The organism is Jilunia laotingensis, from assembly GCF_014385165.1.
Lineage (GTDB): Bacteria > Bacteroidota > Bacteroidia > Bacteroidales > Bacteroidaceae > Bacteroides > Bacteroides laotingensis.
In genome coordinates this window covers 2,768,229-2,883,571 of the sequence record NZ_JACRTF010000001.1, presented here as the reverse complement: position 1 = coordinate 2,883,571, position 115,343 = coordinate 2,768,229, and the positions used below count along the sequence as shown (strand labels likewise).

The 115,343-nt window shown below is 42.2% G+C and carries 72 protein-coding genes and 1 riboswitch (2 of these 73 cut by a window edge); of the genes, 37 read left to right on the top strand and 35 right to left on the bottom strand.

The features are described from left to right. Nucleotides 1-2,397, bottom strand: the 5' portion of a protein-coding gene (locus tag H8744_RS10905) for a SusC/RagA family TonB-linked outer membrane protein (RefSeq protein ID WP_262434847.1). 573 nt of this gene lie to the left of the window's left edge; the window shows 2,397 of its 2,970 coding nt (coding positions 1-2,397); the start codon lies at nt 2,395-2,397; its stop codon lies off the left edge, out of view. A gap of 706 nt (nt 2,398-3,103) precedes the next feature. Between H8744_RS10905 and H8744_RS10900 the strand changes: the two genes are divergently transcribed. The 6 genes from H8744_RS10900 (at nt 3,104) to H8744_RS10875 (ending at nt 13,448) form a co-directional block, all read left to right on the top strand. Then, nucleotides 3,104-4,114 (top strand): LacI family DNA-binding transcriptional regulator, encoded by a 1,011-nt coding sequence (locus H8744_RS10900; RefSeq protein ID WP_262434846.1) that lies wholly within the window; start codon nt 3,104-3,106, stop codon nt 4,112-4,114. A 67-nt stretch (nt 4,115-4,181) separates the two neighbouring features. Further along, complete coding sequence (locus H8744_RS10895) at nt 4,182-5,495, top strand: MFS transporter (RefSeq protein ID WP_305067485.1); 1,314 nt, start codon at nt 4,182-4,184, stop codon at nt 5,493-5,495. A 51-nt stretch (nt 5,496-5,546) separates the two neighbouring features. Further along, nucleotides 5,547-7,853: a family 65 glycosyl hydrolase domain-containing protein gene (locus H8744_RS10890; RefSeq protein ID WP_262434844.1), complete on the top strand. Its 2,307-nt coding sequence runs from the start codon at nt 5,547-5,549 to the stop codon at nt 7,851-7,853. A gap of 168 nt (nt 7,854-8,021) precedes the next feature. Further along, complete coding sequence (locus H8744_RS10885; RefSeq protein WP_262434843.1) at nt 8,022-9,074, top strand: efflux RND transporter periplasmic adaptor subunit; 1,053 nt, start codon at nt 8,022-8,024, stop codon at nt 9,072-9,074. A gap of 6 nt (nt 9,075-9,080) precedes the next feature. Further along, nucleotides 9,081-12,158 carry an efflux RND transporter permease subunit gene (locus H8744_RS10880; RefSeq protein ID WP_262434842.1) on the top strand — a complete coding sequence of 1,026 codons (3,078 nt, stop codon included), beginning with the start codon at nt 9,081-9,083 and terminating at the stop codon, nt 12,156-12,158. Between the two features lie 18 nt (nt 12,159-12,176). After that, nucleotides 12,177-13,448 carry a TolC family protein gene (locus H8744_RS10875; RefSeq protein WP_262434841.1) on the top strand — a complete coding sequence of 424 codons (1,272 nt, stop codon included), beginning with the start codon at nt 12,177-12,179 and terminating at the stop codon, nt 13,446-13,448. Nucleotides 13,449-13,546: 98 nt separating this feature from the next. Here the strand turns inward: H8744_RS10875 and H8744_RS10870 are convergent, their stop codons facing one another. Together H8744_RS10870 and H8744_RS10865 are read right to left on the bottom strand one after the other, a co-directional pair. Next, entirely contained in the window at nt 13,547-14,803 is a 1,257-nt protein-coding gene (locus H8744_RS10870) for a T9SS type A sorting domain-containing protein (RefSeq protein ID WP_262434840.1), read from the bottom strand. A 28-nt stretch (nt 14,804-14,831) separates the two neighbouring features. After that, nucleotides 14,832-15,524: a hypothetical protein gene (locus tag H8744_RS10865; RefSeq protein ID WP_262434839.1), complete on the bottom strand. Its 693-nt coding sequence runs from the start codon at nt 15,522-15,524 to the stop codon at nt 14,832-14,834. A gap of 207 nt (nt 15,525-15,731) precedes the next feature. On the opposite strand from H8744_RS10865, the gene H8744_RS10860 reads away from it, so the two are divergent. The 7 genes from H8744_RS10860 to H8744_RS10830 all read left to right on the top strand — a co-directional run bounded on the left by H8744_RS10860 (nt 15,732) and on the right by H8744_RS10830 (nt 31,071). After that, nucleotides 15,732-17,480, top strand: coding sequence for a helix-turn-helix transcriptional regulator (locus H8744_RS10860; RefSeq protein ID WP_262434838.1), 1,749 nt, complete (start codon nt 15,732-15,734; stop codon nt 17,478-17,480). A 1,039-nt stretch (nt 17,481-18,519) separates the two neighbouring features. After that, nucleotides 18,520-19,974: a hypothetical protein gene (locus H8744_RS10855; RefSeq protein ID WP_262434837.1), complete on the top strand. Its 1,455-nt coding sequence runs from the start codon at nt 18,520-18,522 to the stop codon at nt 19,972-19,974. A gap of 227 nt (nt 19,975-20,201) precedes the next feature. Beyond that, nucleotides 20,202-20,415: riboswitch (cobalamin riboswitch) on the top strand. Between the two features lie 130 nt (nt 20,416-20,545). Continuing rightward, a complete protein-coding gene (locus H8744_RS10850; protein WP_262434836.1) occupies nt 20,546-22,603 on the top strand; it encodes a TonB-dependent receptor in 2,058 nt (685 codons plus the stop codon). 1 nt (nt 22,604) lies between these two features. Beyond that, on the top strand, nt 22,605-23,765 hold the full coding sequence (locus H8744_RS10845) for a YncE family protein (protein ID WP_262434835.1): 1,161 nt from the start codon (nt 22,605-22,607) through the stop codon (nt 23,763-23,765). A 21-nt stretch (nt 23,766-23,786) separates the two neighbouring features. Further along, nucleotides 23,787-25,025 carry a hypothetical protein gene (locus tag H8744_RS10840; RefSeq protein WP_262434834.1) on the top strand — a complete coding sequence of 413 codons (1,239 nt, stop codon included), beginning with the start codon at nt 23,787-23,789 and terminating at the stop codon, nt 25,023-25,025. Between the two features lie 12 nt (nt 25,026-25,037). Then, a complete protein-coding gene (locus tag H8744_RS10835; RefSeq protein WP_262434833.1) occupies nt 25,038-26,777 on the top strand; it encodes a DUF5074 domain-containing protein in 1,740 nt (579 codons plus the stop codon). Nucleotides 26,778-26,796: 19 nt separating this feature from the next. Continuing rightward, nucleotides 26,797-31,071: a T9SS type A sorting domain-containing protein gene (locus H8744_RS10830; protein ID WP_262434832.1), complete on the top strand. Its 4,275-nt coding sequence runs from the start codon at nt 26,797-26,799 to the stop codon at nt 31,069-31,071. Between the two features lie 106 nt (nt 31,072-31,177). Here the strand turns inward: H8744_RS10830 and H8744_RS10825 are convergent, their stop codons facing one another. From H8744_RS10825 to H8744_RS10810, 4 genes are read right to left on the bottom strand one after another with little or no spacing between them, the layout of a single operon-like run. Further along, complete coding sequence (locus H8744_RS10825) at nt 31,178-32,746, bottom strand: peptide chain release factor 3 (RefSeq protein WP_262434831.1); 1,569 nt, start codon at nt 32,744-32,746, stop codon at nt 31,178-31,180. After that, nucleotides 32,743-33,603, bottom strand: coding sequence for a dTDP-4-dehydrorhamnose reductase (gene rfbD / locus H8744_RS10820; RefSeq protein ID WP_262434830.1), 861 nt, complete (start codon nt 33,601-33,603; stop codon nt 32,743-32,745). The genes H8744_RS10825 and rfbD overlap by 4 nt, the downstream gene beginning before the upstream one ends. A gap of 1 nt (nt 33,604) precedes the next feature. Continuing rightward, complete coding sequence (locus tag H8744_RS10815; RefSeq protein ID WP_262434829.1) at nt 33,605-34,147, bottom strand: DUF4924 family protein; 543 nt, start codon at nt 34,145-34,147, stop codon at nt 33,605-33,607. A gap of 50 nt (nt 34,148-34,197) precedes the next feature. After that, nucleotides 34,198-34,851, bottom strand: coding sequence for a LysE family translocator (locus tag H8744_RS10810; RefSeq protein WP_262434828.1), 654 nt, complete (start codon nt 34,849-34,851; stop codon nt 34,198-34,200). A 779-nt stretch (nt 34,852-35,630) separates the two neighbouring features. Between H8744_RS10810 and H8744_RS10805 the strand changes: the two genes are divergently transcribed. The 9 genes from H8744_RS10805 to H8744_RS10765 all read left to right on the top strand — a co-directional run bounded on the left by H8744_RS10805 (nt 35,631) and on the right by H8744_RS10765 (nt 52,340). Beyond that, nucleotides 35,631-36,860, top strand: coding sequence for a T9SS type A sorting domain-containing protein (locus tag H8744_RS10805; protein WP_262434827.1), 1,230 nt, complete (start codon nt 35,631-35,633; stop codon nt 36,858-36,860). A gap of 100 nt (nt 36,861-36,960) precedes the next feature. Then, complete coding sequence (locus H8744_RS10800; protein ID WP_262434826.1) at nt 36,961-39,282, top strand: C25 family cysteine peptidase; 2,322 nt, start codon at nt 36,961-36,963, stop codon at nt 39,280-39,282. A gap of 4 nt (nt 39,283-39,286) precedes the next feature. After that, on the top strand, nt 39,287-40,594 hold the full coding sequence (locus tag H8744_RS10795) for a hypothetical protein (protein ID WP_262434825.1): 1,308 nt from the start codon (nt 39,287-39,289) through the stop codon (nt 40,592-40,594). An 8-nt stretch (nt 40,595-40,602) separates the two neighbouring features. Next, on the top strand, nt 40,603-41,934 hold the full coding sequence (locus tag H8744_RS10790) for a hypothetical protein (RefSeq protein WP_262434824.1): 1,332 nt from the start codon (nt 40,603-40,605) through the stop codon (nt 41,932-41,934). Between the two features lie 143 nt (nt 41,935-42,077). Further along, nucleotides 42,078-42,980, top strand: a complete 903-nt coding sequence (locus H8744_RS10785) for a T9SS type A sorting domain-containing protein (protein ID WP_262434823.1) — start codon at nt 42,078-42,080, stop codon at nt 42,978-42,980. A gap of 235 nt (nt 42,981-43,215) precedes the next feature. Then, entirely contained in the window at nt 43,216-46,920 is a 3,705-nt protein-coding gene (gene purL / locus H8744_RS10780; protein ID WP_262434822.1) for a phosphoribosylformylglycinamidine synthase, read from the top strand. Between the two features lie 282 nt (nt 46,921-47,202). After that, nucleotides 47,203-51,225: a two-component regulator propeller domain-containing protein gene (locus H8744_RS10775; protein WP_262434821.1), complete on the top strand. Its 4,023-nt coding sequence runs from the start codon at nt 47,203-47,205 to the stop codon at nt 51,223-51,225. After that, nucleotides 51,222-51,767, top strand: a complete 546-nt coding sequence (locus H8744_RS10770; protein ID WP_262434820.1) for a chromate transporter — start codon at nt 51,222-51,224, stop codon at nt 51,765-51,767. Before H8744_RS10775 ends, H8744_RS10770 begins: the two co-directional genes overlap by 4 nt. A gap of 24 nt (nt 51,768-51,791) precedes the next feature. Continuing rightward, the gene (locus tag H8744_RS10765; RefSeq protein WP_262434819.1) at nt 51,792-52,340 is read left to right on the top strand and encodes a chromate transporter; all 549 of its coding nucleotides are present in this window, start codon (nt 51,792-51,794) and stop codon (nt 52,338-52,340) included. Nucleotides 52,341-52,467: 127 nt separating this feature from the next. Here the strand turns inward: H8744_RS10765 and H8744_RS10760 are convergent, their stop codons facing one another. Both H8744_RS10760 and H8744_RS10755 read right to left on the bottom strand, forming a co-directional pair. Beyond that, nucleotides 52,468-53,979 (bottom strand): glycoside hydrolase family 10-like protein, encoded by a 1,512-nt coding sequence (locus H8744_RS10760; protein ID WP_262434818.1) that lies wholly within the window; start codon nt 53,977-53,979, stop codon nt 52,468-52,470. A 58-nt stretch (nt 53,980-54,037) separates the two neighbouring features. Then, the gene (locus H8744_RS10755) at nt 54,038-55,975 is read right to left on the bottom strand and encodes a sensor histidine kinase (RefSeq protein WP_262434817.1); all 1,938 of its coding nucleotides are present in this window, start codon (nt 55,973-55,975) and stop codon (nt 54,038-54,040) included. Between the two features lie 180 nt (nt 55,976-56,155). Here H8744_RS10755 and uvrA point away from each other — a divergent pair, with 180 nt between their 5' ends. Then, nucleotides 56,156-58,930, top strand: coding sequence for an excinuclease ABC subunit UvrA (gene uvrA / locus H8744_RS10750; RefSeq protein ID WP_262434816.1), 2,775 nt, complete (start codon nt 56,156-56,158; stop codon nt 58,928-58,930). Between the two features lie 109 nt (nt 58,931-59,039). On the opposite strand, the gene H8744_RS10745 is transcribed toward uvrA, so the two are convergent. From H8744_RS10745 to H8744_RS10735, 3 genes are all read right to left on the bottom strand, one after another. Next, nucleotides 59,040-60,974 (bottom strand): hypothetical protein, encoded by a 1,935-nt coding sequence (locus H8744_RS10745; RefSeq protein WP_262434815.1) that lies wholly within the window; start codon nt 60,972-60,974, stop codon nt 59,040-59,042. A 105-nt stretch (nt 60,975-61,079) separates the two neighbouring features. Beyond that, nucleotides 61,080-61,565, bottom strand: a complete 486-nt coding sequence (locus H8744_RS10740; protein ID WP_262434814.1) for an outer membrane beta-barrel protein — start codon at nt 61,563-61,565, stop codon at nt 61,080-61,082. Between the two features lie 4 nt (nt 61,566-61,569). Then, nucleotides 61,570-61,800 (bottom strand): hypothetical protein, encoded by a 231-nt coding sequence (locus tag H8744_RS10735; RefSeq protein WP_262434813.1) that lies wholly within the window; start codon nt 61,798-61,800, stop codon nt 61,570-61,572. A gap of 128 nt (nt 61,801-61,928) precedes the next feature. Between H8744_RS10735 and H8744_RS10730 the strand changes: the two genes are divergently transcribed. After that, the gene (locus H8744_RS10730) at nt 61,929-63,386 is read left to right on the top strand and encodes a glycoside hydrolase family 10-like protein (protein ID WP_262434812.1); all 1,458 of its coding nucleotides are present in this window, start codon (nt 61,929-61,931) and stop codon (nt 63,384-63,386) included. Nucleotides 63,387-63,395: 9 nt separating this feature from the next. Here the strand turns inward: H8744_RS10730 and H8744_RS10725 are convergent, their stop codons facing one another. Continuing rightward, the gene (locus H8744_RS10725; protein ID WP_262434811.1) at nt 63,396-64,592 is read right to left on the bottom strand and encodes a hypothetical protein; all 1,197 of its coding nucleotides are present in this window, start codon (nt 64,590-64,592) and stop codon (nt 63,396-63,398) included. A 733-nt stretch (nt 64,593-65,325) separates the two neighbouring features. On the opposite strand from H8744_RS10725, the gene H8744_RS10720 reads away from it, so the two are divergent. The 3 genes from H8744_RS10720 to H8744_RS10710 all read left to right on the top strand — a co-directional run bounded on the left by H8744_RS10720 (nt 65,326) and on the right by H8744_RS10710 (nt 70,739). Then, a complete protein-coding gene (locus H8744_RS10720; RefSeq protein ID WP_305067482.1) occupies nt 65,326-66,504 on the top strand; it encodes an ATP-binding protein in 1,179 nt (392 codons plus the stop codon). A gap of 32 nt (nt 66,505-66,536) precedes the next feature. Then, nucleotides 66,537-70,091: a pyruvate:ferredoxin (flavodoxin) oxidoreductase gene (gene nifJ, locus H8744_RS10715; RefSeq protein WP_262434809.1), complete on the top strand. Its 3,555-nt coding sequence runs from the start codon at nt 66,537-66,539 to the stop codon at nt 70,089-70,091. 315 nt (nt 70,092-70,406) lie between these two features. Next, a complete protein-coding gene (locus H8744_RS10710; RefSeq protein WP_262434808.1) occupies nt 70,407-70,739 on the top strand; it encodes a PAS domain-containing protein in 333 nt (110 codons plus the stop codon). Between the two features lie 19 nt (nt 70,740-70,758). Here H8744_RS10710 and H8744_RS10705 read toward each other — a convergent pair whose 3' ends face one another. Further along, entirely contained in the window at nt 70,759-71,094 is a 336-nt protein-coding gene (locus H8744_RS10705) for an MGMT family protein (RefSeq protein WP_262434807.1), read from the bottom strand. A 157-nt stretch (nt 71,095-71,251) separates the two neighbouring features. Here H8744_RS10705 and H8744_RS10700 point away from each other — a divergent pair, with 157 nt between their 5' ends. Beyond that, complete coding sequence (locus H8744_RS10700) at nt 71,252-72,529, top strand: LruC domain-containing protein (RefSeq protein WP_262434806.1); 1,278 nt, start codon at nt 71,252-71,254, stop codon at nt 72,527-72,529. Nucleotides 72,530-72,700: 171 nt separating this feature from the next. Here the strand turns inward: H8744_RS10700 and H8744_RS10695 are convergent, their stop codons facing one another. Genes H8744_RS10695 through H8744_RS10685 form a run of 3 tightly spaced genes read right to left on the bottom strand, consistent with a single transcriptional unit; the run spans nt 72,701 to nt 78,536 of the window. Next, nucleotides 72,701-75,553, bottom strand: coding sequence for a bifunctional fucokinase/fucose-1-phosphate guanylyltransferase (locus H8744_RS10695; protein ID WP_262434805.1), 2,853 nt, complete (start codon nt 75,551-75,553; stop codon nt 72,701-72,703). A gap of 43 nt (nt 75,554-75,596) precedes the next feature. Continuing rightward, complete coding sequence (locus tag H8744_RS10690; protein WP_439649380.1) at nt 75,597-78,296, bottom strand: hybrid sensor histidine kinase/response regulator transcription factor; 2,700 nt, start codon at nt 78,294-78,296, stop codon at nt 75,597-75,599. A 48-nt stretch (nt 78,297-78,344) separates the two neighbouring features. After that, nucleotides 78,345-78,536, bottom strand: coding sequence for a hypothetical protein (locus tag H8744_RS10685; RefSeq protein ID WP_262434803.1), 192 nt, complete (start codon nt 78,534-78,536; stop codon nt 78,345-78,347). Between the two features lie 1,056 nt (nt 78,537-79,592). Between H8744_RS10685 and H8744_RS10680 the strand changes: the two genes are divergently transcribed. Beyond that, complete coding sequence (locus tag H8744_RS10680) at nt 79,593-80,066, top strand: GNAT family N-acetyltransferase (RefSeq protein ID WP_262434802.1); 474 nt, start codon at nt 79,593-79,595, stop codon at nt 80,064-80,066. A gap of 119 nt (nt 80,067-80,185) precedes the next feature. Here H8744_RS10680 and H8744_RS10675 read toward each other — a convergent pair whose 3' ends face one another. The 7 genes from H8744_RS10675 to H8744_RS10645 all read right to left on the bottom strand — a co-directional run bounded on the left by H8744_RS10675 (nt 80,186) and on the right by H8744_RS10645 (nt 92,699). Then, nucleotides 80,186-81,070, bottom strand: coding sequence for a carbohydrate kinase family protein (locus tag H8744_RS10675; protein ID WP_262434801.1), 885 nt, complete (start codon nt 81,068-81,070; stop codon nt 80,186-80,188). A 44-nt stretch (nt 81,071-81,114) separates the two neighbouring features. Beyond that, nucleotides 81,115-82,281, bottom strand: coding sequence for an MFS transporter (locus H8744_RS10670; protein WP_262434800.1), 1,167 nt, complete (start codon nt 82,279-82,281; stop codon nt 81,115-81,117). 4 nt (nt 82,282-82,285) lie between these two features. Beyond that, entirely contained in the window at nt 82,286-84,100 is a 1,815-nt protein-coding gene (locus H8744_RS10665; RefSeq protein WP_262434799.1) for a glycoside hydrolase family 32 protein, read from the bottom strand. A 111-nt stretch (nt 84,101-84,211) separates the two neighbouring features. Then, complete coding sequence (locus H8744_RS10660) at nt 84,212-86,701, bottom strand: LamG-like jellyroll fold domain-containing protein (RefSeq protein WP_262434798.1); 2,490 nt, start codon at nt 86,699-86,701, stop codon at nt 84,212-84,214. A gap of 77 nt (nt 86,702-86,778) precedes the next feature. After that, nucleotides 86,779-87,945, bottom strand: coding sequence for a DUF4960 domain-containing protein (locus H8744_RS10655; RefSeq protein ID WP_262434797.1), 1,167 nt, complete (start codon nt 87,943-87,945; stop codon nt 86,779-86,781). A gap of 35 nt (nt 87,946-87,980) precedes the next feature. Further along, complete coding sequence (locus H8744_RS10650; RefSeq protein ID WP_262434796.1) at nt 87,981-89,618, bottom strand: RagB/SusD family nutrient uptake outer membrane protein; 1,638 nt, start codon at nt 89,616-89,618, stop codon at nt 87,981-87,983. Nucleotides 89,619-89,645: 27 nt separating this feature from the next. Next, nucleotides 89,646-92,699, bottom strand: a complete 3,054-nt coding sequence (locus H8744_RS10645) for a SusC/RagA family TonB-linked outer membrane protein (protein ID WP_262434795.1) — start codon at nt 92,697-92,699, stop codon at nt 89,646-89,648. Between the two features lie 398 nt (nt 92,700-93,097). Between H8744_RS10645 and H8744_RS10640 the strand changes: the two genes are divergently transcribed. After that, the gene (locus H8744_RS10640; protein WP_262434794.1) at nt 93,098-93,967 is read left to right on the top strand and encodes an aldose 1-epimerase family protein; all 870 of its coding nucleotides are present in this window, start codon (nt 93,098-93,100) and stop codon (nt 93,965-93,967) included. 315 nt (nt 93,968-94,282) lie between these two features. Here the strand turns inward: H8744_RS10640 and H8744_RS10635 are convergent, their stop codons facing one another. Both H8744_RS10635 and H8744_RS10630 read right to left on the bottom strand, forming a co-directional pair. After that, nucleotides 94,283-95,128, bottom strand: a complete 846-nt coding sequence (locus tag H8744_RS10635) for a patatin-like phospholipase family protein (RefSeq protein WP_262434793.1) — start codon at nt 95,126-95,128, stop codon at nt 94,283-94,285. A 21-nt stretch (nt 95,129-95,149) separates the two neighbouring features. Then, a complete protein-coding gene (locus tag H8744_RS10630; RefSeq protein WP_262434792.1) occupies nt 95,150-97,240 on the bottom strand; it encodes a cation:proton antiporter in 2,091 nt (696 codons plus the stop codon). 177 nt (nt 97,241-97,417) lie between these two features. On the opposite strand from H8744_RS10630, the gene H8744_RS10625 reads away from it, so the two are divergent. From H8744_RS10625 to H8744_RS10600, 6 genes are all read left to right on the top strand, one after another. Continuing rightward, complete coding sequence (locus tag H8744_RS10625; protein WP_262434791.1) at nt 97,418-98,605, top strand: C1 family peptidase; 1,188 nt, start codon at nt 97,418-97,420, stop codon at nt 98,603-98,605. Between the two features lie 82 nt (nt 98,606-98,687). Further along, nucleotides 98,688-99,368, top strand: a complete 681-nt coding sequence (locus tag H8744_RS10620) for a transporter (protein WP_262434790.1) — start codon at nt 98,688-98,690, stop codon at nt 99,366-99,368. 170 nt (nt 99,369-99,538) lie between these two features. Beyond that, entirely contained in the window at nt 99,539-100,411 is an 873-nt protein-coding gene (locus H8744_RS10615) for an electron transfer flavoprotein subunit beta/FixA family protein (RefSeq protein WP_262434789.1), read from the top strand. 2 nt (nt 100,412-100,413) lie between these two features. After that, entirely contained in the window at nt 100,414-101,433 is a 1,020-nt protein-coding gene (locus H8744_RS10610; protein WP_262434788.1) for an electron transfer flavoprotein subunit alpha/FixB family protein, read from the top strand. Nucleotides 101,434-101,437: 4 nt separating this feature from the next. After that, the gene (locus H8744_RS10605) at nt 101,438-103,144 is read left to right on the top strand and encodes an acyl-CoA dehydrogenase family protein (RefSeq protein WP_262434787.1); all 1,707 of its coding nucleotides are present in this window, start codon (nt 101,438-101,440) and stop codon (nt 103,142-103,144) included. A gap of 95 nt (nt 103,145-103,239) precedes the next feature. Beyond that, the gene (locus H8744_RS10600) at nt 103,240-104,190 is read left to right on the top strand and encodes an acyltransferase family protein (RefSeq protein WP_262434786.1); all 951 of its coding nucleotides are present in this window, start codon (nt 103,240-103,242) and stop codon (nt 104,188-104,190) included. Nucleotides 104,191-104,218: 28 nt separating this feature from the next. Here the strand turns inward: H8744_RS10600 and H8744_RS10595 are convergent, their stop codons facing one another. The 6 genes from H8744_RS10595 to H8744_RS10570 all read right to left on the bottom strand — a co-directional run bounded on the left by H8744_RS10595 (nt 104,219) and on the right by H8744_RS10570 (nt 108,139). Next, nucleotides 104,219-104,530 (bottom strand): chaperone modulator CbpM, encoded by a 312-nt coding sequence (locus tag H8744_RS10595; RefSeq protein ID WP_262434785.1) that lies wholly within the window; start codon nt 104,528-104,530, stop codon nt 104,219-104,221. A 16-nt stretch (nt 104,531-104,546) separates the two neighbouring features. Further along, nucleotides 104,547-105,500 (bottom strand): DnaJ C-terminal domain-containing protein, encoded by a 954-nt coding sequence (locus tag H8744_RS10590; protein WP_262434784.1) that lies wholly within the window; start codon nt 105,498-105,500, stop codon nt 104,547-104,549. Nucleotides 105,501-105,642: 142 nt separating this feature from the next. Further along, nucleotides 105,643-106,656, bottom strand: coding sequence for a threonine aldolase family protein (locus H8744_RS10585; RefSeq protein ID WP_262434783.1), 1,014 nt, complete (start codon nt 106,654-106,656; stop codon nt 105,643-105,645). A gap of 129 nt (nt 106,657-106,785) precedes the next feature. Continuing rightward, entirely contained in the window at nt 106,786-107,151 is a 366-nt protein-coding gene (locus H8744_RS10580; RefSeq protein WP_262434782.1) for a YkvA family protein, read from the bottom strand. Nucleotides 107,152-107,212: 61 nt separating this feature from the next. Continuing rightward, complete coding sequence (locus H8744_RS10575; RefSeq protein ID WP_262434781.1) at nt 107,213-107,578, bottom strand: hypothetical protein; 366 nt, start codon at nt 107,576-107,578, stop codon at nt 107,213-107,215. 9 nt (nt 107,579-107,587) lie between these two features. Then, a complete protein-coding gene (locus H8744_RS10570) occupies nt 107,588-108,139 on the bottom strand; it encodes an RNA polymerase sigma factor (protein WP_262434780.1) in 552 nt (183 codons plus the stop codon). A 168-nt stretch (nt 108,140-108,307) separates the two neighbouring features. On the opposite strand from H8744_RS10570, the gene H8744_RS10565 reads away from it, so the two are divergent. Beyond that, entirely contained in the window at nt 108,308-108,724 is a 417-nt protein-coding gene (locus H8744_RS10565; protein ID WP_305067481.1) for a DUF6249 domain-containing protein, read from the top strand. Nucleotides 108,725-108,795: 71 nt separating this feature from the next. Here H8744_RS10565 and H8744_RS10560 read toward each other — a convergent pair whose 3' ends face one another. The 3 genes from H8744_RS10560 to H8744_RS10550 form a co-directional block, all read right to left on the bottom strand. Continuing rightward, complete coding sequence (locus H8744_RS10560) at nt 108,796-109,014, bottom strand: winged helix-turn-helix domain-containing protein (protein ID WP_262434778.1); 219 nt, start codon at nt 109,012-109,014, stop codon at nt 108,796-108,798. A 347-nt stretch (nt 109,015-109,361) separates the two neighbouring features. Beyond that, nucleotides 109,362-113,537 (bottom strand): T9SS-dependent choice-of-anchor J family protein, encoded by a 4,176-nt coding sequence (locus tag H8744_RS10555; protein WP_262434777.1) that lies wholly within the window; start codon nt 113,535-113,537, stop codon nt 109,362-109,364. Between the two features lie 212 nt (nt 113,538-113,749). Next, nucleotides 113,750-115,343: the 3' portion of a tetratricopeptide repeat protein gene (locus tag H8744_RS10550; protein ID WP_262434776.1), read on the bottom strand. 104 nt of this gene lie beyond the right edge of the window; only the last 1,594 of its 1,698 coding nucleotides appear in the window; its start codon lies beyond the right edge, outside the window; the stop codon is at nt 113,750-113,752.

Here is a 115,343-nt window from a genome sequence, read left to right as displayed (position 1 = left end):
ATAGAATGAATTAGCCGCGTGTCCTACGCCCTGAGCCTGAACCATCGTACCGGTACCACCATCGATATATCCGACAGGGACAATCGTTGCCGCATCGTCCTGCGCTGTCAACTTGGTAATTTCCGTATCATTCCATGAAACATTGAAACCTAAATCCCACATCCAGTCTTTCGTTGAAATAGCTTTTGCATTGATAGACAGTTCGACACCTTGATTTTTCAATGAACCGATATTGCTGACAATACGATTGGTAAAGTTAGTACCGGAAGGAACATCGATCACGTTAATCAAATCTTTTGTTTCACGATAATAGTAATCCAAAGCAGCAGTAATCCGGTTATTTACGAATCCAAAATCCAATCCGGCATTCCAAGTGGTTGTTTGCTCCCACTTCAAATCGGGGTTGTAACCATTCGGACGTGAGATAGGCACCTGTCTGTTATCACCGAACTGATAGTAAGCACCATCCAGTCCCGACATGTAAGTAGCCATATACGGATAATCTCCCTGCTGAATGTCCTGTTGTCCTGTGATACCATAGCCTAAACGCAGCTTCAAATCAGAAACGGCATCAACATCGGCCAAGAAAGCTTCTTCTTTCAATCTCCATCCCAAAGCTACAGAAGGGAACAATCCCCAACGATTGTCTTTGGAGAAACGCGAAGTTCCATCATTACGAAGAGTAGCCGTAACCAAATATCTGTTTTTAAATGAATAGTTCAAACGTCCGAAGAAAGAAACCAGGTAACTTTCTGTTTTAAAATTATATGAGGTCGGATTCGAATTGTTCAGATTGTTATAGGCATTCTCTTTTGTCCGATGGAAGTGTTGCCATGAATAACCTGCCATAACATCGAAATGGTGGTTCTCATTGAAATCCTTGGAATACTGAAGATAAAAGTCTAAAAGCAAATTATATTTATCAATCGTTTCATAACCGGTTTTACCGTTTTCAATATAACCGATAGGAGATTCTTTCGGATAATAGGTGTCTTGCGTACCGGTTGCCAAGTCCATACCCAAATTCAAGTTAGCTCTCAAGTCGGGCAGGAAATGGAATTTATAATCAAACTGTGCATTGGCTACCAAATTCTTGGAGTTGGCCTCATCTTTCTTTTGCTCAAGCATAGATACCGGGTTCTTCGTTGCGATGGAAATAAACTCTCCACTTGTCGGATTTTCCCAAGCAAAATAGCCTCCATATTTAGAATTACCATTCATCACCGGCTGTGTCGGGTCGAAGTTCAGAGCTGCACCGATTGCACCGGTATCCGCAAATCGTGAATTTGCAATCATACCTTTCGCATTCAGGTTGATGTTCAAATGATTATCAAAAAGACTCGGGTTCAAACTGATAGAACCTGTATAACGTTCGAAATTGGAAGTCTTAAGGATACCGTTCTGATTTGTATAACCGAAAGACACACGGTAAGGCATATTTTTCAGACCACCCGAAACGGTTACGTTGTGATCGGTACCTACGGCCGTTCTGAATATTTCATCCGACCAATTGGTATTAGCCTTTCCGAGCAATTGGGCAGCACCGGACTCTTCGCCAAATGAAGAGATGACAAAATCACGGTATTGATCCGCATTCATCACTTCTATTTCATTCACTTTCGTACTGATTGATACATTGCCATCATATGTTACGCGCGGACGGGCACCCTTTTCGCCCTTCTTAGTGGTGATGATAATGACACCGTTAGAAGCACGTGATCCGTAAATAGCCGTAGCAGAAGCATCTTTCAACACGGTAAATGTCTCGATATCGTTCGGATTGATAGAACTCAAGGGATTGGAAACGCCCTTAATTCCTTCATTATCGATAGGAAGCCCATCGATTACGATCAGAGGATTGTTGCTTGCAGAAAGTGAAGAACCTCCACGGACGCGAATTGTCGCACCACCACCGGGGGCACCACCGTCAGACGTCACATTGACACCAGCAATCTTACCGGTAATCATATCCGATGCAGTGGTAGTCAACCCACGATTCAATTTATCCGGCTTGATGGCTGTTACGGAACCGGTCATATCGTTCTTTTTCACCGTACCGTAACCGATCACCACTACAGCGTCCAACACTTGGGAATCATCCTCAAGAGTAACTATCACCGAGGGAGCAGCTTTTACTTCCACAGGTTTATAACCGATAAAAGTGATAGAAATAACCGAATTTTGAGGAGCATTAAGAACAAAATTACCATCCAGATCGGTAATCGCACCATTAGTAGTACCTTTTACCACTACATTCGCACCAATGATAGGTTCGCCCGCTACATCTTTCACATGTCCCCTTACAGAGATCTGCTGTGCATAAGCGCCTAACGACAAGAAAAGCCCAAATAACATGGGCAGAATCATTTGATAGATTCTAAGATTAACTTGCTTCATGCAACTAATAAATTAAAGTTAACAATATAAATTAATATGATTTCTCTAAATCGAAACAGGGACATATCGCTTTAGTCCCTTCTTTACGACGCAACAAAAATAGAGTTATTAACATTGATAAGGATAAGAAAACAATAAAATCAGTGCATACAATGATGCAATCGTTTGCACTGATCTGGCAATTAATTATATATAATAAGGTGAACAATTTCCGGTTAAATTGCCCTAACTAAATATTATGAAATTTTCATTCAAACCATCTGTCAAATATAATCCATGTTCGAGTCAATCGCTATTTTGGCAGAACATATGGAAACATTAAAGTTCTCATAATATAATCACCTGATTTACAACATATCCACATTGCATTTTTACCTCGGTGACCAAGGGGGTCTTCATCGGTGACCAAGGCCTCCTTCATCGGTGACCAAGAGCATGTTCATCGGTGACCTCCAAGGTATTCCCCGGTGACAACAAAATCCACTGTTCCGGAGAATCTACAATGTAAAATATTATGCCTCGTCCCTGCGAACTTTTACTCATCCGGATCAACCCCATTCATTTCTCATTAAAGACAAGTAGCGCAAACGTTTGCGCTACTTCATCAGACAAAACGTAAAATTAATGAGAATTCTTTGTTTCAGATGCCTTATTTTTGCAAATGAGAATAAAGATAAGTACCTTTGGCTGAAACTAATATGAATCCATGAACAAACCGCAAATCACCATCAAAGATATTGCCCGGGAATTGGGAGTATCTCCTTCCACCGTATCGAGGGCTTTGAAGGACAATCCGGATATTAGCCAGGAAACGAGGGAGGCTATACATAAATATGCCCGTGAACACAATTACAAGCCGAATGCGCTTGCACTAAACCTGAGAACGAGCCGTTCAAACACAATCGGTGTAATTATCCCCCAATTAGTTCATCATTTCTTTTCATGCGTATTGAGCGGCATTGAAGAAACAGCTGCTAAAGCCGGATACAACATTCTCGTAGCACAAAGCAACGAAAAATATGAGCAGGAAGTGAAAATAGTACACTCTTTTCTTGCGGCAAGAGTTTGCGGGGTTATTACCTCATTGGCTAAAGACACATCTCAATACGACCATTATCAAGAGTTACTCGATAACAACATACCGATTGTCTTTTACGACCGTATCTGTACGGGCATCAATACCGAACGGGTAGTAGTCGACGATTATGCCGGTTCTTTTTCGGCTGTTGAATATATGATCCAGACAGGATGTAAACGAATCTTTTTTTATAGTGCCGCACCTCATCTGGAAATATCTAAAAACCGACGTAACGGATACCTGGACGCAATGAAAAAATATAAAATACCCGTCAACGAGAGCATGATCAAATTTTGTGATACCAGGGAACAGGCCATCGCCATCACCCCCGATATTTTAGAAAGGGATGACAGGCCGGACGGCTTCTTCGCCATTAATGACGAGACGGCATCAGGCATCTTGTATTCATGCAAACTTGTCGGGCTGAAAGTGCCGGACGAAGTTTCGATCTGCGGATTTACCGATGGAGCCATTGCGCAAAGCACAGACCCGAAACTGACAACAGTAGAACAACATGGCAAAGAAGTCGGAAAAAGCACAATCGATATTTTGATCGACAAAATAGAAGAAAACACGAATACCAGGAGTGTAAATAAAATAATAAGAACAAACCTGGTGGTGCGAGGAACAACAAAATAGTGGAAAACGAAAAATGAAAAGTGAAGAGAAAGAGAAACAACTAAATAATCATAACTACAAAAATACCATGAAAGTAAAACCTGATTTAAGCTTCTGGAAGCTGTGGAACATCAGCTTCGGTTTTTTCGGAGTACAAATTGCCTACGCATTGCAAAGTGCCAACATCAGCCGCATCTTTGCCACTTTAGGAGCCGATCCTCATAGCCTTAGCTATTTCTGGATACTGCCACCGCTGGCCGGAATCATCGTACAACCGATTATCGGCTCGGCTAGTGACAAAACCTGGAACCGCTTCGGACGAAGAATTCCTTATCTTTTTGTCGGTTCACTAATTGCCGTCATCGTGATGTGCCTGCTCCCCAATGCCGGAAGTTTCGGTATGGCGGTAAGTACGGCTATGATATTCGGACTTGTCTCGTTAATGTTTCTGGACACTTCCATCAATATGGCCATGCAACCTTTCAAAATGCTGGTAGGAGATATGGTGAACGAAAAGCAAAAAGGACTCGCATACTCCATCCAAAGTTTTCTCTGTAATGCGGGAAGCCTGGTAGGTTATTTATTCCCGTTCATCTTCACATGGATCGGTATCAGTAACATTGCAGACAAAGGAACTGTTCCAGATTCGGTAATCTACTCTTTTTACATCGGAGCAGCCATCCTGATTCTTTGTGTCATATACACAACGGTGAAAGTGAAGGAAATGCCCCCAAAACAATTCGAAGAATTTCATGGCATCACAGCCGATGAAAAGAAAGAAAAAACCAATTTCTTCTATCTGTTGAAACATGCACCAAAAGTGTTTTGGACGGTAGGTTTGGTACAGTTCTTTTGCTGGGCTGCATTTATGTACATGTGGACATACACAAACGGTGCTATCGCTGATACGGTATGGAACACGACAGACGTGCAAGCAGCAGGATACCAGGAAGCAGGCAACTGGGTCGGTGTGTTGTTCGCCGTACAAGCCATCGGATCAGTGATCTGGGCGGTCGTCTTGCCCCTGTTCAAAGCACGCAAGATGGCCTATTCATGTAGCCTCATCTTGGGTGGCATAGGCTTCATATCCACTCTGTTTTTCAAAGATGCCTATTTATTGTTTATCTCCTATCTCCTCATTGGATGCGCATGGGCAGCAATGCTGGCAATGCCTTTCACTATCCTGACAAATTCCATCTCAGGCAAAAACATGGGTGCTTATCTCGGTCTGTTCAACGGGACGATTTGTGTTCCCCAAATAGTGGCTGCGATTGTCGGAGGAGGATTACTCCACCTAGTAGGAGGAAGACAGGTAAATATGCTCGTATTGGCAGGAGTTCTGTTGATTATCGGTGCAATTTGCGTACATTTCATAAAAGAAACCCTCGCACATAAGAGTTAAGAGAATTATTTTCCGTACCTTTCCCGCACTAATACAAGAAAGCAGTACGACATGAAAAAATTTCTCAAAACAGACGAATGGAATATTATTGAAGAAGGTTTCCATGCAGACAACCTACGAGCTTCCGAAAGTATATTTAGTTTAGGAAACGGACGCTTTGGCCAGCGAGGCAATTTTGAAGAGACCTATACAAGCGATAGTATGCAAGGTTCTTACATAGCCGGCATCAGCTTTCTCGATCGTACACGGGTAGGTTGGTGGAAAAACGGTTATCCGCACTTTTTCTCTCGTATTCCGAATGCTCCTGATTGGAGCAGCATCTACCTGCGTCTCATTGATGAAGAGTTGAATCTCGCTCAATGGGACGTAGAAGATTTCAGCCGGCGGCTGGATATGAAAGAAGGCGTCGCCTATCGTGATTTTGAAGTCACCTCTCCTAAAGGAAATACCCTGAAAATCCATGTGGAACACATCAATAGCATGGCTCATCAGAATCTCTGTCTCATAAAATACAGCGTCACATCCGTCAACTATGAAGGAAAAATCTCACTCGTACCTTATATTAATGGTGATGTAAAGCATGAAGCATCTAATTTCAATGAAAAGATGTGGAACATACTGCGCGCTGAAACAACCAACGAATATGCTTACCTCCGGGCGCAAACCAAACGGGAAGATTCACAAGTATGCTGTGCCATGACCTATCAGTTGTTCAAGAACAGCAAAGAAGTAACCGGCAGCCCCATTAAAATAGAGAAAGAAAAATTAGTGGGATTCAGTGCCGGTGCCGACGTAAAGCCGGGCGAAAGAGTTACCCTGATTAAATATGCCGCTATTATTTCCTCCCTTTATTGTGACCGCCCCAACTTGGTAGATCAAGCCGTTTCAGAGAGTAAAACAGCCAAAGCCAAAGGATGGGATACACTCCTGAAAGCCCACCGTGAAGTATGGCAGAAAATCTGGGACGAAGGGGACGTTATTATCGATGGCGATCCGGAAGCCCAGCAAGGTATCCGTTTTAATATATTCCAGATCAACCAGAGTTACCAGGGAGACGATCCACGTCTCAATATAGGTCCTAAAGGCTTTACGGGCGAAAAGTATGGGGGAAATACACAATGGAACACCGAATTGTGTTGTGTCCCCTACTTCCTGCTGGCATCCTCCAAAGAGATGGCAAAGAACCTGCTTTTGTACCGATACAACCAGCTTCCCAAAGCCATAGAAAATGCCGCGAAATTAGGTTTTAAAAATGGAGCCGCCCTCTACCCCATGGTCACTTTTAACGGAGAAGAGTGTCACAACGAGTGGGAAATCACTTTTGAAGAGATTCACCGCAACAATATCATTGTCTTGGCACTCATGAACTATGTCATCATGACCGGAAATACTAATTTTCTGGCACAATACGGGCTGGAGATCATGATCGCTATTTCCCGATTCTGGAGCCAACGGGTTTCATACTCCCAACAGAAACACAAATATGTAATTTTAGGCGTAACAGGACCGGACGAATACGAAAACAATGTAAACAATAACTGGTATACGAACTATTCTTGCATACAGACACTGAAAGCAACAATTTGTCAATTGGAGCAGATTGCACACCAATTCCCCGATGAATACACAAACATCCGTAGAAAAACAAACTTTCAATCTGCAGAAATCGTACATTGGCAGGAAATCATCGATAATATGTACCTGCCGGAAAATAAAGAATTGGGAATCATCGTTCAAGATGACGGATATTTGGACAAGGAATTAAAGACCGTGGATCACATACCGGCAGAAGAACGTCCCGTCAACCAACACTGGTCATGGGACCGGATTCTTCGCTCCTGTTATATCAAACAAAGCGATGTCCTATTGGGCATGTACCTGTATTCTTCCGATTTTGACGATGAAACCGTACGACATAACTTCCGTTTTTACGAACCACGGACGTTGCATGAATCGTCACTTTCCCCCTTTGTGCATTCGATACTCGCCTCCCGTATAGGAGACATAGACAAAGCTTACGATCTTTTTATCCATGCCACACGTCTGGATTTGGACGATTACAACAATGAACTGGCACAAGGATTGCATGTCACCAGTATGGCAGGCAGTTGGCTAGCCATTGTCCATGGGTTTGCGGGAATGCAAATTATAGACGATATGCTTTGTTTCAACCCGATTATTCCGAAACACTGGAACAGGTATATTTTCAAATTAAACTTCCGCGGATGTAACCTCCAAATAGAAGTCGGAAAAAACGAGATAAAAATCTCAATGATAGAAGGAAAAGAGCTGAACATCCTCATCTGCAAAGTTGTTTATAATCTCAGCAGGGGTAAGGATTTAATTATCAAGAAGTAGCTTTGATCAATGTCAAAAGATTATTTATAAAAATCAAAGCTGTTTCAAAGGGAGAACAAACCGTTAATTATTCCCAATATGTAAACCAGAAAACCGAATATAGTTTTTAAGTTTCATACCTTTGCGCACTGAAATTAAGACAAGCGACTCTTAAACAATTAAGAAAGTATGAATAAGAACTATGTAATCGTCTTGGCAGCATCTTTGTTGTTGACTGCCTGTGGACAAAAGAAAGAAGACAAAGGTACATTCGTCCGACCTGTAAAAACAGCGACTGTCGAGTCCAGATCGGAAATAAAGAAAGATTTCTCAGGCATTGTAGAAGCCGTGGAATATGTAAAGCTCGCCTTCCGTGTAAGTGGGCAAATCATCAACCTTCCAGTTATTGAAGGTGAAAAAGTGAAAAAAGGACAACTTATTGCAGCGATCGATCCTAGAGATATCGCCTTGCAATATGCAGCCGATAAAGCAGCTTACGAAACAGCAGCGGCACAAGTGGAACGCAACAAACGCTTGTTAGGTCGCCAAGCAATTTCATTACAGGAATACGAGATCAGCCTATCCAATTACCAGAAAGCAAAGTCCGCTTTCGAATTGTCCACCAATAATATGCGTGATACGAAGTTGACCGCTCCATTCGATGGTTCTATCGAAACTCGATTGGTGGAAAACTACCAACGTGTAAATTCCGGAGAAGGAATCGTACAATTAGTAAATACAAACAAACTCCGGATCAAATTCACCATACCGGATGCATATCTTTATTTGCTCCGCTCTACCGATCAACGTTTCCGGGTAGAATTCGATACTTATAAAGGAAAGACTTTCAATGCCAAATTGGAAGAATATCTGGACATATCGACAGACGGAACCGGTATTCCCGTAACCATTGTTGTCGATGATCCGGCATTTGACCGTGCCCTGTATGATGTAAAACCCGGTTTTACTTGTAGTATCCGTTTTTCTGCCAATGTCGGCCCCTTTATGGAAGAAGACATGACAATGGTGCCCTTAAGTGCCCTTTTTGGAGAGAGTGACGGTAAGAAAATGTACGTATGGATATTGAACGACAATAAAGTATATCGTCGTGAAGTAAGCGTAATGTCCCCTACCGGAGAAGCACAGGTTTTCATCACCAAAGGTTTGAAAGAAGGAGAAAAAGTTGTAGTTGCCGGAGTAACCCAGCTCGTTGAAGGGGAAACGGTAAAAGAGATAAAATAAAACGATATGAATTTAGCCAAATATTCATTAGACAACACAAAGGTTATCTATTTCTTCCTCGCAGTATTACTTATCGGAGGTATTTTCTCCTTTGGAAACCTAGGAAAGAAAGAGGATGCACCGTTTGTCATCAAGACAGCCGTCATCATGACGCGCTATCCGGGAGCCGAACCTGCCGAGGTGGAAAGGCTTATCACAGAGCCTATCTCGCGAGAGATACAAAGCATGAGCGGAGTATACAAAATAAAATCCGAGTCCATGTACGGCTTGTCGAAAATCACTTTCGAACTTCAGCCCTCCCTATCTGCATCTTCCATTCCCCAAAAATGGGATGAACTAAGGCGCAAGGTACTCAACATTCAGCCCCAACTTCCTAGCGGAGCATCCGTTCCTACCGTATCGGACGATTTCGGTGATGTATTCGGAATCTACTACGGACTGACAGCCGATGACGGATTTACTTATGAAGAGATGCGTAACTGGGCGGAGCGCATCAAGACGCAGGTAGTCACCGCTGATGGGGTGATGAAAGTTGCCCTGTTCGGGACTCAGACGGAGGTTATCAACATCTTCATCTCGGTCAACAAACTGGTAGGCATGGGAATCGATCCGAAACAGCTTGCCTCACTCCTGCAATCGCAAAACCAAATTATCAATACAGGGGAAATCAGTGCGGGTGAACAACAACTTCGTGTCGTTGCCAATGGTATGTATACCACAGTCGATGACATCCGCAACCAAGTGATCACGACCAAGGCAGGACAAGTAAAACTGGGAGACATTGCCGAAATCGAAAAAGGATACATGGACCCGGCTTCCACAATCATGCGGGTGAACGGAAAACGTGCAATCGGCATCGGAGTTTCCACCGACCCTCTACGGGATGTGGTTCAGACAGGTGAAAATGTAGATACGAAACTGGCAGAGCTTCTGCCGCTGATGCCGGTAGGTATGCAACTGGAACCGCTCTATCTGGAAAATGTAATTGCCAAAGAAGCAAACAACGGATTTATCATTAATTTGATAGAGTCCATCCTGATTGTAATCGTCATTATCATGTTGGTAATGGGGTTACGCGCAGGGGTACTGATAGGTAGTTCACTGATCTTTTCGATCGGAGGAACATTACTCATCATGTCATTCATAGGCGTAGGATTGAACCGAACCTCTCTGGCGGGATTTATCATCGCAATGGGTATGTTGGTAGACAATGCCATTGTGGTGACGGATAATGCGCAAATAGCCATTGCCCGAGGCGTGAACCGACGCAAAGCATTGATCGATGGGGCAACAGGCCCTCAATGGGGACTGTTGGGAGCAACATTTATCGCTATCTGTTCATTCTTACCTTTATATCTGGCTCCTTCCTCCGTTGCGGAAATAGTCAAACCATTGTTCATCGTATTGGCCATCTCATTAGGATTGAGTTGGATACTTGCCTTGACACAGACTACCGTATTCGGTAATTTCATCTTGAAAGCAAACGCTGCCACCGGAACAAAAGATCCCTATGACAAACCGTTTTATCACAAATTCGCCAAGATACTGAATGTGCTTATCCGTAAGAAAGCACTAACTCTCGGATCGATGGTGGTACTGTTCGTTGTCTCGCTGGTAGTCATGGGACTGATGCCGCAAAACTTCTTCCCATCACTCGATAAGCCTTATTACCGGGCAGACGTGTTTTATCCGGACGGATATAGCATTAATGAAGTAGCCAGTGAAATGAAAAGCGTAGAAGCCCACCTATTGGCACATCCCGAAGTAGAAAAAGTATCTATCACATTCGGAAGTACCCCGCTGCGTTACTATCTGGCTTCTACTTCCGTAGGTCCGAAACCCAACTTCTGTAACATCCTTGTAGAGTTAAAAGACAGCAAATATACCAAGAGCCATGAAGAAGCTTTTGACAGCTGGATGAGAGAAAACTATCCAAATGCCATTACACGTACCAGTCTGTTCAAACTGTCACCCGCTGTGGATGCAGCTATTGAAATAGGTTTTATCGGTAACAATGTGGACACGCTGGTAATGTTAACGAACCAAGCTTTAGAGATCATGCACCGGAATCCCGACCTGATGAACATACGCAGTTCATGGGGAAATAAAATTCCGGTGTGGAAACCGATATATAGTCCCGAACGAGCACAACCTCTTGGCGTATCCCGACAAGGAATGGCACAGAGCATTCAGATTGCAACCAATGGAATGCCTTTGGGTGAATACCGCGAAGGCGACCAAGTGCTTCCTATTCTGATGAAGGGAAATACGGTGATCGATTCATTCCACATCAATGACCTCCGTACATTGCCAGTGTTCGGAACCAAGACCGAAACGACCACACTCGAACAAGTAGTCAGTGAGTTCGACTTCCAATACCGGTTCTCGAATGTGAAAGATTACAACCGCCAGATGGTAATGATGGCACAATGTGACCCGCTACGCGGAGTAAACGCCATTGCAGCATTCAATCAAGTATGGAAACAAGTACAGAAAGAAATCAAAGTACCCGAAGGGTATACAATGAAATATTTCGGTGAACAAGAAAGCCAGGTAGAGTCTAATGAAGCCCTGGCCAAAAACTTGCCATTGACCTTCTTCCTGATGTTTACCGTATTACTATTGTTATTCAAGACATATCGTAAACCGACCGTAATCTTGCTTATGTTACCTCTAATTTTCATTGGTATCGTACTCGGATTACTATTGTTAGGCAAATCGTTCGACTTTTTTGCCATCCTCGGCCTACTTGGATTGATCGGTATGAACATCAAAAACGCAATTGTTTTGGTAGACCAGATCGACATCGAATCTAAATCAGGAAAAGCTCCGTTGGATGCGGTAGTCAGCGCGACTGTAAGCCGTATCGTCCCGGTAGCCATGGCTTCCGGAACAACCATCTTGGGTATGCTTCCACTATTGTTCGATGCCATGTTCGGTGGCATGGCAGCAACGATCATGGGAGGATTGCTGGTAGCTTCGGCATTGACACTGTTCGTACTCCCGGTAGCTTACTGTGCTATACAACGGATTAAAGGCGAAGCACCAACCGAAGTAAACACATCGAAGGATGGAACTAATTGATAAATGAAAGAAATGACAATGAAAACTCAAATAATAGCGTTATCCCTGCTCTGCTCCGGTCTTACTGCCGGAGCCCAACAGGCACATCTCAGCCGCGAAATGTACCGTGAACGAGTAGAAGCCTACAGCCAAGTGCTGAAGCAACAGAAATTAAAAAGCATGGCAAGTACGGAAGGCCGTAAAATAGCTTTCACCGGTTTCCTTCCACAAATAGATATCTCAGGCGAAGGCACACTCAACCTGAAAGAAATGGATGCGTGGGACAGTCCTGCCGGCCAGTACCGGAACCATACTTATCAAGGAGTATTTGTTGTGGCACAGCCACTCTATGCAGGAGGTGCCCTGAAAGCTCAAAACCGGATTGCCAAAGCAGACGAAAAGCTGGATCAATTGAGTACGGAACTTACACTCGATCAGATTCATTACCAAAGCGATGCCTTTTACTGGAATGCATCCGCAGCCCGTGCCGCTTTGAATGCGGCAGCACAGTATCAAGAGATTGTCAATCAGCAATATGACATCATCAAGATACGTTTCGATGACGGAATGATCAGCCGTACCGACCTGTTAATGATTTCTACCCGCCAGAAGGAAGCTGAATTGCAGTTTATTCAGGCACGCCAGAATTACACATTGGCTTTACAAAAACTTAATATCCTGATGGGTGTAAAGCCCGATACTCCTGTTGATAGTCTCAGTGAGATCGGTGTGGTTTACGAACCGGTTGCTCTTCTCAGCCTTGATGACGTTTTGCAACGCCGTGCGGATTATGCCAGCACAGAAATAAACATAGAAAAAAGTGAAGCGCAACGAAAAGCCGCCCTCAGCCAATACAATCCCCAGGTGAACATGTATCTTACCGGGGGTTGGGCTACAGCTTCACCCAACATGGGATACGATGTCAGCTTCACTCCTATCCTGGGACTAAATGTAAATATCCCTGTCTTTCGGTGGGGAGCGCGTCTCAAAACCAACCGTCAGCAGAAAGCCTATGTCGGCATACAAAAATTACAGCAAAGTTACGTAACGGACCAGATCAGTGAAGAACTATCCGCTGCACTGACCAAACTGACTGAAACCGAACATCAGGTGAAAACAGCGCAAGAGACCATGGAACTGGCAGAAGAGAATCTTGATTTAGCAACCTTTTCCTATAATGAAGGAAAAGCTAGCATGGTGGATGTGCTATCAGCTCAACTTTCTTGGACACAGGCGCAAACCAGCCTGATCAATGCAAATCTGGCAGCTAAAATGGCTGTAGCAGAATACCGTAAGGTGATCAGTGAATAACTAATGCACACCAAGAAATAAATCAAACAACGTAACAAGATCCGGCTACTCCATTCATGGAACAAAGTAGCCGGACTCTTTATTCAAATAGCATGGTTTTACCTGATCGCTATTTTGAGTGTAAACGACGCACCATCAATACAACTGTTCACAATATAGATACCTGTACTCAGATGACTTAAATTTTCCTCTGATTGGTGCCCTGCATAAACCAATTTACCGGTCATATCGTAGACACGGTTTTCAAATTCATCTCCTTCGTTTATTTTTAGCACATTATTATCAAAAGTGATATTGCCGGAAACGACTTTTTGCATACCTGTTAATTTATCGGTATAATAATAAGTATCTGTTTTAGCAAGCCAATCATTTGCACCATTACCGATATAATTAAAAATAAAATCAATTTTATAAGGATCAAGATAACCATCCATAGTAATTAATTCGCTGGTCGGTACATTCCAGTCATATTCAACTTCACTCCCTGAATCGGCAACCCATTCCGTACCGTTCCATTTCCATTTCAGTTTCTCAGTACGGACTCCGTTCTTATATGCGTACGTAAAATGGGAGGTATTTTCCCAGTCTTTATCATCCTGTTCCTCATACCCGGCAACTTTTTGAGAAGTACCGAATGGAATTGAGCCATTACCCTTTCCTTGACGGTAATAAGATTCAATGATACTATCATTTGCATCATACGTGTTTTTCTCTTCAATAGTAGGAGTACGTTTACCATCCTTCCAATCCCATACTGCACTATAAGTTAAATTTCCCCGTTCATCAAAAGCGTACTTTTCTTCATAATTGTCATTCATTTCGGTTCCGTCTAAACTTTGCATTCTATTAAACAACCAGGTACGAAGTCCTTTGGCATTATAGCGTTCAAACTCCTGTTGATTCCATATCTTTTCATTTGTATCACCGATATAAAGATAGGCATTCATCTCACTTTCATAATCGCCATTTTCAAGCCCGTCAGTCCATTCAGTGATCATCTCGCTTTTAAGTACCCATTCCGTACTATCGTTGCAACATTCTTTGTGTTGTTGAAGAATGGCACGACCTAATTCATCATAAGTGATAATAGCATCGTAAGTCACGCATATTCCTCCTAACGGTCCCCATGATTCATATTCTCCTCCCCAATCCTTGCGGTCATCATTCCAAAATTTTCTTCTTTGTGCAGTACATTGTCCGGCTTGATTGAATTCTTGAAAGAATATATCTACAAGTTGCCATTCTTTGGAATCGTCCAACCAACGCCACATGCCTTTATATGACAATTGATCTTTTGCATACCACGTATAATCTTCTTTACTTTCACCGATCCACTCCGCCCCGTTCCACGACATGGATAAAAAGCTTGTCTGCAGGTTTTCCTCATCCCATGTAGCCGCAATTATGAGCAGCTTTCACCCATCCGTTATCTTTCCATAAATAGACCATTTCATCGATTATATTGGCCCTGTCATCATACTTATATTCGCTTTTTTGTACCTTTACCCAATTGCCAACATCATCAAGACTATAAATCACCTGTTCAATTCCCCACTTCTTATCATTATAAATATATTCAAAACGCTGTCCTCCTCCGTATGCTTCTACAGACTGCATTAATACATATCCATCTTCATCCCATTCGAAGTTGTATTCCTCTACAGTAGTCCAAGTCTTTGTCGAAGCATCCCAAAATGAATTAAGCCGTTGGATAACTTTATTCTGACCATTGAAAACGAAGTACTGCCGGGTATAATTAGAACCGTCAGGATTTGTCCCTATAATACTGTCCAAACGTAATTTACCACTTTCTGCCGCTTTACGTGTTTGCACTCTACTCCAATCCAACCACTGACTGGGTTCCTGATGGTCTTCTGCTTCTCTCTTTGCACGTAGACGAGCTTTTTCCGAAGATACAAGTGCTTCGAGCTGCTCTTTAAAAGACACCGGACCTTCGACCGGATGTAATTTGGGTTCTATCGATCCGGAAAGGAATGACAAACCGATGAATTCCTGACCGATCACCGGTAAGCAGAAACATGATACGATAATCAAAAGTAAATTTCTCAGCTTCATATTATTCATTTTTAGAGTTAAACAATCGCTTAATCGATGGGTCAAAACTAAGGATATAGATTAAAACATGCAATCTCATGTTTCATGAATTCCCGAATTCGTAAATATCTCCTCCTATAGTTACTAATAATTCGGAAGAATACGTCACTCTAATTTTGCTTTTCCGCATATTATGCATACATTTGTTAACAAAAAGCAAACACGGCAATGAAAAAGTTATTCTTACTAATCACATTTCTCCAATTTGCAACAACTTATATATGCAGTGAGAACTGGTTCGATCGCGACTCACTGGCTCAAATCCCCATATCCTCACTTTACTCAAGAGCCACTTCCTACCTTCAACATACGCATGTCGATACAGCCATGGGATTCTACATATTGATAGCGAAACGACACTCTCCCAAACTCGAATCGTCGGACAAATACATCTGCGCACAAGCTTGTATTCAATTAGGTGATATCTATTTCAAGAAAGGATATTATACCGAATCATTCGATTCCTTTATAACTGCAACCAAGATCGCTGAAGAAAACGACTTTGAAGACCTGTTCCCACAAATATACAATAATATAGGGAAAATATATTGCTCATGGAACGATCATATGCAGGGAGTGGAATACTATAAGAAAGGTATGAAATATGCAGAAAAGTTGAAGGATGAGAAAAATTATAAATCGCTATTGATCAACATTGTAGGAGTATACAATAGTCTTCACAAGGTAGATGAAGCCAAACTATACTATCGAAAGATGTGCGAACTTGTAAACAGAGATTCCATCATCGATTATTTTTGTTATCTCAATAAAGGGTTGATTCTCCGGGAAGAGAAAAAGACTAACGATGCCATACAAAGTTTGAAACAAACAGCCAATTACGCCATCCAACACCGGTTGAATGCTTCTTTTCTAAGCTCAGCCTATGGTTACTTGGCCGAATTGTATGGTGATTCACAGCGAGATTCTGCGATTTATTATTGGCAGAAGTCAATCGAAAACCCAGAAACCCCGGCTTATATGCAACGTGAATCGCTAAAAAAGTTAAACGAATTATATAAGAAGAAAGGAGACCGGGAGAAAGCCATATTCTATGGTAATCGTTATCTGGTACTTTCCGATTCATTATTTGAAGAAGGTAAAATAAATCGTATCAAAGATGCGCAACTGATGTACGAGACCGAAAAAACTTATCGGAAGATCAATCGACTAAATGCAGAATCCGAGGAAAAAGACATACGAATCAAATTGCAGTCTAAAGTTTTAATAATCGTCTCCGGCAGCTTAGTGTTATTCATAATTATGCTTGTTTTACTCTATCTGCAAAAGCGGAGACTCAATCAAGCTTACCAAGCTCTGTTTGTACGCAACAATGAAATTCTGAAATCAGCAGAAACCAATACCGAACGACGTAAAATCCTTGAAAAAAAGGTTGAAAACCTGAAAGAGGAACTGGCAACCGTTTCTTCCCAATTGCATAACCAACCGGCTACTCCCCCATCCGGCACACTTCCCCCAGCCTTAAATCCAAAAGAGGAATCAGTTGAGAATCCAAAACAATATTCGGTAGATAAACTGACCAAAGAACAAAAAGAAAACATCTTATCAGCAGTCGAGCAAGTGATGACAAATACCGAAATTATTTGTGATTGCGACTTCAACATCGAACGGCTTGCTGATTTGACAGGTTATAATTCGCGATATATCTCACAAGTGATCAATGATACTTATTGCCAGAATTTTCGTTCATTCATCAATGAATATCGAATCCGTGAAGCCCAAAAACGCCTATTGAACATCGAACAGTACGGTAATTACACCATCCAAGCCATTGCACAGAGTGTCGGATATAAATCACATGCCAACTTCATCTTATTATTTAAAAAGCATATCGGAATCACTCCTTCTATATTTCAAAAAATGGCAAAAGAGAAAAAAGGAAACCTCCCGGATGCCTAAAAGCCCCGAACAAATTGTCATTTTGGCAAAAAGTAATTTCCATATGTCATTCAGTGCAATCTTTCGGGCCAAGGACACATATGATTCAAAGAAACGCAATATACAGCAATTAGGATTTTTCAAATTGCAAGTAAAATAAGACAATAAGCGACCCAGCACATCGCTTATCCCCTCGTTTGTTCAAAACGATACATTATTTTCAAAGTTCTCATTTCATTCTATCAAAAAAGACAGCTTCATCCAAAGAGGGCAAATAGAGAAAAAAAGGAGAAAAGATGAAGCCGATAAGATAAAATCAGCCTTAATTTACTGGAAAATATTATAGCATTTGATGGAAATTGTTACTCTATCCGTTGGCTATCCGTATTTCATCTGTTGGGAATGGCTATTCCATCCATTCGTTATAGCTATTTCATCCGTCATTTATAGTGATTTTATCTCCTTTTCATTACTTCTTAACCCTAGAAATGACCTTCGGGAGTAATATTGTGATGAATTTATAAAAGACCTCGGTTAGCAATAGAGAAAAAACAAGAGCATATTGCTATATATATTCAATCGTTACTATAAAAAAGGAAAAACATATTCAACTCCTTATCCATGTCAATTCCAGAACTTAAGAGATGAATGGATACACAAATATTAACAATAGCAAAAATCCAAAATCATTATAGAGTAGAGATAATTATCTGAAAAAAAAGCAGATAAATATTTGCCTTCATCAAAAAGTATATCTACCTTTGAGAAAATTAACAAATAGAGGTATAAGTAAATACTTAAACGTATATTTGATAGATCCAATTCAAGAGCATACTCTTAAATGATATAGTTAGCCGAAGTATAATTAAAAACGTATTTGCAATGAAAAAGCACATTTTATTTTTAGTCACTCTATTTGGCTGTTTAGTCTGTTTCGCACAAATGAAGGTGGATTCCATAAGAACAATTCATTATGAAAGCACCTTCCCCATCAAATAAAATAATGATAATTAAATGAGTTTAATCATCAGAGTCCAAATTATATGTAAAACCTATAAATATGAAAAAGGTACTATTATCAATTCTATGCCTGTTTCCTTTCCTGGGAGCATGGTGCCAATCATCCGAACCTTGGTTCTATGAGGGCAAACAGTGGGCTAAATTAATATGGAAATATGACATTGAAACCGAACTGACAATCACAAACGTAATACAAGGTTCTGTTGAGATCAATGGTCTAACTTATTGGAAAGTTTTTGAATCATGGAAGGAGGATCTTTCGGACTTGACATTTAGTGGATACTATCTTCGGGAGGCTGATAGAAAAGTCTATTGGTATGAACCGGATACGGAAGAGGAATATCTATATATGGATTTTAATCTAAAGAAAGGTGATATATTTAATCATCCAAAATCCGATAGAATGGAATTGTGCATAATAGCAGCGGGAGATACCATTTTGCCGCAAGGAGACGGCATATCCCGGAAGTATATGGATGTCGGTCGTTATTACGGTGATGGCAACGTTGGAGGAGTTGAAGAAGTGTGGATAGAAGGTATTGGATCGCTGAGATTCGGCATAGGGGCATTGTGCGTAGGATGCACAGGTACAAACAGCAAACTCTTATGCTGCCATGATGCGGAAAAGACTCTTTATATGGATGAAGATAACACCTGCTTCCACAAAATTCTGACTAAAAGATTGTTATATGGTGGTAAGAAATGGGCAGTATGGTCGCCATCTGCCACAAACCCATCGGAAGGAACCACGGTCACTTCTATCATAAAAAACAGCAAAATGATTAATGAAACGTACTACTATGAAATCTGGAGTAGCAGGAATGAAGATTTGTCCGACATGAAATTAGCCTATTATATGCGGGAAGGTGCAGGAAACCAATTTTACGTTTATAACGAACATACCAACAAGGAATATCTTTGGTTTGACTTCAACCTGAACGTAGGTGACAAATTCACTTTCTATACAGGAGACTCCAAAAAGGATGCAACAGCAACTGTGGTTGCAATAACCGATACCATCTTGCCGAATGGGGATGACGTAAAGCGGAAATGCTTTCATTTAGAACCTTCTTATTTCGGAACTATGGTAGAAAGTATCGGTAGCTTGTCCTACGGGATTGGCAAGTTCAATCCATATTTTACCAACAATACTGAAAGCAAACTTTTATGTTACCACGCAGAAAATGGTGAATTGGTGTATCAAAGCGAAGAAGGCACTTGCTATAAAACTACCGGAATACAAGTGAACAAATCGGACAATTTATCCGTTAAAGTTCAGTGTCCTGAAAAAGGGAAACTCTCTTTCAATTGGGATAGAACCAATATATTCAACCGACTAAACATCTATTCCGAGGATGGCAGCCTATATCGGATAATAACCGTAACTAATGAAAATAATCAAGCCACAATAAACAACATTGCGCAAGGAGTGTACTTCTATCTATTTAGTTCCGGAGATCAACAGGGAGTTCGTGGAAAAGTCTATGTAAAATAACCATTTATTCACTGACACACTCATAAAAAGAAAATACTTAAGGTTGCATAAGCATTTATACCTTAAGTATTTTTTATGTATACCCATCTTCCACATGAGATTTCTATACGCTTGGGATTTGCGAGTATTTAGTTAAAAACAGCTATCCCTAACCTATCCTATCGACATATTATGAAACTTGATCAGAAAAGAAATATATCTTTTTTCACTTTATATCCAAACTATTTTATAATTTTGCAGCGCATTGGTTCATTTCCTCCAGGCATACGGAAGAAATGATTAAAAGGGAATCAGGTGAAAATCCTGAACAGTCCCGTTGCTGTAAGTTTCATCAAAACGTAGCAAGCACACACTCGATGCCACTGAAAGACATTTAAGTCGATTGGGAAGGCGCTTGTTACAGAAATAAGTCAGAAGACCTGCCATGCAATACGTTCAATAGCTTTCGAGGACGAGCTATGAATCCGTTAATCCGCAAACAATACACTGTGTTGCGGAAAAGGTTATTCATACATATTGGTACTCTTTGAAGCTATTTGGTGGATAAAACAACTATCAAATAGAAATATTAATGGGGAAAACTACATTCAGGCGGCTCCTCTGTCTGGTTGGGGTATGCAGCATGCTTTTGCCTATGGGGGCACAAAGTAAGCTGGATAGCATCCAAAGGCTGGACGAAGTCGTCATTAAGGCAAAAACTTATAAGCAAGTCATCCCGGCACAAGTGTTGAAGGGAGAAGAACTTAAAAAGCTCAACAGTTTCTCTGTAGCGGATGCCATCCGTTACTTCTCGGGACTACAAATAAAAGACTACGGAGGCGTAGCCGGACTTAAAACAGTCAATATCCGCAGTATGGGTACCAATCATATGGGTGTATTCTACAACGGCATTCAATTGGGAAATGCTCAAAACGGACAAATCGACCTAGGTAAATTTTCACTTGATAACATTGAAGAAATCTCGCTTTACAACGGACAAAAGAGCGAAATATTCCAATCTGCCAAAGAGTTCGGTTCATCGGGCAGCATCTATCTGACGACACGCAGACCCAAGTTTGAAGGAAACAAGAACACCAACATGTTAGTGAAAGCAAAGGCTGGTTCTTATGGATTCCTCAATCCTGCCCTACTCTACGAATATAAGTTAAGCGAAAAGATCAGCACTTGCATGAGTGCCGAGTGGATCGGGTCAGCTGGAGATTATAAGTTTCGTTATCGCCGAGTGGATGTGGAAGGAAACTTAAAATATGACACCACCGCTGTACGCCACAATAGCGACATCGATGCCATGCGAATTGATGCCGGATTATATGGAGTATTCGAGAAAGGTAAATGGAATGCATTTGCCTATCACTATACTTCGGAACGGGGAATACCGGGAGCTATCGTCAACAATGTATGGAAACGTTCGGAACGATTGTGGGACCGCAATTCTTTCATTCAAGGAGGAGTTGAATATGATCTTCTTCCTAAACTCAGTACACGTATCAATATGAAATATGCTTTCGATTACACTCACTATAACAACAACGATCCAAGCATTAAGCTAGCTGACGATATTTACAAACAAAAGGAATTTTATTTTTCATGGTCTAATAAGTATTCGATATCTCCCGCTTGGGATGTTTCATTGGCCTATGATTTCCAATGGAACGATTTCGACGGGTACAATGTCACAGATGATCATGACAAAGAACACCCTAGCAATCAAGCGACAAGAGGAACGCACTGGTTATCATTGGCTACAGCATTTACAGTAGCAGACAGGTTGAAAGTACAGGCCAGCCTACTGGGTAATTTTGTCAATGAAGAAAAACGTGAACGGGATTCGGCTCCCAATAAGAGCAAACTCGTTCCCGGTATCTTCTTCTCTTACCAACCGTTTAAACGGCAAGAACTGATATTCAGAGCTTTCTATAAGTCGGCCTACCGGTTACCGACCTTCAATGACTTGTATTATACCGACATGGGCAATCCGGCTCTGAAACCGGAAACTACCACTCAGTATAACGTCGGCATTGCATACGATCGCACCCGTAATAACAAGTTATTCAGAGATATGCACATCGGAGTAGACGTATATTTCAATGATGTCAGAAATAAAATCATCTCTTTCCCACAAGGTCCGCAGTTTCGTTGGACAACGATCAATTTAGGAAAAGTCGATATTCGTGGAATAGATGCTTCAGCTGCCTTCAACTGGGCATTTCCCTATGGATGGCAACTAACGACTAAATTGCAATACACCTATCAGGAAGCAATCGATGTGACCAATCCTAAAACAACCGACGGCACCAATCAAGGAGACAATTACTACCGGGATCAGATCCCTTACATCCCCTGGCACAGCGGATCTGTAATCCTCTCCTTATCATGGAATAGCTGGACACTGAATTATAGCTATATCTATGTGGGCGAACGCTATAACCAACAAGAGAATATTATCTACAACCATACCCAACCCTGGTATACCAGTGATATGACTTTGATGAAAGAAATCAAACTGAGAAAAATAAACCTGCGGCTCACGGCAGAGATTAATAATGTATTCAGTCAGGACTATGATGTCATATTGAATTATCCGATGCCGCTACGCAATTACCGCTTTGGAATAACTGTTGAAATCTGAGATGAAAACCTATAAATTTATAACATACTCTCTTCTCTTTACTCTATTGACCGTTGTCTCATGTAGAGAAATTGAGTTAGTAGTACCTTCAGAATATGTGCCTTTGCCATTCGACATCGATTGGGAAGCTACTCCCGCAGGTATGTATCTGCTCAACGAAGCCAATATGGGTAGTAACAAATCATCGATTGATTACCTGGACTTCCGGAACGCATATTATGTACGCAACATTTATGCCGAACGCAACCCGACAGTAATCAAGGAATTGGGTGATGTAGGCAACGACATACAAATTTATGGTGATAAACTCTATGCCGTCATCAACTGCTCGCATAAGGTAGAAGTAATGGACGCACGCACTTGCCAACGAATCGGGCAAGTAGATATCCCCAATTGCCGCTACATTCGCTTTGCCAAAGGGAAAGCTTACGTATCGGCTTATGTAGGGCCGGTCGCTATCGACCCCAATGCGCAATTAGGTGCCGTTTATGAGGTTGACACAACTTCCCTCAAAATCACCCGGAAGGTAACAGTCGGCTATCAACCGGATGAATTGGAAATTCTCGGAGAATACATCTATGTAGCCAATTCCGGTGGATACCGGGCACCAAACTATGACAATACGGTTTCCGTGATCGAGACATACGGCCTGAAACAAATTCAGCAAATTCCAGTAGGCATTAACCTACACCGCATTCGGAAAGATAGATACGGCAAACTGTGGGTTACTTCAAGAGGTGATTACAAAAATATCCCTTCCCGCCTGTATGTACTCGACAGGAAAGACAAGAACTCAAAAGAAATGGTAGTAAAAGATACATTCGATATCCCCTGCTCGGAAATGTACATTCAAGGAGATTCGCTCTATTTCTACAGTGTGGAATGGAATAAACAGACGGAACAGAACACTGTCACTTACGGTATTCTCAATGTCAAGACAGAGAAACTCGTCACCAACCATTTCATCAACGACGGATCAGAAAATTCCATCATGATACCCTACGGCATCATGGTACATCCACGTACAGGAGACATCTACGTTACAGATGCCAGAAACTACGTTTCAAGTGGAATACTACATTGCTATGACCGCTATGGAATAAAGAAATGGAGTGTCCGTACAGGTGACATCCCCGCCCACATGGTCTTTTTTAACAATTGAGAAACTAAGAAGAGCTATATCATGAAGAAACTAAGAACAACTTTTACCAGTCTGATTACCGCCCTTCTATTGACGGGATGCCAAAAAGACATACCCATGGTAAGCCTCGGAATCGATAGTCAATACAGAATCGACCGTATGAAAAGTCTTATCCTTCATCCTGAATTTACAGGAAAGAGATACACTTGGAATATGAAAGATCGTAATGGCAATGATTCCCTTGTGACGACCGATCGCGATTTCATTTTCGTAGGTATCACACCGGGCGAATATTATCTGCGGCTTAACATCATCAACGAGCAAAACCCCGTTGAACACAACGTACACATCACGGTTGAAGAAGAAAATATAGCTTATAGCCGCTATATTACCAAAGTATATGAATACTGTCCGGCACCAGGACAATTTATCAACACCATCCCCCCTTACGAAACAGGAAACAGTGCTGAAGACATGCGAGAAAAAGCAGAAAACAGCATAAAGGGAACCAATGACATACTGGTTTCGCTCGGAGGTTACGGAGGATACATCACTTTCGGATTCGATCATACGGTAGCAAATGTTCCCGGAAAGAAAGATTTCAAAATACTCGCCAATGCTTTTTATGCAGAGGCAAACCCCAACCCGGATGCGCCCGAATCAGGTGGTAGCTGTGAACCGGGTATCGTAATGGTATCCATAGACCTTAACCAAAACGGGCTACCCGATGATGAATGGTATGAACTGGCCGGAAGCGAATATTATAAGCCCGAAACCAGACATAATTATCAGATTACTTATCATAAACCATCACCGGATAAAATCCCAACGCCCGAAGAGGGTACACCAATCACGGATAATACTTATATCCAATGGGAAACAAATTCTGGTGAAATAGGATATATATCAAAAAACGCCTATCATTTTCAAGATTATTATCCAAAGTGGATACAAGAAGACAATCTGACCTTCACCGGAACGAAACTTAACAACAATGCGGTTGACGAAAGCGGTGGAAAAGGTTCCTTCTATGTATTATATGCTTACGACTGGGGATATGTAGACAATCATCCGAACGATAAAGAAGATAAAATCAGTTTCGATATCGACTGGGCAGTAGACCGTGAAGGAAATCCTGTTTATCTGCCGGGAGTAGACTTCATACGAGTATATACCGGAGTCAACCAGCAATGCGGCTGGCTTGGGGAGACCTCTACCGAGATCAGCCGTGCAGAAGATCTGCATGTAAAAGATATAACAAACTTTACACCTAATCCATAAAAATAAATGCTTATGAATGGAAGAATATTACGCTTTTGCCAAACAGTAGCCTTATTGACGGTTTCTGCCGGAATGCAGGCTCAAACGACCTATACGGACGGAGTCTTTATGTTAAATGAAGATTGGTTCGGACACAACAACAGTACCATCAATTTTTTACGACCGGAGAATGATGTCGATCCTTTTGAATACTACATCATTCAAAACAATGAAGCAAATGCCGGACAGTCCTTAGGATGCACGGCACAATTCGGAGCCATCTATGGCGACAACATTTACATTATCTCCAAGCAAGATCAAGATGGAGGAGAGAGAGGACGGGAAGGAGGTAGAATCGTCGTTGCCGATGCACGCACAATGGAGATCAAAAAAAGAATTCCTGTCATCATGACCAATAAAGAGGGAAAATCTATTGCCGATGGCCGCGGGTTCGTAGGAGTGAATGAAAAGAAAGGATATGTCGGATCTTCAAATGGTATTTATATACTTAACCTAGAGACCTATGATATCGTCAAACAAATAGAAGGAACAGAAAACCCGCTGATCACCGGAGATGAAGTCAATTCGGACGGTATTGGACCGCTTTATCAAAACCAGATTGGTATGATGTTGCGCACATCCGACTATGTATTTGCCATCCAGCAAGATAAAGGCGTACTTGTCATCGATCCGGAAACCGACAAGATCATAAAAACGATTGAAGGATGTTTCTGTACAATGGTACAAAGCAAAGACGGAAATATTTGGGTAGGACGAAATACCAATATGGACTATCAAGATTATCCATACGGAGAAATGGGAGCAAGCGGAGAATGCTGGGAAGGGAAAGAATTGCTGAGAATAGATCCTTCCACATTCGAAACAAGAGCCGTACCTATCACTGTAGGTGGACTCAACCAGACCTGGTATGCCTGGACTGCCGGTTCTCTCTGTGCAAGCACTCACCGGAATGTACTTTATTTCACATTCAACGAAGATAAATGGAGTTGGTTCACCACATCAAAAATGTATGAATACGACATCGATTCGGATACTTTCACTCAAATCTATGATAGCAGTAAAGATGAACGTTTCTTTTATGGAGCCGGTATACGAATCAATCCTTTGGACGATAAGATTTACGGAGCGCTCTATCTTGACAACAACCGTCAGGACTATTGGGTATATCAAATGGATAATGCCGGAAATATACTTCAGGAGTTCGAGCCGATACAAAGGTATTGGTTTCCTGCGCTCTTCATCTTCCCCGACAAGTATGCACCTGAAGTAAAAGAATTCACCGATATTACTCTGAAAAATGGTACCGAAGAAATAAACCTAACGGACATGGCTTCCGACAAAGACAATCAGGACATAGCTATCGTGAAAACGATACAATCCATAAGTAATGAAAACGTAGTTGCCGCTTCGATCAAAAATAATCGTCTGAAGCTGATACCTAAAGCCATAGGTGACACAGAGATTACCATCCGTTTCGATTCAAATGGTAAATACGTCGACCGCATCTTGCAGGTTCACTCCCAAACAACGGGGGTACAAGCTAATGAAACGGAACAGATCGAATTCATCACCGGCAATGGAGGAGTTCAGATTAAAGGATTAACTCACAATGCATACTTGACCATCTACAATACACAAGGAGTACAGGTCTATGCCGCTGAGATAACATCCGACGAGGTTATTACCGGATTGTCTAAAGGACACTTGTATGTTGCAATAATAAATAACCAAACATATAAACTGATTTATTAATCATTAATATTTTAACACAATGAGAAAAATTACTCAAAGACTGACAGCTCTGATGATGGCATCATGGCTGTATGTAGCGGGTGCTTACGCCAGCGATCAGTTTGTTCCGAAGGAGTACTCCTTCAAAGAAGTGGCTGTATCATCAAATGTAACAATCAACATTCCGATGACAGACCTATTCACCTATCCGGACGGAATGGACAACACTACAAATTTGGACGAAGCCGGAGTTGTAGCCACGTTCGAATATGCTAACGAAGAAGTTGTAGGTCTCTACAGTTATGAATACTATACCTTCGGAAAGGTACAACAACTTTACCTGATGCGTTATGGAAACAAAACCGGAAACGCTGACGTAAAAGTAACACTGGACTATAAAGGTGTAAAGGTTGAAAATACACTTAAAATAGACATCATCAAAATGATGGCCAATGATGATAATTATACGATTGACCTGGGCGAAACGTTGAAGGCTGCAGTTATCAATAATGATAATTTCATGAACAATTCAGATAAAAAGACTGCGACCCTGACCATCATCGAACAACCGAAAAATGGTAAGGCTACCATTATAAGCGCAGGTGATGCAGCCCAGGATACCATTCAATATGTACCCAATGAAGGCTTGGAAAATTACAGTTTCGACGAACTCAAGTATATGGTAACATTAGCCGATGGCAGTGAATCTTCATCAGCTAAAGTTAAAATCAACATTCATAAGAATGCTTATGCTTCGAAAGTAATCGATTTCTTACCTGCTCCGGGACAGTTCACCAATCAACTTTCCAAAAGCAATTCGGCAGAAGGCACATTGGGAACCAAAGGTGGAATGGTAAGTTTGGGAGCATTCGGGGGATACGTCATCTACGGATTTGACCAACCTATCAAAAATGATCCCCGTAACCCTTATGGTGTAGATTTCACTATCAAAGGAAATTCATTTGTTGCAAACCTTTACGGTGTATGGACCGAACCGGGTGCCGTACAGGTATGTGTAGACCTTAACGGTAATGGAGTGCCTGACCCTGATGAACCTTGGTACGAACTGGCCGGATCGGATTATTGGCTCAGCACTACGAAAAAGAATGTGGAAATGACCTATTACAATCCTAACTACGACACGCGCTATACGGTGCCTTGGAGTATTAAAGGGAAAAACGGAGAAATCAAAGAGGCAGGAGCAGTGCTGACTAACCAATTCCACCAACAATCCTACTATCCGGACCCATTTGATTTCGGATGTGACCGTGATTCACTGACTTTTACCGGGAATATCATTCGTAGTTCACTCGACATGAGTACCCCGAGTTATATCGAATTCTACCGTGCCCCGGCATTCGGATATACGGATAACCGCGGATACGACCGTACCGATCTGAGCATTGCCCATAATCCTTATTTCAATGACGAGAACGGTAATGCCACTGACGGTTTCGATATCAGTTGGGCTGTAGATAAAGATGGAAACCACGTAGAACTGGATCATGTGGATTTCGTCAAAGTATATTGTGCCGGTAGTGCCAATGCCGGGTGGTTAGGCGAATGGTCTACTGAAGTGTTAGGAGTAGGCATCACCACCCCCGATCCTGACTATGTTCCGAAAGATTATTATCTTAATTATATCGGTATCACTCAATTGCAAGTAGTTCGTGGACAAGAGTGCCAATATGAAGGTTTCTTGTTCAAAAACGGACGTCCTGTAGATGAAGGAGAAGCTAAATGGTGGCTATCTACCGATTCTGTAGGGACGATCGACAATACAGGGTTGTTCAAAGCCAATGCCAAATTGGGAAAAACATGGATCTATTTCAGCCAGAAAGATGACATACAAAAAGACTCAATCCAGATAGAAATAGTCGATCTGAAAAAGGTCGTTATCGACATTGAAGGAAATGCCAGCACTGTGTCCAACGATAGTATAAAAATGATCAAAGGCGAAACCATCTTCATCGAAACGCAGTGTGAAGACAGCCGCAGCGAAAGTATGAACGGACGTACTCGTAACCGCTATATCTATGAGACATTCCGTTGGACGACTTCCAACCCGGAAATCGGAACCATCAACAACGGTTCTTTCCACGGGCAAAAAGCCGGACGAACCATGTTGCATGTTTATTCAACAACAAATCCCGAACTCTCTGACTCTATATTGGTTATTGTAAACGAAGTGCCGGAACTGACATTAATATCCGATCCGTTGCGTCTTCCTTATTACGAACCCGAAGGTACAATAGCAAGCAATAAACTGTTTACCGCTGGAAATAACTCTACGATCTATCTGGACAGTGTGGCTGCTACCAGCAAACGTGAACACACTATTGACTTGAACAAGCTTAACTACACATATGAACAAGGTCAATATGTTGCTGATACTCTCACATTCAGTCTTACTCATTACGGAGAAAAGAAAGAGATGAAACTTGCCGTCATCTATGGTCCCGATTCAAAAGCAACCAAAGCTTTATTACTCTATTCCGACAAGAATATTGTAAAATCCTTTGATATAACAGACCGTAGTGAAAAAGTGAAAACCGTGATCGATCAGCTGAACGTAGACACCATTCAAGCACTGGTTGCTGATGGCGGCTTCTCATTTATCGCTGCCGGGGATAGCATTTTCCGTTACAACACACCGGAAGTCAAATGCACTCATAAAGTTCAGTTAGCCAACAAGGCTGTTGCAGACAAGATGATAGCCGTACGCAACTTACTGGTTGTCGCTTCACATACGCCAGCCGGAACATATAGCATCGACCTCTATTACAAGACGGATCTGGAACCGATAAAAACTTTCACATTAGGTAAACCTATGAAAGACATGACCGTAACCAACGATAAACTATATATCATTGCAGCCACGGAAGACAAGAGTTCCATGAGTTCAATCGATCTGAAAAACTTCACTTTATCCCGCGAAGTGTCATTGAATCAAAAAGGTCTGGATGTAACTACACTCGTTGCCAAAGATGACAAGGTTTATGGTATTCGTCCTTACGATCCCGCCACCGAAGCACCAGCTTCCATCCTAGAGTTCAACACGACGAACAATACTTCCAAAGTGGTCGAAACAGACGGTATTCAAGCATTCTTCGAAGGTGTTCCGGTAGCTATGAAACAAGCAATTGGCGATTCTATCCTGTTGGCCAATTACAACGGTTTCTCTATCTATGATACGGAAAAGAGTGAAATCCTCGACGGTATTTATATGACAGGAAGCAATGTATATCCGACAGAAGCTGTATATGACAGCATCAACAATTATTTCTACGTCACTTATGCAAACGAAGATGCTTCTACATATCAGGGAAGTGCTTATTACGGTAAATCCATGAGTAAAGTAGAAGATATCTTCAACCTTGGCAAAACACCTGCCAACCTGACTTTACAGCCGGAACTTGGTGACAACGAAGCACCGAAACCAGCCAGTCGCTTTACGATGAGTCCCAATAACTATTGCTACGAAATGGCAACAAGTGCCTCGGCACACTCCATCTGGAAAACGAACTTTACCGATCGTGAAGGTGACTTTAATATCTATCTGCGCGGATTGGAAAAACATCCTTGGATCACACAACTGGACAACCTGGAAGAAGGCGATATCCGAATTCAAGAACTTTTCAGAGGTACAGTAGATAAAGACTCGGTAATTACTTTCCAAGTAGAGGCTATCGACAAAGCAGGTGTTTCTACACGCACAGATGTAGATCTGACAATCAAAGCCGAAATCGTAAAACCGACACTTGCCGAAGCACTCAAAGATACGACAATCATTGAAGGCACGGATACGCTCAGACTTGATTTAAAGAATGTATTCAATTACACAGGAAGTACTTATTACGTAACAATCAATAAGTCTGTAACAGCAAATGACAATCCGGAATTAATACGTGACAGTATCGACACCGTAACCGACTCCCTTGTCCTGATACCGGCCAAAGATCGGACAGGTGTAGCCAACTTAACCGTACGTTACTCGGTTGCAAAAGAAGGATTTGGAGAAAAATATGCAGAATCGACTTTCGCTGTCACTGTTAAGTCGAATAAGCCTGATGGTATTGACAGTACACAAGCTGATGCAAACAGTATCATTCGCATACTGAACAATCCGTTTAAAGACCAACTTGTAGTCAACGTACCTGAAACGGCAATGGCTGAACTTTACAACATGAACGGACAGCTCATCATGCAGATTGAATTGAAAGCAGGTGACAATACTATCGGTACAACACAGTTACCGGCGGGAACTTACCTATTGAAATATCAGGATGCATCTGTAAAGGTGATTCGTGAATAAAAATATCGGTTGCGGGGATACCGCAACCGATAACTATTAAAAAAGAGAGGACGCGATGTCAGTGACATCGCGTCCTCTCTTTTTTAATGAAATAGCCTCACTTTATTTAGAACTCACTCGTAAAGTGGAATTTTATCTTCTTAAAATCCATCTGTGCCATCTGTAGTACGTAGTTCGAATCAGCCAGAAAGACATCCCTACCCTCACGATCCTTCGCCATGTACTGATACTTGCGTTTCTTGAAAGCTTCCAGTTCTTCCGGGTCTTCACTCTCTATCCAACAAGCCTTGTAAAGGCTTAACGGTTCCCAACGACAGGAAGCATTGTATTCATTGAGCAGACGGTACTGGATTACTTCGAACTGTAACTGACCTACCGTACCTATGATCTTACGTCCATTGAACTGATTGACAAACAACTGCGCCACACCTTCGTCCATCAATTGGTCGATACCCTTGGCCAGTTGTTTCTGCTTCATCGGATCGGCATTCTCGATGTATTTGAACATCTCCGGTGAAAAACTCGGCAAGCCACGGAAATGCAGCTGCTCGCCTTCCGTCAACGTATCTCCAATCTTGAATGTCCCATTATCCGGTAAACCGATAATATCACCTGCATATGCCTCATCAATCGTAGTTTTACGTTGTGCCATGAACTGTGTAGGTGATGAAAAGCGCATGGTTTTGCCATGACGCACATGGTAATAAGGAGCATTACGTACAAATTTACCGGAACATACCTTACAAAACGCCACACACGAACGGTGGTTCGGATCGATGTTAGCCGTAATCTTAAAAATAAATCCGCTGAATTTAGGCTCTTCCGGATCGACTTCACGCTCTTCCGATTTGACAGGGCGGGGACTCGGGGCTATTTCCACAAAGCAATTCAGCAATTCCTGCACACCGAAATTATTCAAGGCAGAACCAAAGAACACGGGAGCAGTATCTCCAGCCAGATAAGCATCTATATCGAGTTCAGGATATACCCCTTCGATCAGTTCCAGATCGCCACGTAATTTATCAGCCAATGGTTTACCGATCTGCTTGTCCAATTCCTCCGAATGGATATCAACTTCCACTTTCTCCGTCACCACCTGTTTGGAAGGTTGGTACAGGTCGAGCTTCTTCTCATATATGTTATAGACACCTTTAAAGCGGGCACCTTGTTCGATAGGCCATGACAATGGACGAACCTGGATCATCAGCTCTTCTTCCAACTCATCCAGCAAATCGAACGGATCCTTACCTTCACGGTCCATCTTATTAACGAAGATGATGACAGGCGTATTGCGCATACGGCAGACTTCCATCAGCTTACGCGTCTGTGTTTCCACACCTTTTGCCCCATCCACTACGATAATAACGCTGTCTACGGCAGTCAACGTACGGTAAGTGTCTTCTGCAAAGTCCTGGTGCCCCGGTGTATCGAGGATGTTGATCTTGTAGTCGCGATAATCGAATTCCATCACGGAAGTCGTCACCGAAATACCACGCTGTTTCTCAATCTCCATCCAGTCCGAGGTAGCGGTCTTCTTGATTTTGTTACTTTTTACGGCACCGGCTACCTGAATTTGCCCACCAAAAAGCAGCAGTTTTTCAGTCAAAGATGTCTTACCGGCATCCGGATGTGCAATAATCGCAAAAGTTCTTCGTCTCTGTATTTCTTCGTTCATTCGTTATGATTGTTTTTATTGATACACTTTGTCAGGCTCTCCTCCCAATGGGGTATTTCGATGCCGAAAGTTGTTTTGATCTTTGTCTTATCGAGTACCGAATAATTAGGTCGGGGTGCTTTTGCCGGATATTCATCGGTATGCAACGGTCTTACTTTGCATGCAGTGATACCGGCTATGCGATGGATAGCTATCGTAAAATCGTACCATGAACATACCCCTTCATTACTGAAATGATAAATGCCCGGGACAATACCTTGATTGATGGCAACATAGATGGCGCGTGCCAAATCCTCAGCGTAGGTAGGGGTTCCGATTTGGTCGAAGACAACACCTAACGATTCACGCTCTTTACCCAAACGGATCATCGTCTTTACAAAGTTATTTCCAAAGGTTGAATACAACCATGCCGTACGAATAATCATCGCATTGGTACATTGCGCCATTACAGCCTGCTCACCAGCCAGCTTCGTAGTGCCATATACAGAGTTTGGACAAGTGGGTTCCTTTTCCGTATAAGGGACATGGGCAGTTCCGTCGAAGACATAATCGGTAGATATCTGGATAATGGCAGCATTCCTGCTTTGAGCGGCCCGGGCCAAATAACCGGGAGCTATGTGGTTCAGTTTATCGCACAGTTCCGGATTGTCTTCGGCCTTGTCCACAGCTGTATAAGCTGCACAATTCACTATAATGTCTATTTCGTTGTCTGTCACAAAACGGTTGATTGCCTGTTCATCGCAAATATCCAGTTCCTGTACGTCGGTAAAAAAATAGACATGCTGCGGGTTCTCTTTGGAAAGCACTTGCATCTCGTTGCCAAGTTGTCCATTCGCCCCGGTTACCAATATCCTCATATTAATCTTCTAATTTTAATTCTCCTTTTTTATCCTTGTCATAGTAGTTGGCTAGTAATGATAAAAAGCCGCTGATAGCCTCTATCGCCTTCGTCGTTTCAGCACTGACCTCTTTCTTCTGCAAACGCAGCAGCATCACTCCGTACAGAACTTCAAAGCAGGTTTCCAGTTCAGGTTCCTCCTTTTGCCCGTTCTTGCTACGCAGCTCCACAATATAAGGCAATGCCTTGAAATAAGCCGCATTATAAAACGGGAACTTCGGAGATGCCAGCAAAGCATTATGAAGTTCCGTCAAATTGAGTATTACATTCTTGTTGATCTGTAGATGCCCTTTATCCACGACATTCTCTTCGCGCATCATGTTGATGAGATTATCATACCACTCATGAAGTGCCGGACGATCTTCTTCCGGATAACGGGATATCATATTTTGCTCCACCCTATCGATATCACAATGGTTGGCACGGATCATATCCTCTACTTGCCACATATAGATAAGGTATTCGGCAATGTTTTTTTCTTTCAGTTGCTGTGCAATCTTCATCTTTTCATTCCTCCTTTGTTTATTTCGCAATACATGATTTCTTGCTTGGTTCAATAAATAGACTCCCCGAGAAAGGTATATACCAACCCTACTACGGACACAACCATAACAATGCCGCCAATGATACGGTTCAGGATCCAAATGCCTCGCAGATTGAACTTTTTCCGCACTTTATTGACAAAGAATGTGATGCCGAACCACCAGAGAAGGGCACCGATGGCAATCGCCAGATATCCCGTGATCGTTTCAAAAAGCAATACACCGGGTTGCATGAAAGCAAAACGTGCAAAAAGTCCGATGAAAAGGAAGATGATAAGCGGGTTGGAAAGAGTGACGGCAAATGCCGTGATGAAGTTATGAAAATAAGAACCTTTATTGGTAGATGCCGGCCGGATAGACTTTACCGGATTGCTGCGGAAGGTGTAAATACCGAAAACAAGTAGCATTATACTTCCGAGAAGCTGCAAATAGAATATATTTTTATCGATATAATCGAAGATAAAGCTCATGCCATATCCTGTCAACAAAGCGTAGGCAATATCGCTTAAAGAAGCGCCCAGTCCGGTAACAAAGCCATACCAGCGTCCTTTATTCAAAGTCCGCTGAATGCAAAGAACCCCTACCGGCCCCAATGGAGCGGAGACAATTACACCGATAGCACAGCCCTTTATCAATATATCTATAATTGTTCCAATCTGATTCATGCCGCAAATATCGCACTTTTTTATGAGAACGACATAGGATATTAACGTTTTTTGGTCGGACACTGTTCAATACATTATTTAAGTCATATATGAATTAATCTATAAAAAAGGATAGTAACCATAGTTCGCTCTAAACATCCATAGCCGAAGCTGTAGAAATATAATTATTCTGTCAACTGTTTGAATGCAGGATTATAAGAAAATATATTACATAGCTGAGTACTTAAAATGCCGGCATTTTCCCCTCACCGATGAACACCTTGAAGGACACCGATGAACCCCTCCTTCCTCGGTGAGGAACACCCCCTTCATCACCGAGGAAGAAGGGGTTCATCACCGAGGTAAAAAAGCATTCATTCAGCACTGTATATCAACCATTTATCTTACTCCCTTTTTCATATACTAATACTATTTTACTTATTTCCAAACAATGGCAAAAAACAGTATACGACAAAATAACTATACAAAGATTACTATAAATCGACGACCGGTATATTTCAACATGAATTCCTTTTTCATTGCCATTCTAAAATAAATGGAATAGATGTTTTCTATTTCATTGCATATCACGCTACTATTTAACTAAAATAATTGAAAATACAATTTAATTTTGTTATCTTTGTCTCGGTATAACAGTGTCCTTAGCCCCTTTGCCTGCCAATACATTAAAAGTCACTTGACATACAAACACTTTTTGAGAACCTGTCACTCCATAAACGAACGTTTCATGAGAAGAATTTAAGAAGTTAACCCTATTATAAATTAAATTTTAATGTATTATGAAAAGGAATTTTATTTTTATTTGCTTTGCAATGACCTGTGCGCTAAGTTTCTCACAAGTGAAAATTAATGCTGATGGTAAAGTCGGTATAGCTACCAGTGCTGTGCCTTTGTCTACCCTGAGTATAAACACGGCTGGTGAGTCTATAAAGGAAGCTAAAATCAGTTCGACTAAATCTATTACATTTTCGGCCTCGCGCGATGCTTCAACTAGTTCCGGTTGGGCAAGAGCTGTTGATGCGGGTGTTGGGCTATCTCCCCATGCTTATAATGTTGGAGTTATCGGTTTTGCATACACTCCTACCGCAATCGATACAGGACAATCATTTGGATTGATCGGCATAGCAGGTAATTATACGCCAGGTTCCAACTATGGTGTCTTGGCAATGCTTTATGGCACTAATAAAGGTGCAGGCATTTATGCTACATCCGTTCATAACGATTACGGTACTTATATAAACGGACGTTATGCTGGCTATTTCCGGGGAAATGTTTTTGTAACCGGTAGTGTCAATGGAATGTTGTTGACCCCTGTAATTTCTTCATCCAACCCTTCTCTTTTATCCTCCCAATCAGATTCGGAAGAAAGTGCAATGACTAAGTTAAGTCGGTTGAACACGATTCAATTCAGTATGCAATCTCCTCTCAGCACCTCTCGTGCTGCCCTTTCAGCCACGGACACGGTAGCAGCTACTAAAGAACTGACTTTCGATGAAGCTCAAATCTATTCACGCGCCCATTACGGTCTGATCGCCCAGGAATTGAAGGAAGTATATCCCAATCTCGTTTATGAAAACGAACAGGGTGGTCTGAGCATTAACTATATCGAGATGATCCCTCTCCTAGTGCAGTCCATTCAGGAATTGACTACGGAAGTGAATCAACTTAAATCCGGGGAGATATTGCCAAGAAATGCCGCTGCAAATGAGGGAAATGAAGTCGTAGACTCCAATCCCATGCGTATGTCCATTCCAAAACTCTATCAAAATACCCCTAATCCGTTCAACCAGTCTACGGAGATTGCTTATCAATTGTCGCAGGATGCCCGAAGCGCATCTATCAGCATCTTTAATTTGAATGGAGGACTACTGAAACGTTATCCCTTATCACCGGGAACCACTACCGGCAAAGTACAGATAAGTGCCACTGATTTCGAACCGGGAATGTATGTGTACGCTTTGATCATTGACGGTACGGTGATCGACTCCAAACGTATGGTGCTGGAATGATGAACAGAACCATGTGCTGTTTCTAATAAAATAACTGGATAATTCCGAATTATGTCTCCTTTTCAAAGGAGGCATAATCCTTAAATATAAAATGTATATCATGAAACAATATGTATTACTGATAGCTTGTTTTTTATGCCATATGGGCATACAAGCCCAAATTAATCATACGGTTGCTTTCGATCCTGATAAACTGATTATCGACAATCAGTTGCAGGAAGACGGAAATACGTATGCTAATTTGTCGTATGAGGATTGCTCGGCAAATGACAGTGTAGGGACACCTTCATTGCCTTACCGCATTCTCCGTTTTATTGTTCCTAACGAACCTGTCTCTTTTTCAATTGATATAAATGCTTCCGGTAGTATACCGATTGATCTGTCCGCCCCCTTATTACCTATTCAAGCACCCATCCCAATCTCTTTGAATAGTGTAAAGAGCGAGTTCATCCCATCTTCTTTTGTCACTTCCGGTGCATATCCTGAGAAAATAGCCCAGATTATAGATGAAGGGTATCTGGACGGTGACAAACGAATCTTGACGGTAAAGGTGACACCCGTACAGTACGTGGCTTCCTCCAATCAACTGCTGTTTCATTCTTCGGTTGGCTTTACCATCAACTATAATTATAATAATGTGTCATCGAGAAATGTAGCAAAAAGAATATCTCCCATTGCTTCTCCCCCCAGAAAATCGGCAGAACTGAAAGAAATGCTTGGTTTCGTAGAGAATAAATCGGACATAAGCCGAATACTGAATTCCCGTTCACAGGTTCGGGCAACCGCTTCAACCATGAATCTTCCGGCTTATGAATATGTGGTGATCACTTCTAGAAGCTTAGCCCCTTACTTTAGGAGACTGGTCGATTGGAAACGTCAGAAAGGTCTGAATGCGGGTATTGTGACGATGCAGGACATATTGAGTGATGCTTCCATAACGAAAGATGAAGTATCCAACTTGTCCGATGACGCGGGCAAGTTGCGCCAATACCTAAAACTGGCTTATGACAAGGGAACAAGGTATGTGTTATTGGGAGGACGAAGGGAGTTTGTGCCGATTCGGTATGGCACAGATTACTATCGTGGCAACGTCCAAATTCCTTCCGATTTGTATTTTAGTGACTTGAATGGAAATTGGAATCGAGATGGAGATTCCGATTTAGGAGAGAAATCGGATGGTTTGGATTATAATCCGGAATTATTTGTCGGACGCCTTTTATGTCGGGATGGTGAAGAGATCAATAATTATATTGATAAACTATTGCTTTATGAGCAGAATCCCGGCAAAGGTAATTATGCTTACTTGAAAAAGGCATTGTATATGGAGTCGGACAAAATGCAAAACGATCATGAAGGGGAGGCTATTGCCAATGAATTTTATACCATTTTCCCTGATACTACAATCTTGAGAGAATATCCGGAACATCTTGATTCAATTCCAACCTATCCCACGGGAAAGGATGTGATTGATCTGATGAATAATAATTTTCATGGTTTTGTTAGCTGGTTTGCCCATGGGAGTCCCAGTGGAGTGAAGGCAAAAAGTAATGGTAACAATAATTCAGGACATTATCTTGTCAATGCCCGGGAAGGAGTCTATCCCGCCCCATGGAATGAGATCGAAACAGGTAATGGCCTTGATAATCTAGTCAATTTTAATTATCCGTCAGTCCTTTATTCTATAGCTTGTTCCGTCACTCCATATGATATATATGTGGGTGGTGGAGTCACTTATGATATGAAATATAATGTAGGAGAGTCGTTCACTGTTGGAGGGAAATACGGTGGAGTTGCGTTTTTGGGAAATACCCGAGAAGGTTGGACGGGGAGTTCTACAGCTTTAGAAAAAAAATTTGTAAATCGGATTAAATTCTTTTCAGGAAAGATAGGACAAGCCGAAGCCTTTTCCAAAGCCGATTATAAAGGAAGTGATTTTCATTGGCTGGCTTTGACGCATAACCTGATAGGTTGTCCCGAATTTGAAATGTGGACGAATACTCCTTCTCGCTTTCTTAATGCGTCTGTTACCAAATCATCGAATAGTTTGACTGTGAATACGGGAGTCGATGGTACAAATATATCATTAAGAGGTCTTTTTAGTGACCAACGTATTTATTTTCAAGTCGGAAGAACTGCTACATTTTATCCTTTACCCCAAAATTATGTTTTGACATTGTATAAACATGACTATATACCTTATGTCGCTCCTATCTATTTACAGAATGAATCAGTGACCGGCACTCATTATATCAAAGGTAGTCAAATAACCACAGGAAATTCTGTTGATCCGACCAAGGCTACAGGAGATTTCGTTGTTAAGTCGGGATCGGATATTGTATTGGAAGTTTCAGAGGGAATTACATTGGATGCGGGAACTGAAATAGAATTAGGTGCAAATTTTGAAATTAAAATAAGCAATTAACATTATGAATAAACTGTTATTTCTGATCATTTTTTGTGTATACAATCTCTTTTTGTATGCCCAACCTCATTCGCAAGCGGCAGTTGAACAGGCTCATGTCACGAAGGTCAAACTATGCAATACGGATAAAGTAATAAAGGATCGTTATGAGATGTTTTCGTATGAAAAGGATTGCATTGACAATGATTATCTATTAAAAGTTTCCCATAAAGATATTCTGGTGAATTCTTCCGGTAGCAATATAAATGTAGAAATCACCTGTTCGAATGACACAGTCTTCATCAGGGAAACAGAGATTAAAAGCGAAACTAATACAGATGAAAAATGCCTAAGGGATTTATCCTACCAAATTAGGGTAGGAAGCCATCATGCGCTTGTTCTTGTGTTAACATCCGATGTTAGTTCAATCCCTTATCAAGCTTTCTATACCGGTAGCAATGAATGTGTCTATCCGGTTACTGAAAAATCAGACTATCAATATAAGCCTTTTATAATGGATGGTTCGTGTGAGTGGATCATAAATACGTTATATGGAATTGATGGGCATAAAAAAATAATAAGCAATGAAGATACTTTGATATCCCATAAGGCATATAAGAAGATCTTTGTTCACCCCTGTAAGCATCCCACGGAAAAAATATACGCTGGTGCGATCCGTGAAGAAAACCGCCAAATATTCTTTGTAGATACGACATTGTATCCGTCGCCTTATACTGCAAATGAAATTATTCCGGAAAAGAAGCTTTACGATTTCAATCTCCAGGTGGGTGACAGGATGGAATACGAAAATTCCAGGGATCTTCCGGGCATTCTCCAGGTTTCACATATAGACACAATATTGCTGGAAGGCATTCCTCGCCGGAAATTTTATTTTGATGAACCATATTGGGATACTTGGACTGAGGGTATCGGTAGCGAATACGTATTCACCGAACCTTTCCCGCCTTTAATGACCGGTTACAATCCTAATTTGATTGGTGTTTGGTGCAATGGGAAAGAACTTTACTGTTGTTTTGCCGGCCTGTGTACTTGCGAGGATATGGTTCCCGTCATTGAACATAAATCCACTCCTCGGTTCCGGGTACTGAATAACCCAGTTGAGAACCGACTATTATCCATATTTTTCTCAGAATCGGATTTCACCAAGCTCGAATTATATTCATTCGATGGAATACTGCAATATAGGATGGATCTTGTCATTCGGGATGGCATACTCGATATTCCTCTTACCGGTCTTCATGCGGGGAATTACATCCTGATACTTTCGCGCTCAGATAATAGCCGGGAATCGTGTAAGGTGACAATTCAATAATAAAGAATATGGATAAATTATTATTTCTGATTTTATTGTGTGCATGCAATCTATTTCTGTATGCACAGCCCAACATTAAACCGATTCAAGTCGAGAATGTAAAGCTTGGAGAATGTCTGGATAAAGCGATAAAAGATCGTTATGAGATGTTTTCATATAACGAAAGCTACAACTTCACAGAAAGCTGTTTTCTATTAGGATTTTCCCATAAAGATATTCTGGTAAATTCTTCCTGCAGCAATATAAATGTAGAAATCACCTGTTCGAATGACACAGTCTTCATCAGGGAAACGGAGATTAAAGACGAACCAGAGACGAATGAAAAATGTCTAAGGGATTTATCCTACCAAATAAGAGGTGGAAGCCATAATGAACTTTTTCTTGTGTTAATCTCTGACATAAGTTCAATACCTTATCAGGTTTTCTACACTTATCATAATGAGCTATGCGATTATCCGGTTACAGAAAAATTGAGCTATCAATATAAGCCTTTTATAATGGATGGTTCATGTGAATGGATCATAAATAAGCAATATGGAATTGATGGCTATAAAAAAATAATAAGCAATGAAGATACCTTGATATCCAATAAGACATATAAGAAGATTTTTGTTCACCCCTGCAAGCATCCCACGGAAAAAATATACTCTGGGGCGATCCGTGAGGAAAATCGTCAAATATTCTTTGTAGATACGACATTGTATCCATCGCCTTTTGCTGCAAATGAAGTTATTCCTGAAAGAATGCTTTATGATTTCAATCTCAAGGCAGGTGATAGGATGGAGTATGAAGATGGTTATGCTTTTATTTATCCTGATAATGATGATGATCCCAATCCTGAATGTAAGGTTTTGCATGTGGATACAATTTTACTAGAAGGTATTCCCCGTCGAAAATATTATTTTTATTCCGCCCCGTATGAAAGCTGGACTGAAGGTATCGGCAGTGAATACGTATTTACCCGACCTTTCCCGTATTTAGTGACTGGCTTCAACCCTATTCTGGCTGGTGTCTGGCGCAATGGGAAGGCTCTTTTCTGCCATTCCTACAAGTGTACCTGCGAGGAAATGGTTCCCGTGATTGAACATCAATCCACTCCTCGGTTCCGGGTACTGAATAGCCCTGTCGAAAACCGGCAGCTATCCATCTCTTTCTCGGAATCGGATTTCACAAAGCTCGATTTGTATTCTTTTGATGGAATATTGCAATATAGGACAGATCTTGTCATTCGGGACGGCATACTCGATATTCCTCTTACCGGTCTTCATGCGGGGAATTACATCCTAATACTTTCGCGCTCAGATAATAGCCGGGAATCATGCAAGGTGATAATTCAATAATAGAGAATATGGTTCTATCATGCTTTGATTTAAAATCGGTTTGGAAACATCTGAAACATCTTCTTTACTATCCGCTTCCTTACTGTCCGCGCATAGATATAATTAGGTACAAATTTTGAAATCAAATTAAATAAATAGTAATTATGAGATATCTCTTTTTTTCTATTATAATGATCTTTTTCAGTTGTTCATTATCTTCTCAATCAAGTGAATACACCTATCAGCCATTTATAATGGACGGCAGCTGCAAATGGATAATGACTGCAGCGGGAGGCAGTAGCGGGGTTGAGACGGTAATCAGTAATGAAGATACCTTGATTTTGGGCAAGTCTTATAAGAAAATATATCGGAATCGATGTGAGCAGCCTGATGTGAAAGAATATATGGGGGCTTTTCGTGAAGAAAACAGAAAAGTGTTTTATTTCAGGAAAGGATTTAATGAGCGCGAAGGTTTTGAGAATTTGGTTTATGATTTCAATTTGAAGGTTGGAGACCGTATAGAATATGAAGATGGATGGGATCCTTACGAAACATATGAAATGGAAGTAGCCCGCATTGATACCATAGCGACTGAAGGTATCCTTCGCAAGCAGTTCTTTTTTGATGGTGATCCGGAAGGACGTTACTTTAGTTGGATTGAAGGCATCGGGAATGTTAAAGATTTGCTTTATTGTAGTGTATGGGTTCCGACCAATTATGAGGGACATTTAGTCGGTGTCTGGCGTAACAGTGAAGCCCTTTTCCGTTTTGAAGATAAATGTACCTGTGATGAGCTTATGCCAGTCATTGAACATAAATCCACTCCTCGGTTCCGGGTACTGAATAACCCTGTTGAAAACCGGCAGTTATCCATCTCTTTCTCGGAATCGGATTTCATCAAACTTGAATTGTATTCTTTTGATGGAATATTGCAATATAGCATGGATCTTACTATCCGGGATGGCATACTCGATATTCCTCTTACCGGCCTCCATGCGGGAAATTATATCATGATACTTTCGCGTCCTGATAATAGCCGGGAATCATGCAAGGTGATAATTCAATAATTCATGGCAAAGTATATGTGAAATAAAATTCATTCCATCCGTAGGAGTCAATAACAGTCGTCTACCTTTTTTAAAGAAAACGCCTGTTATTGACTCCTGCATTTATTATACCTTTTTGTTATCCATCTCCTTTTTTCTTACTATCTTTGCACCGCAAGAAAAAGAAGTCTATCCTCTACGTCAAGGGGATGCTTCGATCACAAAATCGCAAATCGTAAACCCGTAATTATACAACATGATTCTTTTTTTCAGAACCCCTTCCAAGAGCGTGATTGCCGTAGAGAGCAACCAATCGCTCACACCGGACGATAACAAAAAACTCTGTTGGCTCTTTGGCGAAGCCACTACGGAAAGTGAAGAAAACCTGAAAGGCTGTTTCGTGGGACCACGCCGCGAAATGATTACTCCCTGGAGTACCAATGCAGTAGAGATCACCCAAAACATGGGCGTCGATGGCATCAGCCGGATTGAAGAGTACTTCCCCGTAAAAGATGAAAACACTGAATTCGACCCGATGCTGCAACGCATGTACAAAGGCCTGGATCAAAATGTGTTTACCACCAATCGCCAGCCGGAACCGATCATCTACATTGAAGACCTCGAAGCCTATAACGAGAAAGAAGGGCTTGCACTCTCCAAAGAGGAAATGGACTACTTGAAAAAGGTGGAAAATGACTTGGGACGCAAACTGACTGACTCGGAAGTTTTCGGTTTCGCGCAGATCAACTCGGAACACTGCCGCCACAAAATCTTTGGCGGAACATTTATCATCGATGGCGAAGAACAGGAATCGTCGCTCTTCCAGATGATAAAAAAGACCACACAAGAGAATCCGAACAAAATCATCTCTGCCTACAAAGACAATGTGGCATTCGCAGAAGGTCCGGTAATAGAGCAATTCGCACCCGCTGACCATTCAAAGCCCGACTTCTTCCAAATAAAAGATATAAAAAGTGTGATCTCGCTGAAAGCCGAGACACACAATTTTCCTACAACAGTAGAACCTTTCAATGGTGCTTCAACCGGTACGGGCGGTGAAATCCGTGACCGTATGGGGGGCGGTAAAGGTTCTTGGCCGATAGCAGGAACAGCCGTTTACATGACTTCTTACCCACGGACGGACGAAGGCCGCTCTTGGGAAGATATTCTGCCCGTGCGAAAATGGTTATACCAGACACCGGAACAAATTCTGATCAAAGCATCCAATGGTGCTTCGGATTTCGGAAACAAGTTCGGCCAACCACTGATCTGCGGTTCGGTACTGACTTTCGAACATAAAGAAAATAACGAAGTATATGGTTACGACAAAGTAATCATGCTTGCCGGTGGCGTAGGTTACGGCACACAACGTGATTGCCTGAAAGGCACACCCGAAGCTGGCAACAAAGTCGTAGTGATCGGTGGTGACAACTACCGTATCGGACTTGGCGGTGGTTCGGTGTCATCAGTCGATACCGGCCGCTACAGCAGTGGTATTGAACTGAATGCCATACAACGCGCGAATGCAGAAATGCAGAAACGCGCCAACAACGTGGTTCGTGCCCTCTGCGAAGAAGATGAGAATCCGGTAGTATCCATCCATGACCACGGATCGGCAGGACACGTCAACTGCCTGTCGGAACTTGTGGAAGAGTGCGGTGGACTGATCGACATGAGCAAGTTGCCGATCGGTGACAAAACATTGTCGGCTAAAGAAATCATTGCTAATGAATCGCAGGAACGCATGGGACTTCTCATCAAAGAAGAAGCCATCGAACATGTACGCAAAATAGCCGAACGCGAACGTGCCCCGATGTACGTTGTCGGTGAAACGACCGGTGACCAACGTTTTGCTTTCCAACAGGCAGACGGTGTACGTCCTTTCGACTTGGCGGTAGACCAGATGTTCGGTTCTTCACCTAAGACTTACATGATCGACAAGACCGTTGAACGTCATTACGCAATGCCGGAATACGAACAGTCTAAATTGCACGAATACCTGACCAATGTTTTGCAACTGGAAGCTGTGGCGTGCAAAGACTGGTTGACCAACAAAGTAGACCGCTCCGTAACAGGCAAGGTTGCCCGCCAGCAATGCCAAGGTGAAATACAATTGCCCCTGAGCGACTGTGGAGTCGTGGCCTTGGATTATCGGGGTGAGAAAGGGATTGCAACGTCCATCGGACACGCACCTCAAGCAGCTTTGGCGGATCCGGCAGCAGGCTCTATCCTCTCCGTCAGCGAGGCATTGACTAACCTTGTATGGGCACCAATGGCAGAAGGCATGGATAGCATTTCCCTGTCTGCCAACTGGATGTGGCCATGCCGTTCGCAGGAAGGTGAAGATGCCCGTCTTTACACGGCAGTAAAAGCATTAAGTGATTTCTGCTGCGCACTGCAAATCAATGTACCGACTGGTAAAGACTCCCTGTCCATGACACAGAAATATCCCGATGGCGAGAAAGTAATCTCTCCGGGAACAGTTATCGTATCTGCCGGTGGTGAAGTTTCAGACGTGAAGAAGGTCGTATCACCAGTTCTCGTTAACAACGAAAAGACGACTCTTTATCACATCGATTTCAGTTTCGATGCTTTGAAACTTGGCGGTTCGGCTTTCTCACAATCACTTGGCAAAGTTGGCGATGAAGTACCTTGCGTACAGGATGCTGAATATTTCCGTGATGCATTTATGGCTGTTCAGGCACTGGTAAACAAAGGATTGATCTTGGCAGGACACGATATTTCCGCAGGTGGTCTTATCACTACATTGCTCGAAATGTGTTTCGCCAACGTGGAGGGTGGACTTGAAATCGACCTCGGTAAGATGAAGGAGAATGACATCGTAAAAATCCTCTTCGCAGAGAATCCAGGTATCGTCATCCAGATAGCCGACAAACATAAAGAAGAAGTAAAGAAAATACTCGAAGATGCAGGCATAGGATTTATCAAACTGGGTAAACCAACGGACGAACGACATATCCTCGTATCGAAAGACGGGGCAACCTACCAATTCGGCATTGACTATATGCGTGATGTATGGTATGCTTCTTCATATCTGCTCGACCGTAAACAATCCATGAACGGTTGTGCCAAGAAACGCTTTGAGAATTATAAGATGCAACCTTTGGAATATGCCTTTATGCCCGGTTTTAAAGGAAAATTGTCACAATACGACATCACTCCTGACCGCCGTACACCAAGCGGCATACGTGCAGCTATCATCCGCGAGAAGGGAACGAATGGTGAACGTGAAATGGCATACTCGCTCTATCTGGCTGGTTTCGATGTGAAAGACGTTACCATGACTGACCTGATCAGTGGACGCGAGACATTGGAAGACGTGAATATGATCGTCTATTGCGGTGGCTTTGCCAACTCGGATGTGCTAGGATCAGCCAAAGGATGGGCAGGCAGCTTCCTGTTCAACCCTAAAGCCAAAGAAGCACTTGATAAATTCTATGCCCGCGAAGATACCTTATCATTAGGTATCTGCAACGGTTGCCAGCTAATGGTAGAATTGAACTTCATCAATCCTGAGCATAAAAAGAAAGCCCATATGCTACATAATGAATCCCACAAGTTCGAATCGACCTTTGTCGGACTGACTATCCCGACCAATCGTAGCGTCATGTTCGGCTCATTGAGCGGTAGCAAACTGGGAGTCTGGGTGGCACACGGAGAAGGAAAATTTTCTCTTCCCTATGAGGAAGACAAGTACAATGTGGTGGCAAAATATTCTTACGATGAATACCCAGGTAATCCGAACGGTTCGGACTATTCCATAGCTGCCATTGCCAGCACCGATGGACGTCATTTGGCGATGATGCCACACTTGGAGCGTTCTGTGTTCCCCTGGCAAAATGCCAACTATCCTGCGGATCGGTTGAAGAGCGATCAAGTCACTCCCTGGATCGAAGCATTTGTCAACGCACGCAAGTGGGTAGAAGAGAAAATGAAATAATTCACTGATATTTCTTATCGTTCTAAGGCTGTCACTTTATCCGGTGACAGCCTTTTCGTTTACTCTAATCACACAAAACAACGAATTGTTTTTTCTGTTTTCAAAACAAATACTCATTCAACGTTCACTATATACAAATTCAGGATCATATTAGTCAAGTAGATATAAAAAGCGGAAATCTATCCTTCTGAAATATTTTGTTATATCAAAAATACTTCCTATTTTTGTGATTCATTCACCCCCCAGGAAATCGAAATACATAATTCTAAAAGTCTTATTAGTATGAAGAAATGGCTTTTTCTCTTAGTATTACTTCCATTAACTTGTATTGCTCAAACCTATAAATACATCGGTGTAGAAGATGGCATGAGCAACCGGAGAGTATACTCCATACAAAAGGGTCCCAAAGGATATATGTGGCTCCTCACGCATGAAGGTGTAGACCGCTACGACGGTAAAGAATTCAAACAGTACAAATTAATGGATGGCAAAGAGGAAGTAAACTCATTGCTGAATCTTAACTGGCTCTATATAGATGATGAAGGTGCCATCTGGCAAATAGGGAAAAAAGGAAAAATATTCCGATATGACGAACAACATGATACATTTGTTGTAGAATATAAACTTCCGGAAGCAACAAACAAAGATATGCCTGCCCCTGTCAGCTTCAGCTTTATAGACAGCAACCACATCATCTGGCTTTGTTGTGAAGAGACAATCTATTTGTACGACACTCAGAAACGCAAAGTTACTAATCTGAAAAATGCGGTAAATGAGATGATAACCGATGTTGCTCAAATTGATGATACCCATTATTATATTGCTACGGAAGAAGGCATCCATTATGCCGAATTAAAAGACGGCACTTTATCACCTATCCATTGCGACAAGTTGGACAATATCATGATACAAATCAACGAAATATATTTCGATCAAAAAGCACGTAAACTATTTATAGGGACTTTCCAAAGAGGTATATTCGTATATGATATGAATACCAAACAAAGTTATCAGCCGGAATACAGTCTGGCAGATATGAGTATCAATGCCATTAAACCATTAAATAATAAAGAGTTATTAATCGCAACGGATGGAGCCGGAGTTTTCAAAATGAACGTAGATACCTACCACACGACTCCGTATATCGTAGCTGACTATAATAAAAATAACGGTATGAATGGCAATAATATCTATGATATTTATTTAGATGATGAAGGCAGAATCTGGATGGCAAACTACCCGATAGGAATCACTATCCGCAATAACCGATATTCAAGTTACAATTGGATCAAGCACTCCATTGGCAACAAACAATCCCTTGTCAATGATCAGGTGAATTCCATTATTGAAGATTCAGAAGGAGATTTATGGTATGCCACTAATAACGGTATAAGCTTATATAGAACACAGACAGGTGAGTGGCACTCTTTTCTAAGTTCTTTTAATGAAAAGAAGCAAAACAAGAACCATATATTTATCACCTTATGTGAAGTACAACCCGGAATAATTTGGGCAGGGGGCTATAGTTCGGGAATCCATCAGATAAACAAGAAAAGTCTGACCACAGATTTCTTCACTCCATCAGACTTCACCAATACAAACATGCGTCCTGATAAATATATCCGTACCATCATGAAAGATTCTGAAGGTATCATCTGGTCCGGTGGTTACTACAATCTAAAACAAATAAACCTGCGAGAAAAGACAATTATACCTTATAATGGGCTGAACTCTATCACAGCCATTGTTGAGAAAAACAACAAAGAATTGTGGATCGGCACTGCAACCGGTCTATTCTTGCTGGAAAAGAAAACCGGAAGTTTCGAACGAATCAAACTGCCCGTAGAATCAACCTATATTTATTCACTCTATCAGGCTGAGAACGGAAGTTTATACATCGGAACGGGTGGTTCGGGATTATTAATTTATGACCCAACCGTAAAGCTGTTTACGCATTATCATGTAGACAACTGTGCCCTTATCTCGAATAATATCTATACAATACGTTCGAACGGTGATAAAGATATTCTTATCAGCACGGAAAACGGATTGGTAAGCTTCTATCCTGAAGAAAAAGTATTCCACAACTGGACGAAGGAACAGGGGCTAATGACCATTCATTTCAATGCAGAATCGGGAACTTTACGAAAAAACGGATATTTCGTATTCGGCAGTTCGGACGGAGCCGTAGAATTCAATAAGGATATGAAGATACCGAGAACCTATTCTACAAAGATGGTTTTCAGCGATTTTCGCCTTTTCTATCAGACAGTCTATCCGGGAGATGATAATTCACCGTTGAAGATCGATATTGATGATACGAAAGAACTTTATCTAAAATATAATCAGAACATCTTTTCCATCAAAGTATCTTCTATCAATTATGATTACCCTTCAAATATTCTATACAAGTATAAACTTGAAGGATTCTTTGACGAATGGAGCCGTCCGGAAAGTGAAAACATCATCCGGTTCACCAATCTGAATCCGGGTGAATATACTTTGCGAGTTCAGGCTGTTTCGAATGAGGACAAACGAATCACCCTTGAAGAAAGAGAAATGAAAATTATTATAGCCCAACCCATATGGCTATCGCCATGGGCTTTGTTGGCTTATACCGGCATTATTCTCTTAATCGCTGCTACAGTGATCCGTATCGTGATCATGAGAAAGCAAAGAAAAATATCGGATGAGAAAATACACTTCTTTATCAATACGGCACACGACATCCGGACACCTTTAACTTTAATCAAAGCCCCACTAGAAGAATTACGCGAAAAAGAGACGCTGAGTAAGGACGGAATATCCAATATGAATACCGCGTTGCGCAATGTAAACGCTTTATTACGATTGACAACCAACCTGATCAATTTCGAACGGGCGGATGTATATTCTTCAGATTTGTATATTTCAGAATATGAACTGAATACATATATGGAAGAAACATTCAACGCCTTCCGTCCGTATGCCATGGTGAAACATATAAACTTCACCTATGAAAGTAATTTCCGTTATTTAAACGTATGGTTCGACAAAGACAAAATGGACTCCATATTGAAGAATATCATCTCTAATGCTTTGAAATATACGTTAGAAAGCGGAAGTGTACATATCTTTGTCAGTGAAAACCCAGACACATGGAGCATTGAAGTAAAAGATACCGGTATCGGTATCCCCCAAAGTGAACAAAAGAAACTGTTCAGAATGCATTTCCGTGGCAGCAACGCCATCAATTCCAAAGTAACCGGAAGTGGCATCGGATTAATGCTCGTTTGGAAACTAGTTCATCTGCACCGGGGTAAGATATATCTGAACAGCGTGGAACATCAGGGATCGCTCATTAAGATTACTTTCCCGAAAGACAATAAGCAGTTAAACAAAGCACATCTGGCAACTAAGAGCAATACAAAATTACCAGTCCAGCCAAATGAGACATTGCCGACACCGGAAATATACGAGAATGCAAAAATAAAACAGGATGAAAGCCGCCAACGCATACTGGTCGTAGAAGATAATGATGAATTACGTGATTATCTGAAACATACACTTTCGGAACAATATACTGTACAAGTATGCAGTAATGGTAAGGAAGCACTATCCATCGTAAAGGGCTATAAACCGGAACTGATCATCTCGGATATCATGATGCCCGAAATGCAAGGTGACGAACTGTGTTCTATTCTCAAAAACGATATCGAAACTTCCCATATTCCTATTATTTTATTAACAGCACTCAATGCTGAGAAAAATATTCTGGACGGCCTAAAGACTGGTGCAGACGAATATGTGGTGAAGCCCTTCAATATCGGTATTCTGAAAGCTACGATTGCCAACCTGTTGACCAACCGCGCACTCTTAAGAAGCAAATTCTCCAGTCTAGATACAGAAAATGATAAAGAAGAAGAACAGGACATACGTCTTAATTGTTCCAATGAACTAGATTGGAAATTTATCGATACGGTAAATAAGGGTATTGATGAAAATATCGACAATTCAGAATTTAATGTCGATGTACTTTGCGAACTGCTCAACATGAGCCGTACAAGTTTATATAATAAAATCAGGGCATTGACAAACCAGACGCCAAGTGACTATGTCCGCTTAATACGTCTGAAACGAGCTGCAAAACTATTGAAAGAAGGAGAGCATAACATCAATGAAATATCAGACATGACAGGTTTCAATGATGCGAAATATTTCCGTGAAGTCTTCAAGAAGCATTTTAATATGAGTCCCAGCAAATATGCAAAGGCATCCACACAAAAAGAGAAAAAAATTAAAGACAAGGAGGAATCGGAAGAGTGAATATTTATCTGGAAGCATTCGGCATCTTTTTTAAAATAGGTGCTTTTACTATCGGTGGAGGCTATGCAATGGTTCCACTTATTGAGAATGAGATAGTAAAAAAGAGAAAATGGATAGCCCAGGATGATTTTATGGATTTGTTAGCAATCTCACAATCTGCGCCTGGAATACTGGCGGTAAATATTTCCATATTCATCGGATACAAATTGAAGGGGATACGGGGCAGTATCATTACGGCATTGGGAACTGTGCTACCATCGTTTATCATTATCCTTGCCATTGCACTATTTTTCCATAATTTCAAGGACAATGTCATCGTGGAACGGATATTCAAAGGAATTCGTCCAGCGGTCGTAGCCTTGATTGCCGCACCGACATTCACGATGGCAAAATCGGCCCGGATCAACCGATATAACATGTGGATTCCCGTGGTCTCCGCACTACTGATCTGGTTACTCGGATTCTCTCCGATATGGATAATCATCGCAGCAGGAATAGGGGGATTCCTGTGGGGACAATGGAAAAGAAGAAGAAGAAACTAAATTCATCAATCATAATTATCAGCCATGATCTACTTACAGTTATTCTATACTTTTTTTAAAATCGGCCTTTTTGGTTTCGGAGGAGGATATGCCATGCTTTCGATGATTCAGGGAGAAGTAGTCACTCGTTATGGATGGGTCAGTTCACAAGAATTCACGGATATAGTTGCCATCAGTCAGATGACACCGGGTCCCATTGGGATCAATGCAGCAACCTACGTCGGATTCACATCAACAGGCAGCATCTGGGGATCGGTTATAGCCACGTTTGCCGTGGTACTACCTTCTTTCATATTAATGCTCACAATCAGTAAATTCTTTCTTAGATATCAGAAGCATCCCATAGTGGAAGCCATTTTCAGCGGACTACGCCCAGCTGTAGTAGGCCTGTTAGCCTCAGCAGCATTGGTACTGATGAATGTAGAAAACTTCGGATCTCCCACTCAAGATACCTATTCCTTTATTGTCAGCATCCTAATCTTTCTCGTTGCTTTTATCGGGACAAGAAAATACAAAACAAATCCTATATTGATGATTATTGCTTGTGGTATAGCAGGACTTCTTTTTTATTAAGTATATCATCTTCTCAAAAGCCCTACTTAACATCGTATAAAGTACGTATTTTACCCGATTAGAATACGTACTTTATACGATGTTAAGTACGTGCTTTTGCAAGTACGCTCCTACCCTTACTTTTTCTTTATAATTTTACTTTCTTGCTTACTGATTTCGATTCATTATGCAGACGATCGAGAGCAGTAACGACATAACGATATTTTGTTTTACCATTTTCATAGGGTAACTTATAGAAGTTATCTCTTGTTATGGCCACGATATGAGAAGGATCATCGATATTTACCGTTTCTTTACTGTCAAAACGATATACCACATACTGAACAGCACGGTCCATTTCGGTTTTTGCTTTCGGGGCTGTCCAAAATAGCATATATCCATCCGCAGTCCATACAGGTTTCACTTTCCGAACTTTATCCGGAGCTTCGTTGTCCATAAAGTCGAATACAGGAACGAGAGCAGGATATTTGTGATATTCCTGTACCAAGGCATCGCGATATTTCCCCGCATTCTCCACCACCGAGCTGGCAGGCCATTGGCAACTACCTCCGATCGTTTGGTAAGCACGCTGCAAAGCCATCTTACGGGGTAATTGATTGATGGAAGGATTCTTCGGATCGGCATGCTCTACAGTGTTCATCACAGATTGGCCGATGAAAAGAGGACGATTCTCCGTATGTTTTGCCCACCAGTTTACCAAAGTCTCATAATCAGCACGAGGATGACCGATTTCCCAATATATTTGCGGAATATTATAATCGATCCAGCCTTCGCGTGCCCACAGCAAGACATCAGCATACAGATCATCATAATTTTGCAGACCATTTGTCTTACTCCCCAGCGGATCAGTGCCTTCATTACGATAAATGCCGAAAGGACTGATCCCGAACTTTACCCACGGTTTTATTTCACGCACAGTCTCATGTATCTTTTTGACAAGGATGTTCACATTGCTGCGACGCCAGTCGGCTTTGTTCGTAAAACCTCCTCCGTAACGGGCGAAACTGTTATCATCGGGGAAATCTTTCCCGGCAACAGGATAAGGATAGAAGTAATCGTCCATATGGATGGCATCCACATCATAACGGGAAACGATATCGGTAATCACCATGCAAATATGCTTACGACTTTCCGGTAATGCCGGATCAAAATAGAGTTGGTTTCCATATGTAACAAACCACTCCGGATGAATGTTATATAGATGATTATCGGCAAGCGTCACGTTCAGGTTGGTTTTTGCCCGGTAAGGATTAATCCAGGCATGAAACTCCATACCCCGTTTGTGACATTCATCAATCATGAATTGCATCGGGTCCCAATAAGGAGTCGGTGTTTTACCCTGTACACCTGTCAAGAAACGGCTCCACGGTTCCAGTTGAGAAGCATAAAGTGCATCAGCCTCAGGACGTACCTGAAAAATGATTGCATTGATGCCCGCACCTTGCAATGAGTTAAGTTGTTCAATGAGTATCTGTTGTATTCTCTCCGTAGGCATACTTTTGAATTGCCCGTTAACGGTTTGGATCCATGCTGCACGAAATTCACGTTTCGGATAAGCACTACTACCCGGAGTCTGAGCCTTCATTCCCATTGAAAGGAATAAGACCGACAAAAGAATGGTAAAGGTTCTAAGATTCATATTGTTATTTTCAATCGATTATGCAGCGCAAAGATACAATAATCCGCATTATCTCCAACTATTCGGCAGGCCATTCAACGATAAATCGCGCGCCACCGTCATATGTTGTATCCAAATAGACCTTCCCATCCACAATATCCATGATCTGATGCACTACGGCAAGTCCCAACCCCGTCCCCGGAGTGAAATTATCCACTTTGACAAAACGTTCGAAAATGCTGTCCTTATATTCCTCGCTAATTCCAGGACCGGAATCTTCCACGATGAAACGTACCAAGTGATGTTGCCTGTCGTTCTCGTAACGAAGACGTATATAGCCTGATTGAGTGAACTTTGCAGCATTATTGAGAAGAGCCAGCAATACCCGCTTAACCCACGGCCCGACAGCTTGCAAAGTCACCGGTTGAGGCAAAGGTTCATATTGCATTTCGACTTCAGGCTTTACGGAAGGTCGTACTTCAGCAATACACTCCCGGCAACAAGCATCTACATCGACAGAGCGTCTAGGCATATCCTCAGTCTGCGAATCCATATCGGCAATATCCACTACATTATTTACCAGATCGAGCAGATAGGCATTGCTTGCTTCTATTTGCATGCTATATTCCCGGTTTTCTTCTTCACTTGTACCGCCATTCGCCAATAATGACGAAAATCCTACAATGGAATTAAGCGGAGTACGAATCTCATGCGTAATGTGTTGAATAAAGGAACTTTTAATGCGACTGGCTTTAATAACTGCTTTATTGGCAGCATCCAGTTTCCTATTCATAGACAATGTACGAATATAAAAATAGGCAAGAATGATAAGTAACACCAGAATACATGCACTCACCGAAAGCACGGCAATCAAACGATTCCGGCTGACTTCAGCACTCAACTCCAGTTTTTCCATCTTCAGCTTGTTCACATCGAACTGCACCGTATACTTGCTTAATTGGTCGTCCAACTCTACCGAACGAACCGAATCATTGACATGTGCATAATTGGCATATTCTTTACATGCCTCTTTCAACCGGCCGGCAATTTCAAGATATTGTGCTTTCATCAGCAGATTGGCAGGATAGCAAGCACCAATAGACTTATGATAATCCATCAATGAGTCCAAGTAACTCAATGACCCTTCCAGATCACCGAGAGTACGCGAACACATGATTTTATAGCCATACCATGCATCCTTAGCAACGCAACCCGGATGGCTCGAATAGTAACTATCAGTTTCGCGGATAAATCCATCAGCCGCAACTTTCCCTTCATGAGCTAATGTTGCTATCACTCTGAACTGAAGAAAACGCATGTACAGATTCTCCCGAATATCTTTTCCCGCAGTTTTCATTTTTTCCCGGAGCTTTTCCATACGATCGAGATAACATTGTACACCCCCGTATTCCTGCCTGGCAAGATAAGTCTGCACAATATTCAGGCAAACCACATAGGCATCATCATTATAACCGGCATCTTCAAATATCTTCAAGGCATTGTTATAATATTCCAGACAGAGCTTTACGTTGTTACTGAATACACGATGATTATAGCCGATGCACATCTCACTGCATGCATGACCATAAGAATTATTGTTTTTCTCCGCGTCTTTACTGAGGAGATCCGTTTCGGCAATGGCTTCATCCTGTCTACCGCTTTCAGTCAATCGCTGGATATATTGCCGCCACATCTGATAGCGGTCATTTGACTTATCATGGCCTTTATACCAGTCCATTAATTCATAGCAGACAACTCGCAAACTGTCCACTTCACCCAATTGATAATAATGATTGAATAAATCATTATAAGCCGCTTCAATATGCATTGTATCTTCCAACTCCCGAGCCAAATTCATATAAGCTCTGTTGACAGATACGAATTCACTCTTACCTGACAAACTTTTAGCACTGTCAGCCAACATTTTTAGATTCTTTGTTTTGTCTATGCCCCATGAAGGGTAAATACATGCAAAAAGAAGAATGACTATACAGAAAACGAACCGAATATTTTTCATGAGTCAATCCTTTTCAATATCATATTTAAATATCGTGACTAAATTACCACTTTTATTAACAAGCAGTCATAATCTATTTCAAAATATAACAAATCTTAACCCGTATAGAAAGCCTCTCCTTACTCCGTTCTGGCAATAAAATCGCTAACTTTGCCGACCATCTATAGAAAGGAACCTGATATGTCAGAAAATAAAAATATATCCATCAAAGGAGCCAGAGTCAACAACCTCAAAAACATCGACGTAGATATTCCCCGTAACAAGCTCGTTGTCATTACAGGTCTTTCGGGATCAGGCAAGTCATCCCTTGCATTCGACACGCTTTATGCTGAGGGACAGCGTCGCTATGTGGAGAGCCTCAGCAGTTATGCCCGCCAATTCCTGGGACGGATGAGCAAGCCGGAATGTGATTTTATCAAAGGCATTCCGCCTGCAATAGCCATCGAGCAAAAGGTCAACAGCCGTAACCCTCGCTCTACCGTTGGAACATCCACCGAGATATACGAATATCTTCGTTTGCTTTATGCCCGTGTAGGACGGACTTTCAGTCCTGTCAGCGGACAAGAAGTGAAGAAACATTCACCGGAAGACATTGTGAACTGCATGCTGTCTTATCCCGAAGGGACACGGTATACAGTACTTACACAGATATTGCTCCATGAAGGACGTACCCTAACGGAACAGTTGGAAATGGATCTCAAGCAGGGTTTTAACCGTCTTGAAGTAAATGGAGAAATGGTTCGCATCGACGAATATAAACCATCCCCCAAAGACGTGGTATACCTGCTTATCGATCGTATGTCGGTAACTAACTCAAAAGATGCTGTCAGCCGCTTGACGGATTCTGCAGAAACTGCCATGTATGAAGGAGACGGAACATGCATGCTCCGTTTTTACTTACCGGACGGAACAACTCGGCTGCATACTTTCAGCACCAAGTTCGAAGCGGACGGGATCACGTTTGAAGAACCGAACGACCAGATGTTCTCATTCAACTCTCCTGTCGGAGCCTGTCCCGAATGCGAAGGTTTTGGCAAGGTAATCGGAATTGACGAGCATCTTGTAGTACCCAACCGTTCGCTCTCGATTTATGACGGAGCAATTGTCTGTTGGCGCGGAGAAAAGATGGGCGAATGGAAAGACATGGTAATCCGCGGTGCTGAAAAAGCCGGACTTCCGATATTCACCCCTTACTATGAACTGACCGATGAGCAACGCTGTATGCTATGGGAAGGGACAAAATACTTTGAAGGTATCAATGCCTTCTTTAAAATGTTGGAAGAAAACCAATATAAGATACAATACCGCGTAATGTTGGCTCGATACAGGGGCAAAACGCTTTGCCCCAGATGCCACGGTACACGATTGAAGCCGGAGGCCGGATATGTACGTGTAGGCGGAAAAAATATATCCGAACTAGTAGATCTCCCTATCACGGAATTAAAGAAGTTTTTTGATGAGCTGAAGCTGAATGAGCATGATACGAATGTAGCCCGCCGCATTTTATTGGAGATCAACAGCCGTATCCGCTTCCTGATAGATGTGGGATTGGGATATCTGACACTAAACCGCCTGAGCAATTCCCTCTCAGGAGGTGAGAGCCAACGCATCAATCTGGCTACCTCCTTAGGTAGCAGCCTGGTAGGAAGCCTTTATATTCTGGATGAACCAAGCATTGGCCTCCATAGCAGAGATACTGAACGGCTGATCCATGTCTTGCGTGAATTGCAGGCGTTAGGCAATACGGTTGTCGTGGTGGAACATGATGAAGAGATCATCCGTGCCGCTGATTATATTATCGATATCGGGCCGAATGCCGGACGGCTCGGTGGAGAAGTGGTTTATCAGGGAGATATGAAAGATCTTAAAAAAGGTAGTAATAGCCATACAGTACACTATCTGTTGGGAGAAGAACAGATTCCCGTACCGGAAAACCGCCGTCCCTGGAATAATTATATCGAAATAAAAGGCGCACGTGAAAATAACCTGAAGGGAGTAGATGTCCGTTTCCCGTTGAATGTAATGACGGTAGTAACGGGAGTTTCCGGTTCGGGAAAAAGCACCTTGGTGCGTGATATCTTTTACCGGGCACTGAAAAGAGAATTGGACGAGTGCAGTGACCGCCCGGGAGAGTTCGTCTCCATCGGAGGCGATATCCGAAACCTTAGAAACATAGAGTTCGTAGACCAGAACCCGATTGGCAAGTCTTCACGCTCCAACCCGGTGACCTATATCAAGGCTTACGATGAAATCCGCAAGCTGTGGGCTGAACAGCCGTTAGCCAAACAGATGGGATACACTGCGGGATACTTCAGTTTCAATAGCGAAGGAGGCCGTTGTGAAGAGTGCAAGGGTGACGGTACGATTACGGTCGAAATGCAATTTATGGCGGACTTGGTTCTGGAATGTGAGTCCTGTCACGGAAAACGTTTCAAAGCAGACACACTGGAAGTGAAGTTCCAAGACAAGAACATCTATGACGTACTGGAGATGACCGTCAACCAAGCCATCGAGTTCTTCACCGAACATGGGCAAAAGAAGATAGTCAAGAAACTAATCCCCTTGCAGGATGTCGGCCTGGGGTATATCAAATTAGGCCAGTCCTCCTCTACCCTGTCTGGTGGTGAGAACCAACGTGTAAAACTGGCATTTTACCTAAGTCAGGAAAAGGCCGATCCTACCCTGTTTATCTTTGATGAACCGACCACCGGACTGCACTTCCATGACATCCGCAAACTACTGGATGCATTCGATGCATTGATTCGCCGCGGGCATACCATTATCATCATCGAACATAATATGGATATGATAAAGTGTGCCGACCATATAATCGATTTGGGGCCGGAAGGCGGTGATAAAGGAGGCTACATTGTAGCTACGGGAACACCGGAAGAGATCGCTGCATGCGGAGCAAGCTATACGGGCCAATTCCTCAAAGAGAAGTTGCAATATTAAAAACGGTTATTTGGAAATCATAAAAGGAAAGGAGGACTTTACAGATACGCGGCAATAAACCTGATCCTGTAAAGTCCTCCTTCAAATATAAAAACTAATAAAAGAGCCTTCACGGCATAACTCCAGTAAACAAAACTTTTTTCCCGTTTACGATGTAAATGCCTTTCAATCCCTTTGTCGATTCAACTTTCCGTCCTGTCAGATCATATATTACCGTCTCACCTTTATATTCACCTTGCTCGATTGTTTCGATACCAGACACTTCAGGATTACCTTTCCCATTCAGTAACGGAGTCGGGTCCTTACCCGGTTCCTGCCCCCAAGGAGTAGGATATTGTGTGTCATTCAACAAGATGCAAACTTGGCCACCGGCAAAGTCATCAGCCGTTTTTGCCATCAAGGAAGAATCAGGAATGTGTGCATAATCCACCCCAATAGCAGGCATATCTTCGGACGAAAGATAATAGCAGTGATGAATTGAATTAATTTGAGTTACACATCCAATTACGCTTCCACAACCACCCACTTCAGGCCCCATAAAGTCATCTATAGGAGTAACAGAACCCGTTGTATAGCAATAAATTATATCAGAAGCTGAACAACAAACACCCACCAAACCACCTGTAGAGCGTATGTTCCCGCTTACATCACCTGTGTTATAGCAATTTATTATGCTGCTACCATCCTTCCAAATCTCAGAAGTCAGCCCACCGGCAGTACCTTTACGATTGGCAATCATTCCAGCATTGTAACATTTCTCCATCTTACATTTGGAATAGGTCGGGCACTGACCTATCAAACCACCGCAGTGGCCATCGTCAATGGTAATGTTTCCCAAATTATAGCAACCAGTCAAATTGATTACAGGTGCATTCCCTGTATTGTAATACGGATTTCCAATAATTCCTCCTGTATAACACCTGTTATCAGAACGTTTTCCCGTTACTTCTATCTCTCCTTTATTCGCGCAGTTTATAATTTCAGCATATCCACCATCGCCTATAATACCTCCAATAGCTAGTGCAAAATTTGAAAACACACGCCCCGTATTAGTGCATGCCTCCAACAATTTACCGTCAGAGTAATGCCCTCCCTGTCCGAAAATTCCTCCTACATAAAGTTCTCCGGAAATTGTTCCTGTATTATCCAGATTAGAGCAAGCATAAAATCCATCAATAGCACCTGCCAATCCACCCGACATGCCTGTACTGCTGATATCTCCGGAATTAGTGCAACGGTACATTTCATGAATATTTCCAAATCCCCCCATCACCCGACCGATAATACCTCCTGTATAGATATGATATGGATTATATCCATTTTCTACTTCAATTGCTGAAATATTTCCACTGTTATGACAATCCTTGAAAACGGTCGCCTTGTCTCCTGCATAGAAAATACCGGCAATCCCTCCTATGACACACCTTTCACAATTATCGGATCTACCATAGATAGAGGACTCATTGCGGCAATTTACAAAATTCACATCAAGGGCGTATCCAGCGAATAATCCGGCACAATACCCTTCAATATTCTCCTTGTTATTATTTATAATAAGAGAATTGCTAATAGTCAAATTCCGGACATTTCCATTCTTGATCACTCCAAACAACCCCTCACAATCCTGTTGAAACGTGAGATATATTCCACGGATAGTATGCCCTTGCCCATCCAAAGAGCCTTTGAAATCTTTATCATTGTAACCAGTATATGTACCGATCGGCACCCACTGTTGCGGTGCATCCCCACCACTTATTGTCCCGTCCTTGCCAAACGTATAACCCGGGTTTAGATCGATGTCCGCTGCCAGAGCGAAATAGATCCCTTCGTATCCTACTCCATTATTTACATAATAAGACAGGTTCGCCAATTGCTGGGCATTAGTAATCCGGTAAGGAGCTTCTTCTGTCCCCATACCATCTTCATAAGGAAGGTCTTGAATCTGTTCTGTCGGATAACTCCAACCTTGTGCGTTCAAATAATTACAGTGACAGAGAACTACAACAACTGTAACCAGCACAATTCTTAAAGCATTTTTTCTCATTGTCCTTTCGTGTTTTACATAAACTGACAACAAAAATAATGTTTTTTGAATTATTCCGTTCTTCGTCCCCTATCAACTGCACTATTTTTAACAAAAGGAAGACTATCAGAAATAGAATCCGAAGCCAAGCTTAATGCCGAACTTAGAAAGATCACTGTCGTTGAAACGCCATTTATAATAAACTGCCGGTTCAAGAGTCACCGTACGTGATAAAAAGAAAGCATAGCCAGCTTCCACTCCGAGTCCCCAATCCGTATCACCATGCCCGCCATTCAATCGGTAACGGTTCAGGTCGAAACCGGCTCCCAGATAAATACCGGTTTTATTAAAATAGAACCGGCCTCCGGCCCCAATGGTATAGATATCGATCGGCTTGCTCCAGTCTGCTCCGGCATTCACCATCAACGCAATGCCTTCTGCCACAAATGTACCTACCTGGGCTCCGACACCGAATTTTGCTTTATCGTTTTTCGTATACGAAAAGTCCAGCCCGGTCAACGATGGATTAACAATCCACTTTCCTTGTTCAAACTGTGCTTTGGCACCCAACGATGCCACCAACAGACAAATAATCAATGCAACTTTCTTCATACACTCATTTCTTTAAATTATCATAATGTTCCCTCTCCTTGCGTTCTTGTTGTAACTTTTCTTTTTTCCTCAGTACCAGCCAGAGAACAAAGACAATGACATACGAAGCTGCAAGGGTTAAATATTTCTCTGTATCACCCATCTCTGTATTGCGCGGCAGTAGATAAGCTGCCGTTGCAGAAACATAGATAAGCAGGGCTACAGTCACCCAAGTTGATTTTCTAACTTTCTTCACAGGTTTATTTATTATGAATTACTAAATCATGAAACAGATAGCCATGCAAATGTAACATAATCTCACGAAACGCGCAAGAATACCGACACTTTTACTAACTTTGCGGAACTAAGTAACAAAATTAATCCATGCAACGATATATTCTTTCCTTGCTCACCTTATTTTTACTCATTCCAGCCGCAGCACAGCCTAAGTATGAAGTCCGTGCCGCCTGGGTAACGGCTGTTTATGGCTTGGACTGGCCTCGTAGCAAGGCCACCACCACTCCCGAAAGTATTCGTCGCCAGCAAAAAGAGCTGACCGACATACTGGATAAGTTGAAAGCAGCCAACTTCAACACCGTGCTGTTCCAAACACGTACACGGGGAGACGTAATCTACAAGTCATCCATCGAGCCTTTCAATTCCATCCTAACGGGAAAGACAGGCGGTGATCCGGGATACGACCCGTTGGCATTTGCCGTTCTTGAATGCCATAAACGCGGCATGGAATGCCACGCATGGATGGTGACCATTCCTTTGGGCAACCGGAGGCATGTAGCGAGTCTGGGCAACCAATCCGTCACGAAGAAGAGAAAGGAGATTTGTGTCGCATATAAAAACGAATACTTCCTCAATCCCGGACATCCTTCCACCAAAGAATATCTGATGAAGCTGGTACGGGAGGTGGTGACACGGTATGACGTGGACGGGGTACATTTCGACTATCTGCGATACCCCGAAAATGCCCCGCGCTTTCCGGACAGTTATGATTTCAAACGTTATGGCAAAGGACGTTCTTTGGCACAATGGCGCCGGGACAACCTGACGGATATCGTACGCTATATATATAAAGGTGTAAAAGAGATAAAACCTTGGGTGAAGGTAAGCACATGCCCGGTAGGAAAGTACAAAGATACCTCACGTTACTCTTCGCGCGGTTGGAATGCCTTCAACACCGTTTACCAAGATCCGCAGGGATGGTTGGGCGAAGGCATACAGGATCAGATTTATCCGATGTTATATTTCAGGCAGAATAATTTCTACCCATTCGTCCTCGATTGGCAGGAACAAAGCAACGGAAGGCAAGTGATTCCGGGCTTGGGGATCTATTTCCTTCACCCCGATGAAGGGAACTGGATACGCGAGGACATCGACCGCCAAATCAATTTCGTCCGTAGCCACGGTTTGGCAGGCGAAGCTCACTATCGCGTGCAATATCTGATGGACAACACGCAGGGCATCTACGATGAGCTGGAAGAGAACTTTTACAGATATCCCGCTCTCCAACCACCGATGCCGTGGCTTGACAATGAAGCCCCTACCGCACCGTCCGACTTAAGAATATCACCTGAAGGAAACGGTTGCCTATTGCTCACCTGGCAGGCGGCAACAGACAATGACCGGATGAATATGCCGAGATATGTGATTTATGCATCGGATACTTATCCGGTAGATACAACGAACCCGGAAAATATCATTGCGCAAAATGTGCGAGGAACTCAATATACGTATGCCCCCATCTATCCTTGGACAGAAAAGATATATTTCGCAGTAACGGCAGTGGACCGTTATGGGAATGAGGGAAAAGCAGTACAAGGATTTTAGTAATATCGGCTAGGAAATCCTTTCAATCTTTACCAATGCCCCGTACGATGTCCACCTATGTACCGGAACCAATGGAAGATATCCTGAAACAATCTTGTCGTTTTCAATTTCCAACGGATATTCAGACCTCATCCGCTCGTGGTCTTTTAATGCCTCATGGGGAGCCGGATGATAAGTAATGGAAAAACGGCCGCACGATGAAGGAGCCACATATCTGTCATACAACATATGAGCCACGACTCCCATATTCATCCGCAGGTTGATTTCGACACAGGGATGAATTCGGAATTCGGGGGCAGAACCGGGGAAACGGCAAAGCATCATATCCACGCCCAAGTAGCCGGCATAATGACGACCGAAACGCAAGGATAATTCTTCTTCAAGCACCGACTGCAATCGAAGTGTCGATTCACCCGGGACATAAGCCGAAAGCTCACGCCTCGTCTGCTCGTCGGATTGCAACACGTTGCCTTCATAGGCTCCACTCCGATTCGTGGCAAATACAGAGTAACCCACAAAACGAACCTTACCTAAACCGTCCGAACAGAATTCCATAGCAAAATCTATTACCTTATCATATACAGGCTCTGCCATTATCCCACCCTGCAATGCTGCTATCCGCTTGCACCACCCGGAAATGGAAGAAGTAAACATACCCTTGCACCAGTTCAGCCCTTTACCACTACCCGAAAGAGGGGCTTTCAACAAAGATGACTTATGCTCTTCGACAAAGCTCTGCCATTCCTCAGGCCGAGTCAGATAATGCGATTCCCCACAGAAATATTCATTCAATTGCAAACGGGATAACAACTCTACCACCTGCATACGGTGGGAAAGTCTGCGCAACTCTGCAATATGTCCCAAAGAAGGCAGCCCGTCTTCCTCTACCCCCGCAAGCAGCAGCTTTTTCCTCAAAGCCGGATTCCAGCCCCAGGGAACAGGGGTAAACTGCCCGTCCGAAGCCAGTTCCGGTGCAGTCATCAAGTCCACCGGAATTGGCAACAGACGTTGCATTTCACGGAGAAAAACAAGATTGTAAGCCGATGGCGCCAACACCGCGCTGCCGGGGGCAGCATACCATGCCGGGAGTAAAGCCAAGTCGGAAGCCATCTGCTGGGCAGAGGCCGGAGGCATATAGTTTGCTTCACCATTTGCCAATGCCAGATCGTTGTCCGGATTGAAAATATAGAGTTCTCTTTTTGACATTCTGACCATTTATCTAAACATTCAGTATCAATTATTCCAATATTTATAGTTTCGGATGACACCATCCCTTCGCTATAGGAACGAAACGGTGTGCTATCCGGGTAAAATTTCACAAATATACACAAAAAGTCCGTTATCCATCCCGTTGGATAGCTATTCCCAACGTGTCAGATAGCTATTTCTATCGTGTTGAGTAACTATTCCTCACCGATCAACCATTAATTCCTCACCGATCAACCGTCCCTTCCTCACCGACCAACCACCTCTTCCCCACCGACCAACCGTCTCTTCCTCACCGGCCCGCTCTTTTCAGCCCTAAAACCAAGTTCATTCACATTCGTTAGCACATAACAGCTCCCTAATTTCAACCTTTCCATGCCATCAAAAAGAAAGTTAAAACAATATTATTTCTCACAATTCATCGAAAGAGAACAAACTTTCACTACATTTGCAACACAACTTGCCAAGGGGGTAACAAAAGAATAAATCCTAATTCGAAATGGCTGCGTTTTTTGAAACCAAATGCCCTATTGACGGTAGATTTCACCCTCCTGAGCAGACAGGAATATCACATTGACAAAACGTCAGAATGATAAACATACTTCCGTTGAGCGATACACTCCATCGTATCGAAAGCACTAAACTTGTTAAACAAAAGCACAATTTTGCTATCTCTACTTTGCAATTATCAGAAAAAGAAGTATATTTGTACCCGAAAAACCAAAGAAAAGAAATGGAATCATTCTACCGCACACACGCATACTTGGTTGAACACACTAACGCTCCCGTTCGTCGCGACTTGATGGATGAAATTAACTGGGGCGATCGCCTGATCGGTATCAAAGGTACACGTGGCGTAGGAAAAACCACTTTTCTCCTTCAATATGCCAAAGAGAAGTTCGGAACGGATCGTTCCTGCCTTTTCATCAACATGAACAACTTCTATTTTTCCGGTCATAGCCTGGTGGACTTCGCCAACGAATTCCAACGCCGGGGCGGAAAGGTATTATTGATCGACCAGGTTTTCAAACATCCGGACTGGAGCAAGGAGCTGCGTATGTGTTACGACCGTTTTCCCAATTTGAAGATCGTCTTCACCGGTTCGTCCGTGATGCGTCTCAAAGAGGAGAATCTCGAGCTGTGCGACATCGTAAAGAGTTACAATCTGCGTGGTCTTTCATTCCGCGAATTCCTCAACCTTCAGACGGGCATGAAGTTCCGGGCATACTCACTGGAAGAAATTCTCAGCAACCACGAACAGATAGCCAAAGGGATACTTTCAAAAGTCCGTCCGATGGACTTTTTCCAAGACTATCTGCATCATGGATTCTACCCCTTCTTCCTCGAAAAGCGCAACTTCTCGGAAAATCTGCTTAAGACCATGAACATGATGGTGGAAGTAGACATCCTGCTCATCAAACAAATCGAACTGAAATATCTTTCAAAGATAAAGAAATTACTCTATCTGTTGGCGGTCGACGGACCGAAAGCGCCCAACGTAAGCCAACTCGCTACGGACATCGAGACATCCCGTGCAACAGTAATGAATTACATCAAATATTTGGCAGATGCGCGCATGATCAATCTTGTATATCCCAAGGGAGAAGAGTTCCCCAAGAAACCTTCAAAGATCATGATGCACAACTCCAACCTGATGTACTCCATTTACCCCGTCAAAGTGGAAGAACAGGACGTACTCGACACCTTCTTCGTAAACACGATGTGGAAAGACCACAAAGTACACAAGGGGGACAAAAACATCTCATTCATGGTGGACGAGGTAATGCCATTCAAGATCTGCTGCGAAGGAGTGAAAATAAAGAACAATCCCGGTGTGACGTACGCACTGCACAAAGCCGAAATAGGCAGGGAGAACCAGATTCCCCTCTGGATGTTCGGCCTTTTATATTAAATGAATTATTTACTTAAATATTAATTTTAGTTATGACTAAACAGAAGAAATTCATCACTTGTGATGGTAACCAGGCTGCCGCACATATCTCGTATATGTTCTCGGAAGTAGCTGCAATTTACCCGATCACTCCCTCCTCTACAATGGCTGAATATGTAGACGAATGGGCTGCCGCAGGACGTAAAAACATCTTCGGCGAAACGGTATTGGTACAAGAAATGCAATCTGAAGGAGGTGCTGCAGGGGCAGTTCACGGATCGCTTCAGGCTGGTGCGCTGACATCTACTTACACTGCTTCGCAGGGACTTCTTTTGATGATTCCTAATATGTATAAGATTGCCGGAGAATTCCTGCCTTGCGTGTTCCACGTATCGGCTCGTACGCTGGCTTCTCATGCACTGTGTATCTTCGGCGACCATCAGGATGTAATGTCTGCACGTCAGACCGGCTTCGCCATGTTGGCAGAAGGTTCCGTACAGGAAGTTATGGACTTGGCAGGTGTTGCCCACCTTTCTACCATCAAAGCCCGTGTTCCGTTCATGAACTTCTTCGACGGTTTCCGTACTTCACACGAGATCCAGAAGATAGAAATGCTGGAAAATGAAGACCTTGCTCCGCTGATCGACCAGGAAGCCTTGGCTGAATTCCGTGCCCGTGCATTGAACCCGATGAATCCGGTTGCCCGCGGTATGGCTGAAAATCCCGATCATTTCTTCCAACACCGCGAATCATGCAACAACTTCTATGAGGCAGTCCCGGGCATCGTAGAAGAATATATGAATGAAATCTCCAAAATCACCGGCCGCAAGTATGGTTTGTTCGACTATTACGGAGCAGAAGATGCCGACCGCGTAATCATCGCGATGGGTTCCGTAACGGAAGCTGCCCGCGAAGCAATCGACTACCTGACAAGCAAAGGCGAGAAAGTGGGTCTGGTTGCAGTTCACCTGTACCGTCCGTTCTCGGCTAAGCACTTCCTGGCTGCCGTACCTAAGACCGCCAAGACCATTGCAGTTCTTGACCGCACAAAAGAACCGGGTGCTAACGGTGAACCGCTGTACCTGGATGTTAAAGACTGCTTCTACGGTGCCGAAAACGCTCCGGTCATCGTTGGAGGCCGTTACGGTTTGGGTTCTAAGGATACTACTCCTGCTCAGATCATCTCCGTATTCAAAAACCTCGCCATGCCAATGCCGAAGAATCACTTCACTATCGGCATCATAGACGATGTTACTTTCACTTCTCTTCCACAAGAAGAAGAGATCGCATTGGGCGGTGAAAGTATGTTCGAAGCTAAATTCTACGGTTTGGGTGCTGACGGTACTGTAGGTGCCAACAAGAACTCAGTCAAGATTATCGGTGACAACACCGACAAACACTGCCAGGCATACTTCTCTTACGACTCTAAGAAGTCCGGAGGTTTCACCTGCTCTCACTTGCGTTTCGGTGACGAACCGATCCGTTCTACCTATCTGGTGAATACCCCGAACTTTGTAGCTTGCCACGTTCAGGCTTACCTGCACATGTACGATGTAACACGCGGACTGCGCAAAAACGGCTCATTCCTCCTGAACACTATCTGGGAAGGCGAAGAGTTGGCCAAGAACCTGCCGAACCGCGTGAAGAAGTATTTCGCAAAGAACAATATCTCCGTATATTATATCAATGCCACTCAGATCGCACAAGAAATCGGTTTGGGCAACCGTACCAACACGATCCTTCAGTCCGCATTCTTCCGTATCACAGGTGTAATCCCTGTAGAACAGGCTGTAGAACAGATGAAGAAATTCATCGTTAAGTCTTACGGTAAGAAGGGCGAAGACATTGTTAACAAGAATTATGCAGCCGTTGACCGTGGTGGCGAATACAAACAACTGACCGTCGATCCGGCTTGGGCAAATCTTCCCGATGATGCCAAAGTTGAAAACAACGACCCGGCATTCATCAACGAGGTGGTTCGTCCGATCAACGCACAAGACGGTGACTTACTGCCGGTATCTGCATTCAAGGGAATCGAAGACGGCACATGGTACCAAGGAACAGCTAAATACGAAAAACGTGGTGTAGCTGCTTTCGTACCGGAATGGAATCCGGAAAACTGTATCCAGTGCAACAAATGTGCTTACGTTTGTCCTCACGCTTCTATCCGTCCGTTCGTACTCGATGCGGAAGAACAGAAGGGTGCCAACTTCGAATCACTGAAAGCGGTAGGTAAGGCATTCGATGGCATGACTTTCCGTATTCAGGTAGACGTTCTCGACTGTCTGGGTTGCGGCAACTGTGCCGACATCTGTCCGGGCAACCCGAAAAAGGGCGGAAAGGCATTGACCATGAAGCATCTCGAAAGCCAGCTGGCTCAAGCAGACAACTGGACTTACTGTGCAGACAACGTGAAAACCAAACAACATTTGGTAGATATCAAAGCCAATGTGAAGAACTCTCAGTTCGCAACTCCGTTGTTCGAGTTCTCCGGTGCTTGCTCCGGTTGTGGTGAAACTCCGTACGTCAAACTGATTTCCCAGTTGTTCGGTGACCGACAGATGGTTGCTAACGCTACCGGATGTTCTTCTATCTACTCCGGTTCGGTACCTTCAACTCCGTATACCAAGAATGAAAACGGTCATGGTCCCGCATGGGCAAACTCACTGTTCGAAGACTTCTGCGAATTTGGTTTGGGTATGGAACTGGCCAACGAAAAGATGCGTGCCCGTATCGTGAAGTTGTTCAACGAGATCTTGTCTCAAGACAATGCGCCAGCCGAAGCCAAGGAAGTATTGAAAGCATGGATCGAAAACATGAACGATGCCGACAAGACTAAGGAACTCGCTCCGCAGATCGAAGCAATCATCGAACAAGGTATCGCTGCCGGTTGTCCGATCAGCAAAGAACTGAAAGGCTTGACTCAATATCTTGTAAAACGCAGTCAATGGATCATCGGTGGTGACGGTGCTTCTTACGATATCGGTTACGGTGGCCTCGACCATGTTATCGCTTCAGGCAAGGACGTTAACATCCTGGTTTTGGACACAGAAGTATATTCAAACACAGGTGGACAGTCCTCCAAGGCAACCCCGGTAGGTGCTATCGCCAAGTTCGCTGCTTCCGGTAAGCGCGTACGTAAGAAAGACCTCGGTCTGATGGCTACTACTTACGGTTATGTTTATGTTGCACAGATCGCTATGGGTGCCGATCAAGCTCAAACCCTGAAAGCAATCCGCGAAGCTGAAGCATATCCCGGACCGTCACTCATCATCGCTTATGCTCCATGTATCAACCACGGTCTGAAAGCCGGTATGGGCAAGAGCCAGGAAGAAGAAGAAAAGGCTGTTAAGTGCGGTTACTGGCACTTGTGGCGTTACAATCCTGCTTTGGAAGCAGAAGGAAAGAACCCGTTCCAGTTGGATAGCAAAGAGCCGAACTGGGATGACTTCAAAGGCTTCCTGAAAGGCGAAGTCCGTTATGCGTCTGTAATGAAACAGTATCCTGCCGAAGCAGAAGAGCTGTTCCAGGCTGCTGAAGACAACGCAAAATGGCGTTTCAACAACTACAAGCGTTTAGCTAACCAAGCTTGGGGAAATGCCGAATAAGTAATTTGAACTACTAGATAAAACGGAGTGGAAATCTTTTATAGGGTTTCCACTCTTTTTTGTTTGATCATGAATGGAATTTTATGGAAAAAACGTACTTTTGTCCCCAAACTCACACAAGCGGATAAATCACAATGATCAACACTATATATCTTTCCGTCTGTCTGGCACTATCATCTGTGAATGCCAATGGTTCGACCCATGTTGACACATCCGCCATGAACACGGCTGGTTTTTCCTGTCGAACATGAGTCATAAAATACGCATGCCACTGATTACTTTAAATACTAAATAAAACTTCAAAATAAGAATGATATGACGTACGAATGGGCAAAAGAAATGAACTGTGCCGTAACAGTTTGCGACACTGAAGGAGTTATCCTGTTTATGAACGATAAAGCTTGCAAAACATTTGCCAAACATGGCGATCTGATCGGAAAGAACCTGTTCGATTGCCACAACCTGCAATCACAAGCTAAAATCAGGGAGATGCTGGAAACAGGTGGTACCAATTCTTATACAATCGAAAAGAATGGCATTAGGAAGATGATCTATCAAACCGCATGGAAAAAAGACGAAGTCGTAGGAGGCATGGTAGAAATCTCCATGGAGATACCCGCAGAAATGCCGCATTATATAAGGAAGTAGCTATCCATACAAAATATAGCTACAAACTATCAAATTTCCAACGATAAACTGACAGATCTACGCAACCGCTTTTCTTAAAGCGGACGCCTTCACTCAGGAGCAACTCACGTTGCTCCTCCCAACCGGGCACCAACCGACCTTGAGCATTGACTACCCGATGACAAGGCAAATCCAATTCCATAGGAACCTGCTTCAGTGCCTTACCTACCATACGTGAACATTGCGGTTTTCCAAGTAAAGCAGCTATTTCCCCATAGGTAGTTACCCTTCCCACAGGAACAGAACGTACAATCTCATAGACCTCAGCGCAGAACGATTCGGAAATAGCCTCCTTGTTTACCTTGTAATCTCTCATAACTTATCAATTCAAACAACTAAAGTAGAGAAAAAGAGTCATTCAAACAAGAAAACACCCCTATTTGGATAAAATATACAACTTTATTTGCTTTATATACAAATTATTTCCACCTTTGCAACATCTAAAAACAAACAATCACCAAAACAAACAAAATATGAAAAAGAATCAATTCCTCCTCCTCTCATTATTCTTAGGAACTGTAATCTTCAGTTCTTGTGAGAAAAACCTGTATGATGAAGATAAGCTGCCTGAAAAAGATCACACCGTTGCAAATTTGAACATTCCGTCAAACTTTAACTGGAAGATGACAAAGAATGCCGAATGCACTGTCACAACAACAAACAACACTCCAATTTCTGTCTATTTAGATAAAAGCTGTAGTGAAAGCGAATTAGTCGCTTCGTTCACTACAAATTCCGAAAACGCTCCTCTGTCACTTAGTTTGCCAAGTTATGTCAACGAACTGTATTTTCAATACGAAACAAGTGATGGACAGAAAAAGGTAATATCTGCCTCTCTGAACGGAAACGGCAATATTAATATCGCATTGCCCTCAAATACCAGAGCCATGGTACAAACTCGAGACAATAATGATATTAAAACGGATCAATCCGATGTGGTTTATTATCCTAAAAACGGTTGGGGCACAATCATGTTCGAGGATTTATTCCCCGGTTTGGGAGATTATGACTTCAATGACTTCGTAATGAATTATAAAGTACAATTATACGAAGTAGAAAAAACTGGCAATGGTAACAATAAGAATTACACTACGAAAGCTATGCAGATCGGTGCCCGTCTGAAAGCCATGGGTGGTTCATTGGACTACCGTCCTTATTTAAGAATCCACGGATTAAAGAGAGCTGATATCAGTTCTATCAGCCTTCATGAAAGTTTCAATACCAAAATCACAGAAGTAAAGTTGATAGAAGGTAAGAATGGAGAAACAATTATCGACCTCAGCGAATTAACAGACAATCTGCACAAACCAGCAGGTAGCCATTACTACAATACCGAAAAAGAATATGCTATCTCAAGCGATAAATTGCCTCAAATAAACATATATATAGAGTTAAAAGAACCCGTAATAATCAAAGGGAATCTGGAGGACGAAGATTTTGAATTCTATCTGGCACACGAAAATGGAACAGAAATCCACTTGAGTGGATATGAACCGGTAGCTTACAAATACCCTATAGATAATAAGAATATCCTTCCATTGGATGGCAATATAGCTAACTACTATTACAGTGTAGACCGTCTAATCTGGGGACTGAAAGTTCCGGACGATGTGGCTCAAGCCATTGAAAAAGCAAACTTCCTGGATGCTTATAAAAATTTTGAGAAATGGGCAACCAGCGGAGGACAGAACGATTCAAACTGGTACGGACAAGGTAATAGTAATAAGGACTTGTTAATGCCATTGAATTAACCAACGATTATGAAATAAAGAAAAAACAAGGTTCTTCCTAAAAGCCTTGGATTTATAAGAACATCACCCTCACTACAAAATGATGAACTGCACCCCAAAAGTTAGATACAAAACTTTAGGAGTGCAGTTCAAACTGTAGTAAGGGTGCTATTTTGTCAATACCGTTTTGTACTAACTCCTCGACACTTGCAATCCTTTATCCGATAAAGTCATATCAACAAAACGTGCCCGAGGATTAGGAGCATATTCCGTTAATATACGACGGATGCAGACAGCCGCCTGAGGATCTTTCGCCACCATATAAAGATAACCGCCACCACCTGCTCCAGGCAACTTATGCCCCAGTGTATAATCTTCTATCAAGCGGATTATACTCTCCACTTCCAGTGGATTCGTTCCGGTATCCAGCGTTTTGTTCTGCAACCAGGTTTTTCCTATTAGTCTGCCATAACCAGAGAAGTTTCCACGTAGAATAGCCTCGTTCATATCCATCGCATGGACTTTCATCTCCGAAAGCAAGGCAAGGTGTTTACCGGAATTGAGGAACATGGAACGAACGATCTCTCCCAATATGCCTTTCGCAGTACGGGTGATTCCGGTGTAGTACAACAAATGGCAGTCTCTGTACTCTGGGGCAGTGAAAAGTTGGTCGGGCAACCAACGCACCAATGGAGTCTGGTCAAAGCCGGCTTCCGTTTGCAGCAACTTCACTCCGGAAAAGACTCCACCATACTGATCTTGCCAACCCCCACCCGTAGTAAGCAGTTGTTCCAGAACCAACGTGCAACGGCATATTTCATTCTTATCCCATGCCAGACCACAAAAATCATTAATGGCACCCAACACGGTAGAGGCAAGAATGGAACTTGTACCCAATCCTGATCCCGCAGGTATGGCAGCAAGCAAAGTGACTTCTATTCCAGCACCGAAAGCCTCTAATTGTTCCCTTAACGAACCATAGCTTCCCTCAGAAAATTGCGGCAAGAACCCTGCCAAAGCCAAAGCCGCTTTAGGAATGGAGAAAGGAGAACCTATTTTACAATAATCCTGTAACTCATCGTAGGTATTCACAATTTCCATCGCCCCCATATCTATGGAACGAAGCACGACATGCGGTTCCTTGCATGTCTTGACATACACCTGCAAAGGAGGCTGCCCATTCAACTCAATGGCCAGGTTTACGACATTCCCACCGGAATAAAGCGAATAGGGAGGAGTATCCGTCCAACCTCCGGCAACATCAATGCGCACAGGACTTCGTCCCCACACAATCTGATCGGAATAAACATTCAGCTTCGGTTGACATTTCTGCTTGCAAACCTCTCCCAATAGTCCGTTACGTAAAAGGTCGAAAGCAGCGTTTCCCTCTTCCTTCGCCTCCGGTTTACCTTCCAGTTCCATGATACGTGCCCGGAACATACGGTTGTGCATTTGCAACATTTGCGATGCATCCTCCGGCAAAACCCGCGGAGTATCAAGTCCCTGTTTTACAAATTCATGTGCAGCATCTTCCAAATCAAGCTGATAAAAAACACTCTTCTCATAATTAGCAGACAGTGCTTTCCAATTGTTCCGGCGAAAAGCAGCGCGCTGTGTATACAAACGTTGCAAATTGGCACTTGCAGAGATTTCATCCGCAGAGATTTTTTGAGCATTCAACCATAACATACGTCCTTCCACCAGTTCAGGTTCCGAAGTCATCCATCGGAGAAGCACGCCAAGATCGTCTACCGATTCCGTTAAAGGAAAAATAGATGCAGCCTGTAAATCATCCGTACATCCTGGAATATCATCACGTGTAATGTTTCGCCGTGACATCCATTCTTCAAAAGGTATCCCGGTAAAACTGGTATGGGGCGCGTATATATCACCTTTGAAAACATCATCCAAGCCGTAAGGACGCGCAACAAAGCCTTTGTCACCCATAGGAACCACATCTAGGCAGATTCCGTCCGGTAAACGAATCTTCCAATCATTTTCCGGTACTCCGGTTATAATCTGCCGGGAACCTAACCGCCAGCCTTTACCCACATAGCTATTTTCAATCCACAAGTTTTCATTCGCAGTTGAGAATGCAATATTGGTGGAAGAGTTTTGAACGAAAATGGCCGGATTCGGCTTCACTTTCCGATGCATGATGAGACGTTGATCGCGGACTTTCTCCTGAACAGCCAATGTAGAGGATATCAATTCCCGGCTGGTGCCATAATGATAAAACTCCCCACCCGGTAAAGGCAAGATAGCAACCGAAAGACTGTTCAATTCTTCATCTTTTACTTTCGGTTGGCTACCCAGTGCCAGTCCATAGTCCGAATAAAGATCATAAAAAGTGATATTGCCGGAATCTTTCTTCCTGGAATGTTTCATCAACAACTCCACGGCACGGTCGCTTAGCAACCAGATACCGATATCCATCAGAAAAAGATGTGTCTTTGCCAATCCTTCCAGTTCGGCAAGAGAAGGCTTTTGTAACATAAAGTCGAGTACATCCGGAGTCTTCCGGTCGGAAACAAACACGCCATGATGAGTAGCCAATGAAGGGTTCACCCAAAGTCCATAACAAATCACATCGGCTTCAGGAATCTCCTGCAACGGTTTTTCCGAACGAATATAGACATCTCCACTGGCTATCAACGTATGCACTTTCTCGGGAGCCATATTCATAATTCTTTCGTACAAAGGAAGTTGCAACGAAAGCAAATTCTGGCCAAGCTTCTGCCCTCTCTCCCAGCTAAAAACAGGTATCGGGGTTAATATCTTGCCCGAAGGAGCATACCCCGGCAGTCTGCGGCTCTGTCCCCCGGCATGGAGCAAGATTCGTTTTTCACTGCCCAACCAAGTGGAAAAAGAATCTTGATTAGCATCATATTCGTGGCAGGCCTGCAATAGCCAAGTCGTTCCCCCTCCCGAACCTAACTTCGCACCTACGGGGTCGGAAGTACAAAACCATTCGGAAGCCTCCACGCCTTCCAGTTCATGGAAACAATCTACAAGATTCGGAGGCAGAGATAGTAATTTCTTCATGAAGTATCTAATATTAGAGTTTATTTATATTCAATATGCTGGTTTATTTTCCTTTTCGTTTCAGAAAGTCGGTCGGACTTTCTCCGAACTGCTCTTTATAGCACTTCGTGAAATAAGAAGGAGAAGTGAACCCGACCTCATATGCAATTTCCGCTACTGTCATACCGGAAGAAGCCAACAGCGAAGCTCCCCTTTTCAGGCGAGCCATGCGTAGTAATTCATTGGGGGCATAATTAGTCAGCGATTTCAGTTTCCGATAAAGCTGCACACGGCTCAATCCCATCTCTCTCCCCAAGTCTTCCACATTCAAACCGGAATCGCCCATCCTCTCTTCAACAAGCATCTTGAACTTTTCGACAAAATCTTTATCCAATTCACAAATGTCCTCTTTTGCCAAGGTTTGCCTGTCGCCAAAGAACTGTTTCAGGCGCTGATGCGAATCGATAAGATTCCGGATACGTGCCATCAGAAGCTGCGAATTGAAAGGTTTGGAAATATATGAATCCGCACCTCCGTCATACCCCTGAATACGTTGTTCATCGAGTGAGCAAGCCGTCAGCAATATCACGGGAATGTGGCAAGTCTGCAACTCACTCTTTAAGCGGCGGCAACACTCGATACCGTCTATCCCCGGCATCATGACATCCGAAATGATAAGATCGGGCACGAACTTCATTGCCTTGCGAATACCTTCCGCCCCATCAGCGGCTTCAATCACAGCGTACTCTGCACTTAAAAGGCCGTGGATATAAGAACGTATATCCGCATTATCGTCAATGATCAGCACCGACATCCGATTAGAATCATACCCTTGCTCCATCTCTCCTTCCTCCTCCGTCAAGTCGGCCGGTAAGTTCGAGGGGATGGACACTTCCGAAGAAGGAGGAACGATATCGGACTGCCCTTTATTTGCCGGAAGTTCTACCGTAAACACTGTTCCTTGCCGTTCATCGCTTTCTACGCGAATCGTGCCCCCATGAATTTCAACAAATGCCTTCACCAACGCCAAACCGATTCCCGATCCGGAGTGATGCATGTCTATCTTATAGAAACGATCGAAAATACTACGTATATGTTCCGCAGAAATCAGACTACCGGTATTGGCTACCGTAAAACGGAAAAACGCTTGTCCCTCTTTTTCAAAAGGAGAAAGACTCACTGCCACCTTTCCGTTCTCCGGAGTAAATTTAAAAGCATTGGAAAGGAGATTATAGTAAATACGTTCCAACTTTTCGATGTCCGCTGAAGTATGGTAATCCGTATGGGGTTCGCTTTCAAATGAGAAATGGATGTGCTTTTTAAGTATGGCCGCTTGAAAAGCTTCATTCCAGTTCTCAAAACATTGCAGCAAGTCTACAGATACAGGCGAATACTCCATTTTCCCATTTTCATACTTACGGAAATCAAGAATCTGGTTGACAAGACGTAACAGGATATTCACGTTGCGCTGGACAAGCAGCAACAAACGATGCTGATCACCGGAAAGACATTTGTCCGCAAGCAATTGCTCCACCGGATCGGCTACCAATGTCAGCGGAGTGCGAAAGTCATGGGATATGTTCGTAAAAAACACCAGTTTGGCATGGGTAGCCTCTTCCAACTGATGCGACAGTTGTATGAGTTGATCCCGTTGTTCGGAAAGCTGGTCACGCTGCTCTTCCAACTGCGCCTTTTGTTTCGACAGCTCTATATTCAACCTGTTTTTTGAACGGAGGGACTTATAAACCACCAATAGCAATCCGGCTACCAGCAATAGAACGAGCAAGCTGCCGTAAAGAACGACTTGCTGGGTGGCATACCGGGACAGATAGCCACCGATACGTCCGTTCAAAGTCTCTATCTTATTGTCCAAGTCAGCAATATGAGCTGTTTGCAGTTTCATCACGGGAGCATTGACCGGGTCTACAATCGCAGTTTCCATAATCGTCTCACGCGGAAAGGGTTGCATGTTAAGAATATCCATAGCCAGTTGCACTACCTTATCCCCGTTGGTAGGATAAATGAAAGTGGCATCCAACACACTGTCCAACACCAATTCCACTCCATTGCCTTTGCCCGGCAATGCATCGATCCCGACAAATACGATATCATCCGCCCGTCCCAACTGATCGGCCGCTTCAAATGCTCCGGGTGCAATCCGGTCGTTATGCGAGTAGACAGCATCTATCCGAGGATAAATCCGTAAAAGCGAATCCATAATGACACGTCCCGGATCACGTTCCCATGCCGCATCGGCTTTGGCCAACAGATGAATATCAGGATAAGCACTGATGGCACTCATGAATCCCTGGTGCCGTTCCATAGCAGGCGTAGAGCCACTCAGCCCTGTTAGTTCTACGACATTTCCTTTTCCTCCCAACTTTGCCGCCAAGTATTTACCTACTTCCCTGCCTATTTCATAATTATCCGCCCCCATAAAGGCGGTATACTTATCCGAAAGGATTTTCCGGTCTACGACAATCACAGGTATCCCCTCATCAAAAGCCTCCTCCACCACCGGAGTAATAGGAGCAGCCTCATTAGGCGTTACAATCAGCAAATCGACCTTCTTATCGATGAAATAACGGATGTCCTCTCGTTGTTTTGCATTATCATCGTGAGCAGAACGTATCTCCACGGCTACCCCATCGTAAAACATCGCTTCCCGTTCTATCTCCCCATTCATCTTGTGCCGCCAACTGTCATCGCTACACTGAGACACACCGATGACATAGCGCGGTGCATCATTCTTGCATCCCGCCATAAAGACAAGTAAAAAGAGAGAAATCAAATATATAGTTTTCATGAATTGTTATTCTGTTGTGTTATCTATAACTTGTATCTTACGCATATTATTATTCGAATGAACCACCGGATAATACATTAATTCCACTTTGGCCGGATTTAGTGAATCAGTTCCTGAAAAACGGGGAAGCAAGGGAAAAGTCAGGAAAAGTAATATCCAAATCAATATCCCTGTAGCATAGAATCTGTTGTATTTCATGGTATTATCCAATTGATGTTGTCTCCGATAAATTACAAATTTAAGCGAAAAACAACAGATGTGCAAAATTTCCTTCTTTTAAATTGGGCATCGAATATAAAAAAGCAGAGAATCCAAATAGTGCATTCATGTCTATAAATTCTATCCTGTCGAATCAAGCATATAATGACCCTAGGTCGATTTGTCTTTCTGACACTTTGTTTCTCTCGTTCGTCATGAGTATTGTTATTCCGGGCGATGATACATATGATGAGAAAAAACGGATTGTAGAGCAATCACAGTTTTCCACTTTGATAATAAAACAAAGACAGGAGTTACATAAAACAGCACTTATTTCCCTGTCCTTTCCAAATGACAAATATCATAGAATTATCATCTCATTCCGTCACAAAAGAAACCTTCACCGAAAGAAGAGAAATAGAGAAAAGAAACGGGAATTATAGCTCATTTCAAGTAAATTTAGCCTCGTTTTAATGGAAATGAATGCTTCATTTGTTGGAAATGGTTGTTTCATCTGATGATGATTAATACTTTATCCGATGAAAATGGGTATTCTATCTGTTGGCAATCGCTATTTCACCCGTCATTTATAGTGATTTTATCCCTTTTTCATTCGCTTTTGACCCCTAAAACAGCTTTTTGGAGTGCTATTTCAACGATCTGATAAAAAGGATCGGTTAGTAATAAAAGGGAAATTAGAGCATATTGCTACATATTGATAAGATTAGATATAAAAAAAGATTAATGTCATTCCAATAAATCAGAGTATAGAAAAGTCTGTTTAAGTTTTCCTTCTAAAATCTTTTATTCCGTTCTATTTAATTTCATTCTCAATCTGTTTTTCCTTTTCTATGCGCTACATAGTTCAACGGCTATTCATAATTGAAATCCCAATTACTAACTCCTCAAAAGCTATATATATAAAGAAAACACGTAGTTTGTAAAACAAGTTAGCCCCCATTTGGAATGAATCAATATATTTGCTCCGTAGGTTTACCAAAGGTGGATTCCGAAAAGCCAAATAATAAAGAGAGTAGGAGAATATATAAATAAGATATGCTAACATATGTAATTGGTGAAAATTCCTCACTGAGAGAAGATTTGTATAATAGATTTATTTTTAATATCGCTTCAGATAACTTACACTATGAAGATATTGTCGATATAGCAAAACAGACACTTAATGATGTTTCTCGTTGGGTAACTCAGGATGAAATTATCACGCCCACCTCTAAACTTGCGCGTGGAAGTGCCCTCTTTATAGCAGCAATGGAGAGTACAACAGAAAAAGTTGTATGCGTCACAAGAGTGACCATTCGGACGAACAGTATGCTTATAGATGATATTGCCGCCAATCAAAAGGGGGCAGGCAAGGCTACGATTGAGTACGTCATTAGTATTGCAAAAGACAAAGGTTTTAAGAAGATTTTCATCACCGCGGCCTCAGGAAACCCAGCATTGATAGATTATTATAGAAGTATCGGGTTTACAGGAACTGGCACAGAAATGGAATATAAAATAAGTGATTAAGATATAGAAATCAGAGGATGAACTCACTTGCTGAATTTGCAAGTGAGTTCATCCTCTGATTCACACTATGTCATGGAAACCGATAAAATATAGAAGAGGTTTCAAGAATATCCTCATTATTATAACCTCTCCTTCAATGTCTCCGGCAACACAGGCATAGCACCGCTCTGCGTACAAACATATGCCGACACTTCAACTGCCAGCTTATGGGCTTCAGGAATACTCTTTCCCTTCAAAAGCGAAGCGGTAAAGGTAGCTGTAAAGGAGTCACCGGCCCCCACCGTATCGGCTACAGGCACTTTCGGTGTTTCCTGATAGGAAATCACACCCGGAGTAAACACATAGCTGCCATTCGTGCCGCAAGTCAATATCAACATTTTCAGGTTGTACTTGGCAAGGAGAATCCAACATTTATCCTGCAAATCAATGCCGGGATATCCGAAAAGACGGCTGATAACAACCAATTCTTCATCATTTATCTTCAGAACATTACAACGACGGCAGGACTCACGAATGATCTCTTTGGTATAAAATCCCTGACGAAGATTGATATCGAATATCTTCAGCTGTCCTTCCATGTCGGGCATCGTATCCAGAAAACGATTGATGGTAGTCCGGCTCACTTCATTGCGTTGGGCCAACGATCCGAAGCAAACGGCACGGGTACTGAGTGCCAAACGCTTGAGTTCGTCCGTAAAAGGAATATTATCCCAAGCAACATTTTCTTTTATATCATAACAAGGTACTCCTTGATTATCCAAGGCGACTTGGACAGTTCCAGTGGGATAGTTTACTTTCGGCAATTGATATTTCAACTGCTTTCCATCGAATACCTGCAGGATTTCATCCCCCAACTTATCATTACCAACGGCACTGACCACACGACTGTCAAAACCGAACTGCGATACATGATAGGCGAAGTTCGCCGGGGCACCCCCTATTTTCTTTCCTTCGGGAAGCACATCCCAAAGTGCCTCCCCCATTCCTACGATTATGTTATTCATAAATTCAATTTACTGTTTATATTAAAAACGGATTATGATATAAATTATTTCTTAATACGGAGCGTATAGAAAAGAAGGTATATGACTCCGACCGTCATCACGGCTACAGCACCGCTCTGCCCGATAGCATCACTGGCTACGCCCATTGCCAACGGAAAGATGGTGCCTCCGAAAAGCCCCATAATCAACAGACCGGAAACTTCATTCTTCTTCTGCGGCATAGCAAGCAATGCCTGCGAGAAGATAATGGAAAACACATTGGAATTTCCAAAACCGATCAAAGCAATACATACATAAATCATCATCAAGTCATTGAATATGAACAATCCAACCATAGCCAACAACATGCACAAGACACTAATAGCAAAGAAGATTTTGGAAGACATTTTCCGTAAGATAAACGAACCGAGAAAGCAGCCGGCAGTACGAAAGATGAAATAAAGGCTCGTGGCAAATCCTGCCTCGGCAAGTGTCATGCCAAGACGCTCGATAAGAATCTTCGGTGCAGTAGTATTTGTGCCGACATCAATACCGACATGGCACATAATACCGATAAACGAAAGCAGGATAAAAGGTTTGCCGAGCAACGCAAGGCATTCTCCGAATGTAGATGGTTTTCCTTCTTCCGGTTCTTCGGTAATCCGGGTGGCATTCAGCAACAAAATAGCAACAACCGAAATAATCATATAGATAGGGAAAAGTACGCGCCAACCAAGCCCGAATGACGGAAGAACCTGCGTCGCTCCCCACATGGCAATATACGGTGCAAGGAAAGAAGCAATGGCTTTTATAAACTGACCGAAAGTAAGACTACTGGCAAGCTTGTCACCATTGACGATATTGGAAAGCAACGGATTGAGTGATGTTTGCATCAAAGCATTTCCAATCCCGAGCAATGAGAACGAAACAAGCATCAGCATATAACTATCACCAAAAATCGGCAACAACAAGGATGCAAAAGTGATGACCAGACTGAGAAGCACCGTCTTTTTACGCCCGATACGGTTCATCAGCATACCCGTAGGGACGGAGAAGATGAGGAACCAAAAGAATACAAGTGAAGGGAAGATGTTAGCCTGAGCATCCGTAAGGTTCAGATCGGCTTTCACATAGTTGGAGGCAATGCCTACTAAATCGACAAATCCCATGGCAAAGAAGCAAAGCATCACCGGGATGAGTTTTGTTAATGGAGCGTTTTTAGTGTGGTTCATGTTATTAATTAGTTTTTAAATTGTATACAGTGAATGATGTTATGTTGTAGCTTCCGCCTTTGGCATAAAAACTGATGCGATTATAAGGTTCCGAAGGGAAAACAAGGTTTGTCATGGAGAAACGTCCATCGTCACCAAAGGCCTCGATACTCGATTTATCAATGAGAAGCCGCAACTTCATCTCGTCCTTGCCCTCTATCGGAGCTAGTGTAACTGCCGGAAAATCCTTGCTGAAAGAAACGTCTCCGCTTTTCGTACGATCCATGGCAAACTGCTTGTCAACCAGATTGTAATATATCTCCACCTCTTCTCCTTTGGAGTTGAAAAGCTGGAAACCGATGATTTCCGCATTCTTGTTTTTGAAGGTCATCTCTATCTCATAAGTACCTGTGTTGTCAGAAAGAAGCCGGTCAAGATTGTATGAACGGTCTACTTTAAAAGAGCGTTTTTTTGTACCTTTATCACGTAGCTTCAGCAACTCACGGGAAGGGGTACATTTCACATAGGTTTCTCCCTTGGAAGTATATAGTGAAAGGTCACGTGGAACGGAATTACCGCTACGGTACTGTTGTGTCGGAACATTATTGGCATACTGCCAGTTACTCATCCATGCAAGCGCAATATGACGACCTTCGGGCGCATTGCTCCAGGTGACGGTAGCATAATGATCTTTCCCCCAATCCATCCATTTGGTAAGGGCTGGCGATTCATTCACAAATTTCTTTCCGTCAAACGTGCCGACAAAGTACTGAGTGGCACTTCCACCGAACGGGCCTCCGGGATTGAGATTACAAATCAACACCCATTTTTTCAGTTCCGTGCCTTCGATAGGAAGTTCGATCAAGTCGGGACATTCCCACACACCACCATGCGCTCCCTGGCCTTCACCGAATTTACTCTCCATTGTCCAATCCTTCAGATTGGGAGAAGAATAGATTTGCATCTCCTGCCCTACCGCCAAGATCATAATCCATCTTCCCGAAGCTTCATGCCACAACACTTTCGGATCACGGAAGTCACGTTGAGTGGAAGTCAATATCGGGTTGCGGGCATATTTCCTGAAAGTCTTTCCATTATCCAAGCTATACGCCATGCTCTGCACTTGACGGTCGCTCGCTGATGTATAGAAAGCCACAATAGCTCCTGCACCGAAACCTGCCGTATTATCTTTGTCCACCACGCACGAGCCACTGAAAATGGTTCCCAATGCATCCGGCGCAATGGCAACCGGTTGATGTTCCCACGACACAAGGTCACGACTCGTCGCATGTCCCCAATGCATATTGCCCCACATGGAGCCATAAGGATTATACTGATAAAACAGGTGATAAATTCCGTCTTTGTAGACCATACCGTTAGGATCATTCATCCATCCGTAGGCCGGGGTGAAATGATAAACCGGACGAAACATCTCCCGGTTGGAGACATCGAACGTATCGGAAAGCTTCATCTCGTTCCAACATATGGCCGAATCGGGTATCAATTGAAAATTGAAAGAGAGGTGCTTTTTATCGAATCCGGTCAAGTCGACCGGAACAAAGTAGTCCACCTTATTAATAGCCAGACGGACATTCATATTCCGTACCACATCGTTATCAGCAATCATATACAATTTTGCTTCGGGAGAAACTTCTTCTACCGGCAACAGCAGATACTTTTTCTGCTCGTCAATCTGGACAATGCTCTGTCCATCGCCTAAATGTTTTATCACGAAAGGAGGGTTTACAGCCTGGCAGGAAAATACGATAGTCGTTACTCCTACTATATATAAGGAAAGTGTTCTTCCAAGGTTCTGCCAAGAGTTTTTAAAATGAATCATGTTCTTAGTTGGTATTAAGATTTTATACATTCCACAGGTGCAAAGATAGATGCCTCTCATCAGAGCAACTATAAGTTTTGTTACAATTGATATGACATCCGTTACATCCTCTTAGTTATTTACTGTAATTTTCTCGCTGTAATTGACTCCGGAGCCAATTACGTGAACTATACAGCTTCCTGAGAAGGGAAGTTGTATAGTTCCGTTTGAATCCGTCACGCGATTCCGGGCAAGCATTCGCCCGGAAAAGTCATAAAATGAAAGTACTGCATCCACTGGTAGATTTCCATATTTCAGGACAGATCCGATAACTTTCAGTTCAATATCCACCGTATCTACATCCATTATGCCGACATCCCCTTTGTTTTTAGGATCAAGTATCCAAGCATTCAAACTACTGAATGTCGTATTCCCGCCATCACTAAAGACTTCAACTCCTGTTGCCACCGGATCGGTAGGAAACAAGCGTACTGAAAATGCCCACTTTTCATTAATAAATATGTCCATAATAGAGTGGTCGACATAAACATGAAGATTGAATTCACTTCCAACAGCTACTTTTGCCGGAAGAATCGATTCATACAGTCCGTCGAAAGAACCTTCATCATTCTTTAGACGATCTATTGTACGTGCATCGACAACCACCTTATTTAATAAAGGGTTATAATAAACTTCCACTGCTTTATCATCCTTTTTAAAGAAACGAAAGCCAACCTTACTAATCGAATTAACTTTGAAAGAGGCTTGCGCTTCAAGACATCTACCCACCACAGGAGTAAGTTCCCGCGTTCCGTTCAAATCAAAATCAGTGGCAGAATGAGTCGTTTTGGTTCTCAATTTAGAAAGCCCGCCATAAGGTTTCTGTGATAACTGATTATTTTCGTCCAACGTCAGTTCACGTGGCAAACTAAAAGTATGTGCCCAACCCAACGTATAATTTGCTTCGGAACTCAGCTTATCCGGAACAATCCCGATAGCTGCATACTTACCGACCTCTATCTGATATAAAGATGGAGAAAGCAATCCGTATCCATCCTTTCCCATCCCACTGAGTTCCATTTCACGGGGTTCATTCTGATAAGCAGGAAGAGGGGTAAATGTTCCGTCATTTCCAATAGTACCCACCCAATACAGCACTTCCACCCCCTGACGACTTCCGAGAGGAGTAGCCATAAACAACCATTTTCCATCGTTCATGGGCACAATTACGGGCATTTCCCAGAAAGTACCCGAAATAGAGGCATTTCGTCCTTTGAAAAAAAGACTGCCGTCATTACTCCAGTTCTTTGTTGCCTTATCGTAACGATGCAATGTAGCCGCACCAATTCCATCACTACTGGTACCTACGATCATATAAAACTCACCATTGGCAGAAAATATATAAGGATCACGAAAATCATCACTTAATCCCACTGGTTTTCCGGGAATAATAGGATTATGATTAACTTTCATCCAGTCCGTCAGTTGTCCGTCTACCGGATAAGCTTCGGCTATGGTTGCTTTAGCATTATCAACCGCTGTATAAAACAGATGTGGTTCGCCACCCGTCAATACGGCATCATTGAACACACAACCCGACCAACATCCCTTCCAGTCGTAGTCGGCAGATGGAGACAGAGCTATTTTATCCTCTTTCCAATCATAAAGATTCTCGCTGGTAATATGCCCCCAATGAAGTCTGCCCCAGTAGGGGCCATTCGCATTTTTCTGGAAAAACAAATGGTATTTTCCATCCTGAAACACCAATCCATGAGGTTCATTTGTCCAGTTGCCACCCGGCATACCATGAAAAACAGGGCGAAGTATATCATTTTCAAAACGGGATTCCGGAATGGACAGATCGGCTTCATGTTCCGGAGTTTTATACCCCGATTCGCTAACTGACAACGCTGTATTATAAATCCGTATATCATCTATCAATCCGTTAATCGTGTTAAGCAAGAACGGTCCTGATTTTATGTCACTAAAGGATTTTCCAATTATAAAACTTTCTCCACCGACCGTTATTTCCCCATCCAGACGTATGGATGCCGAACCGACCAGCTCTGAATTACGGTAAATACTTACTTCTTTCTTGTTTACATCCACCACTGCCATCAGATGATTCCATACATATTTCTCCAATTTTTCATTTGCCTTACATGTCACTTTCCAACCACTGACATAAAAGTCAAAAGAATAATCTCCCTGAGAACTTAGCAAAAAGGCAAATCCACTTTTATTGCCTTCATCCATATTTCCGGCAAGATAGGTCGAAGTATTGACAGCCTCGTCATTGTTCATCATCGGATAGGTTTCCATGGCACACCATAAAGAAAACGTGAGGCTTTTCGTACTGAGTTTTGCCACATCAATATTTGCTGCCACATAAGTAGAATAACCATCTAGACGCAACGCTTTTCCTTCTGCCCCGTCAACCTGTTCCGGTGCAAGATTGCTATTCACTAAAAACGATTTCCCCGTCTGACTATCCACAATTTTATCGCCTTCAAGTTCCATAGGAAAATGACTTACCAACTGTGCAAATCCGGTAAATACCCCGATGAAGCTTCCTGCCAGAAATAGCAAGACACTCTTAATTATATTTTTATTTTCTGCCATAGTAACTGTTTTATTGAAGAGAAAAGTTTAGCGCAAAGTGTACGATGAGTCTCCTTTGCGCTAAAATAACCAATGAATTATTCCTGCAAATAAGTCAGGATATTATTCGTCATTAATTCAAGGTTCGACTGATAAGCGTTAATACCAGTATTCTGATTCCACTCATAAGCCGCAAGCCCGATTGCAATACAGCGACCTTTGTACTCTTCCGTAGGATTAAACTCGACCATACCGGCACAACACCAGTCAACCACATGTCCCCAAGTTGCCAGTACAACAGCTTCATTCTCCATTTCAAAAGCTTTCACAATATTCTCCGCATCGGGATAAAGCGCAGGGAAATCGAAAGAATTCAAGTCCCACATACAGTTATGATCTTCACGTTGTCCTGGTCCGATCAACGGGAAAGATTCATGATCGTCATATTGATTGGAGATGGACATACCTTGAAAAGCTGCATGAGTGCTACGATCATATTGTAAACCGATATTTGCATTTATCGTCCATATGTCATCACCCGTTCCTCCTTCACCGTCACCGAAAATACCCGGCGCACGATTATCCGCCAATCTGCCTAAAGGCAGTATCAATTGGGTAGCATGATTACAAAGGAATAAATTTCCTCCTTCTTTATAATATTGAACCAAAGCCGCCATTACTTCATCAGAAATCAATGTAGCAGGCAAACGATCCCATCCCAGTCCAATGCCAACGCGATCTATATGTATCCAAATAACGGCAAACTCTGATAAATCTATAGAAGTTATCATGGAAGGTGTCAATATTTCTCCAGTCGGATAATTCGCCTGAAACCATCGGGCGGAAGCTTGTTCGTCATCATCCTCTATATCCTCCGGTTTATCATAGGCTATTAAATAACCGACCTTTCCGGTTGCCATACCTTCCACAGTCGTCCGGACAGTTTCACCTTCGGATACCTTACCATCCGTATAATTCACCTTCACCGTGAAAGCCAACTCTTTATTTAAAGCCACTCGTTCAAATGTATAAGTATTCACAACCCCTTCCAATATAACAGGAGCATCATTATTACACTGAATATTCACACCTGCCACCTCAGCCTGAGCGGGCATTGTCCATGATAAAATCACATTCCGTCCATCCACTGCACATTGCAAATTACTGACTTTAGCCATTTCCGGTGCAGAAGCATACTCCACATCACTGCATGATGAAACAACGATAAGCAAAGATGTGATCAATAAATATAAATATGTTTTCATGTTGTTGATTCTATTTTCCATTAAGTAAAACTAAGTTAATCATATAAACCGCCTGAATTTTCGACCTCATCTTTAGGAATAGGCAAGTAAATTTCATCCTGCGTAATCGTAGCATCTTTGTAGTAAGGACGTAAACTTTCTTCTTCACGCATATACTTATTAATAACATTTACCGCTTCTCCCCAACGAACCAGATCGAACCAACGATGACCTTCCATTGCCAATTCCAGACGACGTTCCATACGCAATGCCTTACGTGCATATTCCTGATTCCATCCAGTCTCAGGATACCCCTCTACTTTATAGCTGTTTTGCATCGGATCGACATCTACCGGAGAATAGGTTGCATCTACACTTCTTTTAGCTTTGGCACGAATATCATTGATAATCTTACGCGCCTCATCCAAATTCTGGTTAGACTCTATCAAAGACTCAGCTTTCCATAGAAGTACATCGGCATAACGAATGATGCAATAATTCAGGCTGGAAGCTCCCCAAGGGAATCCCTGAACCATTTCAGACGAGTTTGGATCGATCAACCCTTTTTTTCCGGAATACTCTCCATAGATATCATAGGCACGGCACCATTTTTCGTTATAAGTATATCCACGGAAAGGTACACCGATACGTCCCACCGTAAAATCAAGGCGAGGATCGATATTACCCATGTAAGTCGGACCAACATTAACAGAATTAAAATCATCCAGATAAGGCAATCCTTTTTCATCGGTGCGAAAAGCATTTACGAGATTTTGGCTGCCCAAAAAGAAATCATCACCGCTACCAAAAAGATTACCGTCAGAATAAGTAGTATTCAATAAGCTTCCCCAATTTATATGCGCATTATCATTTGCTGTCGAGAATTGTACGGCCATGACAGACTCTTTCATGTTATTGAACTCGATCTTCGACATGTCCAAGTAATTGTCATAAAGTTCATATTTATGACTTCCTATTACATAATCGGCAAATTCGATAGCTGTACTCCAATCTTTGGTTTCTACAGCGAGTTTTGCCATATAAGCAGCAGCTACATACTTATTAAAGCGTCCCGGCTGTTCCTGGGATTCAGGAAGATTTTCCCATGCATACTGGAAATCCTTTTTAATTTTATCAAAAATCTCAGTACGGGTAAACTCGGAAGATGTGGTCGTATTCGGATCACTGTCTTCTGTGAGATAAGGAATCCGCTCGAATATGCGAATCAAGTCAAAATAAAAATGTCCACGTAACAACCGAAGTTCGGCAAGTAAAGGAGCTTTATTATCTATCTTTGCATCATTCACAGCCCGCATGGCTTTATGCACGCGTGAAATAGCATAATAGTTATTTTTCCATTTATTCACACCGGTAGGATTGTCACTGGTCAGGTTGGATATTTCCAATTGATGAATAGACGCCTCCATGCTGACACCACCTCCTCCTTTATAGGCATCATCCGAACGTACATCGAACACCCAATTGGAAACAGGAGCGGTAAACGATTCATTGTTTCCAAAGAAATGAGCTTCCAATCCAGCATAAGCGGCTGCCATAAGACCTTCAATCGAGGTGTCGTCAATCTGATCCGAAGTAAATTGCCCATAAGGTTTCTCATCCAGAAAATCTGCACAAGAAGAGAATGTTACCGCACATGAAAATGCAAGAGTTGCTATTTTATAATTTAATTTCATAATCTGTTGCGTTTTATAGTTTATAGATTAAAATTTCAGGTTCACACCCATTGAGAAAGTACGTGCGATTGGATAAGGAGCAGTGTCCACACGGGCTCCGTAATCACCGAGAGGAAGTTCCGGATCAAGTCCTGAATAATTGGTAATCGTAAACAGATTTTCAACTTGCCCGAAGATACTCAACCCGGAAGCACCAAACTTCTTCAGCCATTCAGATGGAAAATCATATTTCAGTTTAACATATTTCAGTTTCAGATAAGAACCGTCTTCCACATAATATGTAGACATACGACCTTCATTATTATTATCTGTAACAGTCAATGCGGGTACCGACGTATTTGTATGGGTGGGAGTCCATGCATCGAGTACCGAAACACCCCGATTCGTACTTGTCCCGCCATAAGTCATGAAATCCAGCTGACGCTTTGTGGTATTATAGATATCAAACCCAAAATCACCAGTAAAGAATGCACTTAACGTAAAGCGTTTATAACTGAAGTCCAAACTCAAACCTAAAGAAAAGTCAGGATTCGGATCACCAATCACACATTGATCTTTATCATCTACGACTCCGTTACCATCCATATCCCGATATTTCAATCGACCTACTCCTTTTCCCTGTTGGTCGGCATGATTGCGAACTTCATCATCATTTTGAAAAATTCCGTCTACGACATACCCATAGTATACTCCCATCGGCTGACCTTCCATCAGACGATAATCACCACCTATGAACTTCACTAGATTATTTAACTTTTCGACTTTATTCTTGTAACGGGAAAGGTTCAACGTACCGCCCCATGAAAAGTCACCATATTTAGCACTACGATAATCAATCATCCATTCGAATCCACGATTCTTAACCGATCCCGTATTAGTCCACATAGAAGCATTTTCGCCTGCAACAGAAAGTGTAGGAGGAATTGTAAGCACATCTTTTGTGTTCTTCAGATAATAATCAAAACTCATATTCAAAGAGTTGTTGAAGAATCCAAAATCCAACCCGATATTCGTTTGCGTGGTAGTTTCCCATTTCAAGTTTCTATTGCCGGAAGTAGCAACGATGATACCTGCCAAAGTTTTGTTTCCGCTACCGTTTAAATCATAAGCACCATTTCCAACATCATAGCGATAAGTGCTATAAGAAGCATAATTATTATCTATAGCGGAATTACCGGTCTGTCCCCAGCCGAAACGGATCTTTGCATTCGTCAGAATATCCGATTCCGGCATAAACTCCTCTTCCGAAATTCTCCACGCAGCGGAGAAAGCAGGAAATACACCGGAGTTATTGTCTTTATACAATCGGGATGTCGCATCCCGGCGAATGGTAGCCGACAATAAATATCTGTCGTTCCAATTGTAATCCGCCTTTGCAAACAAAGAGAATAAAGCCCATGCAGACTTACCACCACCATTTGTCTGTGTGCCTTCTCCAGCATCGATTACCATATAATGGTCATCCTCAAATTTATAGGTATCGCGATAGGCGGACAACCCTTGATACTTATAAGATATAGCTTCTGTACCGGCAAGTATTGTCAGATTGTGGTTATTCAATTTAAGATTATAATTTGCCGTATTTGTCCATGTCCAAGTATCTCCTTGACCATAAGCCCGTGAAACACTATTCTTGTCGGATTCCTGAACCTTACGGTTCAATGCCTGATTGAGGAATTGTACATGTTCTATTCCGATATTACTTTTCAAGCTTAATCCTTTAACGGGAAAAATTTCCAAATAGGCATTCCCGAAAATTCGCCAGCTTTCATTTGAGTTATCTCGTCCATTATACAACTCATGAACCGGATTGGCTATATCCGAATTCGCCAACGATAGCGGATTAGTAAATTTTCCATCACTATCTTTTACTGGAATTGCAGGATGTTGCCGCATCGCTCCATAAGGAATACCCCGGTCGTTTTGAGTAGTATATCCCAGATCATTCCACTTGGCAACCATGAGGTTCTCGCCTACTGAAAGATATTTCGAAATCTTGTAAGTAGAATTGACACGAGCTGAAAAACGCTGAAAATAAGTATAATCCATTAAACCGTCCTGATTGGTATAGTTGGCAGAAAACATGATCGTTCCTCTTTCTCCGCTGTTCATTACATTAGCTGCATAATTCTGCGTCCACGCTGAACGGTAAATCGCATCTTGCCAGTCCGTATCAGAAGCCTTCACTTTTCGGGCATCATCAAGGTACTCTATCAACACCGGTGTATCGCCATCTCCATAAAAAGGATGACTAGGTTTCAACCCTGCATTCTTATTGGCTGTCCAATAGGCTTCTCCCCATTGCTGGGCATTCAGCATTTCAAACTGTTTGGCAACAGTTTGAAAACTTCCTGAGATATCTACATTTACCGATATACGATTGCCTGATCCTTTTTTAGTTGTAATGACTACAACTCCATTGGCAGCCCGTGAACCATAAATAGAAGCAGAGGAAGCATCTTTCAATACTTGTATAGATTCGATGTCATTACTACTCAAAGAATTAAGATTCTCCGTAGTAGGAACGCCATCAATAATATAAAGGGGATCATTCCCATTCACAGTACTCATACCACGTACTCTGATTTTAGTCCCTCCCCCACCGGGAGCCGCATCTGTACTGATCTGTACACCTGCCACTTTGCCTTGAAGAGAGTTAAGAACATTCGGATTGGATTCACTGATGGGTTGTTTCATATCGACCACGGAAACGGCACCGGTAAGATCTACTTTACGCTGTGTCTGATATCCTACAACCACAATCTCTTCAAGATTCCGCGTATCTTCTTCCATGATTATTCTCATCGTAGTAGCGGCATTCAATAATTGAGAGATAAACCCGACATACGAAACTTCCACCTGAGCTTTCGGATTGCTTACTTTAAGTGTGAAATTACCATCAATATCGGTGATAGTACCATTGTTTGTACCTTTCTCCATAACCGTAGCACCGATAATAGGTTCATTATCGGTTTTTGAAAGTACAGAACCTTTAACCAGTAATTGTTGAGCAAACGAAGTTATGCTCACTAATAGAAGAGCAATAAATGTGCTAAATCTAAGAAGATTGTTTCTTGGCATACTTATTAGTTTAAAGTTAATAATTAGATTTTAAATCACGATTGACATTGCGTTTTGTCGATGCAAACATAATGCAATCAACCGGCAGCGACTATAAATATTGTTGCAAACACTCATAAATTTGATACAAAGAGCTTGTTTTAAGTAGATTTGAAGTCTCATTTCTTCAGGAAAAGTTTGATTTACCAAACTTTCTCTAAAGATTAATCCCTGTCCCCAAGACAGAATTACAGTGAGGAATTTGCACCATTATTATCAGAATTATCCTACATTTGCATATAAAAATCATTCCGAATGATCACATGTATCGGTAATGCTTTCGGCACATATAGATTCCATATCCTATAAAGCCGCATCGCTAAACGAACATTATTTGTAACTTAATAATAAATATGAATATGGAAACCATTTCTAATTCCCAGCTTACTCTTCAGACCTCGTCACACGGAGCGGAACTTTGCAGCATCGTCTCCGGAGGGAAAGAATACTTATGGCAAGCAGACCCGGCATTCTGGAAACGCCATTCTCCGGTTCTATTTCCCATTGTCGGAAGTGTATGGAACAATGAATACCGGCATGAAGGAATCACTTACAACCTCAGCCAGCATGGTTTTGCCCGTGACATGGATTTTGAATTGATACAGAAGAATTCTGATGAAGTAAGATATCGCCTGAAGGACGATGAAGAGACATTAAAGAAATATCCTTTTCCATTCTGCCTGGAAATAGGTTATCGTCTGAACGGAAATCAAATTGAAGTAATCTGGCAAGTCAAAAACACAGGAGAAAAGGAAATGCATTTCCAAATAGGGGCGCATCCTGCTTTTTATTATCCCGACTACCATGCAGAAAGTGAAGAACGGGGATTTTTCGGATTCGATAGGACGGAAGGATTGAAATACATCCTTATCTCCGAAAAGGGATGTGCTGATTCCGATTCAGAATATCCTCTGTTATTGACAGACGGGTTGTTACCCCTGGATATACATACTTTCGACAAGGATGCCTTGATCATAGAAAATAACCAAGTACAAAAAGTCACCCTATATAATAAGGAGAAACAACCTTATCTAAGTTTAAACTTCAATGCTCCGGTAGTAGGATTATGGTCGCCCCCTGCCAAAAATGCACCATTCGTTTGCATCGAACCCTGGTACGGACGTTGCGACCGGGCATATTATGACGGGGAGTATAAAGACAAAGACTGGATGCAACATCTTGCTCCGGGAGAAATATTTAATGGAGGGTATTCGATTAGTATCGAATGAACTACTTAAATACAGGATTCGGAATATGTCAACAAATTTGAGTTCCTATTATATGTACATATACAAAAGCAGAAAGAAATAAACAATTGATAATCAGCACAAATGAGTCAGTACTTCTACCTCACCGATGAACGACCTGTTCCTCGGTGATGAAGAGCCTCTTCCTCGGTGAGGAACAGGTCGTTCATCGGTGAGGTAACATGCCCAAGGCTACGGGCTATATTTGTGTAAGATGTTTTCTCAAGATTCTGTTATATAAGGATGGTCGGAAAATCTTCTTTTCACCTAATAATCAACAAAACGCTTCTTGCTAATTTATACTCCGATAACAGCCAAGACTTCCTCTGCACAAGCATATCCTTCTTCATAAAGCTTGGTCAACTTACGGATATCACGCTCGATACGATCTACCATCACAGGCTTTTGCGGACGGATAACAACGATGCGCTTCTCATCCTCCATCCGTTCCACCATCTCGAGCTGATCGTTGTAAACGGCGCAACGACGACTCAGCGCTTCACGAATTTTAGGATATTTCCGGTAGATAAATGGAGGCACATGAATATCTTTGCCTTCTTTGCGATAACCACGGTTACGAGTCAACACCACGATATTCTTTTTATATCCGTCATGGATGGCCCTTTGCAAAGGAATACTGTCCACAATGCCGCCATCCAGCATCGGAATTCCATCGACATAGGCAATGGGGCAAACAAAAGGAAGGCTGCTGGAGGCACGGGCAATATCGATTACACGAGTTTTATCACGTTTTTCTTCAAAATAATTGGCTTCTCCGGTCAGGCAGTTGGTAGTCACCATCACAAAACGTTCCGGTGAGGCAAAATAGGCATCGTAATCGTATGGCAGGATATGTTCGGGAAACTCAGTGAAAAGCAGATCAAAATCTATAATGTTCCGTTTCTTAAGCAAATAGCGAAGACCGATATAATTGTATTTTTCCAATAAGTCGATATTACTATATTTGGCACGCCCACGTTGACAGGACATGTATGAAAGTCCGTTACAGGCACCGGCAGACACACCGATTGCATAAGGGAAACGGATATCATGATCCATCAGGTAATCGAGAACGCCACAGGTGAATACACCGCGCATCCCTCCTCCCTCAAGAACCAGCCCCGTCTGATCATCAATTATCATATATTTCTTCTTTATTTTTTCCTACTTATTAATTACCAGCATCGAAGGAAGGTGCCGGAACAACTCTTCATCCTTATAAAGTTCTGCATAAACCCGGTGACTCATTACCAGCAATTTCCGCCTGCCTATCTCTTCTATGATTCTCGGTACCCGTATAAGATCGACATTAGTCCCATGGGCTACTATCTGTTCCAGATAAACCGTCATAAAGTCGTCCTGAGGTTCATCCAGCACGAAAGTGACGGGCAATCCTTCTTCATAATTCCGGTCGATAAGCACAGCCACGGGACACTTCACCTGTTCCCTCACCTCTTCTATCTTATCACGAAACAATGATAGCCATGAAATGTTTCCCGTACCGGGAACGGTTTCCGCACGATAACGGCTTCCGGCTCCCAATAAAAGCATCCTGGGTTGTTCACGCCGGACAAACTGGACAATCTCCTGTACCAATTTGTCAGTGACACCGTAACGTGTATCCACCCGCAAACCCAGTTCCGCAGCCCGATGTCGAAGCATAGCAAAACTTTCACGGGCATACTGTTCGGCATTCAACGGGTTGACATCCGCTCCCACCGTATAGTGTGCAGCAATGACTTGCTCTTTTTTTAACTCTTGTCCAAACAATAGATAGTAAACAGACAACAAGCTTCTCCCCGATTCAGGGCGGCCAAAAAAGAAAATCAGTTTGCGCTTCAAAGATAGCTTTTCTTCGCGATGTGCGAAAAAACGATCGACAAAATGTAGTATCGGTGTTGTCATAAAAGTAGTTACCAATGCCATTATGACCAATATCACAAAGATAGAAGGAGGTAACACTCCCATCTCGTAACCGATATTCAATGCTACCAGTTCCATCAATCCCCGGGTATTCATCAATGTACCTACCGTCAGACTATCCTTCCACGATTCACCGACCAGACGGGAAGCAATGGCACATCCACCAAGCTTACCGACTACGGCTACAGTAACCAACAACAGACAAACGCCCCATAGTCCGGGACTATTGATCAGACCGATTTCAGTGCGCAACCCCGTGAAAGCAAAGAACAGGGGCAGGAAAAACACCAAAGCAATATCCTCCACCTTCTCCATCATTACCTTACGGAATCCCAGATTAGACGGCATCACCACTCCCGCCATAAACGCACCGAACAGAGCATGGATACCAATGATCTCGGTTACTGTGGACGAAATGATGAGAATAAGCAGGATAAAAGCAACAAAGGATTTATTTATCACTTCCTGATTGGCATACACCGCACCGACCTTTTTAAGAAAAGGTCGCACTACTAAAAACATGACCGTTATATATACTGCTGTCAATCCTATGGTATACAGCGCACTGGCAAACGTTCCCGCTTTGGCTATGGCAATAACCACCGCAAGCAAACACCAAGCCGTCACATCGTCATTGGCCGCTGAAGCAATGGCAAGCGTCCCAATGGGAGTCTTCGTCATATTGCGTTCCTGAATGATACGTGCCAGCACAGGGAATGCAGTGATACTCATCGAAATACCTATGAAAAGCGCAAAAGGAATAAAAGGCGTCTGTCCCGAAGCATATTCTTCATAAATCCAATAGGAAGCTACCACTCCCAGAAAGAAAGGTACCAGAATACCGGCATGACTGATGACCAGGGTTTCATTTATCTTATTTTTCAACACCCTGAAATCAAGCTCCATACCGATGACGAACATAAACAGCACAAGCCCCACCTGACTGAGTAACTCCAGATTTGTCAACGATTCCGAAGGGAAAAGAAAATGGAAGGCATCGGGAAAGAAATATCCAAGTACAGAAGGGCCCAAGACTATACCTGCCACTATCTCCCCTATTACTCCGGGCTGTCCGATGTATTTAAAAAGATAGCCGAACAGCCGCACCATAATCAGTACGGCAATCACCTGAATCAACAAAACGCTCAAAGGGTGATGCAGGTTATCCTGCATAAACTGACAGAACATTTCGAAGGGGGTGGCCTGTACTCCCGCATCTACAGGTGTATAATGTGCAAACCGGCTACCTTCTTCGATGGCAAAATAAATAAGTCCTCCGAAGATGATCAGCATGAGGACGTAAATGGTATAGTTCTTTCTGGCTTTGGGCATATAATTGTTGCTTTGTAGTTCTTATCTCTTACAAACAACAAAACGCAAAGAAGTTTAGTTTAGCAGAAATATCTCATTTTCCGGGCATATTTACTGTACGAAACTATGAGAATATTTTCATTTTCTCAGATATTCGTGTATCTTTGTCGCATAAATATAACAATAAACGACATAACAATGAAAAAGACAATTCTCATTGCAGCAGCACTCTGTCTTGGTAGCTTGAGCATGATGGCTCAGGAAGAACCGAAAGAAGAGGGCTTTGTTTTCACTACAGTTAAGGAGAATCCGATCACCTCAATCAAGAACCAGAACCGTTCTAGTACGTGCTGGAGCTTTTCAAGCCTTGGGTTCCTTGAATCGGAATTGCTCAGAAAGGGAAAAGGAGAACACGATCTATCTGAAATGTTCGTAGTTCACCACACCATGACGGATCGTGCCCGCAATTATGTGCGTTATCATGGTTCAAGTTCTTTCTCACCGGGCGGAAGTTTCTATGACATCATGTATTGTTTGAAAAATTACGGACTCGTACCGCAGGAAGCAATGGAAGGTATCATGTATGGTGACACACTTCCCGTACACAACGAATTGGACGCAGTTGCCGAAGCTTATGTAAACGCGATTGCCAAAGGCAGACTGACTAAACTTTCTCCGGTTTGGCAAAACGGAATCAGTGCCATCTATGATACTTATCTGGGAAAATGTCCCGAGAAGTTCACTTATAAAGGAAAAGAATACACTCCGAAAAGTTATGCAGAATCATTGGGACTGAACCCGGATGATTATGTATCCCTGACCTCGTTCACTCACCATCCGTTCTATACGCAGTTTGCTATCGAAATCGAAGATAACTGGCGCAACGGCTTGTCATGGAATCTTCCGATAGACGAATTGATGGCCGTCATGGACAATGCCGTGAAAAACGGGTACACATTTGCCTGGGGAAGCGATGTCAGCGAACAGGGATTCACCCGTGACGGTGTAGCCGTTATGCCTGATGCCGCCAAAGGTGCAGAGCTAACGGGCTCGGACATGGCTCGTTGGACCGGCCTTTCTGCAACAGACAAACGTAAAGAGCTGACTTCACGTCCTCTGCCGGAAATCGAAGTGACTCAGGAAATGCGACAAACGGCTTTTGACAACTGGGAAACTACAGATGACCACGGAATGGTAATTTACGGCATCGCTAAAGACCAGAACGGCAAAGAGTACTTCATGGTAAAGAATTCATGGGGACCGAGCGGAAAATACAAAGGTATATGGTATGCTTCCAAACCTTTCGTAGCATACAAAACGATGAATATCTTAGTTCACAAAGACGCACTGCCCAAAGACATCGCCAAGAAATTGAACTTGAAATAATTCTACGATGCATCCCCATAGTTTATGGGGATGCATCGTCCTTTTCAGCGTATAGAACGCTCATAAACATAACCGACAAAAGATGAAAAGACAAATAGTACTCGCATTCGCACTTATTTGCCCATTCCTGTTATATGCACAAGAAGTTTTTATCAATGCCGATTTCGTCAGTAATTATATGTGGCGCGGAATAAAATGCGGCAGTGCTTCCGTGCAACCGACCCTTGGAGTTACTGCAGGAGGGTTTACCATTTCCGCATGGGGTTCTACAGAATTCAGCGATAAAAACAATGAAATTGACCTGACACTGGAATATGAATACAAAAGATTAAGGCTCATAATCAACAACGTATTCTACCAAGGTGAAGGAGAAACATTCAAATATTTCAACTACCAAGCCCACAGCACCAACCACACGTTTGAATTTGGAGCCGAATATGCCATAAGCGAACGGTTCCCACTGACTGCCGCCTGGTATACTATTTTTGCCGGAAACGATTACCGGGAAAACGGAAAGCGTGCCTGGTCGAGCTATTGCCAACTCTCCTATCCTTTCAACGTAAAAGACATCGAACTGAGCATCGAAGCCGGATTCACTCCGTGGGACGGTACGTATGCCGACAAGTTCAATGTGAACAACATCGCTTTGAAAGCCTCAAAAGCCCTCCAAATTACCGACCGTTTCTCGTTCCCCCTGTTCGGAAAAGTCGGTTTCAATCCCTATGAGAGTACAGCCTATTTTGTGGTAGGGATCTCTCTGTAATTGCTCATTATCTTCATAGCTGTGCATTTTCTTCCCAGTTTTTCTTGTCAGAACCAACCGTTTGAGTAAATTTGCACGCTGATAGTTAACCGGATAGTTTAGTTAGCAAAATATTTACTATTGACTACCGGCTACTAACTTGTAGAAATACTAATACTAAAATTTATAACATGAGTTTGAAAATTGTTGTATTGGCAAAACAAGTTCCCGACACACGTAATGTTGGGAAAGATGCCATGAAAGCCGACGGAACTATTAACCGTGCGGCACTCCCTGCCATCTTCAATCCCGAAGACCTGAATGCTCTTGAACAGGCTCTCCGACTGAAAGATGCCCATCCAGGCTCAACCGTTACCATTCTTACTATGGGACCGGGTCGCGCAGCCGACATTATTCGTGAAGGACTTTTCCGTGGTGCCGACAACGGTTATCTTCTGACAGACCGCGCTTTCGCAGGTGCCGACACGCTGGCTACTTCATACGCTTTGGCAACAGCTATCCGCAAGATCGGTGAGTATGACATCATCATCGGTGGCCGTCAGGCTATCGACGGAGATACGGCACAGGTAGGTCCGCAGGTTGCAGAAAAATTAGGTCTGACCCAAATTACATATGCCGAAGAGATTCTGAAAGTTGCCGATGGACATATTACCGTAAAACGTCATATCGACGGAGGTATAGAGACTGTCGAAGGTCCGTTGCCCATCGTAATCACCGTAAACGGAAGTGCAGCCCCCTGCCGTCCGCGCAATGCGAAACTGGTACAGAAGTACAAACACGCCAAGACCGTTACCGAAAAACAACAAGGTAACTTGGACTATACGGACCTGTATGATACCCGAGACTATCTGAACCTCGTTGAATGGAGTGTAGCCGATGTAAACGGTGATCTAGCACAATGCGGTTTGTCTGGTTCGCCCACCAAAGTGAAAGCCATACAAAACATCGTGTTCCAGGCAAAAGAGAGCAAAACCATCAGTGGCAGTGACCATGATGTAGAGAACCTGATTGTCGAACTGTTAGCTAACCATACTATCGGATAATTATGAACAACTTATTTGTATATTGCGAAATAGAAGAAGGTATCATCGCAGACGTAAGCCTTGAACTTCTGACCAAAGGCCGTTCGTTAGCTAACCAACTGGGTTGCCAGCTCGAAGCCGTTGTCATCGGAACCGGTCTCAAAGATATCGAAAAACAAATCCTTCCATACGGTGTGGACAAATTACACGTATTCGATGGAGAAGGACTTTACCCTTATACTTCCCTCCCACACACCTCCGTCCTGGTGAATCTGTTCAAAGAAGAACAACCGCAAATCTGCCTGATGGGTGCAACCGTTATCGGTCGCGACTTGGGTCCACGCGTTTCTTCCGCACTGACCAGCGGTCTGACTGCCGACTGCACTTCACTGGAAATCGGTGACCACGAAGATAAGAAAGAAGGAAAGACTTACAAGAACCTGTTATACCAGATTCGTCCGGCTTTCGGTGGTAACATCGTTGCCACCATCGTCAATCCCGAACATCGTCCGCAAATGGCAACCGTTCGCGAAGGCGTTATGAAAAAAGCGATACTGAACCCCGAATATAAAGGCGAAGTAGTCCGTCATGACGTAAAGAATTATGTAGCCGACACGGATTATGTAGTAAAAGTGATCGAACGTCACGTTGAAAAGGCGAAAAACAACCTGAAAGGCTCTCCGATCATCATATCCGGTGGCTACGGAGTAGGCTCCAAGGAGAATTTCGACCTGTTGTTCGACCTTGCCAAAGTACTCAATGCCGAAGTTGGTGCCAGCCGTGCAGCTGTTGACGCAGGCTTCATCGATCATGACCGCCAGATCGGACAAACAGGTGTTACCGTTCGTCCGAAACTTTATATCGCTTGCGGTATCTCCGGTCAGATCCAGCACATTGCCGGTATGCAGGAGAGTGGTATCATCATCTCTATCAACAACGACCCGGAAGCTCCGATCAATAAGATTGCAGATTACGTGATTAACGGAACTATCGAAGAGGTTGTGCCGAAGATGATTAAGTATTATAAACAGAATAGTAAGTAAGAAAATGGCTAACTTTTATTTAGATACCCCGGAACTCAAGCATCACTTGAACCATCCGTTAATGAAGAGAATCGTTGAGCTGAAAGAGCGCAACTATACTGATAAAGAAAAATTCGATTACGCACCGATAGACTTTGAAGACGCTATGGACAGCTACGACAAAGTTCTGGAGATTGTCGGTGAAATCTGTGGCGATATCATAGCTCCTAATGCCGAAGGCGTTGATCACGAAGGTCCGGTTTGTGCCAACAACCGTGTGACTTATGCTGAAGGAACTGCCCGCAACTTGGAAGCTTGCCGTAAAGCAGGTCTGATGGGTATGGCTATGCCCCGCCGTTTCGGTGGACTCAACTTCCCTATCACTCCGTATATCATGGCTGCCGATATCGTAAGCCGTAGTGATGCCGGTTTTGAAAACCTTTGGGGATTGCAGGACTGTGCAGAAACGATCTATGAATTTGCCAACGAAGACCAGAGGAAACGTTATATAACCCGTGTTTGCGAAGGTGAAACCATGTCTATGGATCTTACCGAACCGGATGCCGGTTCCGATCTTCAGGCTGTCATGCTGAAAGCAACTTACAGCGAAAAAGACGAATGCTGGTACCTGAACGGTGTGAAACGTTTCATCACGAATGGCGATTCGGATATCCACCTTGTTTTAGCACGTTCGGAAGAAGGTACACACGATGGCCGCGGACTATCCATGTTCATTTATGACAAGCGTAACGGAGGTGTGAATGTTCGCCGTATCGAGAATAAAATGGGTATCAAAGGCTCTCCTACCTGCGAATTGGTATTCAAGAATGCAAAAGCAGAACTTTGCGGTGACCGTAAACTGGGATTGATCAAATACGTAATGGCCTTGATGAACGGTGCCCGTCTGGGTATTGCCGCTCAGTCGGTTGGTATCTCGCAGGCTGCCTACAATGAAGCATTGGATTATGCCAAAGACCGTAAGCAGTTCGGCAAAGCTATCATTGAGTTCCCGGCAGTTGCCGAAATCCTTTCCTTGATGAAAGCCAAATTGGATGCTTCACGTGCCCTGTTGTACGAGACTGCCCGATATGTAGACATCTACAAAGCATTGGATGATATTTCAAAAGAGCGTAAACTGACTCCTGAAGAACGTGCCGAACAGAAGACGTTTGCTAAACTGGCAGATGCTTTCACTCCGTTGGCAAAAGGTATAGGAAGTGAATTCGCCAATCAGAATGCTTATGATTGTATACAGATTCACGGTGGTTCAGGTTTCATGAAAGATTATGCCTGCGAACGTATCTATCGCGATGCGCGTATCACATCCATCTACGAAGGTACTACCCAGTTGCAAGTAGTAGCTGCCATCCGTTATGTGACAACAGGTGCTTATCTCAACCGTATTAAGGAATACGAAGCTCTGTCGGTAGCTCCCGATATGGAAGGGTTGCAAAACCGTTTGAAGGAAATGGCAAGCAAATATGCTGCATGTGTCGCCCAAATCACAGAAACGAAAGATCAGGAATTGCTTGACTTTTGCGCACGTCGCCTGGTAGAAATGGCAGCATATACTATCATGGGACATCTGCTGGTACAAGATGCTTCCAAGAACCCGGAATTATTCGGAACTTCAGCACAGGTATTTGTACGTTATGCAGAAAGCGAAGTAGAAAAGCATATCAACTTTATTCGTAAGTTCGATAAGGACGATTTGGCATATTACAGAAAATAAATATCTGTTCTTTCGGATATTAATCAGATTAGGGGTCGGCTGAAAAACAACTTAACGTATTTGTAAGCCGGCCCCTACAAATATAGAGAACTGTTATGGCACAAGATCACGGCAATCTAAAGCGGATAGAAGAACTGGATTATTTGAAGTGCATCTTTATTATTTTGATGGTTATTTTTCATCTTGTATTTATAGGTGATAAATATCCGTATGCGAAGAAGATAGTATATACCTTTCATATGCCGGCATTTCTCATTATTTCCGGGTATCTGGTAAATGTACGAAAAAGTCCGGGCAAGTTTTTCAGAAACATGCTGTGGATATTCATTCCCTATGCGGTGATGGAAATAGGATATGTCATCATGTCGTCTGTATTACCCGTACGCGAAAAAGTAACAGAACTCAGCGGACAACTTTTATTAAGTAAAACATTCCTATCACCGATGGGACCTTACTGGTATTTGCATACATTATTGATATGCAGTATCATCTATTATCTTGTATATAATTATGTAAAGTTGTCAGGAATATCCCGTTTCATTCTTTTAGGACTTATCTTTTTTGTCCTCTCTTACGGTACTTCCATATTGTCTTTTGCAAATGCCATCTATTTCCTAGCAGGAATCTTTATCTGCCAAAGCAACTTTTCATTTATTTCCTCTTTCCAACCTTCCGCGTTGGCAGCAATTCCATTTATCATACTATGCTGTTTCCCGGAAAATCTGGACAGGTCTACTTTGACAGGCGTTACAATCACTTACCTTTCAATAAGCATTCTTTTATTCATATATCCATACCTGCCGGTCCAAATAACTAAAATCCATCATTTTATTGGACGTAATACACTGGTCATCCTCCTTTTCTCCCCTGTGTTCACCTTACTATCGAAGAAATTCCTTCCTTTTTTCTCATTCGAACCAACCGGGGTATGCTTCATGATAGTAGCTGTTGCCTTCACCATTGCAGGATGCATCGGAATAGGATGGCTAACCGACCGCCTGAATATATCCCAATACTGTTTTGGAAAAAAAAGGATTCTTTCATAAAAGAATCCCCCTTACTACTGTTCGTTATTTATTCTATTTCTTCCATTTCATACTTCCTGTAAAGCGAAAGACGATTATGAAGCGAATTTATTTCACGCCTCATCCCCTCCATCCTTTCCAAAAGATGATGAATGGCATCGATACCTTCTATATTGATAGAAAGATCATAATACATCCTACTATAACGCTCTACTTCCGGCAATTGCGCCACAAGCAGATAATGCTCGCCCGCCTCTGCACGGACTTCAATCAAACCACCCTCCTCAAGCAAGTCGATAAATGAGGGCTCGATGTGACACTTCTGACAGTATTCACTAACTATAATTAATTCGGTCTGCATAGTGCTGATTCATTTTTTAGTTCATACTCTGTAACTCACGGAACAATTCTTTCTGCCTTTCTGTCAGACTCGTAGGAATCTTAACATCATAGGTAATGATCAAATCGCCCGATTGTCCCTCTTTCTTATAGACTGGAAAACCCTTGCCCTTGAGCCGTACCTTCGTACCGTTCTGTGTTTCAGGTTTCACTTTTAGTTTCACTTTACCGTTTAAGGTTTCTACCTCTTGCTCTCCCCCCAATATGGCAGTATAGAGATTGAGAGATACATCAATGTAAAGATCATCCCCAACACGTTTGAATACCGGATCTTCAGGTATAACAAAGGTGATATACAAATCACCTGCCGGTCCGCCATTCACACCGGGTCCGCCATACCCTTTCAATTTAATGACTTGCCCATTGGCAACACCTGCCGGAATAGTGATACGTACATTCTTACCATTCACCGTCAACACTTGTTTATGAGTTGTAGCAGCATCACGAAGCGAAAGATGCAACTCTGCATTAAAATCCTGACCGCGGAAACCGGCATTCCCACGACTGCCACCTCGCGCCCGACCTCCGAACATCGATTCAAAGAAATCGGAAAAACCTTCTCCACCACCGGAAAATCCTTGTCCGTCACTGGAATACCAATAACCATTCTCATCACCGCCAAAGCCTCCGGCACCCCCGAATCCGCCAAAGCCACCTCCACCTCCGGCTTGCTGACGGGCTCGCTTCTGAGCTTCAAATTCATCGGCATGTTTCCAATGTTCGCCGTATTCATCGTACTTTTTACGCTTCTCCGGATCGCTCAGTACTTCGTTAGCCTCATTGATCTCCTGAAACTTGTCTTTTGCGCTCGGGTCATTCGGGTTCAAATCCGGATGATACTTGCGGGCCAGCTTGCGAAAAGCCTTTTTGATATCGTCCTGGGAAGCACTCTTGTCAACTCCAAGAATCTTGTAATAATCTATATAAGCCATGCTTTCTGTATATTTAAACGTTCTACTACTGAAACGTATGCAAATAACACACCAACAGAGCCTTTAGGTTCATTTTTTAATAAATCTTCATACTTACTCTTTCCTTTGAGAGCAAAGAGTATCAAGACATAAAAAAGGTGCTTTATGCATTAAGCAAACCGATAAAATCATCAATATCCTGTTCGGTCGTATCAAAAGAAGTAACCAAGCGAATCTCATCGACTTCCTCTTTCCAGAAATAAAAGAAATAGGATTTCAACATCCGGTCTATTACGGGGCGGGGCATCGTAAGAAACAACTGGTTACTCTCGGGCTTTTGAGTAAAGCGTACACCCGGGAACTTTGCCAAAGCATCGTGAAGCTTACGAGCCATAGCATTGGCATGTAAAGCATTTTTTAGCCATAATTCATCTGTCAGATATGCAGTAAACTGACAGGAGAGATAGCGCATCTTTGATGCTAACTGTGCCGACTGTTTACGGACAAAGCGTGCCTCAACCTTCAGACAGTCATCGAAAATTACAACACATTCTCCCATCATCAATCCATTTTTGGTACCTCCGAAACTAAGCACATCGACTCCGCAGTCGACTGTCAACGCCTTCAGTGAAAGACCAAGCGCTGCACAAGCATTGGCAATACGCGCTCCATCCATATGTACACGCATCCCATATCGATGAGCTAATGAAGTAATAGCTTTTAATTCGTCCGGAGTATAAATAGTGCCTAGTTCGGTACATTGTGACAGATATACAGCCCCAGGCTGTGAATGGTGCTGGTCACCAAAACCATGAAGGTAGGGAAGAATAAGCTCTGGCGTAAGTTTCCCGTCCGAAGTCGCTATCGGACGTATCTGACAGCCGGTCAGCTTAACGGGAGAACCGCATTCATCGACATATATATGTGCCGTTTCCGCACAAAGAACAGAATTATAAGGACGTGTCATCAACTGCAAAGCTACAACATTGCTGCCTGTCCCGTTAAAAACAAACAACGGTTCACAATCCGAACCAAATGTTTCTTTTATCTTTCGGACAGCTTCTTTTGTCCACAAATCATCACCATACCCAAGGGCGTGATCCTGATTGGCTTGCACCAATGCTTCCATTACCGCAGGATGAACACCGGAATTATTATCTGAGGCAAAACTTCTCATGATTCTCTTTTTATTCGATTAATTGAAAATACAAAGGAACAGAATTATTTTCGAAAATCTGAGAGTTTGTCTAAATTTTGCCCCAAATGCCCAGCAAACTAGAAGCTTGTTAAAATGCTCAAATCCCCCTTATGATATCAATTCATATTTTAATTCCGGAAACCATTTTTCCAATAAGTTATTTACTTGTGATTCGATCTCAGGAGTAATATGCCTTTTCACCTTTTTGTATGCTATCATTATGGCAGCCATCTCATCCACCCAACCTACAACAGGCCATCTCCGAACTGATATCAGATTAATTGGTAACACCAAATATGCCAATGCCGAACCTATCAATAATTTATCCGACAAAGGAGTCTCGGGATTCTTCATCACAAAATACAGTGACAATACAGGACGCATGGAAGTTCTTCCGGCATTTTTACCAAGATCTTTCAGCCGTTCTAGAAGTCCCTCTAAATCGATTTTATCAAAATACTTATCTACTTTCATGGTTTAAAATTCTTAATTCTATAATTGAACAACATTGGGACTGCCCCTTACGTTCGTTTTTTTATTTATCAGCCGAACTTCGTTTTCTTAACCAAAGATCTAACCCTAATAATCCTAATACTAACAAAGCTATGTAAGTATAAAAACCCAATAAAGAAGAAAAATCTGAGGAAAGATATACATGAGGAAGAAAATCTTCCGGTTTGAAATCCAAATAAAAGAATAAACTATAGATAGATACACCCAGAATCATCATCAAGGCTAGTATTAAATAGAAGATAATCATTCTGTGTTTTTTCTTTTCCTGTTTTGCTGCTTCAATACGGATTTTCTCCATCATATGAAAAGAAAAATTAGAAGGCAAACTTCCATTTTGTCTCTTTTCAAGTGCCTTTTTCAGCATACTTCCTGTATTATTACTATTCATATTCATAACTTACTCTCCTGTATTCATCAATAAATAAAGCTTCTTCCGTGTACGATGTAATTTCACTTTTACATTCCCAGTGGATAGCTTCAATACTTCACCAATCTCTTCAACCGATTTCTCTTCATAATAAAATAGAGTAATCAATGCTTTCTCTTCAGCCGTTAACAGATTTATAGCCTGTATCAATTTAACAGTCCGTTCTTCATCATCGCTAGGACAAAGTACCTCATCTGCTTTTTCATCAGGTACATTATTAATCGTATTTTCCTCCATATAGAAAAACTCCTGTTTCTTTCTGCGAGTAGCAGACACCGCTGCATTATAAGCTATTCGGTAAAGCCATGTAGAAAACAAGCACTCACCTTTATAGCTACTCAGATTCCGAAATGCCTTCAAAAAAACATCCTGAACCAATTCTTCCGCATCCTCAGCACACCCTACAATCTGTACAATCAATGTAAAAAGAGGACGTCCATAACGATCGAGAAAAAAGGAAAAACATTCCGTATCTCCATCTAATATTCGTGCTATGTATTGTTTCTCTTCGTTTTGTACCATGATGAACTGTTAGACGCAAGTCTTTGAAAAAGGTTACAGAATAAGTGAAAACTAAAAATGAAGAATAAAAAGTAAAGAGATTCTTCACTTATTCTGTAACCTTTTCCAATCAACTGCGTCCAACAGTACAAAGAACGAAATTATTCATTTAAAAACAATAAAATTATGATGGATTTTATCATGGTTCCTACCGTTATAGGAATAATTACATTAGGTATTTATAAATTGTTTGAACTCTTTGTCTGTAGACGCGAACGGATGACTATTATCGAAAAATTAGGTGACAAGATATCTGCAACCAATCTCAGCGGAAAATTCTCCTTACCGGATTACAGTCGTAGCAGAGTGTCTTCTGGCGCATTAAAAGGAGGATGTCTGATGTTAGGTATCGGTCTCGGATTGTTAATCGGTTTCTTCATCTGTGCCAATCAAGTTCCCGGTTATGTCACGATGGCAAACATGGATTGGAACGTACGACAAATGATTAGTGTCATTTATGGTGCCAATGTTCTTCTCTTTGGTGGAGTAGGATTGATTGTCGCTTTCCTTATTGAAAATAAAATGGGTAAGAAGAATAAGGATTAAACTCAAAAAGTAATCTCCGGAATGAGTGATACAGTTACATTCCGGGGATTTCATTTTCTCGTAAATATACCTCAACCAATATAAACATTTACGCAAAGATAAACATATAACCCCTCTTCCTGTTGTTCAAACTCGATTTTATCCTCTCGCGCCAACCAACCAAGAGCAGCCCCCAATTCTTCATCCTTAAGACCGGATTTACTTTTCAGATTTTCATAACTCCATTTTTCGTTGTTACTTAACAACTGCCAAATTTTTCCAGCATGAAAGCCAATCTCTTTTTTGTCCATTTGATAGATTATTAATTAAATAAAAAACATTCAGTCAGAATTACAACAGCTAAAAGTAACAAAATAGAATAAGTATTGATATTACAGAAATACTAAAAGACCCTATCATTGGTTCTTTTTAACATTAGGAAGTCTTCTTGCCAATGATATTGGAATGTTATTAGCATACGTTAAACACACAACTTTTCATTATGAATGGCTACTACTTCTTTACATAATCCATTAATCAAGTAGCAGATATGGCAAAAAAGGTTACAGAACAACTCATAGAAACGTTAATTGAAAAGGGTTACACATCAGTACGTTGTGTAACCCTCTATAGATTATCGGCAATACTCTACATCCGCTTATTCAGTCACGATCAGTTTAAAATTCGTCATTCCTGATGTTCCACTCACTGTAACAACATATATTCCATCATTTAGATTTATAGTATTCATCTTATATATATCAGTTTCGGTCTGAATCTTTTCAACAAATACAAGTCTACCGTAAGCATCATATATATTAACCGATTCTATCCTACCGGCAGTTTCTAAATTCACCACTTCACCTCTCTTTACGGGGTTGGGATATAATTTTACTTCTTTTTCATCAGATGTACTTTCAATGGAAGTCAATGAAGTCAATATTTCAATATCATCCACCATAAATACAAAAGCATCTTCAGAAACACATCTCACAGCCACATATACTTCTTTTCCATCATATGCACTTAAGTCAACCACCACATTTTCCCATTCTTCATAAGGAGCATTTCGTACATCACCCACACTAACGAAACTTCCAGGCAAATTATCCGTTTCTGAAACCATGATTTGATAAGCTTCAAGCCCATAGTTACTAACATAGCTCTTTACATACAAACTTATAGAAGAGCCTGTTCCTAATTTCAATTTCGGAGTAATCAACCAATCGTCATTCTTAGCTCCGTGAGCGGCAAAACAAGCACCGAAACGTAATCCGCTATGGGGTAGAATATCTGTAATTAATTCCATGGAAGGAGTAGTTTCATACGGATTAAATGCAATGAAACCCATAGGTTCCCCTGCATGAGGGAAGAGATAAGACTGAAATCGCTCTGTATTAGCACCATCCCCATCAAATACAGTCCATGCAGGAACAAAGTCGGTCACTGCAAAATCGTCACACTCTTCAAAATTCATTTCATAAACCGTACTGCGCCGATCACATGTGACAGATAGTTCACACACATCATTAGCCGGGTTTTCGTCAACTGCTGCAGTAGACCAAACTTTTATCACATATTCCCCTGCTTCAGAAAGATCGGCAATAAAGGAAACCTCTTTGCTTTCATAAGGTTCCAGATGATTTATTGTTTCCTGAGGCAACTCTTTGTTATTGACGGAACAATGCATCGGAATATTATCAATAGCCTTGCAACCGTTATTTACAACAACAGCCGTGATCTTTTCATTCTCTTTGAATACACCCTTCAAAAGAGGCTGAGTTATTTTATCCACGGCTACATCATAATCATAAACCACTGCATTATGTGCAAAATTCGCACGTACCATTATATTACCGTAATTACCAATTTGCACTAACGAATCATTCAAAGTTGCATAGAACGATTCATTCTCCCGTGAATCGCAAGCCACTAATATATTATCATCTCCTTTTTGTGAAATTTCGAAATAATAACTTCCGGGATTCAAAAGCCGTGTAGGCAATGAATATGTGTATAAACCGGCCTTTTGCGGTCGAACAACACTTTGCTTTAGGATGGTAGAAATTATTCTATTTTTCTCATCAACTTGATAAACAGCAATATCTACCGGGATATCTTGTGCTACATTTGTAAATCCGACAGACATGGACGTTAATGTATCCTTTTCGACTAAAGTGAACACATTACCGAACGAAATAGGCAACTTTGCTCCAACTCCATTCTTATATTCAGTAACCCTGTCTTGTGCAAACACCGTATCACTTACTGCAAATGAATAAACGAGTTCTTCCGATTTCGCATCACCATCGGCAAGTGCCATGACATGCAAATTTACATCCGAACCTTTTTTCCATTCCGGAAGTTCACTTTGCATGAACATAGTCTGTTTTACCTCAGGTTTCAATTGATCAATTACATCAGAATTAACCGACCATTCATCACCATCCTTTACTTCCACTTTTACATTTTGTTCTATGGTAGCTCCATGATTCAGTACAGAAGCAGTAAAAGAATGAACACCTTTTAGTTGTTTTGCAGGTATTTGGGCAGATAACGTCAAAGGAATAAAGCTTTCGAGTCTTAAATCATGATCTGCCACCCTTTCCAAATAAACTTCAAAAACTGATAATAAGCCCATTTTCAAATTTCCCCATTCCGTAGTCATGATCGCTATACAATAATCACCGGTTTCCGTGATTTTTAAAATAGCTTCTTTCGTTAACTCTTTTCCAAACTCATCCCTGGCATCCATAAAGGAATCCCAATTCATTGGATCCGTTCCGGACAGCCCACACATCATCAGAAAATTTTCTTTTGCAACATATCCCATAATAGACAATCCAGAAGAATAACGTAATCGCACCCGATAACTACCCGGTTCCAAATGGATGCATCTCGAAACCAAAGGAATAGAATCTTCTAAATTTTCATACGTTGTATACTCCTCATCATAAATCCAAGCTTTCTGATCGGAAGTATACCAATCGGAAGCAGATGCTTCATTATCAAAACGTGAATAGAATGGAAGTTCAGTTATCGGCTCATAATTATACAAATTAAGTTCAATACCGTTATTGTCCATAAGAGTATCTCTTTCACATTCTCCCCAACATTTAACAGTATATTTCCTCTTCTCCGGAAAAGAAAATGTCCCAGTCGTTGACCAAATATCTACAGTTTTAGTTTCACCGGGTGCAATGTATTCCGAATAACTTTGAGAAACAATATCCCCATTATCTATTTGCAGATTCAACGTAAATACATTTATTCCTTCATTTCCATTATTTCCAATATCAGCCTTAATTCCCCATACATCCTGAACATCGCATGAAGAAGCCGGCAATCTGAGTTTAATCAATTCCAAATCCGGGACACCGACATACTTACCAACATCAACTGAAATTGCATCGAGGGTCAAATCATACCCATTTTCCTTCGGAGTCACTATATGAAAAGCCAAATGATAATTTCCTTCTTTTGACACCTCGAAATTAATAATACCTTTTTTCCATTCTATATTATTAATATTTTCAATACGATTAAGTACAGTCATATCTGCCGGATTCATAGAAGTCCCATATAAGATTTCTAAAACCTCACTCCCACTACTTAAACTCGTCATATAATCAAAACTGACATGCGATTCCCCTTGAGGCAAAAAGATAGGATCGGAAACCAAATAATCATCCGCATCCTGAGAAGCAAATGTTTTGTTATAATTTATTGCTCCTGTACCTCCATCCGAACTACCATAAGAATACCAAGCCCATGTACAGCCATCCTTATTAGCATCCACGATATTCCAGTTGGCCCTTACATTAGTCTCCGACTCGAAATTCTCCACAAAAGGAAGCTTAATTACCGATGGGTGTTTTACATCCGATGTCACAACGTTATTATTGTTCTCCATGTCTTTATCCCAATAAATCTGAGCTTTGACTTTATATAATCCCGGTGAAGTTAAATTTGCCTTTGTTTCAAAGGTGTAAAGAAGGCTCTCACCTGCTGCAACTGAAGATGTCACATTTTCCACAACTTCCTCGCGATTATTAATCTGATAAGAAACTTCAAAATCTGTAGCAACCTGAGTTCCCACATTATCAATAAGCAATTTGATTATTTCATTCTCACCTAAAATTCCGTCTTTCGGAAGTTCCAATTTCTCAGCTTTAAGATTGAATGGCGGATAAAAACCGGTATCACCTTGCGAACTAACTTCGAAAGTATAAATGTAACCTTTCTCGAACTCATAGTCATCTATCCGACACCAATCCCCCTTTGCAAGCCAGAAACCATTTCTGAACCTGTTATAGTCCGGATAAATAATACAAAAATCATACACACCGGGAACTATACGGATGGTTTCTGTACTCCCTGGGAATACCACAATCGAATCGTTAAGTATCCTGCTGGCATTTTCAGGAATCTTATAATCAAACCGTGAATATGCTTCCTCACTCATATCTCCTGTAGACAGGCGGGTTGTCCATTCACCAGAGGGAATTATCGTACCATAAGTATCTGCTTTTGAATCGAGCAGCATCTGATATCCAAGATATGAAATATCTTCTGCTACTTTCAATATGACAGTTACATCATCAGAACCAGATTTACTCTTACTCAGTAATTTGACCTGAAGCAAATCATTCTGTTCAGTCGTACCTGATTTCATTACACGCTCAATGTAGGCTTTTCTTTTTAGATTAGCCCTACTCTCTTGAATACCTACATGCGATTGTATCGCCTGTCCCGAACCAATGAACTCCAACGTCTGTGCCATACCTGCATAGGAAAGCAAAAACAAAGTAATTGTTAGTAATAGTTTCTTCATAATTTTGCATTTTTATGTCCTTAATTACAAAATTATGCAAAAAGAAGAGGAAAAACAATTAAGTGAAGGATACAATAGGGTGGACAACAGACAATACTTATACAAATATAAAATATTATATATCAATCATTTATCAATAAATAATAATTTTATGAGGTAGACAATTGGTTCCATTCAATAATCCGAATACTAAAAACCAGTTTAAACAACTATCAATATTGAGATAAGAACTGTTCTAAACTCTCTATTTCATCAGAAAGTTCCATTCTGTCATGCTTGATTCTATATCTCCGTTTTTTCAGAGCTACCTCATTTGTATTCAACAAACAAGCTATATTTTTATTAGGTACTCTCACCTTAACAAGACAACAAAGATATACATCATCCTCTTTTAGCTTCGGAAAATCCTGACGAAGACGTATAGCAAAGTTGTCATAACAGAGGTTGACTGTTTCTTCCAGATCGGCTAATTCTTTATTAGACAGAACCAATTCGGCAATAGATCGATTTTGCTTAATTTCATTATACGAATTAATCGATTCTATCTTTTGGATAATCGTATCCATCTTCCATATTCTCGATTTTAAGTCTTTTTCTTTCTGCTGATAAAAACTTAGTTCTTCTCTTCTGGATAACAATTCTTGCTGTTGTTTCTGTAGCTGGACAGTCTTTTTTTGCAATTCTATCACACTTTGTTTAACCAAATCATCTTTCATTCGTATCAGTGCTTCCCGTTCTTTTCCCTTTTTATAATAATACCCCCAATATAGCAGAAATAACAGAATAATAATGAAAAGAAAGCCCAACATTATAATTTCATTTTTTTGCTTGGTCAGTTTTAGGCGATTATTTTCATTCTGAATAATTGAATAGTCATATTTTCTTTGCAAAGCAATCAATTCACAATCTTTCTCACCATTTCTGATAGAATCCATATAATTGGCAAATTCACTTCTATACTGTAATGCCTTCTTATAATTACCCAACCTCTCTTCCAACAAAGACAATCCGTCATAATAATTGGCTTTTGAATACAGCGTATTTCCCAGTCCTTGCTTTTCAATGTAATACCTTGCCGAATCATAACGTTCCATTGCAAAGAAAAGTACGCCTTTCATTGCATAAGCAGCAGCATTATCCGTGGTATCCTGTTTTAAATCCATAGAAGTATTCAAATAATCCAACGCCAAAGAGTATTCCCCTTTCTTCCAATATACGATGCTCAGATTATTATAAAGTGATACTAACAAATCATTATCTTTTATATTTCTTGCCAGCTTAATTCCTTCATTATGTATTTTCAACGCTCTATCCCAATCGCCTTTCCACATATAACTCAACCCTAAATTCCTCAGCACAAAGCCTTCGGCAATAGTATCTTTCCCCATTCGGGCATATTCCAATGATTTTGTTAACTTATCTACACCATCGTCATAAGGCTTTTCTTTTAAAAGTAAAGTTCCCCAACAATTATATATTTGTTCATTCAATTTATAATCGGATGTACCTAACGTAGCTAGTGATGCCTTCTGATAAAATTCCAGTGCTTTTTTCTTATCATTATTTTCATGATGATAACGCCCGTACAAAAAATAACACCATCCTTTACGAATAGAGTCTTTTCCTTCTCCATAGTATTCCTCCGCAATACGAATTAAAGAATCGGATTCCATGGGCAATCTTTTTTTATAAATAGCTTGCTCCATAAGCAAAGCGTAGGCAGCCATCTCTTTCTCCGACATATTACCTGGGAATACAAGCTGATTTAAAAGAATATAAGAACTGTCCGGTTGAGCGTCCATCAAC

Bases quoted from the DNA above. Each gene is read 5' to 3' on its own strand.
- H8744_RS10900 (WP_262434846.1), top strand. From the start codon at position 3,104: ATGAACAAACCGCAAATCACCATCAAAGATATTGCCCGGGAATTGGGA.
- H8744_RS10895 (WP_305067485.1), top strand. From the start codon at position 4,182: ATGAAAGTAAAACCTGATTTAAGCTTCTGGAAGCTGTGGAACATCAGC.
- H8744_RS10890 (WP_262434844.1), top strand. From the start codon at position 5,547: ATGAAAAAATTTCTCAAAACAGACGAATGGAATATTATTGAAGAAGGT.
- H8744_RS10885 (WP_262434843.1), top strand. From the start codon at position 8,022: ATGAATAAGAACTATGTAATCGTCTTGGCAGCATCTTTGTTGTTGACT.
- H8744_RS10880 (WP_262434842.1), top strand. From the start codon at position 9,081: ATGAATTTAGCCAAATATTCATTAGACAACACAAAGGTTATCTATTTC.
- H8744_RS10875 (WP_262434841.1), top strand. From the start codon at position 12,177: ATGAAAACTCAAATAATAGCGTTATCCCTGCTCTGCTCCGGTCTTACT.
- H8744_RS10870 (WP_262434840.1), bottom strand. From the start codon at position 14,803: ATGTCGTGGAACGGGGCGGAGTGGATCGGTGAAAGTAAAGAAGATTAT.
- H8744_RS10865 (WP_262434839.1), bottom strand. From the start codon at position 15,524: ATGAAGCTGAGAAATTTACTTTTGATTATCGTATCATGTTTCTGCTTA.
- H8744_RS10860 (WP_262434838.1), top strand. From the start codon at position 15,732: ATGAAAAAGTTATTCTTACTAATCACATTTCTCCAATTTGCAACAACT.
- H8744_RS10855 (WP_262434837.1), top strand. From the start codon at position 18,520: ATGAAAAAGGTACTATTATCAATTCTATGCCTGTTTCCTTTCCTGGGA.
- H8744_RS10850 (WP_262434836.1), top strand. From the start codon at position 20,546: ATGGGGAAAACTACATTCAGGCGGCTCCTCTGTCTGGTTGGGGTATGC.
- H8744_RS10845 (WP_262434835.1), top strand. From the start codon at position 22,605: ATGAAAACCTATAAATTTATAACATACTCTCTTCTCTTTACTCTATTG.
- H8744_RS10840 (WP_262434834.1), top strand. From the start codon at position 23,787: ATGAAGAAACTAAGAACAACTTTTACCAGTCTGATTACCGCCCTTCTA.
- H8744_RS10835 (WP_262434833.1), top strand. From the start codon at position 25,038: ATGAATGGAAGAATATTACGCTTTTGCCAAACAGTAGCCTTATTGACG.
- H8744_RS10830 (WP_262434832.1), top strand. From the start codon at position 26,797: ATGAGAAAAATTACTCAAAGACTGACAGCTCTGATGATGGCATCATGG.
- H8744_RS10825 (WP_262434831.1), bottom strand. From the start codon at position 32,746: ATGAACGAAGAAATACAGAGACGAAGAACTTTTGCGATTATTGCACAT.
- rfbD (WP_262434830.1), bottom strand. From the start codon at position 33,603: ATGAGGATATTGGTAACCGGGGCGAATGGACAACTTGGCAACGAGATG.
- H8744_RS10815 (WP_262434829.1), bottom strand. From the start codon at position 34,147: ATGAAGATTGCACAGCAACTGAAAGAAAAAAACATTGCCGAATACCTT.
- H8744_RS10810 (WP_262434828.1), bottom strand. From the start codon at position 34,851: ATGAATCAGATTGGAACAATTATAGATATATTGATAAAGGGCTGTGCT.
- H8744_RS10805 (WP_262434827.1), top strand. From the start codon at position 35,631: ATGAAAAGGAATTTTATTTTTATTTGCTTTGCAATGACCTGTGCGCTA.
- H8744_RS10800 (WP_262434826.1), top strand. From the start codon at position 36,961: ATGAAACAATATGTATTACTGATAGCTTGTTTTTTATGCCATATGGGC.
- H8744_RS10795 (WP_262434825.1), top strand. From the start codon at position 39,287: ATGAATAAACTGTTATTTCTGATCATTTTTTGTGTATACAATCTCTTT.
- H8744_RS10790 (WP_262434824.1), top strand. From the start codon at position 40,603: ATGGATAAATTATTATTTCTGATTTTATTGTGTGCATGCAATCTATTT.
- H8744_RS10785 (WP_262434823.1), top strand. From the start codon at position 42,078: ATGAGATATCTCTTTTTTTCTATTATAATGATCTTTTTCAGTTGTTCA.
- purL (WP_262434822.1), top strand. From the start codon at position 43,216: ATGATTCTTTTTTTCAGAACCCCTTCCAAGAGCGTGATTGCCGTAGAG.
- H8744_RS10775 (WP_262434821.1), top strand. From the start codon at position 47,203: ATGAAGAAATGGCTTTTTCTCTTAGTATTACTTCCATTAACTTGTATT.
- H8744_RS10765 (WP_262434819.1), top strand. From the start codon at position 51,792: ATGATCTACTTACAGTTATTCTATACTTTTTTTAAAATCGGCCTTTTT.
- H8744_RS10760 (WP_262434818.1), bottom strand. From the start codon at position 53,979: ATGAATCTTAGAACCTTTACCATTCTTTTGTCGGTCTTATTCCTTTCA.
- H8744_RS10755 (WP_262434817.1), bottom strand. From the start codon at position 55,975: ATGAAAAATATTCGGTTCGTTTTCTGTATAGTCATTCTTCTTTTTGCA.
- uvrA (WP_262434816.1), top strand. From the start codon at position 56,156: ATGTCAGAAAATAAAAATATATCCATCAAAGGAGCCAGAGTCAACAAC.
- H8744_RS10745 (WP_262434815.1), bottom strand. From the start codon at position 60,974: ATGAGAAAAAATGCTTTAAGAATTGTGCTGGTTACAGTTGTTGTAGTT.
- H8744_RS10740 (WP_262434814.1), bottom strand. From the start codon at position 61,565: ATGAAGAAAGTTGCATTGATTATTTGTCTGTTGGTGGCATCGTTGGGT.
- H8744_RS10730 (WP_262434812.1), top strand. From the start codon at position 61,929: ATGCAACGATATATTCTTTCCTTGCTCACCTTATTTTTACTCATTCCA.
- H8744_RS10725 (WP_262434811.1), bottom strand. From the start codon at position 64,592: ATGTCAAAAAGAGAACTCTATATTTTCAATCCGGACAACGATCTGGCA.
- H8744_RS10720 (WP_305067482.1), top strand. From the start codon at position 65,326: ATGGAATCATTCTACCGCACACACGCATACTTGGTTGAACACACTAAC.
- nifJ (WP_262434809.1), top strand. From the start codon at position 66,537: ATGACTAAACAGAAGAAATTCATCACTTGTGATGGTAACCAGGCTGCC.
- H8744_RS10710 (WP_262434808.1), top strand. From the start codon at position 70,407: ATGACGTACGAATGGGCAAAAGAAATGAACTGTGCCGTAACAGTTTGC.
- H8744_RS10705 (WP_262434807.1), bottom strand. From the start codon at position 71,094: ATGAGAGATTACAAGGTAAACAAGGAGGCTATTTCCGAATCGTTCTGC.
- H8744_RS10700 (WP_262434806.1), top strand. From the start codon at position 71,252: ATGAAAAAGAATCAATTCCTCCTCCTCTCATTATTCTTAGGAACTGTA.
- H8744_RS10695 (WP_262434805.1), bottom strand. From the start codon at position 75,553: ATGAAGAAATTACTATCTCTGCCTCCGAATCTTGTAGATTGTTTCCAT.
- H8744_RS10690 (WP_439649380.1), bottom strand. From the start codon at position 78,296: ATGGCGGGATGCAAGAATGATGCACCGCGCTATGTCATCGGTGTGTCT.
- H8744_RS10685 (WP_262434803.1), bottom strand. From the start codon at position 78,536: ATGAAATACAACAGATTCTATGCTACAGGGATATTGATTTGGATATTA.
- H8744_RS10680 (WP_262434802.1), top strand. From the start codon at position 79,593: ATGCTAACATATGTAATTGGTGAAAATTCCTCACTGAGAGAAGATTTG.
- H8744_RS10675 (WP_262434801.1), bottom strand. From the start codon at position 81,070: ATGAATAACATAATCGTAGGAATGGGGGAGGCACTTTGGGATGTGCTT.
- H8744_RS10670 (WP_262434800.1), bottom strand. From the start codon at position 82,281: ATGAACCACACTAAAAACGCTCCATTAACAAAACTCATCCCGGTGATG.
- H8744_RS10665 (WP_262434799.1), bottom strand. From the start codon at position 84,100: ATGATTCATTTTAAAAACTCTTGGCAGAACCTTGGAAGAACACTTTCC.
- H8744_RS10660 (WP_262434798.1), bottom strand. From the start codon at position 86,701: ATGGCAGAAAATAAAAATATAATTAAGAGTGTCTTGCTATTTCTGGCA.
- H8744_RS10655 (WP_262434797.1), bottom strand. From the start codon at position 87,945: ATGAAAACATATTTATATTTATTGATCACATCTTTGCTTATCGTTGTT.
- H8744_RS10650 (WP_262434796.1), bottom strand. From the start codon at position 89,618: ATGAAATTAAATTATAAAATAGCAACTCTTGCATTTTCATGTGCGGTA.
- H8744_RS10645 (WP_262434795.1), bottom strand. From the start codon at position 92,699: ATGCCAAGAAACAATCTTCTTAGATTTAGCACATTTATTGCTCTTCTA.
- H8744_RS10640 (WP_262434794.1), top strand. From the start codon at position 93,098: ATGGAAACCATTTCTAATTCCCAGCTTACTCTTCAGACCTCGTCACAC.
- H8744_RS10635 (WP_262434793.1), bottom strand. From the start codon at position 95,128: ATGATAATTGATGATCAGACGGGGCTGGTTCTTGAGGGAGGAGGGATG.
- H8744_RS10630 (WP_262434792.1), bottom strand. From the start codon at position 97,240: ATGCCCAAAGCCAGAAAGAACTATACCATTTACGTCCTCATGCTGATC.
- H8744_RS10625 (WP_262434791.1), top strand. From the start codon at position 97,418: ATGAAAAAGACAATTCTCATTGCAGCAGCACTCTGTCTTGGTAGCTTG.
- H8744_RS10620 (WP_262434790.1), top strand. From the start codon at position 98,688: ATGAAAAGACAAATAGTACTCGCATTCGCACTTATTTGCCCATTCCTG.
- H8744_RS10615 (WP_262434789.1), top strand. From the start codon at position 99,539: ATGAGTTTGAAAATTGTTGTATTGGCAAAACAAGTTCCCGACACACGT.
- H8744_RS10610 (WP_262434788.1), top strand. From the start codon at position 100,414: ATGAACAACTTATTTGTATATTGCGAAATAGAAGAAGGTATCATCGCA.
- H8744_RS10605 (WP_262434787.1), top strand. From the start codon at position 101,438: ATGGCTAACTTTTATTTAGATACCCCGGAACTCAAGCATCACTTGAAC.
- H8744_RS10600 (WP_262434786.1), top strand. From the start codon at position 103,240: ATGGCACAAGATCACGGCAATCTAAAGCGGATAGAAGAACTGGATTAT.
- H8744_RS10595 (WP_262434785.1), bottom strand. From the start codon at position 104,530: ATGCAGACCGAATTAATTATAGTTAGTGAATACTGTCAGAAGTGTCAC.
- H8744_RS10590 (WP_262434784.1), bottom strand. From the start codon at position 105,500: ATGGCTTATATAGATTATTACAAGATTCTTGGAGTTGACAAGAGTGCT.
- H8744_RS10585 (WP_262434783.1), bottom strand. From the start codon at position 106,656: ATGAGAAGTTTTGCCTCAGATAATAATTCCGGTGTTCATCCTGCGGTA.
- H8744_RS10580 (WP_262434782.1), bottom strand. From the start codon at position 107,151: ATGAAAGTAGATAAGTATTTTGATAAAATCGATTTAGAGGGACTTCTA.
- H8744_RS10575 (WP_262434781.1), bottom strand. From the start codon at position 107,578: ATGAATAGTAATAATACAGGAAGTATGCTGAAAAAGGCACTTGAAAAG.
- H8744_RS10570 (WP_262434780.1), bottom strand. From the start codon at position 108,139: ATGGTACAAAACGAAGAGAAACAATACATAGCACGAATATTAGATGGA.
- H8744_RS10565 (WP_305067481.1), top strand. From the start codon at position 108,308: ATGGATTTTATCATGGTTCCTACCGTTATAGGAATAATTACATTAGGT.
- H8744_RS10560 (WP_262434778.1), bottom strand. From the start codon at position 109,014: ATGGACAAAAAAGAGATTGGCTTTCATGCTGGAAAAATTTGGCAGTTG.
- H8744_RS10555 (WP_262434777.1), bottom strand. From the start codon at position 113,537: ATGAAGAAACTATTACTAACAATTACTTTGTTTTTGCTTTCCTATGCA.